This window comes from Streptomyces deccanensis (assembly GCF_022385335.1).
GTDB classification, from domain to species: domain Bacteria; phylum Actinomycetota; class Actinomycetes; order Streptomycetales; family Streptomycetaceae; genus Streptomyces; species Streptomyces deccanensis.
This window is the reverse complement of sequence record NZ_CP092431.1, coordinates 8,247,250-8,361,835: the sequence shown is the minus strand read 5'-3', so window position 1 is coordinate 8,361,835 and position 114,586 is coordinate 8,247,250. Positions and strand designations below refer to the sequence as shown.

Genomic DNA, 114,586 nt, shown 5'->3' with positions numbered 1-114,586 from the left:
AGCTCTCTGACGCGGTGCTCAGCCGAGAGCTTTCGACAACGCCCCTCTTGGCTCACCACGTCGGCCAACAGGCCTGATCGCACTGTCCTGTTCAGGAGACGACATGTTGGACATCGCCCAAGAGCTCAGCGACTGGGCCGCTCGCGGGCGCGATTTCGCCGTCGCCACGGTGGTGGCCGTCACCGGCAGCGCACCGCGCCCGGCCGGCGCCACCCTCGCCGTCGCCAGCGACGGCACGGTCATCGGTTCCGTCTCCGGCGGATGTGTCGAGGGCGCCGTGTACGAGTTGTGTCTGCAGGCACTCCGGGACGGCGCGCCGGTCCTCGAACGCTTCGGATACAGCGATGCGGACGCCTTCGCCGTCGGCCTGACCTGTGGCGGCATCATCGACATCCTGGTCACCCGGGTACGTGCCGGGACGGCGGACGCCGACGTTGTCGCGGCGGCGCTGGCCGAGGCCTCGGCCGGCGCGCCGGTGGCGCTGGCCCGCATCGTCGACGGGTCCGGCGAGCTGACAGCGCGGCCCCTTCTCGTACGGCCTGATGGTTCCCACGAGGGCTCCCTCGGCGGCCGCCCTGCGCTGGACGCCGCCGCGGCCGCCGCGGCCCGCGCCATGCTTGACGCAGGCCGGACCGGCACCATGACCATCGCCGAGGGTGGCTCGCACTGCGAGGGCCCAGTCACGTTGCTCGTCGAATCGAGCGTTCCACCTCCCCGCATGATCGTCTTCGGGGCGATCGACTTCGCCGGCGCGCTGGTGCGGATCGGCAAGTTCCTCGGCTACCGCGTCACGGTCTGCGACGCCCGCCCCGTGTTTGCCACAGCCACCCGGTTCCCGGAGGCGGACGAGGTCGTCGTCGACTGGCCCCACCGCTTCCTGGAGACCGCCGACGTCGACGGCCGAACCGTGCTGTGCGTGCTGACCCACGACGCCAAGTTCGACGTACCCCTGCTCCGGATCGCGCTGCGGCTACCGGTCGCCTACGTCGGCGCGATGGGTTCACGCCGCACCCACGAGGACCGCACACGACACCTGCGTGCGGCCGGAGTCACCGAGCTCCAACTGGCCCGCCTACGCTCGCCGATCGGCCTGGACCTGGGCGCCCGGACACCGGAAGAGACCGCCCTGGCCATCGCGGCGGAAATCGTCGCCGACCGGCGCGGCGGCAGCGGCATGCCGCTGACCGGTACGGACGGCCCGATTCACCACGACGCGAGCGTGTTCACCCCTGCCTGACGCGCGACCAGCGGTCCTCGAAGCGGCCCATGAGCGCCACGCCCACGAACCAGGTCGCGCAGAACGGCGACTTGGCCAACTGGGCCATCCCCGGCAAGCTGGTCAAGGGCATGGGCGGCGCCATGGACCTCGTCCACGGAGCCCGGCGGGTCATCGTGCTCTTGGAGCACGTCGCCGAGGCCTGGCGTTGTTGACACGCTCTTGCTCGCTGGTCCGGCTCACGTGATGCGTCGCAGGATGCGGTCCTTGCCGCGGGTGTAGGGCGGAGTGGCCACGCCCAGTGTGTCGGGCTTGAGTGGCTTGTCGAGGACGGCCTTGATGTGGCTGAAGGTGTCCAGGGAGTACGAGCCGTGGTAGCGGCCCATGCCGCTCTCGCCGACGCCGCCGAAGGGCAGGTCGAGCGCGCCGAGTTGGAGGAGCGAGAGGCCGAAGACCAGGCCGCCGGAGGAGGTCTCCGCGGTCAGGCGCCGCTTGGAGCGCTTGGAGGCGGTGAAGGCGTACAGGGCCAGCGGCTTGTCCCGTTCGGTGATGAAGGCGATCGCCGCGTCCAGGTCGGGGACCCGGACGATGGGCAGGATGGGGCCGAAGATCTCGTCGCGCATCACCGGGGAGTCGGGGTCGACGTCGGCGAGCACGGTCGGGGCGATGTAACGGGTGTCGCGGTCGTGGTCGCCGCCGACGACGGTCCGGCCGTCGTTCAGCAGCGCGGCCAGTCGGTCGAAGTGGCGCTCGTTGACGATACGGCCGTAGTCGTTGCTGCGGGCCGGATCGGTGCCGTACATCTCGTGGACCGCCTGCGTCAGGTGCGCCTCTATCTCGGCGCCCGCCTCACCTATCGCCAGCACGTAGTCGGGTGCGACGCAGGTCTGGCCCGCGTTCATGAACTTGCCCAGGGCGATGCGGCGGGCGGCCGTGGCGAGGTCGGTGCCGGGTTCGACGACGGCGGGGCTCTTGCCGCCCAACTCCAGGGTGACCGGGGTGAGATGGCGGGCCGCGGCGGTCATGACGATGCGCCCGACCGCGCCGTTGCCGGTGTAGAAGATGTGGTCGAAGCGCTGTTCCAGCAGGGCGGTCGTCTCCTCCACGCCTCCCTCGACGACAGCCACGGCCTGCGGGTCCAGGACCCGGGGCAGCCAGTGGGCGAGCACGGCCGAGGTCGCGGGGGCGACCTCGCTGGGCTTGAGGATGACGGCGTTGCCGGCGGCCAGGGCGCCGATGACCGGCGCGAGCGCCAGGTTGACCGGGTAGTTCCAGGGGGCGATGACCAGCACGACGCCCAGCGGCTCACGCACGGTCCAGGCCCGGGACGGCATCAGCGACAGGGGCACGGAGGCCCTCTTCGGACGCAGCCACCGGTCGAGATGACGCAGGGTGTGGTCGATCTCCCTGACGAGGAAGCCGATCTCCGCCATGTGGGACTCGGTCGCGCTCTTGCCGAGGTCGGTGTGCAGCGCCTGAGCGAACGTGTCCTCATGCTCCGTCAGCAGCCGCCTCAGCGCCTGCAGTTGCTGCTTGCGCCAGGCGACGGGCTTGGTGCGGCCGGTGTTGAACGTGGCACGCAGTCGCGCGACGGTGTCCGCCGCAGGGGCGATGTCCGGCTGACCGCCGGTGAGTGCGTTGGTCTTCATACCCAGAAGCATATACGAAACGAAAAGCTTTCGTTTCGTTTGCTTGTACACTGGTCGTGTGACCTACCGCACCCTTACTCGACGTTCCGTACGGCAGCCCGACCATCCGGTCCGCTCCGTCACCCACGCGGCCCGCCGGATCTCTTCGGGAGCCGCCCGATGACCGGGGCCCAGGCCCGTCGGGGACGCCCCCGCGATGCCTCTCTCGACCGTGCGCTGCTGGACGCGACTCTGGCCGTTCTGACCGAGAGCGGTTACAGCGGGCTCACCACCGCAGCCGTCGCGGCCCGGGCCGGAGTGTCCACCGCGACTCTCTACCGGCGGTGGCCGTCCAAGGAGGTCATGGTCGTCGACGCCGCCGCCGCGTACGCCAAGGAACTCACGGCGCAGCCGGACACCGGCACCCTCGAAGGTGACCTGCGTGCCCTGCTCCGGGACAAGGCAGCTTCGCTGACCGGCAGCGAGGGAGGGGTGCTGCGCACCCTGATCGGGGAGGCCGCGTACAGCCCCTCCCTGGCCGAGGCCCTCACGAACGCCTTCATGGAGCCCGTGCGCCAACGCATGGAGGAGATGACGCAACGCGCCGTGGACCGGGGTGAGATCCCACCGGTGGAGCACGCCGAGCTGCTCGGCGATCTGGTGATCGGTCCCATGATGAGCAGGTTCTTCCTCACTCCCCTGCCGCCGAGCCAGGTCGACGCCGCCACCGCGGAGCAGACCGCCGACCGCATGCTGCGCTTCCTTCTGCGCGCCTTCGGACACCAGGGGCACGGTGGCGAGCATGGGACGAGTGACGCGCACGCCCGCCAGGTCAGCGGCCCGTGAAGTCGACTGGCGCTGGCGGGCGCGGTCCATCAGCCGGGCATGTTCGGCCAGAGAAGCATGAGTGATGGCTCAGTTGTTCAGAAAGCTCAGGATGTGATCGGCGACCGTCCTGGGCTGCTCAAGGTGGAGGAAGTGCCCGGCGCGGGGTACGACGACGCGTTCGAGGCCGTTCTTGAACACGGCGTCCATGCCGTCGCTCACCTCCACGGAGAAGCAGTTGTCGTCGGCCCCGTGGAGGTAGAGCGACGGGACGGTGATGGCACCGCTCGCCCGGGCCTCCAGGGCTCGCGACGCCTCATCGGCGGGGGGTGAGAACAGCTGGCGGTAGTAGCCGAGGATCTCGGTCAGGACTCCCGGCGCACGGAGGGTTTCCTTGAGCGCGGCACGTTCCGCCTCCGGCAGCTCGTAGCCGGGTGACCACTCCCGCCAGAGCCGGTCGATGAAGGCGAAGTCATCGAGCGCGACGGCCGGCTCGGCCAGGGCCGTCTGGAAGAAGAACATGTACCAGCTGCGTCGCTGCTGGTCCCCGTCGGTGAGCCAGGCGGTTCGCAGTTGCGGCCCGTACGGAACCGCCATGCCGACCAGCTTGCGCACGCGTGTCGCGTCGAGGCCGGCCGCCGCGTACGCCGCCCGGGCGCCGAGGTCGTGACCGACGAGATCCGCCCGATCACGCCCCAGCGCCTCGACCAGATGCAGGACGTCCTGCCCGGTCGCCGACGCGCGATAGGAGCCGTCGGGCGCCGCGCCGTCCGGCCAGTATCCGCGCTGCGCGGGAGCGACCGCCCAGTAGCCGTCCTTCGCGAGGCGGTCGAGCATCCCCGCCCAGGAGCCGGCATGGTCGGGGAAACCGTGGAGGCACAGGACGAGCGGCCCGCTCCCTGCCTCCAGGATCGGTACGTCCAGTCCGCCTGCCTGAATCGTCCGACGGCGGATACCGTCACCTGCGGCGAATCCCTCTGTCGTCGACTCCTTGCCGGACGGATGCGTCGGCGGTCGCTGCGTCTCGGGTGCCATGCGTTCAACCTCCAGGCCGCTGTCGCGGCGTCGCGGGCCGGCCTTTCGCCGGAGCCCTCCCCAGGAGGCAACAACCGTATGACTTTCGCTTATTTCAACACAAGAGAAATCCGTGCTCACATCGAAAGGAGCAGAATCACCATGCCGATTTCGCTGGAGGCCCGGCCGGGCGACCGACCCGGGAGGACTTCTACAACCCGGTGGTACGGACCCGCTGCCGGGCCCGGTGGGCACGCAGGTTCTCGGGGTTGCCGCAGGTCTTGGTGGAGTGCCATACACCGCTGTTGTTGCGGGAGCGGTCGAAGAACGCCGTTGTGCAGCGCGTATTGCGGCAGATCTTGAGTCGGCGCCAGGTGTCCGCCTGCTGAGCCTGGAACACCTCGAGGAGCACCAGGGCGGCCACATACCGCCAGCCCTGGCCGCGAGGCTCCAGGACAGCCCGTCCGTTGCGGTCCATCCGCACGGCCGCCGCCGCGACATGAACGGTGGGCGCGACGGTCTGGTCGTCGGCGTCCGCGCCGCCGTCGTTTCGTGAGGCGAGAAGCCGCCGCAACTCTGCACGCAGGCCGCGCAGTTCCTCTAGATCGCTCTCGGTGAGATGCACCTGTGCGGCAGCCTGCCCCCTCTCCTGCGCCCAGCAGGCCAGCGCCTGATCGACCCAGGCCTGCGCGTCACCGAGGCCGTCCAGGAGATCCGCCGCCCGGGGCCGGCCGGCGGGGATGGTGTTGAGCAGGTCGTGCACGAGCGCCAGTCCGAGCGGCGCCGGATCGACCTCGTACCGCGTGGACGCGGACCACACCATGCCCCTGCCTCGCCTTCGCTGGCCGTTCGGCTCTACCGACGTGACCGTGACCGTTTGGCCACTGACTCAGGGTACGGCACCGCCGCCCCCTTGAAGTGAAAGTAGCTAAAGGCGTAAGGTCCTTTCATCTTGATGGGCAACGCAGCCACACGAAGGGTGTCGTTCATGAAACTCGTCCGGCCCCAGAGCTCCAGGAGGCTCTCCCTGCCGCCGAGGGACTGGGCGGCGCTGCCGTACGGTCGCGCTTCCCGACGTACGGGCTGTCGTCGCGGGCGGGGCAGACCGCCGGCAGCACCTGGAGCGCCCTGAAGCGGTCGCCGCGCACCTCACACCCGGTCGCCACCATGACCCACGGCTAGGGCGGAGCGGTCCGCGAGTCCCGGACGACCACCTCACCCCCACCGACCTCGCGCCGGCGGCCCACGAACGAGCCCTGGACCCCAAGCGGCCGACGCTCATCGCGGCGGGCACTCGGCCCGTACAGCACGCAGTTCCCATCCGCACAGTCCGCCCCGGACTGGTTCCGCGAGCACTCACCCGACCGACGGCGAGCCCGCCCGCACTGTCCCGAGCCAAGGAAGTCCCATGTCCGTTCTCACCCACTCCATCGACGGCGATGTCGCCACGATCGTCATCGACAACCCCCCACAGAACCGCTTCGCACCCGAGTTCACCCAGGAACTCAGCCAAGCCGTCGACGCCATCACGCGCAGCCGGGCCCGCGCCGTCGTGCTGCGGGCCGAGGGACCTGACTTCAGTTACGGCGGCGACTTCCGGCCCTGGCTCGACGCCGACCGCACCAGCCTGCGAGCCGACTTCGACCACATCCTGAGCGTGATCAACCGGTTCGAACAGCTCCCCATCCCGGTCGTGGCCGCGGTCCAGGGACTGTGCTTCGGCGGCGGGTTCGAGCTCGCGCTGCGCGCCGACATCATCTTCGCCGGAGAGAGCGCCCGCTTCGGCCATCCCGAGCAGTCGCTCGGCATCGTCACCCTCCTCGGCGGGATCCACCGTGTCGCCGAACGGGCCGGCCGGGCCCGCGCCTACGAATGGGCACTGACCTCCGAGCAGGTACCCGCCACGGTCATGGCCCAGGTCGGCGTCATCAACCGCGTCGTCCCGGACGACGAACTCCGCGCCGAGGCCGAGGCCTTCGCCCAAAAGATCGCCGAAGGCCCCACCCGGGCACACGTCGTGCACAAGGCGCTGCTGCGCTCCTGGGCCACGGGCGGCATCCCCGCCGCCGACCAGCACCTGTTCGACCTCGCCGTGCCGCTCTACGAGACCGAGGACGTCAAGGACGGCCTGGCCTCCGCCGCCAAGGCCCTCGCGGAGGGCCGCCCCCGCCCCGTCCTCCCCTTCAAGGGCCGCTGAGCCGCAATTCTCCCCCCACACCGACCATAGGGACACCACATGATCATCGACTCCGCCGACCTGGACGCGAAGTCCGCCTACAAGCTGCTCATCGGCAGCGTCATCCCCCGCCCCATCGCCTGGGTGAGCACCCTGTCCACCGAAGGCGTGGGCAACCTGGCACCCATCTCCTTCTTCACGGTCGTCGGGCGCAAGCCGCCCCGGATCTCGCTGTCGATTCAGCCGCGCTCGGACGGGGCCACGCTCAAGGACAGCTTCGTCAACATCCGGGACACCGGCGAGTTCGTCACCAACATGGCCACCCTGCCGCAGATCAACGGGCTCAACCGCAGCGCCTTCGAGTTCGAGCCCGATGTCGACGAGTTCGACGCGGTCGGGCTGGAGAAGGTGCCGTCCGAGGCCGTTCGTCCGCCGCGTATCAAGGGGGCGCCCATCGCGTTCGAGTGCACCGTGGAGCACATCTTCTCCTCGCCCGACGGACTCAACAACGTCGTCTGGGGCAACGTGGTGCGCTTCTACGTCCGGGACGACCTCTATGTGGACGGCCGGGTCGACTTCGGTGCCATCGCTCCGGTGGGACGACTCGCCGCCGAATACACCGTCGTGGACAACGCGTTCGAGACTCCGCTCGACGCCGAAGTGGTCCAGGAGCGCGCCGGTCGTCGTATGGTGCGTCTCGATCGCAAGGACACGCACTACTCGCCGATCGACACGCCGGCCTGGTCGCCGTCGGGCTCCACCACCACGCTCGACTGACCTTCGGCACGTGACGTGGTGACACCCCTCAGGGGTCGGCTGACCGTCTGTCCGACACTGCGAGGCCGGGCCGCGCCGACCCGGCGGTGTGTCGCCCAGCACCCGTCCGCTCACTTGCTCGTGACGTCATAAGCGTTTGGTCCAGAGGGCCCGTCACTGCCCCGTTCACCCGCCCGACCGCGCAGCCGCCATCAGAACGGCTCCGAGTCACCCGTTCTCAATGAGGAGAGCACGTGTCACGGAAGAACTCTTCCACGAAGCCGAACAAGCAGAGAGACGACTCCGCGTACGACTACGACGTAGTCGTCGTCGGTTCCGGTTTCGGCGGCTCCGTCACCGCCCTTCGGCTCACCGAGAAGGGCTACCGCGTGGGCGTGCTGGAAGCGGGCCGCAGGTTCACGCCCGACTCGCTGCCCAAGAACTCCTGGGACGTCAGGAACTATCTCTGGGCACCCAGGCTCGGCATGTACGGCATCCAGCGCATCCATCCGCTGGGCAACGTGGTGGTGCTGGCCGGGGCCGGGGTCGGGGGTGGCTCCCTCAACTACGCCAACACCCTGTACGAACCGCCGAAGCAGTTCTTCGACGACCCGCAGTGGAAGGACATCACGGACTGGGAAACGGAGTTGAAGCCGTATTACGACCAGGCCCGGCGGATGCTCGGGGTGCGGCTCAACCCCACGACGACCCAGGCCGACGTACATCTCCAGGCGGTCGCCGAACGGATGGGCGTGGGCGACACCTTCCACATGGCCCCCGTAGGAGTCTTCTTCGGCGACGGCCAGGACGCCGACGGGTCGGCGAAGTCAAAGCCGGGAGAGGAGGTGGCCGACCCCTACTTCGGTGGCGTCGGCCCGGCCCGCAAGGCCTGTGTCGAGTGCGGTGAGTGCATGACGGGCTGTCGCCGCGGCGGGAAGAACAACCTCAACGAGAACTACCTCTATCTCGCCGAGCAGGCGGGCGCCGTCGTCCACCCCATGACGACCGTCGTCTCGATCACGGACGACTCGCCGGACGGGTACACGGTCAGGACCCGGCCGACGGACCGGAAACGCAGGAGCGTCGGCCGCACGTTCAGGGCGCGGAACGTCGTCCTGGCGGCCGGCACCTACGGTACGCAGACGTTGCTGCACCGGATGAGAACCGGCGGCCAACTCCCGCACCTCTCCGAGCGACTGGGCGATCTGACCCGCACCAACTCCGAAGCCCTGGTGAGTGTGCACGCAAACGTCCGGCGGCACCGCAGAGTCGCTGGAGGACAGAGCATCGACTTCACGCGGGGTGTGGCGATCACCTCCTCGATCCACCCCGACGAGAACACCCACATCGAGCCCGTCCGCTACGGCAAGGGATCGAACGCGATGGGCGCCGGGTTCGTCCTGCAAGTCCCGTACGCCGAGGGCTCGTCGAGGTTCCTGGGCTGGCTGGTCAACGTGGCGAAGCACCCGGTGCTCATGGCCCGCTCCCTCTCCAACCGCCGTTGGTCGGAGCGGACGATCATCGGTCTGGTCATGCAGTCGCTGGACAACTCCCTCACGACCTATCTGAAGCCGAAGGGCGTGGGCAAGGGACTGTTGCTGGCCCGTCAGGGCCATGGGGCGCCCAACCCCAAACAGATCAAGGCGGCTTCGGAAGCCGCCTCCGTCATCGCCGCCGAGGTCGACGGCTTCGCGGGCAGCAATGTGGGCGAGCTGATGGGTACGCCGCTCACCGCTCACTTCCTGGGCGGCTGCCCCATCGGCGACACTCCCGAGACCGGCGTCATCGACCCGTACCACCGGCTGTACGGACACCCTGGCATCTCCGTCGTCGACGGAGCGGCCATCTCCGCCAACCTCGGAGTCAACCCGTCCCTCACGATCACGGCCCAGGCCGAGCGCGCGATGTCGGCCTGGCCCAACAAAGGCGAGGAAGACTTTCGTCCAGCACAGGGAACGACCTACAAACGCCTGACGCCTGTGGAACCCCGTCACCCGGCAGTCCCCTCCGACGCCTTCGGCGCCCTGAGGTTGCCCTTCCTGGGGATGCCGACGGTGCCGCCGAAGAGGTAGCCACACCGCGCCGCGCCTTCCGAGATGGGGCTCGGACGGACACGGGATGCCGTGGGCGTCGACCAGGCCAACAGCGGGCTCGCGGGCGCTTGTTGCAGGCCGTCCGCTGCGGCACCTACGAGGAAATCCCGTGCGAGCAAGCATGCGGGAAGCGCAGCCGGCGGGCCTCGCGGGCAAGCCCGGCATCGCCTGGGCCGGCGCCCAGGTCACCGGCTCGCATGCACGTGAAGTGCCGTCACGAGTGGGCCGGATCAGACACGAGGTGCGTCAACGCACGCCTGCACTGTCGAGCAGGACTCCCACGGTGGGCCCGATGAGCCCAGCCAGGTTCTCGGCTCTGACGCTCGCGCGGGCTACGGCGCCGTCGAAGGTGAGGCTGAGCTGCCTGGCCAGCAGGTCGGGATCGCTCGCCCCGCCCCGTTCGGCCTCGGTACGGAAGAAGGCCGTCAGATTCCCCTTGACCCGGCGGACCACCTGGCTTGCGGGATGGCCCTCGTCCTTGAGCTCGATCTGTACGGCGAGGTAGCGGCAGCCTCGGAATTCCGGCGCGCCCGCCTGGGACCCCACTTGCTCGAACACGTGCAGGATCCGCTCGCGCGGCGGACGACCATCGTCCGCCGCGGGCAGGAGTTGCGCCGCGAAGGCAGTGATGCGTTCCTCCAGGCTCGCCGTCAGGAGTTCGTCCTTGCTTTCGAAGAGCTGGTACATGGACCGCTTCGACACCCCTGCGGCCTTGCACAGCGCGTCGACACCGACGCCCACGCCTTCTTGGTAGGTGAGCGTGGCGGCTGCCTCCAACAGTCGCTCGCGGGGAGTCACCTTCGCCTGGGTTGTCATAGTGAGAGGTCAACTCCATTCCATCGAAGAGAACCGATCGGTTTTCAGGGGAGTACGGTCCGCTACGCCTTGACGGCAGGCCCCTTGGGCTGCGCCTCAGCGGCGGTGGTGCGGTGCAGCCCCTTGCGGTCGTACCAGCTCGTCGTACCGAAGCCGAACAGTGCGGCTGCCGCGAGGCCGGCTGCCATCATGACCCAGCCCCGGGTCAGGCCCGCGTCGCCCTGGGCGTCGTAGTAGAGGATCGAGCGGACGCCGCCGGTGATCTGCCGCAGCGGCTCGAACTCCGCGAGGAAGCGGTAGAAACCGGGCAGCGACTCGATCGGGGTGGTGGCGCCGGCCGTCGGCACGGCCATCGCGATGAAGACCAGCGTGACCACCAGCATGCCGGGCGTACCGAAGACGGCGAGCAGAGCAAGGGCGCCGATCCCGGAGACGGCGATGGCGGCCACCGAGTACAGCCACAGCAGCGGCAGATGGGAGGCGTCCATCCCCATGATGCCGATCGTCCCCACCATGACCAGGGTGCCCATCAGCAGGGACAGGGCCACCATCAGGGTGCTGCTCATGGCGAGGCTCTGCACGCGGGTGGCCTTGATCAGCGGGCGGTGGATGCGCAGCGGGCCCATGTCGTTGTGGGTGTAACCGAGGGCGTGGTCGACCTGGCCGCTGATGACGTTGGCGGAGAGCATGCCGCAGACCACGAGGACGAGCGCGTAGTAGAACGCCGACAGGCCCAGGCCGCTGTGCGAGTCGAGTGGATGCCCGTCCTTGACGGTCACCGCGGCCGGATCGGCCAGCAGGACGCGGGCCGCCGTCGGCACCTTGGCCTGTTGAGCTTGGGCCTGCGCGGTCAGCTGCTTGCCCACCTGGAGCGAGGCGCCCTCGGCCGCCGTCGTCGCCGCCTGCCGGGCGATGTTGGAGCCTATGCTGCCGGCGGACTGGTTGGTCAGCACCGTCAGTTGCGGGCGAACCGGATCACCGGTTGCCGAGGATCCGGTCAGTGCGCTGACGGAGGAGGTGAAGTCGGCGGGGACGACCAGCGCGCCGAAGAGCTTGCCCTTGCCGAGCTCCTCCTTCACCTGCTTCTCGTCCATCACCTTCCAGTCGATCTTGTCGCCACTCGCGGTGGACGACTTGATCGACCCGGTGATCTGCGCCCCGAGATTGATCTGCTTGCCGCCGACACTGGCCCCCTTGTCGGAGTTGACCAGGCCGACCGGCAGATTCTTCGTATGGCCGGCCGGATCGATATTGGGGCCGACATAGAAGATGCCGAACAGGAGCGCGAGGACGCCTGTGATGACACCGCCTGCTATCCAGAGGGGCCTGGCGCGCAGCACGCGGAAGGGGTGAATTCCATTCATGACTTACTCCGGTCTGGACAGCACAGTTACATCAGCGAGGAGACCGGACGGCGCCATTGCAGGCCGGGAGTTCTCTGGGGGTTCAACCCTCGGCTTGCACAACCGCAGGGGAACACGGTGACCGCTCGGCAACCTCACTGGGCACGGTCGTGACCGCCCCTGTGGGAAGCCAGCCGGTTTCACCGCCATCGTAAACCGATCGGTTTCGAGCCACCAAATCGAGAGGCACTCCCGAGGGGGCGGCGGTGGGCAGTTCACCGCCGCAGGCGATCGGTCGGCGTCGCCTGTGGTCAGGTCGTGGTCTCGCCGGCGCGGCAGAAGCCGGGGCCCTCCGATTGGCGGTGGTCTGGAGCAGGTCAGTGGCCGGGCCCGCTCGAGCGCATCTGCCACTGGGTCATCGCGCCGAAGGCGAGAACGTTGGCGCGGCGGGTGGTGAAGCGTGAGGTCAGGGTCATCAGCCAGTTGAAGGTGCCGGAGACGACGCTGGGTGGGGGGTTGCGCTTGTCCAGGGTGCGCAGTGCGGTGGTGACGACCTGGCGTGGGGTCTGCAGCCGGACGCCGCGGGCCATGTTGTCGGAGCCGGCCGTGTCGAAGAACTCGGTGCGGGTCGGGCCCGGGGAGAGGGCGAGCACGCGCAGGCCGGTTCCTCGCGATTCCTGCCACAGTGCTTCGGTGAAGCTCAGTACGAAGGCCTTGGTCGCCCCGTAGACGGCGGCGTTGGGCCAGGGCTGGTAGCCGAGGGAGCTGGCGATGTTGATCAGGACGCCGGTCAGCTGGTCGATGAAGGCCCGGGTGACGTCGACCAGGCTGGCGACGTTCAGGTTGATCTCCTGCTGGACGCGTGCCGGGTCCTCCTGGCGGAAGGGGCTGTGGGTGCCGAAGCCGGCGTTGTTGACGAGGCTGGTGACGGTGATCCCGCGCCGGGTCATCTCCGCGGCGAGCGCTTCGCCGGCGGCCGGCGCGGTGAGGTCGAACGGCACCACGGTTGCGGTGATGTGGTACTTCGCGGACAGTTCGTCGGCCAGGGCCTGAAGCCGGTCCGCGCGGCGGGCGACCAGTACGAGGTTGGAGCCGCGCTCGGCGAACTGGCGGGCGAACTCCGCGCCGAGGCCGGCACTCGCGCCGGTGATCAATGTGGTCTGGGTACGGTAGTCGATCTTGTTCATGGCAGTCGGGGACACGGCGCCCTCGCGGGTACCTCTGCCCCTTCTCCTTTCGATTCTTGCGACGGTCTGTGACCGTCATCGGGTGTTCGTCTGTTGCCGGGGCGGGCTCTCAGCCCGCCTGGGCGATGGCCGGGGCCGGCGGGCGCCGGGGAGGGCTCCGTTACCGGAGCAGGAAGTTGAGGAGGGTCTCGGTGCGCTTGGTGAAGGGGGCGCGCAGCAGGCGGGTGGCGTTCCAGCGTCCTTGGACGTAGATGCCCTTGGGGTGGCTGAGGGTGCGGAAGCCTTCGATGCCGTGGTACTTGCCCATGCCGCTGGCGCCGACGCCGCCGAAGGGGAGGTCGTCCTGTGCGACGTGCATGATGGTGCCGTTGACGGTGACGTTGCCGGAGGTCGTGCGGTCAAGGACCTTGCGCCGGTCGGGGCCGTTGTCACCGAAGTAGTACAGGGCCAGCGGCCGGGGCCGTGCGTTGACGTAGTCGATGGCGTCGTCGATGTCGCGGTAGCCGAAGATCGGCAGGATGGGGCCGAAGATCTCCTCGTGGGCGATGCGCATGTCGTCGGTGACGCCGAGCACGACGGTCGGCGCGAGGGTGTGCGGGCGGAGCGCCGCCTCTTCCGGCCGATGTCCGACCTCGATGATCCGCGCCCCGTGGGCACGGGCGTCCTCTATCAGGCCGGTCAGGAGCCGGTACTGCTTGTCGTCGATGATCGAGGTGTAGTCCTCGCCGGTGGGGCCGTCGGGGTAGGCGGCCTGCACCAGTCGGTCGTAGGCGGCGACGAAGGCGTCGATCTCGGATTCGTGGACCAGGGCGTAGTCGGGGGCGATGCAGGTCTGCCCGCCGCTGAGCAGCTTGCCGAAGACGATGTCGGACACGGCCCGGTCGGTCACATGTCCCTTGGCCACGATGGTCGGGGACTTGCCGCCCAGTTCCAGCGTGACGGGGACGAGGTGGCCACTGGCCGCCTTCATCACCGCCCGTCCGACCTCGGTGCTGCCGGTGAAGACGAGGTGGTCGAACGGCAGGGAAGAGAACGCCGAGCCGTCGCCGGTCACCATCGTGACCTGCTCCGGCGGGAACAGCTCGCCGAGCATCTGCGCGAGCACCGCGTTCGTCGCCGGGGTCAGCTTCGACGGCTTGAGCATGACGCGGTTGCCGGCCGCGATCGCGGTGACCACGGGCATCAGCGACAGGTTGACCGGATAGTTCCACGGCGAGATGACGCCGACCACGCCCAGCGGCTGGTACTCGATGCGGTTGCTGCCGTTACGCAGCAGCAGCTCGATGTGGCGGTGGGTCGGACGCATGAACCGGCGAAGGTTGCGGTGCAGGTAGTCGATGCCCTGCACGACCCCCACAACTTCCATCAACGCGCTCTCGTGCCGCGAGCGATGCCCGAAGTCGGCGTCGATCGCCTCCTCGATGGCGCCGCGCCGAGCTATCAGCGCCTTCTTGAACCTGGCCAGATCGCTGCGCCGCGCCTCCAGTGAAGGCGCTCCGTCGCGGAGGTAGGCGGCGCGCTGGGTCTGCAGGATGTGCTGGAAGCGCTCCGCGTCGGTGAGCCGTGCGGTGACGTCGGTGATGGTCATGATCGCGTTCCTTCGCTGTCGATGAGGGCGGCGGGACGGGGGCGGCCGTCGCTCATGGCATTCACTCTACGCACACCCTTGCACTGAGTGCAAGTAGATGCATGACGTGAGACGAAGTACCATCGGTGCATGACTCAGAAACCAGCCCCCATCCGGGAACAGACCCGCACCGTGGTCCGCTCCCTGCTCGCCCGGACCGCCATCGAGCTGTTCGGCGCCAAGGGCTTCGACAACACGACCCTCGATGAGGTCGCCGCCGCCGCGGGCGTCTCCCGGCGGACCCTGTTCAACTACTTCCGCAACAAGGAAGACCTCGCGCTCAGCGGCCTGGACGAACAGGGCGAACTGATCGCCGCGCGCCTCGCCGAGCGCCCGGCCGATGAGGACGCCTGGACGGCGCTGCGCGCGGCGTTCCAGGTGCTCGAGGAGATCGACATACCAGCCGAAGGCCGCCTGGAGTTCATCACGCTGCTGTTCGGCAACGACTCCCTGCGCGCCGGACACACCGAGAAACAAGCCCGCTGGCAAGACCTGTTCGCACCGCACATCGAGCCGCGACTGCCCGACTCCGACCGCCGCACCCTGCAAGCCCGCGCGATCGCGGCCGCAGCGATCGTCTGCATGCAGGCAGCCAACGAGGAATGGGTACGCGAGGGCGGACAGGCCGACATGTTCGACCTCTACGACAGCGCCGTACAGGCCATCCGCCGCCCCACCTGAAACCGGCTGTTTGTAAGCACTTCTTTGGGCTCCACCACTCGGAACAGAAGTGGCTCCAGGCGTAAGAAGTTGATCTGGCTCCACCCCGCGAAGCGATGCGCAGATCTTGGACGTTGGATAGGGTCCTGCGGGAGGTGCGGGGATGAGTTTCCGGCTGGCGGCGTACGCCGTGTGCATCGAGGACGGGCGGGTGCTGCTCGCCCGTCACGTATCACCGGAGGGCGAGAGCAGCTGGACCCTTCCGGGCGGCAGGGTCGAGCACGGGGAGGATCCATTCGATGCGGTGATCCGGGAGGTCGCCGAGGAGACCGGCTGCGCCGCGGTGGTCGATCGCCTGCTGGGCGTGGACTCGAGGGTGATCCCCGCCGCCGTCGCACGGGCGGGAGTCGAGCACCAGAATGTCGGCATCTTCTACCGGGTCCGCATCACCGGCGGCCGACTCCGGCCTGAGCCGAACGGCGAAATCGCGGAGTCGGTCTGGACTGCGATCCCCGATGTCGCTTGCCTGCGCCGTTCATCGCTGGTCGACATCGGCCTCGCGCTGGCACAGACCCTTCCGGCAACCGGTCACGTCGCTCCTGTCCTGGTCGGCGGCCTGATCCAGCACTGAGGCAGCATCACCATCTGCCTGGCTTGCTTCATTGGGCGATGTTGGTGAGGGGGCCGGCCAGGAAAGTCTGCAACGTGCCCTCTTTGGAGTGAATGCGCTGGTCCGTCCGCCCGACGACGGCAGGGTTTGTGTGTCGATCACGGTCATGTCGGAGGCCGTGTTGGTTGATCACGGTCCTGTCGGGAGGCCGGGATGGGTTTGTCGCGGGCAGAACTGTTCGCCGCGATCCGGAGGGACAAGCGTCTCGATCCGGGAATGTCACAGCGGGCGCTGGCGGCGAAGTACGGGGTCCACAAGCGGACGGTGCGGCAGGCGCTGACGTCCGCGGTCCCGCCGCCGAGGAAGAAACCGGCGCCGCGGGCCACGGTCCTGGACCCGGCCAAGGCGTGGATCGACGTGATGCTGCGGGAGGACACGACCGCGCCGCGCAAGCAGAAACACACCGCCCGAAGGATCTACCAGCGTCTCGCGCAGGAGTACGGCTTCGACCAGGCGTCGTACTCCACGGTGTGCGACTACGTCGCGATCCGCAGGCCGCAGATCGAGGCGGAGGCCCTGGAAGGGCGCCGGCATCTGACGGGCATGGTCCCGCAGGTCCATCTGCCCGGCGAAGAAGCCGAGGTGGACTTCGCCGATGTGTGGGTTCGCCTGGCGGGCGAGGTCGTCAAGTGCCACCTGTTCACGCTGCGGCTGTCGTTTTCCGGAAAGGCCGTCCACCGCGTCTATGCATCTGAGGCCCAGGAATCCTTCATGGAAGGTCATGTCGAAGCGTTCAACGTCCTGGGCGGTTATGTGGGTGACAACTCTTCCGCGATCTCACGTTCCCGGTCAGGATGGTCGCTCCCGCCGAGGAGCTCGGATGGCCTGGCAACCGCAGTTGGTACGACGCGTCGATGCGGCGGGAAACCCGACGGCATCGCTCGGACACGCCTTGGTAGACGACTACCTGGAGTTCGTGGCGGCACGCTGCCGGCCCAACACCTTGCTGGCCACCGCCTACGACCTGAAGGTCTTCTTCTCGGTCGTGCCCAAGGAACCGGCCGACGTCGTCACCGCGGACGTCTTCGCGTTCATCACCGCGCAGAAGAAGCCGCGGCGAGGGCCGAAGGTCGTCCGGCTCGAAGACGGTGAAGCAGGGCTCTCGGCCCGCACTATCAAGCGCCGACTGGCCAGTATTTCCGGGCTGTTCGGCTACCTGATGACCCGCGACGACACGACTATCGACCGCAACCCGGTGCCGACGGGGCTGGCCAACCGCCGTCGCAGCGGCAACCGCGGGGCACCGCTGCTGCGCACGCCACGCACCCTTCCGCGGGTCCTCGGGCCGAGTGAGGTCGAGGCGGTGCTCGGTGCGGTGAACACTGCTCGGGACCGGGCCATGATCCTCGCGATGCTGCTGGGCGGACTGCGTCGCTGCGAGGTCCTCGGCCTGAAACTGGGCGACCTGTCACCGGGCGAGCGGCGGGTCTTCATCAGCGAGGGCAAGGGCGGGCACCAGCGCCTGATACCCATCTCCGCGCAGTTCTTCACCGCGGTCGGCGACTACCTGGACCGTGAGCGTCCACCGGTCGACCACGACCACCTGTTCGTCGTCCTGCGCGGACCGACCCGCGGTCGGCCGCTCTCCGCCGACGGCCTCGACGAGATCCTCGACGGCGTCCGGAAGCGCACCGGACTGCCGAAGCTGACCTGCCACCAGCTCCGCCACACCTGCCTGACCCGGCTGCGCGAGGCCGGCATGGCCCTGGAAGCGGTACAGGCCCAGGCCGGACACCGCTCCATCGAATCCACCCGCGTCTACATCCACCTGGCGAACAGCTGGCTCGTCGAGCAGTACCTGCAGGCGAGCGCGGCCATCGACGCCGACCGGGCGGACAGCTGATGCGCCGGGCCCGCGCCGCGGCCCTGCCGATCGTGCGCCCGGACCTCGTCGCGGACTACCTCGCCCACCGGGCCGCGCAGGGCATGAACACCGACCACAAGGTCCGCTGGGGAGCCCGTGCCCTGCTCGCCGCAGTGCCCGACCTGACTGACTTCTGCCGGCTGCCGCTGGACCGGCAGCTCGCTTTCAACCACGAGACCCACCGGTTCATCAGCTGGCTGGCGGTGACCGGACGGATGCGGCCCGGCGCCGATTATCTTGTCGCCCGCCGTCCGCGACTGGGCATCGTGCTTGCGCGAACGGAGCCGGAACTGCATCTGCGGTTCATGGAGACCGCCCACACGCTCGGCTTCCGCGACGCGGTGGCGATGACCCAGTTCAACCTGCTGGGCCACTTCATCGCGCTGTTCGCGAAACGGCCTGACCAGCTGCAGCGGATTGACTGGGACGAGGGGCGCCGCCTGCTGCTGGAGGCGGCCCGCCGCATCCCCAACCGCGGCGTCAAGGCCCTGTCCACCGCCCTGTTCAACCTTGAAGCGACACTGTTCCACTGCGAGTTGACCGACCAGCTTCCCCGCCGCCGTTCCCCGGACCGGGCCGACATCCGAGCCCAGGAGTGGGCCCGGGACCCGGCCGGAATGGCGGAAACGATGCAGCACTACCTGCGGCAGATCGCCGGGACACTGCGGCCGGGCACCGTGAAGAACGCAGAGCTGACGCTGCGGGAGTTCGCCCTGCTGGTTACCACCGAGGACCCTGCCGTGACCTGCGTCGCCCAGCTCAAGCGGCGGCACGTCGAACGCTACCGGCAGTGGCTGCTGGAGCGGCCGGCCGCCCGCGGCGGACCGCTGCACCGCCACACCGTCCGCGACCGCCTCAGCAAACTCTGCGGCTTCTTCCGCCGCCTGGACGAGTGGGATGCCGCCGACCGGCCGCCCCGCCAGTTGGTGTTCGACAGCGACTTCCCGATCGCGGACGAACCGCTGCCCCGCTTCCTCGACGACGCCGCGGCCGCCAAGCTACTGACCGCCGCCCGCCGGCGATCCGTTCGCCCGGCTGGCCATCGAGATCCTCGCCCGCACCGGGATGCGCCGCAGCGAGATGCTCGGCCTCACCATCGACGCGGTCGTGCAGATCGGCTCCGCCTACTGGCTCCGCGTCCCGGTCGGCAAGATGCACACCGACCGCTATGTTCCCCTGCATCCGCAGCTGAAGACGCTGCTGGACGACTGGCTGCTGCACCGGCCCGAGGGACTGCGCTCGAACCTGCTGTTCACCGACCACGGCCGCCCGGTCAATGCCTCCCGCATCGAGGCCGCGGTCCGCAAGGCCGCCGAGCGGGCCGGTCTGGGCCGGGTCACCCCGCACCAGCTCAGACATACTCTGGCCACCCAGGCGATCAACCGGGGCATGTCCCTGGAGGCCATTGCCGCACTCCTCGGCCACCGGTCGTTGTCCATGACACGTGTTTACGCGCGGATAGCCGACCGGACCGTCGCCGACGAGTACTTCGCCGTCTCGGAGAAGGTCGAGGCCCTCTACGACGCCCCGCGCCAGCTCCCGGCGGACGCCGAGGGCGCGGAGATGGCCAAGCTCCGCCGGGAGATGCACCGCCGGATGCTCGGCAACGGCTACTGCGCTCGCCCCGTCGAAATGGACTGCCACTTCGAGTCGATCTGCGAGTCCTGCACCTTCTTCATCACCACGATCGAGTTCCGGCCCACCCTCGAACGCCAGCGGGATGATGCGGCCGCCAAGGGACAGGTCGCCCGCGAGCACATCTTCGACGGACTCCTCAGCCGACTCGACGGCGAAGCCTCCTTACTCCCACAACTCGCCGCATCTGCACCGAGGTTGCCCGCCTCACTACGCATTCCCAGCAGCTGCTTGGATCCGCGCAATCTCGGCATCGTGTTGGGCTTCGGCAGCGGCGTCCACATGCTCCAGGCGGTTCCAGCGGCCGATGTCGTATCCGTCGCGATACTCCCACCAGCTGGCGGTAGTCCGCAGCCGGTTCCATTCGCGGAGCATGGCGGACCGCTCCTCCTGGCCGCGACCGCCCCGTTCGAGGAGCGCCAGCAGGAGCCCTGCCGAGTCACAGACCAGGATTTCCAGAGAACGCAAGGCACAGAACGTGTCCCCGGTCTCGCCAGCCGCGTCCTGGACTGGCCGAAGCTGGGAGTAGATGAACGCCTCCAGGGCGAGGACGTCATCGCGAGTGATGTCGTCCACATAGCGCAGGCTGCGATGCGACTCAGTGCTCACCAACGAACTCTCTCCGAATCGACGATGGCTTGACAACGAGACCCGCATATTAGAGGCATCCCGACCCGGCACATTCGCTACGACAACCTGAAACCAGCGGTCAACCGCGTCTGCACCGGCCGCAGCCGCATCGAGTCGGAGCGGTGGCTGTCCTTCCGGGCCCACTATGGCTTCGATGCCTTCTACTGGGTCCCCGGCGAGGACGGCGCCCATGAGAAGGGCGGGGTCGAGCACGAGGGCGGCCGGTTCAGACGCACGCATCTGGTCCCGGTCCCCGACGTCGCCACCTTGGAAGAGCTCAATCCCCGGCTTGCCGAGATCGATGCGGCCGAGGACGAACGGATCCTCGCGGGCAGGCTGACCACTGTCGGCTTCAACTTCGTCGCCGAGACTGACCAGCTGGCGCCGCTGCCGCTGGAAGAGTTCGAGTGCGGCATCACCATGACCCCGAAGGTCGACCGCAGCAGCAGGATCACGGTCAGGCAGTGCCATTACTCGGTGCCGGCCCGTTTCATCGGCCAGAACGTGCGGGTCCTGCTGCGGGGCAACGAACTCCTCGTCTTCGAGCGGCGGGAGATCGTCGCCCGCCACCCGCGGCTGACCCGCCGGGGCGACTTCCGCGACGAACTCGACCACTACCTGGAGATCCTGCTGGCCAAGCCCGGGGCGATGGCCGGCTCGACCGCGCTGGTCACGGCCCGGCAGAACGGTTCGTTCACCGAGGTCCACGAAGCGTTCTGGGCCGCAGCCCGCGCGGCCCACGGCGACGCGGCCGGAACCCGCGCGCTGATCGAGGTTCTGCTGCTGCACCGGCGGATGCCCGCAGCTGCCGTCGAACAAGGCATGGCCGCCGCGATCCGGGCGGGTTCCAGCAGCCCGGACGTGGTTGCCGTCGAGGCCCGCAGAGCAGCTGCCCTGGCCCCGGCCCCACCCGAGGACCCAGACGACGAAGGTGACCCGCCGCCCTGGGCCGAGCCCAGCGGCGTGGTGTCGCTGACGGCCCGTCGGGCCCAGCTGCCCGAGGACAAACGACCGCTGCCGACCGTCGCCCACTACGACCAGCTTCTGACACGTCAACCGAAAGGCACCGCATGAGCACGACCGGCACCACGGCCACCCAGGTTCCTCCGCCCCGCCAGGACACGGGACCGGAGGAGGCCGTGGACACGGCCATCGACGAAGCCTGCCGGGCTCTGCACCTGCCCACAATCCGCCGCAGGGTCCAGGAGATGGCCGCCGACGCCATGCGGCAGCGGTCCAGCTACAAGGACTTCCTCGCCGACCTGCTGGAAGCCGAGTGCGCTGATCGCGAGGAACGACGAAAGCAACGGCTGGTCAGGGACGCCAACTTCCCCCGCCCCAAGCGGCTGGAGGACTTCGACTTCACCGAGAATCCGAATGTCACCCCTGAGATCGTCGGCACTCTGTCCGACCCTGCCTGGGTCAAGGCGGGGCAACCGCTCTGCCTGATCGGCGACTCCGGCACGGGTAAGTCCCACCTGCTCATCGGGATCGGCACGGCGATGGCCGAGGCCGGGCTCAAAGTCCGCTACACGACCACGGTCAACCTGGTCAACGAACTAGCGGAAGCCGCGGACGAGAAGAAGCTGACCCGTCTCCTCGCCCGCTACGGCCGCGTCGACCTGCTCTGTCTGGACGAGTTCGGCTACCTCAACCTGGACAAGGCCGGAGCCAAACTGCTGTTCCAGATCTTCACGGAGCGAGAGGAACGACGGGCCATCGCGATCGCCTCGAACGCCCCGTTCTCGAAAGCGCACACGTTCCGGCGAACCCGTGCGAGGTGCTGCCTGAACAGCACGGGTTCAAAACGAATGGGCAGGCCGCCGGGTTGGACGTACTCTGCGGGCTGTGACAGTGAGATATGTGCTGGACGGCAGCCAGGTCAGGTCGCTGGAGGACTTCTGGCGGGTCGCCGGCGAGAGCATCGGCTGCGGCGGTTACTTCGGCCGGAACCTCGATGCATTCGCTGACTGCCTCCGCGGCGGCTTCGGGACACCGGACGATGGCGACTTCATGATCGAATGGCGTGACCACGAAGCCTCCCGCCAGCATCTCGGGCACCCCGAGACTGCCCGGCAGCTCGAGATGTGGCTCGCCCGCTGTCATCCGACGAACAAGGAACACATGGCCGCCCGGCTGGCGGAAGCCCGCGCCGGCCGTGGCCCGACCGCCTTCGACTGGCTGGTCGAGATCATTGAAGAGGAACTTCCGGGCGGCCTGCGCCTTTCTTAGCCAGGCCGACTGGTCACGGTGCCGGCAGACGGCCCTCGTCGACGTGGTCGGCGAGATAGATCAGGGTGGCCTGCGGGTCCATTCCGAACGCGGCGGCGACGAGCTTGGGGTCCATCGTGTTCACCATGTCGACAAGGCGGGTGCTGCGGATCATCCGGGGCGGGAAGCCGCAGTCGTCGAGGACGTGGGAGAGGTAGGCGGTGGAGGCCGGGCTTCGCCCGGCCTTTGTCCCTTTGGTGACTACGACGTGTGGGTTGTCGGTCCGCCATGCCTGGCGATGGTCCAGGCAGCGCTGAAGCACTGTCCATGAGGCGGGATCGAGCGGGACAGGATGGGGCCGCTTGCCGAGCCGGACCGTTTGGGCCTGCTGGTCCACGTCGTTGACCTGCAGCATCCGGGCCTCCGAGCTGGAGGCACCATGCAGCAGAGCGAGCATCCCCACGACTGCCTCGTGGGGATGGACCTCCTCGTTGGTCGTCCAGCGGCGGAAGAGACAGCGCTGCTGGTCGAGGGTGAGGGTCCTGCCGCGGAAACCCTTTGAGCTCTTGGAGGTCATGTTCCGGGTCGGATCGATCAGCACGATGTGCTGGGCACGGGCGAAGCGGAAGAACTGGCCCAGCACGACCAGTCGGCGCTTGCGTGCTTTGGGCAAGGTGGCCAGGAACGCTTCGACGTCGTGAACATCGACGAGGGCCCAGTCGTTCTTGTTCCGCTGGCTGATCAGGAAGAGCGCCAGGTCACGCAGGATGGTCAGAGCTGTTTCCAGAGTGTGGTTGCTGCGGGGGCGGGTGCCGGCCCGCCGGGCCCGCTGCTGGGCCCGCGTCCGGAAGGCGTCGAAGGCGATGACGGCCTGCTGCAGCGGTTCGGGGACCGCGTCGATGCGGCGTCTGCGTCGGCCGACCGCGAGTCGTTCGGCCTGGTCAGTGGGCAGGGCCAGGCCATGGAGGGTGAAAAAGTCCTCGAGTGCACGGGCGAACGAGCCCATCGACCGCCCTGGCCTGCGGGACCGCTCCAACAGCGCCTGGGGCGAGTTGGAGTGCTCGTCTCCCAGGAGTCGGCCCAAGTCGGTGACGAAGCCGCAGGCCCTGGAGACGCAGTGGGTGCCCGCAACATGGGCGATGAAGGTATCGAGCCACTCCGGCGGGTCGGCGAGTTGGTCTCGGAGGTGTTCACCGCGGATGAAGGGGCGGCCGGGATGCTTCTGCCAGCATGCTGAGCACAGCCCGAGTCCGGCATGCCGCCGCACCTGGCCGCACTCGCGACAGGTCCGCGGTGGCTGTTTGTCTTGGCGGGGCCGGGAACAGTGGCCGCACCAGCCGGTGTCTTCTCGCAGATAGCCGGGCCTGCCGCAGCGGGGACACACCTGCTGGGCCGCGATCTGCTCGGCTTTGCGGCGGCAGTCCCGGCACAGCCGGGTGTGGGACGCTCGGACTGGATGGCCGCATTCGTCGCAGACGCGGGAGCACGTGATGCACCGGCCGGTGTCCTGCTGGAGAACGCGAGCCTTGCCGCAGGCCGGGCATGTCGCCTTGGCCGCCTGTTCCTCGATCCGGCGCCGGCATCGGCAACAGTGCAGGCGGTCGAGATATCCGACGGGAGCTCCGCAGGTGACGCAGTCTCGTTGCCTCTTGCCCATCGTGCTCTCCGCTGGTCACAGGGGTGGCATGGACCGGCCCCTGGCTGAGGCGGCTGGCGGAAGGTCGGCGACCGGCCGGGGTGGTGCAATGGGTCGCTCGACGGGGGTGGTGTCGACCTCGATCAGGTCGTTAGGGGTGCACTCCAGCGCGGTGCACAACGCGGCCAGCGTGGTCATCTTCATCTGCGAGGGCTCCTTGGTAAACAGGGCGGACACCGACGCCGAGGACAGCTCCAGGCCGGCCTTCTCGGCCAGGAGCCGCCGCAGTTCCGTTCCGGTCCACACCTCGCGCTGGGCTGCGGCCATCCGCAGCCGCCATCGGATCTTCATGCCGTGGTGTCCTTCCCCGTCAGCTCGGCCAGCGTGCTGGCGACCGCCCGCTGATACGCGTCCTCGATGAAGGTCGCGGAGGGCCGGACATATCGCATGGTCGAGCTGACCGTCCAGTGACCGAGCATTTGCTGGATCGCCACCAGGTCGACGCCGCGTTCGTAGTTGTGCGTCGCGCAGGCCCGCCGCAGCGCATGCGGGCTGAACCGCTCGTCCGCCGGCCGTCCTTCCAACTGCATGAGATACCGCAGCCGGTTGCGGATCGTCCCGCGGTGCAGGGGGCCCGCCGGACTCGTCGGCGAACAGCACCGGCGAGTTGGGGAACTTGGGCCGTACGTCTTCCAGGAACCACCGCAGCACGAGGTCGAGACCGTCGAGCATGGGAACCCAGCGAGGGCGAGGCCCGGAGGTGTGGGCGCCTTTGAACGAAACGGACATGCAGCTTGCCGAACGGGCCACGGGTGAAGTGCGCGTCCGGCTTTTCCAGCAGCGAGGGTTCTTCCGAGCGGAGCCCGGCGTGATACAGCGTCCGGAACATCGCATAGTCACGGGCCGCGGGTCCGTACTTCCGGGCGGTGGCGATCCGCTGCTTCATGAAGTCGAAGAACTCGGCCACCCTTTCGGGTGTCGGCGGCGGAAGCAGAGCCGGGGACTCGTCGCCGACATGCCGCGAAGCGTTGAACTCGTCGACCGGGCAGACCAGCCGGACGCCGAACGCGGCCTCGATCTCGGCCGCCTTACGGGCCTGCAGGAACCGGTGGAAGCCCTTGAAGATCTGCACGTACTCCCGCCGGGTCGAGGTCTTGCGGCCCTGGACCGCGAGGTCACCGACGACGCGGTCGATGTCCTCGGGCGTCACGTCCCACGCGGGTCGGCCGAGCGCCGTGAGCGTCCGCTCCAGCAGCCCGATGTCGTTGTCGATGGTCACCGGGCTGAACCCGCGGGCCCTCCACGAAGCGACGAACGCGTCAACACACGCCGCCTGGAACTGCCACGGATCCGTCGTCAGCGGCGTCTGCGGGACGGCCCCGCCCGCGATGACCTGCAGTCTCGCCTCGGCCACCGGCACACCTTCCTCGCACCTGAACGGTCAAGGCAGCACCTTGAAAACCAGGCTGCTACCGCGAGAACCAACGAGGACCGCAGGAACGGGAAACGGCCAGGTGGCAGCGGCAACCCGTGTGAGGGAACAAATGCCAGCCCCAGATGAATGGAAGCAGACCTTCACCGATCCCCGCCTCTGCACGGCGATCGTCGACCGGGTCACGTTCAACGCGCACATCGTCGAGACCGGCACCCAGTCCTACCGTTTCGCCCAGAGCCAGCGGAAACGCCGTCGCTGACCCGCCTGGACAACTGCGGCCGGCCTCCCTTGCGGGAGGCCGGCCGCAGCCATTTCGGGCCCGGCCGTCAAGTCCCAGTGCCGACCGCACCATCGCCCGCTCTCGTCCAGCCGCCGCGGACACTGGGCGGTCCGCGGCCTGAGTCGAGTCGGGTCGGCAACCCTCCACGCACCTGTCGGGGGCGCGCTGACGGAGGTCCACCGAGGCTTCAAAACTACCGTGACCACCCCCCGTCCAGGCCAGTGGAACCACCCGATCGAAGTGGGGCCAAATCACCTTGCTACACGGGCGTGAATCACACCAATACACGCCCCCTCCAGCCCGCCACTGGGGCCAAAACAAGTGCTTACAGACAACCGGCCGCATCCAGCTCCACCACGCTCGCCGGAGTGGAGACATGGGCCCAAACCGCGCAACCACGCCCAGCAGGACCGGACGAGCCGGCCACCCCAGTGGCGCAAGGAGACGCAATGGCCCCTGGCGCGGGCCGTCGACACGGAGTCCACCTCCGCTCGGACGGACGCCTGACCCCTGAACCACCGTCCGCCGCCGAGCAGCCCGAGGAGTTCACCTACGACCCGAAGGACCCGGTGCCCGCAGTCGACGGCCCCCTGTTGCCGACCGACGGCTTCCGGCCCTACAGACCACCCCCTCACCCACCTCCCACAGGGCACATCCAGGGCACACACACCTGGAAAACGCTGCGAAGTGACGAGAACGGGTGAGGGGCGTTTCTGCAGGTCAGCACGGGTCAGGGCGCGTTCCCGCAGGTCAGAGCCGCGTCACAGCACTCCACTCTCAATCGCACGGGCACAACCTGACGCGCGGCGCCGTTTTCCACCGAGCCCTCTTGACAAGCTCCGACCACCGGCGGCAGGCTTCCGTTAAGCAGAAAATAGATTCCGTAATACGGAATTGATGACTATCCGGAGATCCGGAGAGTGCGCGGAAGGGAGCGTCCGAGGCCCCATGGGATTCACGGAGCAGCGCTACACCGTCAACCTGTCGATCCTCTTCACGGAACTCCCGCTCCTGGAGCGCCCCGCGGCCGCCGCCGCGGCCGGCTTCACCGCGGCCGAGCTGTGGTGGCCCTGGGTCGACTCCCCCACGCCCCCTCGGTCCGAACTCGACGCCCTGCGGGCCTCGTTGGAGGACGCGGGCGTCCGGCTGACCGGGCTGAACTTCTACTCGGGAGTGCTGCCGGGGCCGGACCGGGGCGCGTTGTCGATCCCGGGCGAGGAGGCGGAGCGCTTCCGCGCCAACGTCGACGTGGTCGCGGAGTTCGCCGAGTCCGTCGGCTGCACGGCACTCAACGCCCTGTACGGCAACCGTGTCGCCGGCGTGGACCCGGCCGAGCAGGACGCGCTCGCCCTGGACAACCTGGTCCTGGCCGCGCGGGCCGCCGACCGGATCGGCGCGGTCCTGCTGGTCGAGGCGCTGAACGAGGTGGAGTCACCGCTCTACCCGCTGGTGTCCGCACCGGCCGCCGTCGCCGTCGTCGACCGGGTCAACGAGGCCTCGGGCCTCGGCAACGCGCGCTTCCTGATGGACCTTTACCACCTGTCCATGAACGGCGAGGACCTGCCGCGGGTGATCGCCGACCACGTCGGCGGCACGGGGCACGTGCAGATCGCCGACAGCCCAGGCCGCGGCGCTCCCGGCACCGGCACCGTCCCGCTGGAGGACCTCCTCGACCAGTTGGGCAAGGCGGGTTACGAGGGTCTGGTCGGCCTGGAGTACAAGCCGGGCGACCGGCCGAGCGCCGAGGCCTTCGACTGGCTCCCCCGCGAGGCCCGCGCGACCAGCACCGCGCGCTGAGCGCCACCGCGCCGGCGGGCGCCGACCGCCGCCGCGCGCCGCCCCCGCCGGGCGCCCACCCCACCGCCGTAGCAGAGCAGTCAGAGAGGCACCCTCACCATGAGCAATCTCCCCAAGGTCGCGTGGATAGGCCTCGGCATCATGGGCTCCCCCATGTCCGAGAACCTGATCAAGGCGGGTTACGACGTCACGGGCTTCACGCTGGAGCAGGACAAGCTGGACCGGCTGACCGCCGCCGGCGGGACCGCTGCGGCGTCGGTCGCCGAGGCCGTGCGCGACGCCGACGTCGTCATCACGATGGTGCCCGCCTCCCCGCAGGTCGAGGCCGTCGCGTACGGCCCCAACGGCATCCTGGCCCACGCCCGGCCCGGCGCCCTGCTGATCGACATGTCGTCCATCACCCCGCAGACCTCCGTCGACCTGGCGAGGGCCGCGAAGGAGAAGGGCATCCGGGTGCTCGACGCCCCGGTCTCCGGAGGAGAGGCGGGCGCCGTCGAGGCCGTGCTGTCCATCATGGTCGGCGGCGAGCAAGCCGACTTCGACGAAGCCGAGCCGCTCTTCGAGGCGCTCGGGAGGACGATCGTGCTGTGCGGTCCGCACGGCGCGGGGCAGACCGTGAAGGCCGCGAACCAGCTGATCGTCGCCGTGAACATCCAGGCGTGCGCCGAGGCCGTGGTCTTCCTGCAGAAGTCCGGCGTCGACCTGAGGGCGGCGCTCGACGTGCTGAACGGCGGCCTCGCGGGGTCGACCGTGCTGACCCGGAAGAAGGACAACTTCCTGAACCGGGACTTCGAGCCGGGCTTCCGCATCGACCTGCACCACAAGGACATGGGCATCGTCACCGACGCCGCCCGCACCGTGGGAGCCGCCCTGCCGGTCGGCGCCGTGGTGGCCCAACTGGTCGGCTCGCTGCGCGCCCAGGGCGACGCCGGCCTCGACCACTCAGCCCTGCTGCGGGCCGTGGAACGCCTCTCCGGCGCCCAGGTCTGAGGCGACACCTCACCGAACTTCCGGTCCGCGGCGGCGCCGACATCTGTCCTGTCGCGCCCAGGTGCCGCCGCGGGCCGGAACCGCCGTCCCGGGTACGCCGACTTCCTCAGGGTCGTCGGCGGGCCCCTCGCGATGTTCGTACGACTCTCGACGGTGGGTGAAGCTCGGGCCGTCGCCGACGGGTGTGCCGACCTCTCCACCCCGGCGATCGACTTCTTCCATCCTCTTCCATCCTCTTCCATCCCCCGATCGGCGTCCGGTCCCTGGTGGACACCCATCAGCCACCGGACGCACCGCCCGCGACCGTTTCCGACCGACCCGGATGAGGGGTGAGCGTCGGTCACGCGCGGGCAGGGCACGGACCGCGGCGGCGTCGCGCGCCAGTGCGGTGGTGAAGGCCCCGGCCCGCGTCTCGACGTGAGGGACACGGAACCGGTGCCGCGCGGCCGCCGCGGTCCGACCCGTCGACGCCCAGTGATCACCCGGCCGCGTCCACTCCACGCCCCTGCCTACGCAAGGGTGCGTAGGCCGTCTACGGAACCCTCAAATCAACCTCTGAAACCCTGCATGGGGGCTTCAACTACCCCTGGGGCAGGGCACATTCTCGTCACACGAGGCCCGCCGGCACGGGGGCGGCGGGCCTCGACGGGGGAACAGCCCCACGGGGGAAACAGGGGCACGGGGGAACAACGGGGGAACCCATCGGGGGAAGCAAGGGAGCACAGGAACGGGGGAACGGGGAAAACGGGGGCCCGGGGATCGGGGGTGAACCGGGGAAGCAGGGAGGCCCTGCTCCAGCGCGACAAAGCGGCTCGCATCATGCGAGGTCGCGCTGGAGCAGGGCCTCCCCTTTCCCGTGCCCTCGGACGAGCCGCCCCTCCGACGACGGTGGAGCCGACGTCGACCACGCGCTGACGCCGGTGGAGCCGGCGATGGACCACGCGCCACCGCCGGCTCCTTCCGTCTCGCGACCGTCAGACCCGCAACGGCCTGATCGACGTCGGCGCGTGTCCCGGCTCCGTCGCGAGTTCCTCGAACTCGACCACGTTACCGATGTCGTTCGTCGTGGACATCGAGATGTTGGTGACGCGCTCCAGGATCGCCTCGACGACGACCGGCACCCGGTACTCCGCCGCGAGCTTCTTGGCCTGTTCGAAGGCGTCGGCCAGGTCGGCCGGGTCGGTCACCCGGATCGCCTTGCAGCCGAGGCCCTCGGCGACCTTGACGTGGTCGACGCCGTAGACGCCCAGCTCGGGCGAGTTGACGTTCTCGAACTCCAGGTTGACCTGGAAGTCGATCTCGAAGGCGCGCTGGGCCTGCCGGATGAGGCCCAGATAGGCGTTGTTGACCAGGACGTGGACGTACGGGATGCGGTGCTGCGCCCCGACGGCCAACTCCTCGATCATGAACTGGAAGTCGTAGTCGCCGGAGAGGGCGACGACGGACGCCTCGGGGTCGGCCTTGGCGACGCCGAGCGCGGCCGGCACGGTCCAGCCCAGGGGGCCCGCCTGACCGCAGTTGATCCAGTGGCGGGGGCGGTGGACGTGCAGCAGCTGGGCGCCGGCGATCTGCGAGAGGCCGATGGTGGAGACGTACCGGGTCTCGGGGCCGAAGGCCTTGTTCATCTCCTCGTAGACGCGCTGCGGTTTGATGGGGATGTCGTCGAAGTGCGTACGGCGCTGCAGCCGGGCCCTGCGGTCCTGCGCGTCGGCCGCCCAGACCGAGCGGTCCGGCAGCCGGCCCTCGGCCTTCAACTCCCTTGCCACGGCGACGAACAGCTCCAGCGCGGCCTTGGCGTCGGAGGCGATGCCGTAGTCGGGGGCGAAGATCCGGCCGATCTGGGTGGGCTCGACGTCGACGTGGACGAAGGTGCGTCCGGCCGTGTACACGTCCAGTTTCCCGGTGTGCCGGTTGGCCCAGCGGTTGCCGATGCCGAGGACGAAGTCGGACTCCAGGAAGGTGGCGTTGCCGTAGCGGTGCGAGGTCTGGAGGCCGACCATGCCGGCGTTCAGCTCGTGGTCGTCGGGCAGGACGCCCCAGCCCATGAGGGTGGGGACCACCGGCACACCGGTCAACTCGGCGAATTCGACGAGCAGTTCGCAGGCGTCGGCGTTGATGATCCCGCCGCCGGCGACGATCAGCGGCCGCTCCGACGCGTTCAGCATCCCGATCGCCTTCTCGATCTGGGCGCGGGTGGCGGCCGGCTTGTAGACCGGGAGCGGCTCGTACGTGTCCGGGTCGAACTCGATCTCGGTGAGCTGGACGTCGATGGGGAGGTCGATGAGGACGGGCCCGGGACGGCCGGAGCGCATCAGGTGGAAGGCCTGTTGGAAGACGCCGGGCACCTGCGCGGCCTCCAGGACGGTGACGGCCATCTTGGTGACGGGTCCCGCGATGGAGGCGATGTCGACCGCCTGGAAGTCCTCCTTGTGGATGACGGCCGTGGGTGCCTGGCCCGTGACGCAGAGGATCGGGATCGAGTCACCGATGGCCGAGTAGAGGCCGGTGATCATGTCGGTGCCGGCGGGCCCGGAGGTGCCGACGCAGACTCCGATGTTCCCGGCACGGGCGCGGGTGTACCCCTCGGCCATGTGCGACGCACCCTCGACATGCCGGGCGAGGGTGTGCTGGATCCCGCCGGCGGCCTTCAGGGCCGCGTAGAAGGGGTTGATCGCGGCGCCGGGGACCCCGAACGCGTCACCAACTCCTTCGCGCTTGAGGATCTCGACTGCCGCGCGGGCAGCGGTCATACGAGCCATTGCGTACTCCTGCTTCAGCTGCCGGACTCGCGCCACCGGCGCCCCGCGGTGAGCACTTCCGTGATCTCGTCAGTGTGCTTTCCGCAGCCACTTCTATTCCACATTGCGGAAAGTATTTTCTGCTATCTGGAAGCAATGTAGGGGGCGGGTCCAGGAGCGTCAAGGGCGTGGTCCGTGGAATCCAGCGGGCCCTGTCGGGGTGTTTCCCTGCCGGAGAGGCCCTGCCTGGAGGACGATGAGGAGGCGTTTTCGACGGGGCACGGCGGTGGGGTGGGGAGCATGAGCGAGAGCATGGCGGTGCGGTGCCCGGACTGCGGGCGGGAGCATCAGTTCGCGGCCCCGGCCTACCCCTGCGTGTGCGGCACCCCGGTCGCCCCGGCCCTGAACCACCGCGCCGCCCCCACCTCGGTCACCCACCGCACCTGGGACGAGGACTGGGTCACCGTCCGCTGCGGGAACTGCGGTCGCGCCGACCAGTGGCCCCACCCGGAGCTGGGCTGCTCCTGCGGGACCGTGCTACGCGTGCCGGTGGCCGGCTCCCTACGGCCGCTGGGCCCGGCCGGCGCCGTGGGCACGACCGGGGCGCCCACCGCCCCCCGGGCGACCTTCCGGCCCGTCACCATCCGCACGGCCCGCGACGCGGTCACCGCCGTCGCCCTCTATCTGCGCTGGCTGGGCTACCACGACATCCGCCGCGCCGACCAGCGCCAGCCCTCGGGGATCGGGCTCGCCGCGCGGGGCGTCCTGGCCCAGGTGGACCCCTCGGTGCGCCCGGCCTCGCTGCGCGACGTCGAGTGCCTGTGGCTGACCGCCATGACGGAGTCCACCGACTGCGTCTACTTCTCCCTCGCCGGGTACACGGACGACGCCCGCGACCGCGCCGACGGCCTGGGCGTCTCCCTGTTCGTCCTGGATCTCACGGGCACCCCGCAGCCGGTGAACCGCGCGGCGACGGACCTGGTCGCGACCGGGGCCGGCATCTGATGTGGTTCGCCGTCACCCGGCGGTGTACCGCTCCCGCAGCTCGATCTTCCGCACCTTCCCCGACACCGTCATCGGGAAGGCGTCCAGGATGCGCAGCGCGCTCGGGATCTTGTAGTGCGCCAACCGCCCGTCGCAGTAGGCCCGTAGCTCCTCCAGCGTGGGCGGTTCCGCGCTCTCGCGCGGGATGACGCAGGCGAGCACCTCCTCGCCGTACCGCTCGTGCGGCACGCCCACCACCTGGACGTCGGCGATCTTCGGGTGGCCGTACAGGAACTCCTCGATCTCGCGCGGGTAGATGTTCTCGCCACCTCGGATGATCATGTCCTTGATCCGGCCGACGATCTCGACGTAGCCGTCCTCGCGCATCGTCGCCAGGTCCCCGGTGTGCATCCACCGCCCCGCGTCGACGGCCTCGGCGGTCTTCTCCGGCTCCTCCCAGTAGCCGAGCATCACGCTGTAGCCGCGGGTGCACAACTCCCCTGCGCTGCCGCGCGGTTGTGTCACTCCCGTCGCCGGGTCGACGATCTTCACCTCGATGTGCGGCAGGACGCGTCCGACGGTGCCGGTGCGGTGGGCCAGGTCGTCGTCGCGCCGGGTCTGGGTGGACACGGGCGAGGTCTCGGTCATGCCGTAACAGATCGAGACCTCCGTCATGTGCATCTCGGCGACCACCCGCTTCATCACCTCCACCGGGCAGGGCGAGCCGGCCATGATCCCGGTGCGCAGGGAGGAGAGGTCGTACGCGGCGAAGTCGGGGAGGTTCAACTCCGCGATGAACATGGTCGGTACGCCGTACAGGGAGGTGCAGCGCTCCTGCTGGACGGCCTCCAGGGTGGCCTTCGGGTCGAAGGAGGGCGCCGGGATGACGACGCAGGCGCCGTGCGAGGTGGCCGCGAGGTTGCCCATCACCATGCCGAAACAGTGGTAGAAGGGCACGGGCACACAGATCCGGTCCTGCTCGTCGTAGCCGAGCAACTCCCCTACGAAATAACCGTTGTTGAGGATGTTGTGGTGGGAGAGGGTCGCCCCCTTGGGGAAGCCCGTGGTGCCCGAGGTGTACTGGATGTTGATCGGGTCGTCGCAGGACAGGTCCTCGTACGGCACCGGCGTCCCGCGCGCGAGCAGCGCGTCCCAGCCGGGGTCGTCGAAGTAGACGGTCTCCCGCAACTCCGGGCAACGGGACCGCACTTGCTCGATCATGGACCGGTAGTCGCTCGTCTTGTGGCGGAGGGAAGCGAACAGGAACGAGATCCCGGCCTGCTTGAGGACGTACTCGACCTCGTGGGTGCGGTAGGCCGGGTTGATGTTCACCATGATCGCGCCGATACGGGCGGTGGCGTACTGCACGAGCACCCACTCGGGGCAGTTGACCGCCCAGATGCCCACCCGGTCTCCCTTGGCGACGCCGCTCGCGAGCAGCGCGTACGCCAACCGGTCGACGTCGGCGGCGAACTGGGCATAGGTCCAGCGCCGCCCGGACGGCACGTCGACGAGCGCCTCACGGTCCGGCCAGGCGGCGACGGCCCGGTCGAGGTTGGCGCCGATGGTGTCGCCGAGCAGCGGGGTCGCGCTGGTCCCGTGGGCGTACGAAGCGGTCGTCACCGGAAGTCCTCCTCGCGGTACTCCGCGTCGGAACCCGCGGCCGTGGCCTCGCGCAGCTCGATGCGGCGGATCTTGCCGGAGACGGTCTTCGGGAGGTCTCCGAACTCCAGGCGGCGCAGGCGCTTGTAGGGGGCGAGGACGGTCCGGGAGTGCTCGAAGAGCACCTTCGCGGTGTCCGGGCCCGGCTCCCAGCCGGCCGCGAGCACGATGTACGCCTTCGGCACGGCGAGCCGTACCTCGTCCGGCGCGGGCACCACGGCCGCCTCGGCGACCGCGTCGTGCTCCAGCAGAGCGCTCTCCAGCTCGAACGGGCTGATCTTGTAGTCGCTGGCCTTGAACACGTCGTCCGCGCGGCCCACGTAGGTGAGGTAGCCGTCCGCGTCCCGGGAGCCGATGTCGCCGGTGCGGTAGTACCCGCCGGCCATGGCCTCCGCCGTACGGTCGGGGTCTCCGTGGTAGCCGGTCATGAGGCCGACGGGGCGGTTGGAGAGGTCGAGGGCGATCTCGCCCTCGTCGGCGTCGGGGGCGCCCGTGACGGGGTCGAGGAGGACGACCTTGTAGCCGGGGCCGGGCCGGCCCATGGACCCGGTCTTCAGCTCCTGGCCGGGGCTGTTGGCGACCTGGACGGCGGTCTCGGTCTGGCCGAAGCCGTCCCGGACGGTGACGCCCCAGGCGCGGCGGACCTGCTCGATGACCTCGGGGTTCAGGGGCTCCCCGGCGGCGACGACCTCGCGGGGCGGGGTCCGCAGCCGGGTCAGGTCGGCCTGGACGAGCATCCGCCACACAGTGGGCGGGGCGCAGAAGGTGGTGACGCGCGCGCGGTCCATCTCCGCGAGCAGCCGGCTCGCGTCGAAGCGGGTGTAGTTGTGGAGGAAGACGGTCGCCTCCGCGTTCCACGGGGCGAAGAGGTTGGACCAGGCGTGCTTGGCCCAGCCGGGCGAGGAGATGTTGAGGTGGACGTCGCCGGGGCGCAGACCGATCCAGTACATGGTGGCCAAGTGGCCGATCGGGTACGACACATGGGTGTGCTCGACCAGTTTGGGCCGGGCGGTGGTGCCGGAGGTGAAGTACAGCATCAGCGGGTCGGAGGCGTTGGTCGCGCCGTTCGGCTCGAAGCGGGCGGGCGACGCGTAGGCCTGCTCGTAGGGCCGCCAGCCGTCGACCGTGCCGCCGACCGTGGTGCGGGTGTAACGGCCGGGCACATCATCGAACTTGGACGTCTCCTCGGCCCGTACGATCACATGCCGGACCCGGCCGCGCTCCACCCGGTCGCGCAGGTCGACGGGGCCGAGCAGCGGGGTCGCGGGGATGACGACGGCGCGCAGCTTCATCGCGGCGAGCGCGGTCTCCCACAACTCCGCCTGGTTGCCGAGCATCACGAGGATGCGGTCGTCGGCGCGGACACCCCGGTCCCGCAGCCAGTTGGCGACACGCGAGGACCGTTCGGACATCTCGGCGAAGGACAGCCGGGTCTCGGTGCCGTCCTCCTCCACGATGTGCAGAGCCGTGCGGTCGTTCCCACGTGCGATCACGTCGAACCAGTCGAGCGCCCAGTTGAAGTACTCGGGACGGGGCCACTCGAAACCCTTGTAGGCCGTGGCGTAGTCCTCGCGGTGGGCCAGCAGGAAATCCCGGGCCGCCCGGAACTCCTCCGTGGCGCTCGTCCTCGCCGACATGTGTCCTCCTCATTGCCGGACCGTTGCCTGGCATCGTGTAATGCGTGATACACGTCTCGCCACCCCCGAACGGGGGTGCGCCGCGCGGAAGGGGCGAGTTCGTGGCACTGGATCCCTCGGATTCCGTCGGGACGGCCCTGTCGGGCCGGGCGGACCTGCGCGCCGCGCTGCACCGGCTGCGGCAGGCCACCGGGCTGCCGCTGGCCTTCGCGGGGCTGGTCGAGCCCGGGCCCGGGCAACTGCGCATCAGTGAACTCCAGGGCACCCGGACCAGCTCGCTCCAAGGTCTCGCCGTGCACTCCGGGAACGGCCTCGGCGGCAAGGCGGTGGCCCTGGCCCGCCCCTGCGGGGTGACCGACTACTCCGCGTCGCGCCGTATCAGCCACGAGTACGACGCCGCGGTCGCCGCCGAGGGCATCCGCTCCGTCCTCGCGGTCCCCGTCGTCGTACGGCGTCAGGTGCGCGGGGTCCTGTACGGCGCCCTGCGCACGGCCCAGCCGCTGGGCGACCGCACGGTCTCCGCCGCGCTGGACGCGGCACGGGACCTGAAGCAGTCCCTGGTGGTCCGGGACGAGGCGCGCGGCCTGCTGGCCGCGACCGCGCCGCCCGAGGGTGACTCGCCCGGGGCGTGGGAGGAGGTCCGGGAAGCGCACGGCGCGCTGCGCGCGCTCGCCCCCCGCGTCGACGATCCGGAGCTGCGGGCGGAGCTGCTGCGGGTGTGCGGGCGGCTCGTCGGCGTGGCGGGCGGGGAGAACACCGGGACGGAGGGGGCGCCCCGGATCACGCTCACTCCGCGTGAGACGGATGTACTGGCCTGTGTCGCGACGGGTGCGACCAACGCGGTCGCCGCGGAGCGGCTGGGGCTGCGGCCCGAGACGGTGAAGGCGTATCTGCGGTCGGCCATGCGGAAGCTCGGCGCGCATACGCGGTGGGAGGGGGTGGTGGCTGCTCGGCGGGCCGGACTGTTGCCGTAGCGCTCCGCTGGGTTCGGCCGGTCGCGTCGTTGGGGTGTCTGTCCGGTTCGGACCGCGGGTCCGTCGTGGTTGCTCACGCAGTTCCTCGCGCCCCTACGGGGCGCGCCCTCCGGGGCGCGGGGCCCTCGGGGGCATTCATGTAACCGGCATGTGAATTTCCCTATGCCGTACCCTTCCTGTTATTTCCCACACCGGGCCGCGTTCCGAAATTCAAAGACCGGACGCCTAATATTGGCCCGGACACGACACTCGAGGGGAGCGGTGGCCCGTGCGACGGGAGTTCAAGGAGCCTGGGAGACCCCGCCCCGACCTGGTGATCGGCAGGGAGGAGCTGTTCGCCGGCGCGCGCGAACAGCTTTCGCGCGGCGGCAGCGTGCTGGTGCACGGCTCCGCGGGCATCGGAAAATCGACCGTCCTGCGCGCCCTGGCCGCCGAATACGACGAATCGGCACGGACGGTGCTGCGCTGCTCGGCCACCGAGTCCGAGTCCCATCTGCCGTTCCTCGCCCTGACCGACCTGCTCGGGCTGGTCATGGACGAGGTGTCCGACCAGCTGCCGGCGCCGCAGCGCACCGCGCTGGAGTCCGCGCTCACCGGCCGTGGCGAGTCCACGCTCCAGCGTGACGGGCTGGCCCTGCGGCTGGCCGTGCTGTCGACGCTGCGCGCGCTGGCCGCCAAGGGCCCGGTGCTGATCGTCGCCGACGATCTGCAGTGGCTGGATCCGGCCAGTGTGGAGCTGCTCGGGTTCGCCGCGCGGCGGCTCGGCGAGATGCCGGTGCGCATGCTGTGCGCCGTACGCACCTCGACGGACCCCCACGGTCACGAGCAGGACAGGTATCTACGCGCGTCCCCGCCCGACACCCTCGCCCTCCGGGTCGCCCCGCTGTCCCGTACGCACGTCGCCGAGCTGCTGGAGAACCGCGGCTACACCGGTCTGCCGCGCTCGACCGTGCGGGACATCCACCGCACCAGCGGCGGCAACCCGCTGTTCGCGCTGGAGCTGGGCCGCGCCCTCGCCGACAGCTCGACCCCGCCGCGTCCGGGCGAGCCGCTGCCCGTGCCGACGTCGCTGCGGACCCTGGTCCTGAACCGGCTGGACATGCTCTCCGCCGAGGCCCGCCGCACCCTGCTGGTCGCCAGCGCCGGTGCCCGGCCCACGGTGGCACTGCTGCGCGCCGCAGGGCGGGACAACGCCGAGGCCGAGACCGCGCAAGCCGTCGAGCTGGGACTGCTCGCGCCGGAGCGGGAGGGGCCCGGTGTGCGGTTCGCACACCCCCTGGTCTCGGCCGCGCTGTACGCCGAGGCCACCGCGCAGGAGCGGCGGGCCGCCCACGCTGCGCTGTCCACCGCCGCCATCGACCCCATCGAGCGCGCCCGGCACCTCGCGCTGTCCACCCAGGGCACCGATCCGCAGGTCGCCGCGCGGCTCGGCGAGGCCGCGGCCGTCGCCCGGGACCGGGGCGCACCGTCGGTCGCCGCCGAGCTGGGGCTGCTCTCGGCCCGGCACACCCCGGCGGACGCGAAACCCGGCCCGGACGAGCGGCGGCTGCAGGCGGCGGAGGACGCGATCACCGCCGGGGAGAACGACCTCGGCCGCGACATCGCCCGTGAAGTGCTGAGCCGGGCAACCGAGCCCGCCGAACGGGTCCGGGCCTGGATGGTGGTGATCGACGCGGCCGGGCAGTCCCTCGCCGAGGTCGACGCCGTCTATCCGCAGGTCCTCGCCGACGCGGGCGACGACCCTCGGCTGCTCGGGCTGGTCCGCTACCAGCTGGCCTGGCGGGCGCTGGTCCTGGAGGGCGACTTCGCGCAGAGCCGGGAGGAGGCCGCGCGCGCCGCCGAGCTGGCCGGACGCGCCGAGGACCGGCGCACCGAGCTGCTCGCGCTCGCCTTCCAGGCGCAGACCGAGATGCTGATGGGCCACCCGGACGCGCCCATGACGATCAAACGGGCGCTGAAGGAGCCGCAGGACCCGCTGCTCGCGTGCCACCACAACGGGGCGGGCGCGACCCGCTTCCGCTGGCTGCTGATGAGCGACCAGCTCGGCGAGGCCCGCGCCACGATCACCTCGCTGCTGCGGGAGGTCCGCCGGCGCGGCATGGTCGAGAGCGAGGTGCACTACGTGCGCTTCCTCGCCGAGACCGAGCTGCGCTCCGGGCACTGCGGCCGGGCCCTCGACCTCGCCCGCGAGGGCTATGTCCTGGCCCGGGACTCCGGCATCGGCGAGGGCGCGTCCGCCATGCTCACCTCCCTCGCGGAGGCCGCGGGCGGCGACGTGGAGCGGGCCCGGGCTCTCGCCCGCGAGGCCGCCGACCGCGCGGAGCAGGACGGCGACCTCATGTACCTCTCCCGCGCCCTGGGCGCCCTCGGGCACGCCCAGTTGGTGGCCGGGGACGCGCCGGGGACGGTCCAGTCCCTGCGTCGCGTACGGGAGTTGGAGGACGGGCTCGGGATCAACGACCCGGCGCGCGGCCGCTGGCACGGCGACCTCGCCGAAGCCCTGGTGCGGGTGGGCGAGTTGGCGGAGGCGCAGGACGTCATCGACGTCACCCGGCAGCAGGCGTTGCGGCTCGGCCGGGAGAGCGTGCTCGCCGTCCTCGACCGCGCCGAGGCCCTGGTGCGTGCGGCACGGGGCGAACAGGACGCCGCGGTACGGCAGTTGACGTCGGCTCAGGACCGGCTCGCCAAGCTGGGCTACGGCCTGGAGGAGGCGCGGGCCGCGTACGCCCTGGCGGGGCTGCGCGCCGTCCCGCAGGGCCTCGCCGCGCGGCCCGGGACACCCGCGCCGGGCGCGTACGACGAGGCGTCCCGGCTGTTCCGCCGGTGTCGCGCCCTGCCGTGGCTGCGCCAGGTGGAGGAGGTCTCCGTCGCTCCGGCGCCCCCGCCGCAGCCCGCGATCGCCCCGTCGGCGCTGGACGCCCTCGCCGTGCTCGCGGCGACGGAACGCCAGGTCGCGGAGCTGGTCATGGAGGGCGCGACCAACCGGGAGATCGCCGGCCGGCTGTACATCAGCGTGAAGACGGTCGAGGCGACGCTCACGCGCGTCTACCGGAAGCTGGGTATCCGGTCGCGTGTGGACATCGTGCGTCTGGCGGCGGGACACCGTACGAACTGACCTCCCCGGGACCGGCTGACGAGCCCCCACCGGGGGCTGGGCCCTGTCGTCGCGTTCCCGTCGGCTCCTCGTCTGTCGCGCGTCGGAGGCATCCGTGGCGGTACGCGGACATCGCATCCATGGCATCCGTGCGTGCGGCGACCTTGCGGCTCCAGCCTAGGCTCAAACCCCGGCCCGGGTCATCGAGGGTTTTCCCTCCCCAACTCCCTTAGGGGGATCCCCCCTTGGGAGGGGATCACTCCGGCTCATAGTTTTTGTGACGTGCCCACGCCAGGGCACACAGTCCGGCCCGCCGTCCCGCTCGGCTCCCCCGAGCGGGACGGCACCGCGGGATCTGTGCACCGCTTCTCCCCACCCGCGCGTCCCCCACCCCGGCAACCCCCCATGAGGAGAACCATGTTCGGGTTCAACCGCGCCAAGAAGACGCTCGTCGCCGCCGCCGCGACCGCCGCCGCCTCCGCGGCCGCTCTTCTGGCCGCCCCCGGCGCCGTCGCCGCTCCCCAGCCCATCGTGGGTGGCACCACCACCACCGCGAGCGCGTACCCGTACGTCATGCAGATCACCAACGCCTCGCAGAGCCAGTTCTGTGGCGGCACCCTGGTCTCCCCCACGAAGGTGATCACCGCGGCCCACTGTGTCGAGGGCAGAACGACCTCCAGCACCCGCGTGGTCGGCGGCCGCACCTACCGCAACGGCACCAACGGTACGGTCAGCCAGGTCAGCCGCATCTGGATCCACCCGAACTACTCGTCCGCCGAGACCGGCTCCGACGTGGCCGTGCTGACGCTGTCGACGTCGATGCCGTACACCACGCTCCCCTACGTCACGTCGTCGCAGACCGGCGTCTACGCGGCCGGCACCACCGCCCGCATCCTCGGCTGGGGCACGACGTCCTCGGGCGGCTCCTCCTCCAACCAGCTGCGCACCGCGACCGTGCCGATCGTCGCCAACTCGGTCTGCGGCAGCTCCAGCTCCTACGGCTCCGAGTTCATCGCGAGCGACATGGTGTGCGCCGGCAACGCGTCCGGCGGCGTGGACACCTGCCAGGGCGACAGCGGCGGTCCCCTGGTCATCGGGGGCGTCCTGGCAGGCATCACCTCCTGGGGTTACGGCTGCGCGGACGCGCAGTACCCCGGTATCTACACCCGGCTGACGACCTTCTCCAGCGCGGTCGCCGCGCAGGTCAACTCCTGACCTGACGGGGAGAAGCCGGCCCACGGACTCCTGAGGCACAGCCTCAGGTGATACCAGGGGGCGCCGCGAACCTGCCACGAGCGGTTCGGGGCGCCCCCTCTCCACTGTGCGACGGCGTCGCGGCGCCGATGGTCGTGACGGTCACCGGCCGGTGGCCGCCACCGTGCCGAAGCGGATCTTGTACGAGCGGCCGTCGTGCAGGGTGCCGAGCAGGCGGCCCGCTTCCTCCACCAGCTCCGTCCGCTGCCGAGCGGTGAGGGACCCGAAGGGTTCGAGGGTCACGGAGTCGGCGTCGAGCTTCCAGATGCCGGCCAGGAACCCGTCGACGAGGAACGTGCGGTAGGCCTGGTTCCCCTGCCAGGAACGGCCCTTGAGGTCGGGCGGGACCACCCGGGAACGGTCGGCGTGCGAGAGCAGCAGATTGTCGAACTCGGGGAGCAGCCGGGGCGGCGCCGGGGTCTCCGGGTCCGGGCGGGGCGCGTCGGGGAGGTCGAAGAGTTCGGTGCCGCGCTCGTCCCGGAAGGTGACCAGCTCCGGGCGCAGCCGCTCGAACGCCTCGCGCAGCCGCGTCAGTCCGGCCCAGGCCTGCATGTCCTTCACGGAGGCGGGCCCGAAGGCGGCGAGATAGCGCCGGACGACGGCCTCGGCCGGCGGGGCCTCCTCGGCGGGCCGGCCGAGCCAGTGCTCGGCGGTGGTCAGGGCGACCTGGCCGCTCCTCCCCCACAGGCCACGCGGGGTGACCTGGACCAGCGGCAGCCGACAGCGCGCGGCGAGACCGAGGGCGAACGGGTCGGCGTCGGGCCACTCCACGGCCAGCGCCTCACGCAACTGCTTCAGCGTGCGGGGCTCGGTCTCCACGAGTTCGCGGGAGATGGCCTCCAGCCGGTCGAGATCGACGCCGACCAGCCCCTTGCGGAACAGGTTCAGCTCCCGCTCCCGGGCCGGCTGCACCAACGGCCGCAGGGTGAGGCAGTCCTCGGCGGTGTGCGTGTGGATCGTGGACCGCATGCTGACGATACGGACGACCCGCCGCTCGGCCATCAACGCCGACAGCCACTCGGGCACGAACCCGTCCAGCCGGGCCGCGAGCGCGTAGTAGGGCGGCTGGACGTTCTGCGCCTGGAGGCCGAGGAGATGCTCGACGGCGTCGTGGGCGGTCATCTCCACCCGGTCCAGGAGGAGTTGACGGGCCAGGGTCGCACGGTTGAGAGCGCGAGTGCCGAGCAGGGGGGCGGCGGTCCGGGAGGCCTTGTTCGTCATACGGTGCACGCTAGCGGGGGATGCGGACAGTTGCTGTCCTCGATGGTCGGGTTCCTGCTCCGGGGCGGGGGCGGGCGGCGTTCCGCTCTTGCGGTGCAAGGTGAGTCGGGCGGCCGGGCGGCGGAACCTACCTTTCCCGCACCCGAGGAGTCACCGTGTCCGGGGAACTGCACTTCTACGGAAGCGACAACGGCGCGATCGCCACCGGCCGACTGGACAGCGACGGCTTCTTCACCGGCCTCGCCGAGGGACAGCTGAGCCCGAACTGGAACATCATCATCACCGGCGTCGCAAGAGTGTCACCGGCGTGGACAGGAATAGCCGCAGGCCCGCCCCGCGTTGCCGCGATCATGACGACGAATGCGCCGCGGCCCGAGGTCCTGCGATACACCGCTTTCTCCAGCACCCCCGACGGCGGGAACCCCGCCGGTGTCGTCCTGGACGCCACCGCCCTGGACGACAGCGACATGCTGGCCATCGCCGCCGACCTCGGATACTCGGAGTCGGCGTTCCTGACCGCGCCGCCGGAGGGTCTCGGCGGTCAGGCGGGACGGGCGTACAGCATCCGTTACTTCAGCCCCAAGGCCGAGGTGCCGTTCTGCGGACACGCCACCGTCGCGACCGCCGTCGCGCTCGCCGAGCAAATGGGCCCCGGGGAACTGGTGTTCGCCACGCGCGCCGGCACCGTACCGGTGGAGGTGACCGAGGAGGGCGGGACGGTCAGGGCCACCCTCACCAGTGTCGAGCCGCACATCGAGGAGATCGCCGACGCCGACCTCGCGGAGGCGCTCGCCGCGCTCGACTGGCCGGCCGCGGACCTCGACCCCGCCTTCCCGGCCCGTATCGCGTTCGCCGGTGCCCGTCACCTCGTGCTCGGGGCGGCGACCCGCGCGCGGCTCGCGGATCTGGCGTACGACTTCTCCCGTCTCGAAGCCCTGATGCACCGCTTGGAACTGACCACCGTCCAGTTGGTATGGCGGGAGTCGGCCACCGTCTTCCATGTCCGTGACCCGTTCCCCGTAGGCGGCGTCGTCGAGGATCCCGCAACCGGCGCCGCTGCCGCCGCGTTCGGTGCGTACGCCCGTGAACTCGGCCTGGTCCCCGAGGACGCCGTCCTCACCCTGCGTCAGGGCGAGGACCTGGGCCGACCCGGCGTGCTCACGGTGACGCTGCGCGCGGGCGACCCGCGAGTCCGCGTCGGCGGCACGGGAACGCGCATCGGCTGAGGCGCGAGCCGTGACGGCAGAACACGGCAGGGAGGGCAGGGCAGGGGAGGGCCGACACAGGCCTTCCCCTGCCGTCATCACGCTCCTACCGGCTGTCAGCCGTTGATGGCGAAGAAGATCGTGTCCAGCACGGCCCGGTAGGCGCCCGCCGCGTACTCGGCGTCCGAACTCGCGTGACCGGCCACGAGGTGGTCCAGCGCGTCAGGGATGGACAGGCCCCAGTCGATGCCCTGATGGTCGAGGGAGATCTGGCTCTGCTGTGGCCTCTCGCGTATCGAGCCGAGGATCCGTCGCTGGTCGGGGGTGAGGTTCCCGCCCGCTCCGAGGAAGGCCAGGACGTCGGCGTACGTGGCGGTGTCGTACGAGATGATCCGGCTCATGGTGGTCATGCTGCCGGCAGCCACTGTCAATCGACGCGCGCGGCCCGCGCCCACCGGCTCCCGCGGCGTTTGCCCCGTATATCCTGCTCGTTGATCACATAGTCGCACGTGCAACTCGGGAGGCATCCACGATGGCCGATCGACGCGCCCGCCCGGCCCCGAAGGACGCCGGCCCCGACTCGAAGGGCAACCGAAAGCCCGTCTGGCGCCGCGCGCTGCCCCCTCCGTCGACACCGCCCGCCGGACCCACACCGCCGAAGCCGACGGCTCGGGACACCGCCGAGCGGGCGGCCAGCGTCGTCGAGGCGGCCCTGTACCAGGACGGCGTACGCGTCTCCTCCCCCGACACGCTGGCGGAGACCTACCGTGAGCTGCGGGAGGCGCCGTCCGGGATGGCGTGGATCGGGCTGGCCCGGCCGACGGAGGGTGAACTCCTGTCCCTGGCAGCCGAGTTCGACCTCCATCCCCTCGCCGTCGAGGACGCGATGGAGGCGCATCAGCGCCCCAAGCTGGAGCGCTACGGCGACACGCTCTTCGTCGTGCTGCGCGCCGCGCGCTACCTCGACGCGCAGGAGGAGGTCGACTTCGGCGAGCTGCACGTCTTCGTGGGGCCGGACTTCGTCATCACGGTCCGGCACGGGGCGGCGCCCGATCTCTCGGCCGTGCGCCGCCGGATGGAGGAGACCCCGGAACTGCTGAAGCTGGGGCCCGAGGCGGTCCTCTACGCCATTCTCGACGCGGTGGTCGACGGGTACGCGCCCGTCGTGGCCGGTGTGCAGAACGACGTCGACGAGATCGAGACGGAGGTCTTCCGCGGCGACCCGGAGGTCTCCCGCCGCATCTACGAACTCTCGCGCGAGATGGTCGAGTTCCAGCGGGCCACGCGGCCGCTCGTCGGCATGCTGCACGGCCTGATGGCCGGCTTCACCAAGTACGAGACGGACGAGGAACTCCAGCGCTACCTCCGCGACGTCGCCGACCACGTCACCCACACCAGCGAACGCGTCGACGGTTTCCGCCAGGCCCTCACCGAGATCCTCACGGTCAACGCCACCCTCGTCACCCAACAACAGAACGCGGAGATGCGCGCTCTGGCGGAAGCGGGCTTCGAACAGAACGAGGAGATCAAGAAGATCTCCTCCTGGGCGGCGATCCTGTTCGCGCCGACGCTGGTCGGGACGATCTACGGGATGAACTTCAGGCACATGCCGGAGTTGGGCTGGAGCTTCGGATACCCCTTTGCGATCTGCCTGATGGGGGTGGTTTGCGTCAGTCTGTACGTGATTTTCAAGCGGCGAGACTGGCTCTGAGTCCCTCTTGCCGAGCTCAGATCTTGTGCGGCCTTTACTCTCGCAGCGGTCACGAACCCATCCCACGCACACTGCCGACTCGAACCTCCGTGATCACCGGGCAGGCATTTGTCGTACCTCACGGCGCCGAACCGATCCCCATGGCCCGTGGCTACTGACGCACACGACGCCCGGCGCCCACGATGTCCGGTGCTTGCAGTTCGACGGCCTGCAACGCGGCAAACGGGCCATCTCCGGGGGAACGCCCTTCAGGTACGCCAAAACCGACGACGGCGTCGACACCCCTGCGGTCAACCATCCCGATGGGACAGAACAAACGTTGTCCCAATGGACCGCCGCGTGAAACCCAGACAGCTCGTAGGTGCCGGAGACGGTGTCGCCGGTGATCTCGCCGTGGTCGGCGACAGCGTCGAGGGTGGCCTCCGGCATGGTGTTGACGGTACCCGGTGCCACCAGCCCGGTGACGTACAGCGTGTCGGGGCGGGAGGGGTCCTTGACGCCCGTCGAGGCCCAGAGGGGACGCTGGGTGTTTGCCCCGGCCTGGTGGAGTGCGGCCCAGCGCCCGGAGGGCTGTCTCCATCCGTCGGCAGAGCCGAACACCTCCTCATATGCCTGGTAGCCGAGACGGGCATTGGCCAGGGCGGCCTTGCCGCGGGCCCGCAGTGCCTCGGGGGTGCCGATCGCGTCGAGGCGCCGGCCTGTCTCGGTGTCGACGCGGGACACGAAGAACGAGGCGACGGAGTGGATCGCGGAGACGTCCAGTCCTCGCTCCCGGGCTTTCCCCAGGCCGGTGAGGTAGGCGTCCATGACAATGCGGTCCGGACGTCCGAGCTGCCGACGGTGTCCGGAGCCGTCGTCGACGCGCCCTGGTACGCCCCGACGGCTACATCTGCTGGGCCCGAGCGGCCCGGAACGACGCCGCACCCACAGAATTCTTACCGGCCCAGGACGGACTGCCGACTCCCTGCACCGGTGGTTCGGGCACCCGGAACGCTGACTCCCTGCGGACGAGGCCCTGCACGCCCAGGCCTCCAGGTGCGGTTCCTCCTCTGCCGCGAGCGCCGTCGTGATATCAGGTGGCGCGCTTCACGTGGCGGACCAGCCACATCAGCAGGGCGTCCAGGTCGGCGGCGGCCGAGAGGACCCGGTCGACCACTTCGGGGGTGTGCAGCCACTCCTCGCAGCCGAGGGAACGGGCGGCGATCAGCGAACGGTGGCGCAGCAGGTTTGCACGGGAGTGGTCCCCCGGATAGCCGCGCGGGGGGCGTTTCATCACGTCCCCGGAGATGTCGTAGCCCTTCTTCCGCACGTCCTCGACGATGGCGGACAGTTCGCGGCCGCTCCCCTCGGAGGCCACGGCCATGCGGAACATCTCCACCTGGCCGGGATCGGGATACCACCAGGCGCCCTGGATCCGCAGGCCGTCCAGATCGAACCGGAGACCGATCTCGATCTTGCGGCCGAGCCGGATCACCGCTCCCTGGTGCTGCCACCACCAGGAGTCGGTGCGGTAGTGCCAGACGGAGAAGTCCTCGTACCGGGGGTCGGTGTCCGCGACCTCGTTGAGCAGGGCGATCATCGGCTGCCGGACCAGGCGTTCGCGGTCCACGCGGTAGCGCTCGCGGGTCGCGTGGGTCGGTTCGCCCTGGAGCTGCCACAAGACGTCCATGGCCTGCTCCGGCCAGCCGGTGAACTGTCCGCGCATGCGCGGAGGATAGCTCACGCGGTCTTGCACCGCGCCCGCCGGCGCCGGCCTGGCGGACGGGCGGACGGGCGGACGGGGGGGGGGGACGTCACGCAGGGACGGCGAGCAGCGGGTGCTCGAGCACGCGGGGCTTGTACTCGACCAACTGGATGCGGCCGTCAAAGGTGCGGTGCTCGATCATCTCGAGGGCAACGTCCGGATAGCCGTCGTAGATGCGTTCCTCGCCCGTGGCCCCCGTGATCACCGGGAACATCACGACCCGGAACCGGTCGACGAGTCCGGCTCGTAGCAGGGACCGGCTCAGGCTGAGGCTGCCGATCGTGCTGAGGAGCCCCGAGCCACTCGACTTCATGGCGCGGACCGCCTCGACGGCGTCGTCGCGGACGAGCGTGGAGTTTGCCCACGTCAGTGGCTCCTCGAGTGAAGAGGAGAACACCACCTTGGACGCTTGCGTGAGCTCGTCGACGGACGCCTCTTCCTCGGGCCGGAACTCGTCCTGGCCCTTCGGGACCTCGCCCGCGGCGAAACCCGACATCAGGCGGTAGGTGTTCGCTCCCATCAGATAGGTGACCTCGGGCTGCTCGCCGAGCCACGCGAGGTACTCCGGGCCCTCGAGGCCCCAGAAACCGGGCCATCCCTCGCCCGATGCGCAGCCGTCGAGGGAGGTGATGAAGTCGACGAGAAGCTCCGACATGGCGGTGTCCTTACGTTGTAGGTGGGTTGGTTTCGGTCACTCGTAGGATCGAAAGACCCGGGGATGCTGGGTGTGGCTCATGGGTTTCCGCCCACTGGTGGCTTGAAAGGATTGGCCGCTCGGCATCCCGCGACGACTCGACCACTCATTGGGATGCGCGGCACAAGATCGCTTGGTAAGGACACGCTGGCGAGGTCGTCTGCTGGGCTGTGAACGGATACGACTTCGGAGGTGGCCGTGCCCGAGCTGTGGGCCGGTACGGATGCGGGCAAGGCCGCGCATCACTGCGTGGTGCTCGACGCGGACGGCAAGCGCCGGCTGTCGCGGCGGGTGGACAACGACGAGACCGCGCTGCTGAAGCTGATCGCCGATGTGCTGGAGCTGAGCGACGGCGCCCCGGTGACCTGGGCGATCGACCTCAACGCCGGCGGGGCCGCGCTGATGATCGCGCTGCTGACCGACAACGGCCAGCAGGTCCTCTACATCCCCGGCCGCACCGTCCATCACGCCTCCGGCTCCTACCGGGGCGACGGCAAGAGCGACGCCAAGGACGCCTTCGTCATCGCCGACCAGGCCCGCATGCGCCGCGACCTGGAACCTGTGCACCGAGGCGACGACATCGCCGTGGACCTGCGCATCCTCACCTCGCGCCGCCTGGACCTGGCCGCCGACCGCACCAGGACCATCAACCGGCTGCGAGCCCAGATGCTGGAGTACTTCCCCGCCCTGGAACGCGCCTTCGACTACAAGACGTCCAAGGCGGCCCTGGTGCTGCTGACGCAGTACCAGACCCCGGCCGCCCTCCGGCGCGTCGGCAGGACCCGGCTCGCGACCTGGCTGAAGAACCGCAAGGTCCGCAACTATCAGCTCGTTGCGGCCACCGCGGTGGAGGCCGCCGAGGCCCAGCACACCGCCGTCGCCGGGGAGAAGCTGGCCGCCGCCATGGTGGCCAGGCTCGCGAGGAGGTGATGGCCCTCGACGAGGAGATCGCCGAGACCGACGCCCTGATCGAGGGCCGGTTTCGCGACCACCCGCACGCCGAGGTCATCCTGAGCATGCCCGGCCTCGGCCCCGTCCTGGGCGCCGAGTTCATCGCTCACACCGGCGGAGACCTGAGCGTCTTCGCCAGCGCTGACCGCCTCGCCGGCGTCGCCTAGCCTGGCCCCGGTCCCCAAGGACTCCGGACGCATCAGCGGCAACATGCGCCGCCCACGCCGCTACTGCCGACGCCTGCTGCGGGTCTTCTACATGTCCGCCATGGTCGCCGCCCGCTCCTGCCCCGTCTCCAAAGCCTTCTACGAGCGCAAACGAGCCGAGGGCAAGGGCCACAAGCAGGCAATCATCGCCCTCGCACGACGCCGCCTGAACGTCCTGTGGGCACTCATACGCGACGGCCGCGCCTTCGAACTCACGGCACCGCAGACCCCCGTCATGCTGGGCTGACACGCTCACAGCGAGTCACCAACGCGGGTTGACAACTCCATTGGGAATCCTTTCGTGGGGTGTCACGAGCTTGGACCGACCGGGAGCCACAAACTCATCGGCCGCGCCGCGGAGCAACGAGAAAGACCCATGACGCTGCAGCCGATCAGGTCGGCGCAGCGGCACTGCCCCGGAGAGCCGGTGGCCCTGGTGGACGAACCCGACGCCGACGCCGGTGCCGGTGCCGGTGCCGGTGCCCGAGGGCGTCGCGCCGTGGCCGCATGATCCGGCCCGCCATTCGAGACATGGCCGGGTCCGGCATCGGCGACGCCGGTCACGGACGCCGCGCCCTGCCCGGCGGACGCAGCAGCGCGCACGATCTGCCACCTCATGGCCACCAACCAGGACGCGTTGGCCGGGCGTTGGCCGGATACGGCCTCGTGCTGGTCCCCGCGCGGCGCGGCGCCGATGTCCCGGCACTTCTCGGCTGGGATGCGGAGGCTCCGCTGCCGCTGGTGCGCGCTGCAGCGCATCTGGGAGAGCGGTTCGGCGCTCGGTGGCGGCAGAGAGAGCGGCGCGGCGCCTGCCGGCCGTTACCCCAACGACAAGGCCCTGCGCGAGCTCATCGGTGCACTCTCCACCCTCAGCCCCGAGTTCCGCACCCGGTGGGCGGCTCACAACGTGCGTATCCCTCACGGCGGCGTCAAACGCTTCCGCCACCCCGAGGCCGGAGACCTGGAGGTCACCTTCCAGCCCCTGATCTGCCCATGTCCGCCCCCTGCCCGCGGCGCACTCCCTCACCATCTACACCGCCGAACCCGGCTCCGCTTCCGAAGACAGCCTGCGCCTGCTCGCATCCTGGGCAGCCACCCACTAGCCTCACCCACCCGGCAGTCCCCGGCACGCTGAAAGCCGTTCAGCACAGCCACTCCAGGTAGCAAGGGAGCCCCTCCGTGAAGCACACAGGACGAGCATGAGCCGGATCCTCATCACCGGTTCCACGGACGGCCTCGGATACGCCACCGCCGAGGCGCTGCAGTCCGCCGGGCACGACGTCGTGGTCCACGCCCGCACCCCTGAGCGGGCCAGAGCCCTCCACCTGCTCGTCGGCCGCGGAGCGGGTCTCGTCGTAGCCGACTTCACCGACCGTGACGCCGTACGGCACATTGCCGCCGAACTGAACGACACCCCGCCGCTCGACGCGGTCGTTCACAACGCCGGTGTCTGGAGCGGGCCTGCGGTCATGCCGGTCAACATCGTCGCCCCGTACCTGCTCACCGCGCTCGTGCGCGGGCCGCGCCGCCTGGTGTACCTGAGCAGCGGCTCGCACTTCGACGGCCGCCCCTCAGCGGACGGCGTGGACTGGCGCGGCACGAAGCCCGGGTCATACGCGGACAGCAAGCTGTTCGTCACCACGCTCACAGCCGCAGTGGCCCGCCTGTACCCCGACGTGCTGAGCAACGCCGTGGACCCGGGCTGGGTGCCCACGAAGATGGGGGGACCCGGCGCACCCGACGATCTTCAGCTCGGTCACCAGACACAGCAGTGGCTGGCCTCCAGCGAAGATCTCCAGGCGCTCACGACCGGGGGCTACTGGTACCACCGCGAGCGGCAGCAGCCTCACCCCGCCGTACACGATGAGGCGTTCCAGGACCGGCTTCTGCAGGCGCTGGCCGAGGAGACAGGCACTGCCCTCGACGTGTGGTAGCAACACCCTTCCACGGGTGGCTGCGGCACTCGCCTCCTCCGGCAGCACGCTCCTCGGGGTCAGGGCCACCCCAGCGTACCGGCCTTGATCAGGGGGGTGTCGTTGGTTTCCGTCCACTCCATGCGGGCCTTGAGGTCCTGGATGCAGATCTCGTGGCACGTGCGGATGGCGGGAGGAAGGTGCCCCGCAGGATGAAGACGCCCCCGCCCCTGACGAAGAGCGGCTTGGTCACCGGCGTGGGGCCGGTTCGGAATCCGCTGCCGTTGCCTTTGATCAGGCAGCTCGCGTCCACCGTCACTCGGATCTTGCGCACCTCGAAGACCTCGTGCTGGATCGCGGTCCACATGTCGGCGAAGCCGGCCGCTGCTTGTTCCTGGCCGGGCCGGACGACGAGCGACGTCATGCCGAGCGGCTGGACAGAGACCTGCTCCGCAGCCCGCGTCACGGCGGCCAAGGTCTGGGCCATGTTCGATGAGTAATGCGGAGCGCGGAGGAACCCTGTGCGCCCCGAGTCGGCGGCCCGCCCCCGAGCCGCGGTCGTCATCAACGCGGAGGCCGCAGCGGCCGAGATGCGGGCCTGCGGATTCGAGCCACTCGTGCCGTATCCCCGCCGCACCAACGCGACGTGCCCCTCACGCTGCATGACCTGCGGGCACGCGGGGCTTTTCGACGCTCAACGCCGTCCGTAACGCGGGCCCGCGCTGTCGAATCCGCCGAGCGAAGGCGACCCAGGCGAAACGCGCCGCCACGAACGCGCCCAAGGCCGGAGAAACCATGCACGCGGCCGGACTCGAACCGCTGGAACCCTACCCGGGCAGCCAACCCGGCTCCGCCGACCAACCAGTTTTGGGAGATCGCTGCCATCCCACGGCATCCTCACCCATCGACCCCCTGCGAAGATGCGTTCGGCGGATTGTGAACGCCTCGGCCTCCAGGGATGTGGCCGACGTTCTGTCGACGGTGATGGGCTCTCAGCTGACAAGGGCAGGCTGCACAGTCTTCAATGGCGTGTGGCCACGCCGATACCACTACCCCCGCCCCCGCCCCTGCCCGCCACCCTGGAGATGATCGCGGGTGGCGCTGCGTTGGACGAAGTCCTGGAGTGTCTGCGCGCACGGCGGCCGGTGTTCCACTCCGAGGCCGATCTCCAGCACAGTTTCGCCCTCGCCGTGGGCGAGGTCGCGCCGGAGGTCAGGTGCCGTCTCGAGGTCCCGGTGCGCGGGAGCGACGCCTCGGAGTACCTGGACCTACTGTGCCTGGGGCCTGCGGGCCGTACGGCAATCGAATTCAAGTACGTGACCCGGCAGTGGTCGGGTACCGCCGGGGTGCCTCCCGAGGAGTACGCCTTGCGCGGACACAACGCGCCGGACGTCGCGCGTAGGGACTTCCTGCGGGACGTAGGAAGGCTGGAACGCTTCTGCGACCGCGAGGACCAGAACGGGCTGGCCCTACTCATCACAAACGAGACCGCCCTGTGGCGCCCCAGGCAACGCAGGATGCCCACCAGGGACGAGGAGTTCCGGATCCACCACGGCCGGGAACTGAGCGGCACCTTGCTGTGGGCCGGCGGTTCCTTCCCGGACAACACCCGAGTGCTGCGGGGCGCCTACATGCTCACCTGGCGTCCATACACCCAACTGGATGGCCCGAATAGCGAGTTCCGCTGCCTCGCGGTGTTCATCACTCCGAACCCAGCGCTGCCCCAGGGCTCTTGGAGTGGGCGCCCAACTGGCGATTCGCCCAGCTAGGCGCCGACATCTCCGTCGCCCGCACAGCGCCCCGGTCGACGTTCATCCATTCATCCCGATATACCGAGTTCCTAGCTGGCGGAGAGTCCGGCCTTGGGCGCGGATCCGGTTCCGTTGGGCCAATACATCCGGTACGCCGGCGCGGGGTGGGGCCAGTGTCCTCCGAGACACTGGCCCCACCCGTTGCGACGGACTCGGACGAACTGCCCGACCTGGTCAGCCGACGAACTCGACCATGGCGGTCGCCGTGCCGGGCACATGCCGGGCGTCGCCCGCGTAGGTGACCGTGTAGTGGGGGTAGGTGTTCCAGTCGGGCGGGAGGTCACTGAAGCTGAAAGTGCCGTCCCGTCGGACCTTCACGTCCGGCAGTTCCACACCGTCGCGCGTCACCGTGACCGCTCTGTGCTTAGGGAAGGGGAGCAGCGAGGTCAATTTCCCCGTCACGGTGACCGGCGTGCCAACGGGATTCGTCGGCGGGGCGGACACAGTGATCGTGCTGGATGCCTTGGCGACGTCGGTGACGATGTCGAGAACGACATCGCCCGAGTAGGGGAAGCGGGTGGTGAACAGTCTGTTGCCGTCGGGCGCCCAGGCCACGCCTCGGTCGAGGAGATCCGCGTACCCCGGCGACAACGCGACCGTGCGGTACGCGGCGGTCTCTCCCAGGCGGTAGAGGTAGACGTCCCACTCCCCTCCCGCCACAATCCCCGCGGCAACCGTGCCGTGGGAGTCGACGGCGACGGAGTTGGGGTAGGGGCCGGTGTCGTACTGCGCCTCCTCCGTCAGGTCCGACAGGCGCCACCGCTGGTGGTAGTAATTGGAGCCGTTCGCGGTGATCACACTGCTGCCGTCCGGCGTCACCGCGACGTCCTCGACATCGGCGACGGCGTCGCTGTAGGCGGTCTCCTTGAGCGTGCCGGAGCCCACGTCGTACACGCGCATGCCCAGCGCGCCCTGGCTCTCAGCAGCGACGAGGCGGTCGGGCGCGCCCGGCGACGAGGCGAGTCGCGGCTTTCCGTACCAGACAGGGTTGTCGTCCAGGCTGACGGTCGGGGTCGCCTCGGCGATGGCGACCGACCCAATGCCGGCGTCGAAGACGGTGGCCTGGTAGCCGAAGAACAGCCGGCCGCCAGCGAGGGCGAGCGTCTCCGGTTCGGTGCCGGCCCCGGTAGAGATGCGCCGCTTCTCCGTCAAGGTTGCGGTGTCGATGACGGAGATCGCGTCAGCGTTCGGGAGTGCCACGTACAGGGTGGACCCGTCGGCCGACTCGGCCATGCCACGCGCCCCGTCGAGCCCCTCCACCTTCTTCACGACCTGCCCGTCGTGGTCGGTGGCCAGCACCGCGTCGTCGCCGGGCGCGCTGACGTATACGTGGCGGCTGTCGGCGAGGGTCTGCCAGTGCGACCGCACGGGCAAAACGATGCCGCCCTGGGACTGTGCCGCTGCCGTGCCGGGGGCACCGAGTAGATTTAATGACGCGGTCGCCAAGACCAGCGCGACACCCGCCGCACGTCTTCCTATACGCACTTCAGGGGCTCCTTCGGGTAGGGCTCCGGCCGCACGGCGCGGTCGGCGGACCAACTGTATGTATCCGCAGTGACATTGGGCCCACAGGATGACCGCGTGCAGAGCGCACGCGAGGCCACGCCGCAGCCCTCGCCATCTGGCTCCGCACATGCTCGACCGGACAAGTCCTCACCGTGACCGACACCTCGATGGGACCCAACGCCCCGGACTGGGTGGAGCAGTACCCGAAGTAGGCGGGACAAGGACAACAGCGCCCCGGCTGGCATCGTCGCGATGCCGAAGGCACGCTGACAACAACCACGGGAAGACCATCGGCGACACGGCGTACGGCATGACCCGCGCCGACGGCTGGAGCAAGGCACCCGACGGGCTGTTCGGGGCCCGTCCGAGCCTGGGCGCGAACAAGGCGGCGGCCTGGGGACCGGAGGCGAACCGCCACGACACCGCCGCCTTCGACCTGGCCCTGACCGAGTCCCATCAGGTGGCGCCCGCACTGCGCGACAACTCGGCGTGCTGCTACGACCTGGCCGATGCCGCCCGGCAGGTGCTGTCCAACCAGTACTGGCCTGGGACTCCGGTCAGGACCGGATGTTCGAGTCGATCAGGCTGGCCGGTTCCTTCGCCGCACCAGTGTTTTTGCGCCTGACCCGCGCCGGCTGCGCCTACACGGGCGAGGCCAGCGCCGACGACGCGACCTGGACCACCATCGGCACGGCCACGCTGGGCGGCGCCGACCACGCCCAGGACGTGGAGGTCTTCATGCGGCGAACTGCTGGACCAGCAGTGGGATCGCGGAGTTCAAGGACTTCACAGTCTCCTGACCCCCAGCTCCCCGCCCGGCTCGGGCTCGGGCTCACGTCCCGGATCGCGCTACGTATCAAGATCCGGACCATGCCCGGGCCAGCTGCCCGCTCGTGGTCTCGATAGGAGCTGTCTTCGATGGTCAGCATCCTGCCGGACACGTACCACCAGCAGACGAAGAACTTATGGGCAGCTTCTGCCCTGCCTGCGGCAACCACTCAGCGTGCCCACGGACCGCCCCAGTTCGACTGGCTTCCCTCCTCGCCAGTGGCCGCAGCGCGGGCCATCTCTGGGGAGAATCTGGGGAGTACGAGCAGCTCTGGGGAGCGCGGGGGGGGAATCGGCTACCTAAGCGGACACGAGTCTGAAAGAACGCGAAAGAAAGATCAATGCAGGTCAGAGACCTGATCACCCGCATATCTGCAGGTCAACGCCACCTGGGAGACAACTTCAAGCGGCGAGACTGGCTCTGAGTCCACCTGCCTCCGTTACGCCTCCGTGTGCTGGACCTGTGCGATAGCGGCTCTCTCCAACGTCCGTGGAAGCGACGGCAGTTCGGGCCGGTGGCCCGGCTCGCGGAGCGGGCATCCATGCCCGCTGTGGCCAACGGAAGGGTCCGGGACAGCAGGCGGGCGAAAGCGTCGCAGGCCGCGCGGGGCTTCGCCGCACCACGTCAGGGTCTCGTCCAGCGCGCCGAGGTGGACAGGAAGCGGGCGGAAGACGTCCCGACGCATGTCATCGCGGACCGTGACGTCGGCGGCCGGGGCCTGGTCGCGCCACCAGTCCCGCACGATGTCTGGGACAGAGGCGGCCTGCTGCCCGCTGCTCAGCGCTCTCCGTACGGCGTCCCTCACGTTTCGCCGGATCACGCTCCGGGCTGGCCGGGCGCCGGCAGATCAGCCCGCCGCGGCCCAGTGTCCCCGGCGGCGATGCACTTCCTGGACAGAGCCGACGGAACCGCGACGGAACCGCAGTGAAGCCGCCTTATAAGGCGCCCCTATAAGGAACATCGGCATTGCGTCTTGGACGCGCTGCCCGGCCCGTTGCTGGAATCGGCCCTATGACGTACCCAGAACCACCGCAGCGCCCTCATCCTCGGTGACGGCATCGGGCCCGCGGGGCATCGGCTTGGTCACCGTCCTCAACCCGTACATCGGCCACGAGGCGGCCACCGGCATCGCCAAGGAGGCCCTCGCCACTGGACGCGGAGTCGCCGAACTCGTACGGGACAAGGGCCTCCTCCCCGCCGGCACCCTCGCCCAGCTGCTCCGTCCCGAGACCGTCGCGGGACTCGTCAAGCCCTGGTGTGACGTGATCAGGCGCGACCTCGACTGACGTTCCCTCAACCACTCGTAACAGACCAGGAATTCGCCATGCCCCTACCCCTTCATGCCCAGACCGGTCCCGTCCCCGAGGCAGCGGTGCTGGGAGAGCTGCCTCCAGTCCACGCCGTGAGCGCCGCGGAAGTGGCCGCCCGCATATCCGGCGGCCCCCGTCTCGTCGTCCTCGACGACGATCCGACCGGCACCCAGACGGTCGCCGACGTGCCCGTCCTGACGTCCTGGACGGTGGACGACCTGCGCTGGGCGCTGCGCCAGGACAGCGCCGTCTTCTTCGTCCTCACCAACACCCGCAGCCTGTCCCCCGAGGACGCGGCCGCCCGCAACCGCGAGGTCGTCCGCGCCCTGCACGCGGCGTCGGCGGCCGAGGGCACCGGCTACGTCCTGGCCAGCCGCGGGGACTCCACGCTTCGCGGTCACTTCCCGCTGGAGACCGATGTCCTCGCAGAGGAGCTGACGGAGCTGGGCGCAGGTGCTCCGGACGGCGTCGTGGTGGTCCCCGCCTACATCGAGGCGGGCCGGCTGACCGCCCGCTCCCACCACTGGATGCGGACCGCCGACGGACTGCTCCCGGTCGGGATGAGCGAGTTCGCCCGCGACGCCACCTTCGGCTACCGCAGTTCCTCGCTGCCCGAGTGGGTCGAGGAGAAGACGGGCGGACGCGTCCCCGCGGACGAGGTTCTGCGCGTCACCCTCGACGACCTGCGCGGCGGCGGCCCGGCGCACACGGCGCGGCTGCTGTCCTCGCTGCGCGGCGGACGTACGGCCGTCGTCGACGCGGTGTGCGACGACGATCTGCGGGTGCTGGCCCTGGCACTCGCGGAGGCGGAGGAGAACGGCACGCGGCTGGTGTACCGGGTCGGGCCGTCCTTCGTCAGGGCCCGCGCAGGACAGGCCGGGCGGGCACCGCTCACCCCGACCGAACTGCGCCCGCTGCGCGGGGACGCGCCGCACGGTCTCATCGTCGTGGGTTCTCATGTCGCGCTGACGACACGGCAGTTGGACCGGCTGCGAGAGCGAGGCGGGATCGCCGAGTACGAGCTGGACGTGGCCCTGCTACTCGACGAGGAGCGGCGTGAAGCCCACATCGCAGAGGTCGCGGCCGCGGCCGCCGGCGCGCTGGACTCGGCGGACGCCGTGATCCGTACCTCGCGCGTGCTGGTGACCGGTGCCGACGCGGAGGACAGTCTCGCGATCTCCCGCCGGGTCTCCGCCGCGCTCGTTCAGGTCGTGCGCCAGGTCAACGCCTCGCGGCGGCCCGCTTTCGTCCTCGCCAAGGGCGGGATCACCTCCAGCGACACCGCCACCCACGGCCTCGAGATCCGCCGTGCCTGGGCCCGGGGCACCCTGCTGCCGGGCATCGTCTCGCTCTGGGAGCCGGTGGACGGCCCCGCCGCCGGCATCCCCTACATCGTCTTCGCCGGGAACGTCGGGGGCCCCGACGCCCTCGCCGACGCCCTCGACCTGCTCAGGAGTGCCTGATGCTGCTGCACGGAACCGATGCCCTGAAGGAGGCGGCGGCCGCCGGTCACGCCCTGCCCGGGTTCGTCGCCTACAACCTGGAGACGGTGCAGGGCGTCACGGCAGCCGCCGAGGCCGCCGGAGGGCCGGTCGTCATCCAGGCGGGCTCCAGTCCCTTCAAGCACGCCGGCCGCGAGGCCCTGATACGGCTGGCGCTGGACGCCGCCGCACGCTCCACGGCCTCGTTGGGGGTGCACCTCGACCACAGCCGGGACCTGGACGAGATCTCCGCCTGCCTGGAGGCGGGCTACACCTCCGTCATGGTCGACGGCTCTCACCTGCCGTTCGCCGAGAACATCGCGCTGACGAAGGAGGCGGTCCGCCGGGCCCGCGACCACGGCGCCTGGGTGGAGGCCGAGCTCGGTGCCCTGCCGGGTGACGAGGACGTCTCCACCGACGCCGTCGCGCGGGCCGCGGCGATGACCGACCCGCAGCAGGCGGCCGAATTCGTGTCCGCGACGGGCGTGGACGCGCTCGCCGTCGCCGTCGGCAACGTCCACGGCTTCACCGAGCACCCGGTCCGCCTCGACCTGGCACGGCTCGCCGCGATCCACGAGGCCGTACCGGTCCCGCTCGTCCTGCACGGCGCCAGCGGTCTGCCCGTCGGCGAGCTGCACTGCGCCCTCGCCCGAGGCGTCGCCAAGGTCAACGTCAACGCCGAACTGCGCCGCGCCTATCTGGAGGCCACCCGCGCGACCCTCCCGTCCGCGTTGCCCGGCTCCGACGTCGTCGCCCTGTGGGCGGCCGGCCGCGACGCGGTCCGGGACGCCGCCCTGGATGTCATCAGCCGCCTGAGCCCCCACGCCGAAGGGGGAAACCCGCGGGCTCGATTGTGTCCCCGGTGAACCCATGACCTGAACGCAGCCCCGCTGACCTGGCCCGCACCGCTTCGTCTCGTGCTCTCGTGCCTTCACCGGCACGCGGCCCGATACCTCACCCTGTTGGAGACACCATGTCCACCACTGCCTCGATCGCCGTGCTGCACACCAGCCTGCTGTTCATCAACCCCGATTCGGTCATCAACGAACACCTCGCGGAACTCACGCCGGACGCCCACGTCCTGCACTTCGTCGACAGCGACGTGCTCGCCGCCGTGGTGCGCGACGGCGGGGTCTCGCCTTCCAGCACGCAGCGCATGGTGCACCTGGCCCAGGCCGCGGAGGCCGCGGGGGCCGATGTCATCTTCTCCGCCTGCTCCTCGGTCGGTCCGGCCATCGACGTGGCCCGACGCCTGGTCTCCGTCCCGATCGTCAAGATCGACGACGCGATGACCGCGTCAGCGGTCGAGACCGCTGACGCCATCGGCGTCCTGGCCACGGTCCCCACGACGCTGCCGCCGACCCGTGCCCTCGTCGAGGAGAAGGCCCGGGCGGCCGGTCGCGACATCACCGTCCGAGAACGGCTCTGCGAGGGCGCCTTCTCGGTGCTGACGTCCGGTGACCGCGACCGCCACGACGCGATGGTGCTGGACGGGGCACGGGCGCTGGCCACCGAGGTCGACGTGATCGTGCTGGCCCAGGCGTCCATGGCGCGGCTGGCTCCCGCGATCGCCGAAGCCGTCGGCAAGCCCGTGCTCTCCAGCCCACGCAGCGGAGCGGAAGACGCGGTGCGTGTGCTGAACGGGCAGGCCGGCTGAACCTGTCCGTGCCACAGCCAGAGCCTTCGAGACCATGGAAGGGCAGGGACGCCGAGGAGCCGCACAATGCCGTCGCGGCGGACCGGGCGACCTCCACCAGACCACTGCCCTTGGCCGTCCCCGGCCAGAACACAGGAGCCAGCATGCCGAGGTTCGCAGCGAACCTGTCCATGATGTACACGGAGCACGATTTCCTCGACCGCTTCGCCGCGGCCTCGGCTGACGGCTTCGAGGCCGTGGAGTACCTCTTCCCTTACGCGTACGACGCCGCCGAGCTGCGCCGCCGGCTCGACGACCACGGCCTGAAGCAGGTGCTCTTCAACGCCCCTCCCGGGGCGTGGGAGTCCGGAGAGCGCGGGATGGCGGCGCTGCCCGGACGTGAGGCGGAGCTGCGTTCCGGGGTGGACCAGGCGCTGGAGTACGCGGCGGCGCTGGGCTGCCCTCGGGTGCACCTGATGGCCGGGCTGGTCCGGCCGGACGCGTCACCGGTCGAGCGGGCCGAGCATCGTGACACCTACCTGACCAACCTGGCCTGGGCCACGGAGCGGGCCGCCACGGCCGGCGTCGACATCCTGATCGAGCCGATCAACGGCCGCGACATGCCCGGGTACTTCCTGAACACCCAGGCCGAGGCGCACGCCGTGGTGCGGGGGGTGGGAGCCTCGCATCTCAAGGTGCAGCTCGACCTCTACCACTGCCAGATCGTCGAGGGTGACCTCACCGCGACTCTGCGCCGCGACCTGCCGAGCGGCCGGGTCGGTCATCTGCAGATCGCGGGCGTGCCCGACCGGGGTGAGCCCGACCAGGGTGAGCTCAACGTCCGCCACCTGTTCGACGTGGTCGACGAGCTGGGCTTCGACGGGTGGATCGGCTGCGAGTACCGACCCCGCGCCGGCACGAGCGAAGGTCTCCGTTGGCTCCACGACCACCGGAGCCGACGAGGGCAGAACGCGTGAAGACACGGTCCGCTCCTGGCCATGCCCCTCTGGCCTCTCGCCTGACACAACGTCCGAACATCGTGCCCACGACGGACAGATCACACGTGGGCTCCGTGCGCGGCGTCAGAAATACTCGATGGGCCGGGGCAGTCGTACGCTCCACACCGCTGGTGCGGGCCGCCGTCCAGCAGGTCGCCTTCGATGCCGATCGTCCGGCATTTCATGTCGGAGTCAAAACCCGTGGCGGCAGCCGTCAGGCCCTGCTCCGAGACGTGCGATGAGTCTGATCGGACTCGGCCCGTGACGCCTCATGCGTCCGCTCCCGATTTCGTCGTTGTCACATCCAGTAGAGGAAAAGAAATGTCACTCCTGAAGACCATCGATCCCAACCCCTCCTTCGCGCCCCAGGAGTCCGGCCCGCTGCCGGAGCGCCTGATTTCCGGCGACCCGACCTACAAGACCTGGGCCCAGGACGCCGCCCGCGGGGAAACGATCAAAACGGGCGTCTGGGAAGCCACGCCCGGCGAGACGCACTCGATCAAGGGCGAGCTCTTCGAGTTCTGCCACATCCTTTCCGGCGTCATCGAACTCACACCGGAAGGCGGCGAGCCGGTGGTCTACAAGGCAGGCGACAGCTTTGTCATGAAGCCGGGCTACGTCGGTGTCTGGAAGACCATCGAAACCGTGCGCAAGATCTACCTGACCGTTTCGTAGGCCCGGCTCGGCGCAGCGGTACGGGGTAGTCGGAGAGAGAAAAGGCGAGTAGCACGCGCCCCGACCGGTTTTGCGTCACCGGTCGGGGCGCGTGCTACTCGCCTTCAGGCTGGGGGCGTGTCGTCGACCACGTATCCGCGCCGCTTGTCCACCACGTTGCGCAGCGGCCGGCCCTCGATGTGCCGGGCGAAGTTGTCGAGGAACACCTCGATGAGCGCCTCCCGCTCGCTGGTGGTCTCGCCCGCCGTGTGCGGGGAGACGATCACGCCGGGCATGTCCCACAGTGGTGATCCGGCAGGCAGCGGTTCTTGAGCGAACACGTCCAGGGCCGCTCCGGCGAGCCGTCCGGCGGCGAGGTGGTCGACCAGCGCCTCCTCGTCGACGAGTCCGCCCCGGCCCACGTTGATCAGCCGCGCCCCCGGCTTCATGGCGGCGAGCACGGGGGCGTCGACCATGCCCCGGGTGCCCTGGGTGAGGGGCGCGGCCAGGACGACGTAGTCCGCTTCTGTCAGGGCGGAGCGCAGGGTCGTCGCACCGTGCACAGTGCCGAAGTCGGGATCGTCCGAGCGGGACTCGCGGCCCGCACCGCTCACCCGCATCCCGACGGCGCGCAGCAGGCGGGCGATGGCCCGGCCGATCGGCCCCGTCCCCCAGACCAGCGCGGTGCGTCCGGTGATGCCGTCACTGGGGCGCGGACGCCACTCGCGGCGCCGCTGGTGCTCCCACGTGCCGGGGAAGTCCTTGGCGAGGGCGAGGATCAGGCCCAGGACGTACTCGGCCGTCGGCTGCTCGTAGACCCCGCGGGCGTTGGTCAGGACAACCTGCGGATCGTCCACCAGGGCGGGGAACAGCAAGGAGTCCACGCCTGCGGACGACGCGTGGACCCAGCGGGGCGCCTTCTGCGGATCATCGGGCCATGCCTCCCGGATGGCCGGGGTGATGGTCACCCAGGCCAGGAGGACGTCCGCGCCGGGGAGGAGGTAGGGCAGTTCCTCCTCCGTGGCGTAGACGGTGTCGGCGAGGCCTTCGATGCGGGCGGTGGCGGGGGGCCGGTTGCCGCGGTAGAGGACGACGAGTCGCTCGCGCATGTCAGGCTCCGACGGGGACGGCCATGTACTTGTACTCCAGGAACTCGTCGATGCCGACGAGTCCGCCTTCGCGGCCGAGGCCGGACTGCTTGACGCCGCCGAAAGGCGCGGCGGGGTTGGAGACCAGTCCGGTGTTGATGCCGATCATGCCGCTTTCGAGACGTTCGGCGACCCGCAGGGCACGGTCGAGGTTCTGGGTGAACAGGTAGGCGGCCAGACCGAATTCGGTGTCGTTGGCGACGGCGACGACCTCGTCCTCGGTCTCGAAGGTGCGGATCGCGGCGACGGGGCCGAAGATCTCGGAGTCGATGATCGCGGCGTCGGGGGCGATGCCGGTGAGGACGGTGGGCGGGTAGAAGCAGCCCGGCCCTTCGGGGAGTTCACCACCGGTCAGGACGGTGGCACCGCGCTTGACCGCGTCCTGCACCAGGTCGTGCGCTTTGCTGCGGCCGGCGAGGTCGATGAGGGGGCCGACGTCGATGCCGGGTTCGGTGCCGGGCCCGACGGTGAGGGCGGCCATACGCGCGGTGAGGCGCTGGGCGAACTCGTCGGCGACGGAGGTGTGGACGAAGATGCGGTTGGCCGCACAGCAGGACTCGCCCATGTTGCGCATCTTGGCGACCATGGTGCCCTCGACGGCGGTGTCGAGGTCGGCGTCCTCGAAGACGATGAGCGGTGCGTTGCCGCCCAGTTCCATGGAGGTGCGGATGACAGTGTCGGCGCACTGGGCCAGCAGGATCCGCCCGACCTGGGTGGAGCCGGTGAAGGAGAGCTTGCGGATCTTCCCGCCGCGAAGGAGGGGTTCGACGACGCCGGCGGCGTCGGTGGTGGTGACGATGTTCAGCACCCCGGCCGGCAGGCCCGCTTCGGTGAGGATCTCCGCCAGGGCGAGGCTGGTCAGGGGGGTCTGGGGGGCGGGTTTGAGGACGATGGTGCAGCCGGCGGCGATGGCGGGGCCGATCTTGCGGGTGCCCATCGCCAGGGGGAAGTTCCAGGGGGTGATGAGCAGGCAGGGGCCGACGGGCTGACGGGCGACCAGCAGCCGGTTCCTGCCGTCCGGGGCGGTCATCATGCCGCCGTCGATACGGACGGCTTCCTCGGAGAACCAGCGGAAGAACTCCGCGCCGTAGGCGACCTCGGCACGCGCCTCGGCCAGGGGCTTGCCCATCTCCAGGGTCATCAGCAGCGCGAGGTCCTCGGTGCGCGCGATGATGATGTCGTAGGCGCGGCGCAGGATCTCGCTGCGCACGCGCGGCGGGGTGGCGGCCCAGGCGGCCTGCGCGGCGACCGCCGCCTCGAGGGCACGCCGACCGTCGGCGGGTGACGCGTCGGCGACCTGGCACAGTTCCTCCCCGGTGGCCGGGTTGTCGACGGACAGGGTCCGGCCGGACTCCGCGTCCTGCCAATCGCCGCCGATGAACAGCTGCTTGGGAACATCACGGACGACAGTCATCGTGGGTACCTCCTTGTAGGTGTAGAGCTGCCGACCGGTCAGCGGATGCGGTCGAGCGTCTTGTAGTAGGCGCCCGCGAAGGGCAGGAACCAGGCAGTGCCGTTGTAGAGGGGGATGCGGGGCGGGGCGATGTCGCGGACGGGGCTGACCTCGGGGTGGCCGTCCATCACCTCGGCCATGACCTGCCCCATGTGGGTGGCCATCTGCACGCCGTGACCGGCGTATCCCAGGGAGTAGTAGACGCCGTCCTCGGTCTGCCCGGCGTGCACGATGCGGTCCATGGCGAAGCCGACGGAGCCGCCCCACACGTACTCGATCCTGGTGCGGGAGAGCTGCGGGAAGATCTCGCACATCTCACGGAACAGAACGGCCCCGCTCTTCTTGTCCGAGGTGGGGTCGGACGGGGCGAAACGGGCACGGCCGCCGAACAGCAGCCGGTTGTCCGGGGTGAGCCGGAAGTAGTGGCAGACCTTGTTGGAGTCGACGATGAGGCGGGCCTTGGGGATGATGTCCCGGGCCAGCTGCTCGCCGAGCGGCTCGGTGACGATGATGAAGCTGCCCACGCAGACCTGCTGCCGGCGCAGCCAGGGGAAGTTCTTGTCGGTGTAGGCGTCGGTGGCCATCATGACCTGCCCGGCACGGATGACACCGCGCTCGGTGCTGACCTCGAACCGGCCGGCGGCGGTACGCCGCACGCCGATGGCCGCGTTGCGCTCGTGGATCTCGACACCGGTGCGCTCGCACGCCTCGGCCATACCGCGCACGAAGCGGCCGACGTGCAGGGCCGCGCTGAACGGGTCGAGCAGGCCGCCGTGGTAGGCGTCGGATCCGATCTCGGAACGCAGCTCGGCCTTGCCGATCAGAGTGGTCTCGTGTCCGAAGTGCTTGGCCAGGAGGCGCTGTTGGGCCTTCTTGCTCTCGAAGTGGGCGGGGCGGGACGCGACACCCAGGCGTCCTACGCGGCGGAACTGGCAGTCGATGGACTCCTCGTTCACGAGCCGCTCGACGGTGTCCACGGCCTCGCCGTAGGAGTTGTAGATCTCGCGGGCCCGTTCGAGTCCGTACCGGCGGATGGCCTGGCTCACGCCGATGGTGAAGCCCAGGTTCGCCATGCCGCCGTTGCGGGCGGAGGCACCGGAGCCGATCTGGCCCTTCTCGACGAGGGTGACGCGGGCGCCCTTGCGGGCGGAGTGCAGGGCGGTGGACAGACCCGTCAGGCCGGCGCCGACGACCACCACGTCGGTGTCCTCGGTCACCGGCTTGCCGGATCGGTCGGGAAACGCCCCGGCGGTTTCTATCCAGTAGGGAATCGTCTTCATGTCGGGTCCTTAGCGGGGAGTTTCGAAGGAGGCGCGGCCGGGCAGCACCAGGTGCCCGGCCGACGGCGATGTCGGGTGCGAGGGCGGGGACGCCAGGGCGATGAGGACCGCGGCGACGGCTGTGACAGTCGGGGCCACGTCGAGACGGCGGGCGTCGGAGACCAGGGACCGGCAGGGCGCGGGTGTCACGTTCACCGCGGTCGGTCAGCTGCTCCTGCAGCCTCGCTGCCGGAGCCGCTGCCACCTGTCCGTGTCACTGCCTACAGCACTCTTTCGAGGAAGGCCTGGGTTCGTTTCTCACGGGGGTTGCCCAGGACTTCGCGGGCATCGCCGCGTTCGACGGCGATGCCTTCGTCCATGAAGAGCACTTCGTCGGCGACCTCGCGGGCGAAGCCCATCTCGTGGGTGACGAGCAGCATGGTCATTCCGTTGCCGGCGAGGTCGCGCATGACGGCGAGTACCTCACCCACGCGCTCGGGGTCCAACGCGCTGGTGGGTTCGTCGAACAGCATGATGGTGGGTTCCATCGCCAGCGCGCGGGCGATGGCCACGCGCTGCTGCTGGCCGCCGGAAAGCTGGGCGGGGTACTTGTGGCCGCAGCCCTTGAGGCCGACCTTGGCCAGCAGCTCTTGTGCCTGCTCCCGGCAGGTGGCGCGGTCCTTCTTCTGCACCAGCACCGGTCCGGACATGACATTGCTTTCGGCGGTCATGTTGGGGAACAGGTTGAACTGCTGGAACACCATGCCGATGCGGGCGCGTTGCTCGGCCAGCCGTTTCGGGCGGACGGCGTGGTAGGCGTCGTCCTTCTCGACGTAGCCGAAGTCCTCTCCGTTGACCTTGAGGACTCCGCGGTCGACGGGCTCCAGACCGTTGATACACCGCAGCAGGGTGGATTTGCCGGATCCGCTGGGCCCGATGATGCAGGAGATCTCCCCGGCCGCGACGGTCAGGTCGATGTCACGCAGAACCTGGTGACGTCCGAAGCTCTTGCACAGCTTGCGTGCGACGATCGTTCCGTCGGCGTTCACAGCAGGGACTCCCTCGTGGTGGGAACGGGCTGGCCCGCCCCCGGCCCGGCCGGCGTGGCGGCCGGGGTCAGCCGCGTCCTGGTCGAGCGGGAGAAACGGCGCTCGATCATGGACTGCGGCACGCTCAGCGCCAGCGTCATGATCAGGTACCAGAGGCTGGCCACGATCAGCAGCGGGATCGTCTGGTAGTTGCGGGCGTAGATCGACTGTGCGCTGTTCAGCAGGTCGGCGACGCCGAGCACGCTCACCAGCGAGGTCTCCTTGAGCATGCCGATCACCTGGTTACCGGTGGCCGGGATGACCGCCGGCATGGTCTGCGGGATGATCACACGCCGGAGCTTGGTGAACCCCGACATGCCCAAGGACTCCGCCGCCTCGTGCTGTCCCCGGGGAACCGAGGCGAACCCGCCGCGGATGATCTCCGACATGTACGCGGCCTGGTTCAGCGTCAGCCCCACCACGGCCGCGGTCATCGGCGTCATGATCGCGTTCACGTTCACCGGCGTGGAGATGTCGGTGAACGGGACACCGATGGAGATGTTCGGGTACAGCGCCGCGATGTTGAACCAGAAGATCAGCTGCACCAGCACCGGGGTGCCGCGGAAGAAGGCGATGTAGAGCTGGGCCAGCCCGGAGACGGGCCGCAGGTGCGACATCCGCATCACCGCCAGCACCAGCCCCAGCAGCGTTCCCAGAGCCATGCTCGCCACGGTCAGGAGGAGCGTGATCAGCAGGCCGTTGAGGATGGTCTCGGTGGTGAAGTAGCTGAACACCACCGGCCAGCGATAGTTCTCGTTCGTCACCACGGTCCACACCAGACCGGCGACGATCGCGATCGCGACGGCCCAGGCCACGTAGTCGCGCGGACGTTTCGGCGTGATCCGCTTCTTTTCTTCGGCCAGTAGTGGTGACACCGGTCGGCTCCTGGTCTTCGTACCGATCAGATCCGTGGACATGTCAGTCCTGCGGGACGGCCATGGCCGCGGTCTTGATCCCGAGGTCCTTCAGACCCCAGCGGCCCAGCGCCTCGGTGTACTTGGGGTCGTCGATGATCGACTGGATGGCAGCCTGCACCGCGGGGGTCAGCGGCGAGTCCTTCTTCAGCGCGACGGTCGCGCGCTTGGTGGCCACCAGGGGCTTGAGGACGTCGAACGTCTTGGGCTGCTGTTCGGCCGCCCACCCGAGCGAGACGAAGTCGTACATCACCGCGTCGACCCGCTTGGAGACCAGCTGGGTCAGCGCGTCGTTCACGCTGGGCAGGGTCACCGACTTGATGGCCGGCTTGCCCTTGCTCGTACAGTCCTGCTCGGACAGCTGGGGCAGCCACTGGAGCTCCGCGGTGCTGCCGGAGGGTACGGCGACGCGGTGCCCGCACAGCGTGTGGGTGCTCAGCTTCTGCGGGTTGCCGTAAGGGACGGACACGCCGGTCCCGGAGTTGATGTAGTCCACCATGTCGAGCACCTTCAGCCGGTCGCTGGTGGCACCCATGGTGGAGGCGGTGAAGTCGTACCGGTTGGCTTGCAGTCCGGTGATGATGGTGTCGAACTTGACGTTGTTGATCTGGAGTTTCAGGCCGAGCTTGGCGGCGATCAGCCGCGACATGTCCGGGTTGAACCCGATCGGCGTCTTGTTGTCCGATGCCATGAACGTGGTGGGCGGGTAGGCCAGGTCCATGGCCACCGAGAGCGTGCCCTTGGCCTTCACCGCCGCGGGCAGCAGCTTCACCGCCTTCGCGTCCGGCGTCACGCCCACCGAGATGTCGTCGGTGTGCTCGGCCGACGCGCCGGATCCCCCGCCCTGCGTCGTGCTCTTCGCCTCCGCGTTCTGTGCCGTGCCGGTCGCCCCGCACGCGGCGAGCGCGAGGGCCAGGGCGGTGGTGACGATCGGGATGCTCAGGTGCCTGTTGACCTGCATAGCGGCGGCCACGGCGCCTGCGGTGCGGAATACGTTTCTGGGGCCTGTCCGGTTGGTTTCCATGGCGGTGCCTCCTGGGGTATGGGGATACGGGAATCCGTGATGCGGGGACGACGTGCGGATCGGCGGGGGGCGGGTGAGCGGGTGCGCGTCGCGCGTCAGATGCCCAGCATCTGGTTGAGTTCGTCCAGGGACTTGACGGTCACGTAGTCGTAGCCGTGGGTGACCGGGTCGCAGCCGCGGTCCAGCAGGACGAGGTTGCGGAAGCCCATGTCGTGCATCGGCATCAGGTCGTAGCGGGTGTGCGAGGACACGTGGACGAAGTCCTCGGGGGCCGCGTCGAGCTGGTCGAGCATGTACTCGAACGCGGCGTAGCGGGGCTTGTAGTAGCCGGCCTGCTCCGCGGTGAAGACCGCGTGGAAGTCCGCACCGAGCCGGGGCACGCTCTCCGCGAGGAAGGAGTCGTCGGCGTTGGAGAGGATCACCAGCTTGTAGTTCTCGCCCATCTTCTTCAGGGGTTCCGGCACGTCGGCGTGCGGGCCCCAGCTGCGCACGCCGTCGGCGAGCCGCTTGCCCGCGTCCGGGGCCGCCTCGATGCACCACTTGCGGCAGACCCGCTCGAAGGCGGCCTGCAGCGTCTGCTCGTAGGGGTAGTACTTGTCGAGGATCGAGTCGTAGCGGTAGCCGCGGAACTCCTTGACGAACTGGTCCCAGTGCTCGGCCTGGATCTGGTCACCGACGAGCTCACGTGTGATGGGGGTCATCGGCCACTCGATCAACGTGCCGTAGCAGTCGAACGAGACGTACTTCGGGCGGAACTGGAACGAGGGAATGGGCATGGAAGTGCTCCACTTCTTGCGTCGGGGAACGAGGCCGGGGAACGAGTCAGGGCCGGCGCGGCCCTTTTTGGGCATGCTCACGACAGAGACGTCAGGAGTGGGGGGGTGATGACGTCGACAACCGCCGAAGATCAGGCGGCGCCGACTTCTGCCGGAGCCAGGAAGTCGACAGGGTGCCGCGTGGTGCCGTCGAGCGCCAGGTCGGCGGCGATCTCTCCCATCGCGGGCGAGAACTTGAACCCGCTGCCGGAGAACCCGGCCATGACGATGATGTCGTCCTCGCCGGGGAGATGGCCGACGAGCGGGTTTCCGGACTCCGTGTAGCCCTCCATGTAGGCCGACATCCTGATGGGGTCGGGGTTCAGGTCGGGCATGAGTTCACCGATGAGCTCGCGGAAGACACCGAGTTCTTCGGGGCGGACGGTGCGGTCGAGCCGATCGGGCTCGGGCACCGGCGCATGGTATTTGAAGGAGAGACCGAGCTTGACGGAGATGCCGTCGGGCGACGGGATTCCGAAGCAGTCGTGGGGTGCGGCGCGCACGAAGGAAGGGGCACCACCCGCGAACCAGTCGTAGCGGGTGGGCAGGTGCCAGGAGCAGACCACCCGGCGGACGTCGACGGTCCGGGGGAGGTCCGGGATCAGGGTGTTGATCCAGGGACCCACGGTCACCACGGCGGCGTCCACGTGGTCCGTGCCCAGGTCGGTCACGACCCGCACCCCGCCGCCCGCCGCGGGGACGACCTCGCGCACTGTGGTGTAGCGGTGCAGCCGGGCGCCCAGTTGCTCGGCACGGGCGGCGGCGGCTTGGATCGATGCCTCCGGCCTGATGACGGCGCCCAACCGGTCGAGGAGAGCGGTGTGTCCGTCCGGGAGCCGGTGCTGGGGGTGGCGGCGGGCCAGTTCCTCCCGGTCCAGGACCTCGTGATCCAGCCTGTGGGCGGCGCTGGTGGACAGGAGGAGGCGCATGGACGGTGAGGCGGTCTCTCCCATCACGAGGCTGCCGCTGCGGCGTCGCAGTGGCAGGCCCGTCTCCGCCTGGAGCTGCTCCCACATCCGGTCCGCCAGCCGCAGCAGCGGGATGTAGCCCGGCTCGCCGAGGTGGGCGGCTCGGTAGATACGGCTCTCGCCCCCGGCCGCGCCGCGGTCGTGACCCGGTGCGTAGCGGTCGTAGCCGATGACCTCGGCTCCGCGGGCGGCCAGTCGCCACATGGCCTGGCTGCCCATGCTGCCGGCACCGATCACGGCGACGCGCTTCGGGACGCGCATGAGGTCGCTCCTCTCGATGGTGTGGTGGGTGGCAGTCGGGCCCCAGCACTGTCCGGAAACCGTGCGGACCTTCGCGGTTCGCGTCCTGCTGGGGATGGCGTTCACTCTCCGCCCGGGGGAAGCTGCGGGGCAACCCACACTGTGTTCCGCCTCGCGGCCTTCTTGAGACGGTCTGTCACTGCGGACGACCGGGCGGCGCCAAAGCCGGTCCCCCTCTTGTCACGATGAGTGGCCGATGCGAAGGTGAGCCCCATTCCCCTCGGATGAAAGCACCACCTATGCCACCCAGACGTCACGCAACCGGCCACTTCCCCACACTTCGGGAGGTACTGCGCCTGCCCGTGCTCGCCGAAGGGATGCCTCGCGTGCTGGCAGGCGAGGCCCGGCTGGACAGCCCGGTGCGCTGGGTGCATGTCACCGAGCTGCTCAACCCCGCCGATTTCCTGGAGGGCGGCGAGCTGGTACTGACGACCGGCAAGCCGCATCCCGAGAACTCCTCCGAGCTGCGCGGTTACGTCGACCAGCTCGCGGACGTCGGCGCGGCCGGCCTGATCGTGGAGCTCGGTTACCGCTACCAGAAGGTGCCCCAGGAGCTGGTGGCGGCGTGCCGTGCCCGTGATGTGCCGCTGGTCGAGCTGGCCCGTGGCGTCCGGTTCATCGACGTCACGCACACGGTGCACGCGCTCATCCTCGACGCCCAGGGAGCCCTGCTGCGCCGCGGGCGGGACATCCAGGACATCTTCACGGCCCTGACGCTGCGGGGCGCGGACCCCGAGGAACTGGTGCACACCACTGCGGAGCTCACCGGAGCCCCCGTGGTGCTGGAAGATCTCACCCACCGGATCCTGATGTGCGAGCTGCTCGGCAGGCCGTACGAGCCGGTGGTGTCGGCCTGGTCGCGGCGATCACGGGCCGCCCCGACGCCGGAGAGGATCACGCCGAGCGGCCCGGAGGGGTGGCTGATCGCGCCGGTGCAGGACCACCACGGCCCGTGGGGGCGGCTGGTCCTGCTGGGGGACCGGCTGAGCGCCGAGCCCGACCCGGAACACGTTTTGGTGCTGGAGCGTGCGGCGATCGCGCTGACCATGGCACGTCTGGCGGGGCAGGCCTGGTGGGAGCGCCGGGCCCACCGCTCCGTGCTGCGGGACCTGTACGAACGGCGTTTCCGCTCCCCCGCGGACGCCCGCGCCCGCGCCGAGGCACTGGGACTGCCCACCCTCGGACACCGCCTGTTCGCCGTGGTCATCCGCCACCCGTACGCCGGCACCGAGGGGGAGCACCTCGACGAACGGATCGCGAAGGCGCTGACGCACACCGGTGTCCGCGCTCTGGTCGGCGAGACGGCCCCCGGCCGCATCGGTGTCCTCATGGCTCTGGCACAGGCGAGCGCCTGGCAGCCGGTCGCCGAGCGGATCGGCCGCCTGGTCCGGGAGGAGCTCGGGCCGCGGGCAGTCGTCGCCGTCGGCCCCGGGGTGACCGACCTCGGCGGGATCGCCCGGTCGTGGCAGGAGGCGGAGCAGACGGCGGAGGCCATCACACCGGCCTCCCCCGAGCGATGGTTCTACGTCCCCGCCGACGTCCGGCTGCCGGAGTTGCTGGGCGTCCTCCGCGAGGACACCCGCCTTCAGCGGTACGCCGAACGGCAGCTGACCCGCCTCATCGAGCACGACGACCGCAACAGCGGCGATCTGCTCCCGGCACTGCGCGCCTATCTGGCGGCGGCCGGGAACAAGTCGGTCGCGGCGAAACGCGCCGGCATGTCCCGGCAGGCGTACTACCAGCGCCTGCACACCATCGAGCGGCTCCTCGGCTGCGACCTGGAGTCAGGTCTGGAGCGCACGTCCCTGCACGTCGCGGTGCTGGTTCTGGACGCGGGAGAAGCAGCGGCAGAGGGCGCGCGGTAGTCGACCGGTGGGCGGCGTCGTCCCTGCCGCCCACCGCGGAAGAACACGGCTCAGAGGAGCTCGATCAGCCTGTCGGTGAACTCGGCGGTGGTCGCGGTTCCGCCCAGGTCACGCGTGCGGGTATCGGTCTTGGCCAGGGCCGACGCGATCGCGTCCGTGATGTCTCTGGCCGCGGCTGGATGGCCGAGGTGGTCGAGCATCATGGCCGCGGACCAGATCGCGCCCACCGGGTTGGCGATGCCCTGGCCCGCGATGTCGGGCGCTGAGCCGTGTACCGGCTCGAACATCGAGGGGAAGTCGCCCTCGGGGTTGAGGTTGGCCGCCGGGGCGATCCCGATGGATCCGGCGACCGCGGCCGCGAGGTCGCTGAGGATGTCGCCGAAGAGGTTGGAGGCGACGACGACGTCGAAGCGGGCGGGGTCGAGGACGAACTTGGCCGCCAGCGCGTCGATGTGCTCCTGGTCCCAGGTGACGCCGGGGTGGTCGGCGGCCCGCTCGGCGATCAGCTCGTCCCAGAACGGCATGGTGTGAATGATGCCGTTGGACTTGGTCGCGGACGTGAGCTTCCCTCGGCGGCGGGCGGCGAGCGAGAACGCGTAGTCGGCGATACGGGTGACCCCGGCCCGGGTGAACACCGCTTCCTGGACTGCCAGCTCCTCCGGCGTGCCCTGGTTCAGCCGTCCGCCGATCTCGCTGTACTCACCCTCGGCGTTCTCCCGCACGATGACGAGATCGACCTCGCCCGGCTGTGCGCCGCGCACCGGACTGTCGATGCCTGCGAAGACGCGGACGGGCCGGAGGTTGACGTACTGGCGGAAGCTGCGCCGTATCGGGATCAGCAACCCCCACAGCGAGACATGGTCCGGCACTCCCGGGTAGCCGACGGCGCCCAGCAGGATCGCGTCCTTGTCGCGCAGCTGGTCGATCCCGTCGGCGGGCATCATCGCGCCCTCCCGCAGGTACCGCTCGCACGACCAGTCGTACGACGTGTAGGACAGGCTGAAGCCGTGGCGGCGGCCGAGAACATCGAGCACCTGCTGTGCTGGGGGCAGTACCTCGGCGCCGATGCCGTCGCCGGGGATCAAAGCAATGCGGTGATTGGTCGTCATGCCGTCGATTGCAGCAAGGCGGTCCGCGGGGCGTCCAAGACGCAAAGCGGATATCCCTTATAGGGGGCGCCTATCAGCTGCCGGAAGCCGAGATGGCGGCCGTGACGAACGCGGCAGCCGCCGGCGACAGGCGGCCACGGCGGCTGACGAGAGCGATGTCCAAGGTGCTCTCCGGCTCGATGTCCAGGACGCGGGCGCCCAGCTGCCGGGCGAGGTCCCGCCAGGAATCCATGACCACCGCGAGCCCGACCCCGGCCAACACCAGGGGCATGAGCGACACCCGGTGCTCGGTCTCGGCGGCGACGGTGAACTCGATGCCCTGTTCCCGCAGCGCGTCGACGTAGGCGCGCATCCCGGTACCCGGCTGCCCGACGATCAGTCGCTGACCGGCAAGCTCCTGGCACCCCACCGCCGTCCGATCAGCGAACGGGCCGTCGGCCGGCACCATCAGCACAAAGCGCTGCCGCCCCAGCGCATGGCAGACGACCTCCTTGTCGGAGAACGGCCCGGCGGACGCCAGGAGCCCCAGTTCCACGGCACCCGTGCGCACCATGTCGATCACATCACGCGAGGTGAACGCCGCTTTGATGGCCACGGAGACGCCGGGATACCGGTGGCTGAAGGCGCTCACCAGACTCGTCAGCGGCTCCACCGCCTGCGACGGCACGGACGCCACGTCCAGGCGCCCCTCCCGCAGCTCATGCACCGCCGCGACACTGGCCCGCGCCGTCTCCAGACTCCGCACGGCCTCCCGGGCAGGCTCGATCAGAGCCCTTCCGGCCTCCGTCAGCACTGCCCTACGCCCGATGCGGTGGAACAACTCGGAACCGAGATCACGCTCCAGTGCGCGCACGGCCTGCGACAGCGACGGCTGCGACACGTACAGAGCCGAGGCCGCACGGTTGAACCCCCCACGGTCAACGATCGCGAGGAAGTACTCCAGCTGCCGAATGTCCATTGCGCACCCTCTGCCCCTCAGCAAAGCAGCCGAGACTCGATGGTCCCGACCATGGTCGCGTGAAGGACCGCCTCGACGAAGCACGGACCCCCGCTGCGGTCACCGTTTCTGTCACCGCAGCGGGGCCACGGCCGATCGAGGCGGTCGTCGCCACCAGGCGGACCGTCGCCGCGGTGACGACCGCGCAGGAGCCCTCGGTGCGCGCAGGCCGGGTGCGGCCGGTAAGGACGGCACCCCGGCCCGGTCACGTCATCGCGGCGCCGCTCCCGATGTACCGGCCTCCACCGCGGCCGCCCATGCCTGGAGTCCCTGGTCCACCGCCGTCTCGTCGATCACCAGGGCCGGGATCATCCGCACGACCTGGTTCCAGGCGCCGCACAGAAGCAGGAGAAGGCCCTGGTCGACAGCGGCACGCTGCACGCGGGCGGCCGTCTCGGGGTCCGGACCGCCGTCCTCGGTGACGAACTCGGTGGCGAGCATGAGCCCGAGGCCGCGTACGTCGCCGATGCCTGCGGTCCGGTCGGCCACCGCCTCCAGGCCCTGGCGCAGGCGCTTGCCCATGGCCTCGGCGTTCTCGACGAGCCGCTCGTCGCGGACGACGTCGAGGGTGGCGCAGGCCGCGGCGCAGGCGACGGCGTTGGCGCCGTACGTACCGCCCTGCGAGCCGGGCCACGCCTTGGTCATCAGCTCCTCGGAGGCGGCGATACCTGACAGCGGGAAGCCGCTGGCCAGGCCCTTCGCGGTGACGAGGACGTCGGGCGTGACGCCGAAGTGGTCGTGACCCCAGAAGCGGCCGGTGCGGCCGACGCCCGTCTGTACCTCGTCGAGGATCAGCAGGAAGCCGTGGCGGTCCGCCCGCTCCCGCAGACCCTCCATGAAAGCGCGGTTGGCGGGGACGTATCCACCCTCGCCGAGCACCGGCTCGACGATGATCGCGGCCGTGTCGGCGGGCGAGGAGATCGTCTGGAGCGTGTAGTCCAGCTCCTTCAGGGCGAAGCGGGTCGCGGTCTCCTCGTCCCAGCCGTACCGGTACGCAGACGGGAACGGAGTGACGACGACACCGCTCATCAGCGGGGAGAAGCCGGACCGGAAGCGGGTGCCGGAGGTCGTCATGGAGGCGGCGGCGACCGTACGGCCGTGGAAGCCACCGTGGCAGACCAGGATGTTCGGCCGACCGGTGGCCTGCCGGGCCAGCCGCAGTGCCGCCTCCACGGCCTCACTTCCGGAGTTGGTGAAGAACAGGCTGTCGAGCCCCTCGGGCAGGACCTCGCCCAGCTTGTCGACCAGCCGCCGCAGCGGCTGGTGCATGACGGTCGTGTACTGCCCGTGGACGAGGGTGCCCACCTGTTCCTGGGCGGCCGCCACGACCTTGGGGTGGCAGTGGCCGGTGCTGGTCACGCCGATGCCGGCGGTGAAGTCGAGGTAGCGGCGGCCGTCATCACCGTAGAGGTGGACGCCCTCTCCCCGGACCGCCACCACGGGCGTGGCCTGGCGAAGGTGCGGCGACAGTGCAGTCATGTTCGTCTCCCGGCGGGTCGTCGGTCTGGCTCCGGTCCGGTCGAGCATCTCCGCGTACCTCGACGACGCCAATGCTCGATCTGTCCGCCCGCGCCGCGGCATCTGGACGTTGTGTCAGCCACACCCGGCAGCACGCCCCGCTCGTCCTGCTCACAGCGGCCCTTTCCGAGCTCTTGCGCAGGTCAGCGAGGATTGTCAGGGTGAGGCAGCGCCCAGGGAGGTCCCATGCACGAGAAGCACCACACTGCTGCGAGGCCCGTCACCGACGGTCCTGACTCCTCCTTGGCAGGCCCGGACATGGCCACCGCCGGCCATCCGCTCACCGTGGCCGACGTTCTGACCCTTCCCGTCCTCGCCGCCGGGCAGCCACAGGTCGTCACCGGAGCAGACCTGCTCGACCGCCCCGTCCGCTGGGTTCACATGACCGAGCTGACCGATCCTGCTTCTTTCCTCAAGGGCGGCGAGCTCGTCCTGACCACCGGTATGCCCCTGCCCGAGGAGCCGGCCGGTGTACGCCGCTACGTGAACGAACTCGCCGACATCGGCGCGGCGGCCTTGGTCATCGAACTGGTCCGCCGTTATCACCGCCCGCCGGACACCCTGGTCCATGCCTGCGAGGTCCGCGGGCTCCCCCTCGTGACCCTGGTCAAGGACGTCAACTTCCTCGAGGTGACACAGGTCGTCCACGCTCTCATCCTCGGCAACCAGGCCGAGGAGATGCGCCGGACCCAGCGCATTCACGAGGCGTTCACCGCCCTCACCCTGCGCGGCGCTCTGCCCGAGGAGGTCGTACGTGCCGCCGCTGAGATGAGCGGCCACACCGTCGTACTGGAGAACCTGACCCACCAGGCACTGATCTGCGCGCCCTCCGCGGACACGGTCGAGGCGGCGCTCAGCGACTGGGAACGGCGCTCACGAGCGACACCTTCCGCCGGCCGCACCTCCGTGTCCGGACCCGGCGGCTGGCTCGTGTCATCCGTCACGTACCAGGGTGAAAGCTGGGGCCGGGTGGCCATGCTGCCCGCTCCGTCGGGCCGGCCCACCCCCTCGACATTCGGCCCGACGGCTGTGACGGTTCTGGAGAGAGCTGCGATGGCCCTCACCATCGCCCGCGTCATCCACCCCGTGCCCTGGGAACGCACCGCACACCGCGATCTCCTGCGCGACCTCGTCGGACAACGTCACCACTCTTCTGCGGACGCCGATGCCCGGGTCGCCGCACTGGGTCTGTCCACCAAGGACCGCAGCTTCATGGCCGTGCTCGCGGACTTCCCTCAGGAGACGGACGCGACGACGAGCGAGGCCCTCCTCTGCGAAGAGCTGAAGAAGCAGGGGACACAGGCCCTCGTGGGCGTTCTCAGCCCCACGCGCCTCGGCATCCTCCTGTCCCTGCGCCCTGGCCGGCCCTACCCACCCGTGGTCGAACACCTGAGCCGCACCGTACTCGAGGCGGTGCCGGGGGCCACCGTCAGCGCGGGCAGCGAGGCGACGGACCTCTCCGATGTCGCCCGATCCTTCCGCGAGGCGACCCGCGTCACCGAAGCCACCGAACCCGGCCGGCCGCTCCCGCCGGGACGCTCCTACCACCAGCCCTCCGACATCGGCCTGCGCCGCCTTCTCTTCGCGCTCCGGGAGGACACCCGGATCCAGGACTTCACCGAGCGCCGACTGAGCCGGCTCCTCGACCATGACGTCCGCCACGGGACGGACTTGCTGACGACCCTGCGCCACTACCTCGACGCGGCGGGCAACAAGACCCTGGCTGCCCGCTCCGGCTGTCTGTCCCGCGAGACCGTCTACCAACGTCTGCGCAGCATCGAGCGGATACTCGACTGCGATCTCGAGTCCGGCGAACACCGCACCGAACTGCACGTGGCACTCACAGCGCTCGACGTCCTACGGGCCAGGTGAGCCGGACGCCGGCGGAGACCATCGGCCTGGGCTGGTCGGTGACCGCCACCGTGGACGCCGGCAGCACCGCAATCGCGACGGCGAACTTCGGAACCTCCGGGATCGACTTTTGCTGGTCAAGAGTAGGGGCGGTGGTTTTGCGGGAGTCGTGACCTGTCATGTCGTCGCTCCCCGGGAAGTTGCGGACGCCGTCGGTTGCCGGACTGCTGGAACAGCACGAGCTCGCAGCTCGCTGTCGGGTCGACGGGCTGCGTGAGGAGGCCGACCGTATCCAGGCCGAGCTGGCAGTGGCCGAGCTGGCAGTGGCAGGAGTGGGTGATCGCCCGCAGGCGGGTCGATGCGGTGCTGGCTCCGGACTGCGGCAGCACCGCCGACACCGAGGACGTCGCGGATCCGCGGGCTGTAGGCGGGCCGCCGACGTCCCGGGATGCGGCGAAGCCGAAATCGCCGGTGCCGGTGTGGCGTGAGGGGCTGGCCTGGGCGGTGCTGTCGGTGGACTACCAGCGCATCCTCACCGTGCTCGCGGACTGGGCCCGGCTCCATCAAGGGCCGCTGACCTGCCAGGAGTTGGCCGTGTGGTCGGTCTGGACGCGGTGCCGGCCAAGGTGGAGGCACTGCGGTCGTTTTCCAAGGCCCGGCTTGTCACGACGAGTCAAGACCGGGACATGGCTGTGCACTTCCGGCCACGACTGACGACGCAAGCGAGCGCCTTGCGGTCACCCGATCCCGAGCTCGCGACGTTCGGCGTGCAGCACGTCCTGGTCGTCGCGCCTGTCACTCGCCCATCCCATCGGCGCCTCAAAGGGACGGGCGGCCGGCAGAACGACCGTAGGACCAGCGACCAGCGTGCGGCGGATGATCTTCCACTCGCCGTCTCGGCGGAGCATGCGATCGACGAAGCGACCCCAAGTCATAAAGTGGAGCGCCCCATCCGGCCTGACGGCACCCTCGCCGAGGAACTGTTGGAGGGAGGCCCTGGCGTCAGCGGGGTAGTGCTGCACGATCGAGTTGTAGCTCTCGACCAGGGCCAGGTCGTCACCTGCAAACTCGATGAGGATGTTCCCACTGATGTGCAACGAGTACGGGATGGTCTCGTGTCGGTGAGCGATCCAAGCGATGAGTCCGTCGATGTCGCCCTGGTAGGCGCCGTGATGGTCATAGGCGTCGTGGTGGTAGCAGCGCCGGAGCTCGTCCAGGTCGAGCCTGTCGACTGATCGGCAGTACCGGTTGAGCACATCTCGGATGGCCTCCCGGTCGATGAGGCGCCTGAGGGCCGGGTCGAGAGAGTCACTCGTCATCGGTGAGCACCTGTCTTCGCGGTCGACGTCGTGCCAGGCCCACCCGGCGAGCTCTGAGGAGGCAGGGCCGACCTGAGCCACATGCCCCTTGGGTATCCGGCGGCGGTGCTACCCCGCGGCTCGAGATCCGATGTCCAGACGCCTGTCATGGCAATCTCCTCTTCTGTGGTTTTCGAAGTAGTGATGTCCAGAGGTACAGGACGGGTCGTCGCTGGATCAGCTACAACAGGAAGACCTCCAAGTCCGCTGGGCGCGCGAAAGCCCGAGGCTAGGCACGGGCGGCCGCGGGGCTGAGAAAGAGTTCTGCGGCGATCTCGTCGTTCGTGCGTCCGCGGACGACGAGCGCGAACATCTAGCCGCGCGGTTCGCCGAGCTTCGCCCTGTCGACCCGGGCACGACGGCAGCTCCCTCATGCGCGATGTAACGCACGGTGTACGCGGTCCGGCCCGGCAAGATTCGCGGTCTCTCCGAGTTCGTCGACGACTCGTTCAGGTGGGGCAGTTGAGCGGCACTCAGTCTGCCCAGGACGAGGATCGCATCTACCCCGTCGGGGCCGCCCCAGCCAGGAATCGTGCCCTGCTCCACCGACGGGAAGCAGGGCACGAGCGGTGTCATCCCTGGTTCAGAAACTCCTTGGTCGTGACCGCATTCGCGTAGAAGGGGATGATGTCGGTCACGAACGAGGCCTGCTGCTCCTTGGTGAACGCCGCAGACGCATCCCATATGACATTGGTGTGGTAGCCGAGGTCGTGAGCGTTGCGCATGGTCGACTCGACGCACTGCCGCAACGCGAAGCCCATGACATAGATGTCGTGAATCTGGTTGTGGCGCAAGTAGCTGTCCAGCGTGGTGGCGGCGAATGCGCTGCTGCCTCCGGTGCGCTCGCTGATCACGTACTCATCCGCGAGAGGCTCGAATCCGGGGAAGAACTCCGTCTGCTCGCCCAGGAAGGAGCCGTAGTCGCGCATCATTTTGCGCAGACCGTACTTCGCTGCGCCTAGCGTTCGGTACGTCGGCTCCAGCACCATCTGCACATGGATGACTTCCATGTTCCGGCGACGAGCCTCGGCCAGGACCTCCTTGGAGTTGGCAACAGCCGCGTCGAGCTGCTCGCGGTCCTGGAACTGCCCATTGATGGTGCCGGTGGGGGCGAGCCAGTCGTTCAGGTACTCGATCAGGATCAGCGCGCTCTTCGTTGTGTTCTGCTCGCTCACTGAATTGCTCCTCGTGTTGAATGGGTATTTCCGCCGCCCGAGCCGATCTTGGTGCGCCACGTTCAGCGGGCCAGCATCGCGATTAGGTGGGCGGGTTGTTTGCTGCGACGGTCCGTATATTGCGCTTCTATCCCGTCACATCAGGACGCAGTCGTTCCGTCAGCGCGATGAGAGACCGATCACCACTCACGCCTGCGTCAACAGTGCTCTTTGGTGGAAGGCCGTAATTTGGCAGGGTTGCGGGTGTAAGTTCCTAGCCCGTAACTGCGACTTCGTTGAGCGGTACCGGTTCCGTGTTTCGGTGCGCTAGTGCGCGACCAATCATATTCGGATCAATTGCGCCAGCCATCAAAATCCTGCCTCACAGAACCAGCTCGCACCAATCAACGTACGTATTCACGTTGAACCCCTGCGGTCCGGTGCTTTGATCGCGCTGTGGTCCATTGTCAGGCCAGTGGGCGGGAGACAGCCGTCCATCAGATGGGGCCCGGTACTGGATCGTCTTCAGCTTCCGCTTGACCACGCAGCAGCTCGACCCGCTTCAGCGTCCAGCCCAGGCACCGGACATCACGGGTTCAACCTGAGTAACGCTTGCGCGACAGGTGCCGACGCGCGGGCTGGCTCACTCGCCGCGTCCGAAGGCTGCTTTGGAGTCAGTGCTGATCCAGGCGAAGGGCGCGTCGCCGTTGAGCGCGTCCTTCGCACACTTCGCGACGTACTGGCCGAAAGGTGTAGCCGCCTTCGCACCGCATTGAGGAGATCATCATCGTGACCTGGCCACCGTTGCCATGGATCGCCATCGAGCCTTCAGCGAGCTCGACCGCGTCCAGGACCGAGCCGCTGAGAGTGCCACCACCGAGTCCGTTCACATCGCCGATCACTGCGAGGCCTCCTTGCGCGTTCGATCTGCGCCTACTCGAGCCCTGGTGCGCGGTCGCGCGTTCTTAGCGCCAGCGATCATCTGTCAAGCCCTTGGACGGCGTGGCCCCCGGAGGGCGCGATCCGGTCGATGCGGGCGAGGTCCTCGGCGGTGAGCTCGAATCGTGCGGCGCCGTCGTTCTCCGCGACCCGCAGGGCGTTGCCGGATCCGGGGATGGGGACGATGTAGGGCTTGCGGGCGACCAACCACGCCAGCGACAACTGCGAGAGCGTCGCACCCTTGCTTCGGGCGAGGTCGGTCAGGTTTTGCACGATTTCGAGGTTCGCTGCGAAGTTCTGCGGCGCCCACCACGGCGAGCGCCGTCGGAAGTCCGTGGCTGGGAAGGCATCGAGGGGCTGCACGGTGCCGCCGAGGAACCCCCGTGCGAGCGGTGCGTAGGCGACTAGGCCGATCCCGAGCTCCTCGAGCAGCGGGAGGATCGTCTCGGTGCCGCGGTTGAAGATCGAGTACTCCGCCTGCAGGACGCTGATGGGATGCACCGCGTGCGCCTTGCGGATGTTTTCCGGTGTCGTGTTCGACAAGCCGAGGAACCGGACCTTGCCGGCGTCAACGTACTGCTTCATTACCCCCACGACGTCCTCGACGGGCACGCTCGGGTCGTCGATGTGCTGGTAGAGCACGTCGATGTGGTCGACCCCGAGATGACGCAGGCTGTTGTTGACGACGTCGCGCACGTGGCTTGGCCGGGAGTCAGGGCTGAAGGAGGGCGTGAAGCCGAACTTCGTGGCAATCGTGACCTCGTGGCGGTCCGACCCAAGGGCGTCCCTGAGCAGCCGCTCGCCCCGACCCCAGCCGTATAGCTCCGCGGTGTCGAAGTGGGTGACCCCGTCGTCATAGGCGCGGCGGATCGCGGCGATCGACGCAGCGTCCGTGCTCTGCTCGCCGAGGGCGATGCGCATGGCGCCGTAGCCGATGACCGAGGTGGTCAATCCCTGTTGGCCCAACTTGCGTTCCTGCATAACGGTTCCTTTGGTTGCCGTGGTGTCACTCTACGCCATACGTGTCAGGCTCTGACAAGTACTACAGTGTGCGTCATGGAACACACTGGTCGTCGTGGTGGTGCGCTGCGTGAAGTCGCCCGGGACGCGGCTCGCCAACGCCTCTCCGACATCGCGATCCAACTCTTCGCCGAACGTGGCTTCGAGGCCGTCACCATCGAGCAGATCGCCGATCGCGCCGGGGTATCGGCGCGCAGCGTGCACCGCTATTTCGCGGCGAAGGAGGACATGGTCATCGGCATGTTCGAGGCCAATGGAGAGTTCGTCCGCGATGCGCTCCTCGCCCGTCCTGTCGAGGAGCCCGTCCTGGTTTCGATACACGCCGCATATACAGCGCTTGTCGAACGCGGACCCGATCGCCCGGGCGACAGAGTCGCGATGCGTCTCCTCGCCAGCACCCCGTCGTTGCGCGCCCGCAACGTCGAAAAACACCTGGTCTGGGCCGACCTCCTCACACCGGTCGTCGCTGGACGAATCGGCGGCGAGGACGCCCCGCTTCGGGCCCACGTTCTCGTGGAGGCCAGCCTCGCGGCATTCCAGCTGGCACTCATCGCCTGGGCCGACGACCCCGCTGGCCGCACCATGGCGCAGATGCTGGACATCGCATTCAGCGACCTCGAGCAGTAGGCCGACCAGCTCGCTCCGGCTCGAGCGGCGACGGCACCCGACGACGATCCCCGATCCACAAGCTGCCCTGCGGCCGATCTGATCCTCCGCGACTTCCAGCCCGATCCTGCCGGCCTGGATGCCCGCTGGTGCGGCGACATCACCTACATCGCCACGGACGAGGGCTGGCTCTATCTGGCCACCGTCATCGACATCGCCTCCCGTCGCGTGGTCGGCTGGGCGACGGCCGACCACCTGCGGACCGATCTGGTCGCCGATGCCCTCACGTCCGCCTGTCGAAAGCGCCGCCCCACCGGTCCGGTGATCTTTCACTCGGACCGCGGCTGCCAGTACACCAGCCACCAACTCGTCACGCTGGCGGACCAGTTGGGTGCGTCTGCCGGTCGGCCGCACCGGACGGTGCTGGGACAACGCACTCGCCGAGTCGTTCTTCGCCACCATCAAACGGGAGCTGCTCGGCACCAGCTCCTGGCCCAGCCGGGCCGCCGCCCGCACCGCGATCTTCGATTTCATCGAGGGCTGGTACAACGTGCACCGTCCGCACAGCAGCCTCGGCTACCGCAGTCCCGCCGAATACGAGACCGCACTCGCAGCCTGACCACCTCACCGATGGTGTCCGTCAAAGCGGAACAAGCTCACCCGGGCCGTTCCTCGCCCGGCCGTCCTCACGCACCGGGAGCGCGGCCAGCGCCGACGCCCAGCGCCGGCGCAAAGGCACTGGGCCTGCCTCAGGGCCCGGGAATCGGGTTCCGAAGCATCCTGATCGGTTGACTCTATTACCTGACTCAGTCGCTATGATCAATGCATGGCACATGTCTCGGCGGCCGAGCGCCGTCCTCAGTTGATCAAGGCCGCGATCGCTCTCATGACCCGGGAGGGAGTGGCCGCCGGGAGCACACGCGCCATCGCCGCGGAGCTGGGCGTGGCCCAAGCCACCGTCCACTACACCTTCGGCACCAAGGAAGGCCTCTACCACGCCGTGATGGAGCAGCTCACGGACGAGCTGGTCGCCCTGGTGAAGCGAGCCGCACCGAACGACGCGGGCTTCGAGGAGACGTTGAGCACTCTGGCCGCGGCTCTGTGGAAGACCGTGCGTGAGCAGCCCAGCAGCCATCAACTACTGGGGGAACTGACCCTGTTCGCCCTGCGCACGCCGGCCCTCAGCGGCGCCGTCGAGAGCCACTACCGCGATGTCACAGAGGTGGCGGCCGGACTCATCGCCGATGCCGCCGCCCGCACCGGTCACTCCCTGGCGCATCCCGCGACGACCATCGCCCGGTTCTTTCTCGCCGGTGTCGACGGCCTGACGACCCAACGCCTCTCGATGCCCGACCAGGAGGCCGAGTACGCCTGCCTCCAGGCCCTGGTTTCCTCCACGGTAGCCCTGGCGGGAGGGCAGTTGCACCTGGTCGCCGTAGACCGTGATCTGGCTGTCGGTACGCGTTCGGTCGCCTGAGCCGGGCCAGCCGTCGCCGCACGCGACGCACAGCGGCCTGCCGACGGCCCGCCCGTCGATGTCGGTGAGGTCAACGACTTTCGCGCCACGCATCGCGGACCGCACGTGATTCCCATCTGGAACGTGGCGGCGCCGGCTCGCCGTTGGTCCGCTGGGGCCAACGGCGTTCTGTAGGTGCGGGTCCGCTGGAGGACCGCACCACGCACCCCGACAGCCGCCGGTTCACGGGTGACAGCCGCGCCGGCGCCGGGTCCCGCGCGAGCACGACGAGGTAGGCGCCCACCGTCCTATCCACCTGCTCACTCCAGGACGCCTCAGGATCGAGGACCACCCTGCCCGCCCGGCCCGCCTCGCCCGCCCGGACGACAGCCAGGACCCGGCGGCACCCCTTCCCCGATCCGGTCATCGGCGCCGGCTTGTCCGGCCCGGGAGCGACGCGCGCCCACCCCCGGGGAGGGGAGCCACAAGGCGCACTGGGCCGGCTCGCCGGTTCGGTCGGTCCCGCGCGAGACCAAATCGACGCCCGGCACTCCCCGCGGCGCGCTTCCCTCCTGACCCTGCTCAGCAAGGTCGGTATCGGTCGAAGATCACCAAGCGGTCGCTCTCGGTCACGGGCTTGCCCGACCCACAGGACTCAGTCACCCAACCTCGTCGCTCAACTGAATCGATAGACATTGTCACTCGACAAAGTTAGCGCTACATTGAGTGCACGCCGCAGGCAGCGAGACGGAGTTCGTCCGAGCGGCCGAGAAACCAGAGAGACGAGCGGGAGTGAACCCATTCATGACGGCGCACGACACCACGAGCACTCATGTGCTTTCCGCGCCCGACCAGCGCGAACGTCAGCAGTGGCGGGCCACGGGCCCCACATCAGGAGGCCGGACATGTCGTTGATCGCATCCATACCCGTCGACCGGATGGAAGGGCCTTACCGCCGCCGTTGGTGGGGGTTGCTGGTGCTGTGCCTGAGTCTGCTGATCGTGGTGATGGCCAACACCTCACTGATCGTCGCCGCCCCGGACATGACCCTCGACCTGGGCCTGGACAGCGGCGAGCTGCAGTGGGTGATCGACGGCTACACCGTCCCGTACGCGGCGCTGATGCTCGTTCTCGGCGCGGTGGGCGACAAGTACAGCCGCCGAGGGGCACTGATCGCCGGGCTGGCGATCTTCGGTAGTGGATCGGTGATGGGCAGCCTGGTGGACAGCGCCGACGCGGTCATCGCGGCCCGCGCGATCATGGGCCTCGGCGCCGCACTCATCATGCCCGCCACCCTGTCCCTGTTGGTGGCCATGTTCCCGCGCAAGGAACGGGTGCAGGCGATCACCGCCTGGGCAGCCACCTCGGGGCTGGCGATCGCGGTCGGCCCACTGCTCGCCGGCTGGCTCCTGGAGGACAACTCCTGGGGCTCCACCTTCCTGATCAATGTGCCCGTCGTCGTGATCGCGATCGTGGCCGCGCTGATGCTCGTGCCCCCCTCCAAGGCGCACGGCATGGGAAAGCTGGACCTGGTCGGCGGCGTACTGTCCATCGTCAGTGTCGCCGCCCTCGTCTACGCGATCATCGAGGCACCGCACTTCGGCGAGGACGTCACCGCCGTCATCGCGGCGGTCGTCGCGGCGATCGGGCTGGCGGTCTTCGTCTGGTGGGAGCTGCGCCACCCCAGCCCGATGCTGGACCTCAGCAAGCTGCGAGAGCGGGCTGTCGCCGGCGCCACCCTGGCCGTGCTGCTCTTCTTCCTGGCCGTCTTCGGCTCCATCTACTACTCGACCCAGTACCTGCAGTTCGTCCTCGGTGACAGTCCGCTGGAGACCGGCGTACGCCTACTCCCCCTGGCCGTCGCGGTCTTCGCCGGATCGGCCGTCACCGGTTGGCTGACCCCTCGGATCGGCATGAAGGTCACCATCATCCTCGGCATGGTCCTGGGCACGATCGCGATCCTTCTGCTGCTCGGCATCGACAGCCGGTCCGGTTACGGAGACTTCCTGGCCACCCTGATCCTGCTGGGGCTGGCGATCGGACTGAGCGTCTCACCGGCCACCGACACCATCATGGGCGCCTTCCCCGAGAGCGAGCTTGGCGTCGCCGGCGGTACGAACGACACCGCCATGGAACTCGGAGGCTCCCTCGGTATCGCCATCCTCGGTTCCGTCCTGGCCGCCACCTACAAGGACGAACTCGCCGACACCGTCGGCGGACAGATCCCGGCCGCCGCGCTGGAAGCGGCCAAGGACTCCATCGGCGGGGCGCAGGCCGCGGCCCAGCACATCATGACGGACCCGGCCGGCGGCGTAGCGCAGGGACAGGCGCTCCTCGAAGCGGCGAACAAGGCCTTCGCCGACGCCATTTCGCACACCAGCCTCATCGGCGGCATCATCCTGGCCGTCGGCACGGTCGCGGTCGGCCTGCTGCTGCCGGGCCGCCGCTCCAGCACGGGCGATTCGCCGGCAACCACGGTCGACGCGGAGGCTGCCGACGTCCCCGTACCGGTGCCCCTCGGAAAGTGATCCACGGGGCACGATCCGGGCACCGTCCGGCAGTCCCATCCGCACGGGCACCCGCGGGTTCCGCATCCGCTCCTTGCATCGGGGCGTGCGGTTCGGTTGCCGCAAGGTTCTCGGTCACTGGGGCAGGTTGGCCTCGTCCGCCTTGCGGAAGATGTCTCCGCACGTGGGAGAGCGCACTGGCTCGCGGGCTGCAAGGACGTTCAGCGTATGGCGCACTTCCGTGCTCAGCCGAACCAATTGGAGACTGGTCTCGCCGCCCTTGTAGGCGTATAGGCGGACGACTTTGACCGCAACTTCGTCGCGGGCATCGGCGAAGGTGTCTGGGAGCCCGGCGAGTAGTTCGAAATCCTGCTTGCCGGTCGCCGCGTCAGCCACGGTGCTGAGAGGCAGGGTCTCCAACTCTGCTGCGGACAAGGCAGCGTCCACCGCGACAGCGTGGGCGGCCAAGGCCGCGATCACCTCACCGAGGCGTTCCCCCACCGCCGTGTCGATGTCCCAGGACCGCAGCCTCTCTCGGCGGCTGTCCCGACGCCACAGCTCCTGGTCCAGCAGCGGTAGCAGGACGCGACCCAGGTACGCGCAGCGACGCCACAGCACGTCGTGGTCCGAGGTCATGATCGATCCTCTCGGCAGCAGTTGGAGGACCCGCACTCGATCAACTGCGGGCTACCACGCGTCATGCCTGGTCCGCCGGCTCGTCTGTCAGCCGCCTCCGAGGTGTCCGAGGTGTTCGACCCATAACGGCGCGGACGATGCACCGCGACGCACCCACCCACAAGGCATCGATGATCGACATGACCATCGACAACGGACGCCGGTTACTTCACAGGCTCTAACAGTCGTCTCAGCTTCGCTCGTTAGGAAGTAGGCCATCGGACAAGCGATGTAACTCGTATGTAGGAGGCTATTGATGGCAGTCGACGCAGCACCGTCCGGGGAAGCGCCGGCCGGTCGGTTGGCAGGCCGGTGGGTGCCGTGGCTGGTGATCGGCTTATGGCTGGTGCTGGCGGCGGGCATGGTGCCGCTGAGCGGGAAGTTGAGCTCGGTCACCACCGACAGCGCCGCGGACACCCTGCCGGCCAGTGCCGAGTCCACCAAGGTGGCGGTGCTGGACGACAGTCTCCCCGAGGGTGACGCGAGCGAGTTCGTCTTCGTGTACCACCGCGACAGCGACATGACCGACGCCGACCGCGCGACGGTCGAGCGCCACTACGACACCCTTGCCAAGCGGTACCCGCCGAAGGCGACGGCGGAGGCCGACGAGGACGACGAGGGCCCACCGATGAGCCGCTCCGCCGACGGCAAGGCGATGACGTTCACCCTCGAGGTGAGCACGACCTACGGCGCACCGGAGGACATCGTCGGCCCGTTGCGTGACGCCGCGAAGGACCGCCCCGCCGGCCTGGAACTCGACGTGACCGGCCCGGGCGCGATCGACGGCGACATGGATGCCGTCTTCGACGGCATCGACGTGCAGGTCCTCCTCACCACCATCGTCGTCGTCACGCTCCTGCTCATCCTCACCTACCGCAGCCCGGTGTTGTGGATCATCCCGCTGGTGGCCGTCGGCGCGGCCGCACTGACCTCGATGGGGACCGTCTACCTGCTCGTCAAGGGCTTCGGCATCGTGGTCAACGACCAGAACTCGGCGCTGCTGACGATCCTGGTGTTCGGCGTCGGCACGGACTACGCGCTGTTGCTCATCGCTCGATATCGGGAGGCACTGCACCACCACGAGAACGTCCGGGTCGCGATGGTCCACGCGCTGCGCGGCGCGGCGCCGGCCATCGTCGCGTCCGCGGCCACCGTGGTCGCCGGCCTGCTCTGCCTGCTCGTCGCCGACCTGAACAGCACCAGCGGGTTGGGCCCGATCGGCGCGGCCGGCATCGTGTGCGCGCTGGTGGCCATGCTGACGCTGTTCCCGGCGGTGCTCGTGGTGCTCGGCAGGCGGATCTTCTGGCCGGCCGTCCCGCGGGTCAGCACGGCCGTGGAGGAGAAGCCGGGGCTGTGGGGACGGCTCGGCACCGCCATCAGCCGCCGCCGGTGGGTGGCGACGCTTGGCTCGCTCGGAGTCCTCGGCGTGCTCGCCCTCGGGCTGGCGGGCAACACCGGCAACCTGCGGGAGCAGGACCAGTTCCTGTCCGCGCCGGAGTCGGTCACCGGCTTCACCGTTCTCCGCCAGCACTTCCCTGAGCTCGGCGGCCAGCCGATGACGATCTTCACGCGGCCGGCGCACCAGGAGCGGGTGCTCGACATCGTCAAGGACACTCGCGGTGTGGCCCAGGCCGTCCCGGAGCAGACCAGCGGTGGCTGGGCCAACATCTCCGTGTTCCCGAAGGACGCGCCGGACACCGTCGCGGAGTACGACACGATTCTGCGGGTGCGCACCGCCGTGCACGCGGTGAGCGGGGCGGAGGCGATCGTCGGCGGGCCGAGTGCGGAGAACCTCGACACCGAGGTGACCACCAGGAGCGACGAGAAGCTGGTGATCCCGCTGGTGCTCGTCGTCGTCCTGATCGTCCTCGGGCTGCTGTTGCGCGCGGTCCTGGCCCCGCTGGTCCTGATGGCCACCGTGATCGTCTCGTTCGCCGCTGCCTTCGGCGGGAGCGTGTTCGTCTTCGACACGATTCTCGGGTTCAAGGGCATCGACAATTCGGTGCCGCTGCTGGCGTTCCTGTTCCTGGTGGCCCTCGGCGTCGACTACAACATCTTCCTGGCCAGCCGGGCCAGGGAGGAGACCGTGCGCCTCGGCACCAGAGAGGGCATGCTCAAGGCACTCTCCGCCACCGGTGGCGTCATCACCTCGGCAGGCCTGGTCCTGGCGGCCACGTTCGCGGTCCTCGTCACGCTTCCGCTGGTGATGCTGGTCGAGGTCGGGTTCCTGGTCGCCTTCGGCGTGCTGCTCGACGCCCTGCTGGTGCGGTCGGTGCTGGTGCCCGCCCTCACCCTGCTGCTCGGCCGACGGATGTGGTGGCCGAGCCGGCTGTCCCGGCCGGCGGCGGAGCTGCCGGCCGGTCGACAGCCGCTCGCCAGCGAGGAGGAGGAGCCCGCGCTGCAACGGTGAGCGCGGCGGCACGGACGAGATCCGGGACGGGCACCCAGGCCCGTCCCGGATCTTTTCGTGGGCCCGACGGTCGCCGCCCCTGCGCCACGCGCCGGGGCCGGGGTCGGCGTATCGCGGTGTCATGCCCGGTGGTGGACGGCTTGTCCTGCGCCGCGGTGGTGGACGGCTTGTCCTGCGCCGCGCGGCCGCGGCTGGGGTCGGCGCACCGCGGTGTGCTGCCCCGGCGGTGAACCGCGCGGGGCCATGCACGCGGGCCGCCCGCCGCCCCTTGTCCCGCGCCGCGCCCCCGGAGCGGGTCAGCACACCTCGGTATCCTCCCCGGCGGTGAAGCACCTCGGTATCCTCCCGGGCGGTGAGCCGCGCGGGGCCATGCACGCGGGCCGCCAGCCGTCCCCTGTCCCGCGCCGCGCCCCCGGAGCGGGTCAGCGCACCTCGGTGTCCTCCCCGGCGGTGAGGCGTGCGATCGGGGCGGGCGGGGCCGCGGCCGGAAGGTCGAGCCGCAGCAGCGCGCCACCGCGTGTGGAGCGGGCGACGGTGGCCCGGCCGCCGTGGGCGTCGACGACCCGCTGCACGATCGACAGCCCCAGACCGGATCCCGGCAACGACCGGGCGCTGTCGGCACGGTAGAACCGGTCGAACACCCGCGGTACGTCGGCGGCGTCGATACCCGGCCCGGCGTCGTCGACCTCGAGCACCGCCGACGTGCCCTCGGCACGGAGCCGGATCTGGACCGGCTGGTCCGCGGGGGACCACTTGCCGGCGTTGTCGATGAGGTTGAGCACCGCCCGCTGAAGCGCGGCGGGACGCCCGCTCACCCACACGGAGGTCACGTCGAGCGCGACCTCGATGTCGGGCACGCGGGAACGCGCCCGGGTCGCGGCGGCCACCACCACGTCGGCGAGGTCGAGCAGCTCGGTGTTCTCGTCGCTGACGTCACCGCGTGCCAGGTCGGTCAGCTCGGCGGCAAGCGTGCTCAACTCGGCCACCTGGGCGCCGAGATCGTTGAGCAGCCGGGTCCGGCTCTCCGCCGGCAGCGCGCTGTCCAGGGTGCCGCGCCGATCGAGCCGGATCAGCAGCTCGACGTTGAGGCGCAGGCTGGTGAGCGGGGTCTTGAGCTCGTGGGCGGCGTCCTCGGCGAGCAGCCGCTGGGCCCGCCTGGAGTCCCGGAGCGCGGCGAGCATGTCGTTGATCGACTGGATCAGCCGCCGGATCTCCCCACCGCCCTCATCCGGGATGTCGGCGTCGAGATCCCGGGTGCGCGCGACACGTACCGCGGCGGCGGTCAGCCGGTCGATCGGTGCCAGCCCGGCCCGCGCCACGGTCCGCCCCACAAGCGCGCCGCCGGCCACGCAGAACAGCCCGATGAGCAGCATGCCGAACCCGAACTGGTTGATCGGGCTGTCGTCGGCGACGCGGGCCACCTGGACCGCGCCGTCGCCCGCCCGCAGCGTGTAGATGAGGTAGCCCTCCTCCTCGCTGCCGTTCGACTCCATCAGGTCGGCCGACGCGCCCCGCGCCACGCGCCCGGCGTCCTCGCTGACGGGGGGCAGCGCGGGTTGGCCGGCCGGAGTCCGGGTCGAGCCGTCGGGCAGGACGACCCGCACCAGCCGACCGGACCCGGGATACGGCGGTAGCCGGACCTGCGCCGGGCCGGCGCGCTGCGCGTCCGCCGCCAGGACGCGGGAGTCGGCGCGCAGCTGATTCTCGGCGGTGTCCCGCAGCTCCCAGTCCATCAGCTCGCTGGCCACCTGGAAGGCCACGAACACGCTGACCGCGATGGCCGTCGCCGCGATCGCCGTCAGCCTGGTCCGCAGGGACCGCCGGCGCCACCATCGGGTCAGCCGACGCGGTTCCCGGCCGGCGGGCCCGCTCACGGAGGAGTCTCCCGCAACGTGTATCCCAGGCCGCGCAGCGTGTAGATCAATCGCGGCTCACCCTCGGCCTCCATCTTGCGGCGCAGGTAACTCACGTATACCTGGAGGTTGTTGGCGGTGGCGCTCATGTCGAAGCCCCAGATCGCCTCGAACAGCGCGTCGCGGGTCAAGACCCGCGTCGCGTTGCGCATGAGGACCTGCAGGAGGGAGAACTCGGTCCGGGTCAGGCGCAGCGGCCGCCCGCCCCGCCACGCCTCGAACCTGTCGGGATCGAGCCGGACGTCGGCGAACGACAGGATCTGCGACTCCTCGTCGGTCGGCGTGCGCCGGCGCAGCAGGGCCCGCACCCGGGCCAGCAACTCCTCGGTGGCGAACGGCTTGGGCAGGTAGTCGTCGGCGCCCGCGTCCAGCCCCGTGACCCGGTCGGAGACCTGGTCACGGGCGGTCAGCATCAGCACCGGCAGATCCCGACCCGCGGCCCGCAACCGCCGGCAGGTCTCCAACCCGCCGAGGCGGGGCATCATCACGTCGAGGATCAGCAGATCCAGCGTGTCACCGTCGGCCCCACCGACCCCGTCGAGCACGGCGAGACCGTTGGCGACGGTGCTGGTGTCGTAACCCTCGACCTGGAGCACCCGCTCCAGCGACTCACGGATGGCCGCCTCATCATCCGCGATCATGATCCGCACGCCGGCCCGCCCCCTTCCAGTCGATGCTTTTTCCGCTCATTGTCCCCGATCAACCTGAAGCCAGGATTAGAGCGTTGCTGGGGAACCGATCAGCAGCCGAGGGTTCGCCAGGAGCTGAGCCGAGGGATCTTATGCCGGTCGAGACAGCTCTGGAAGGCCGTCGGCTGTCGAGGCATGAGCTCACCTCCGGTCGGTGGCAGTCCGCCAACAGGCCCTGGCTGATCAACGTGTTCGCCGCTTCCCGCCGCTGGACGACCGCCGAGCTCGAGGAGTTCGGCCGGTGCCACGCCCGACGGCCTCTTCGAGTGTGAGGACCTCCGGCGCCATGTGGACCGACGACGAAACCCTTCACCGCCGACGGCCTCGCGACGCGACTCCTCGCAGAGTCCGGTGACCCAGTTCGGGCGCACCCTCACTCGACGATGCCATGAGATGTGGCCTACTCGTACGTCTCCTTCCAGCGAGCACGGTGCCTACGATCGCCCTGCCCCGCCCCGTTCAGCTCGATGAGCGACAGGAGTGGGGCGCCGTTGTTCCATGAACCGAGGTGGTCGCGGTGGACCGCGACAACGCCGTTCTGTACTGCGGTCCGTTCAGAAGGCCCGGTGAAGTACGTGGTCGTGACGAAAATCGCGACATCGACCTTGAAGTGGACTCCCGCACCGAGAAGGTCGCGGACCTGGTGGCTTGGGATCCTGCTCTTCGGTGAGTAACGCTTGCACTGAATCACCATGCTCCGGCCGTCCGGCAGACACCCCAACACATCCGCGCCATCGTCGTGCGAGCCGCCCACCCGGCGAACTTCGGTGCACCCGTCACGTCGGCACAGATCCACGACGAAGTCCTCGAACTCGCCGCCCGACATCGTGTCCACCTCTGTGAGGGAGCGGCGGCCGGCCTTGAGGGCGTCCTCCCGCCTCCATTGGTGATCACGTCCCTTGACCAGTCGGTGTGTACGCCACAACCACCATCCACCGCCGGCACCCCCGACGAGGACGAGACCACCGACGAGGTACGGCCAGATCACCTGCCAGAACACGACGAGCAGGGCGAGGCAGCCCACACCGCCGATCACGCCCACCTTGACTCGCTCCTGGCGGCGCTTCCGCGCGACCGAACGGCGTCGATTCCGTGCCGCCACCCAAGCCCTCCCCACCCCGTCCTGAGTGGCAGTCTGAGCAGACGCGTGGATGTCGTTAAGGGCGCGAACCAGCCAGTGGCTGAGCACGGCGTCGATCCGGCGGGGACCGTTTCGCGACGTGCCGCGAACGACCCTGACGAAACTCGCGGGAGTTCCTGTGGCCGGCCAACCTGCCCGCCTCCATACGACGCCCGTCGGACCAGGTGGACGGTCCATGCGGACTGCGGTGATCCGCCTCTCGCCGTCGAGGAACCGGGGCGGGAGATGGTTCGCGCCGAGGACGGTCGTCATCGGTGGGAGGAAGCGGAGGATCCCTTCGGTCCGGGCTCGATCGCTGGAGCCCGGTCGCAGGTCACCCGTAGCGCTCGGATCAGCGTCCAACCTCTTGACTTCGGTTTCGGCGCGTAGCTACCGTCTCGCAGCATTTCGAACAATGTTCGTCATTTCGAACATTCGAACCATCGCATGAGTGCCCAATGGAGGACACCTCTATGCGTCATCCCCTCAGACCCAGGCGCCGCACACTGGCCGTCCTGTGCGCCTCGGTGTTGTCCGTCGGTCTGCTGTCGGCCGGTCCGGGAGCGAGCCCGGCGCTGGCCGCCGACGACCCCGACGCGGTGGCACTGGACAAGGACGCGATCCTCGCCGCCAACCAGCTCGACGAGCGCCAGTGGTACAAGGACAACATCCCGTTCCTGGACACCCCCGACAACGACATCGACGAGGTCTACTACTACCGGTGGAGCACCTTCAAGCGGGCGCTGCGCTACACCGTCCCGGGCACGGGGTACGTGTCGACCGAGTACGACGTGCCGATCGGCTACGCCGGGAACCCGTACACCGCGCTGCCGGACGCGACCGGCTACCACCTGCTGGACGGGCGCTGGCTGCACAACCGCGACTACGCGGGCGACTACCTGGACTTCTGGCTCCGCGGGGCGGGCAACTCGGGTGCGCGCAACTTCAGTGAGTGGATCACGAGCGCCGCCTACCAGCGCTATCTCGTGACCGGTGACGCGGCGCAGATCAAGTCCGCGCTCCCCCACCTGATCGCCCTCTACAAGCGGTGGGACTCCAACTTCGACACCGACGTCACGGTCAACGGCACGCAGTCCTCCAGCGACCTGTTCCACCAGACCCCGCTGTCCGACGCCACGGAGTACACCGAGACGTCGATGCACAGCAGCAACTGGTTCAGCGGCGGCCGCGGTTACCGGCCCACGATCAACGCGTACATGTTCGCCGCCGCCCAGACCATCAGCAAGATCGCCACGATGAACGGCGACACCGCGACCGCGAACGAGTACGACGGCAGGGCCGCGCAGTTGAAGGCCGCCGTCCAGAACTCCCTGTGGGACCCGCAGCGCAGTTTCTTCATGCAGGTCTACAACACTGACGGCACCAACGGCACGCTGAAGCAGACCCGTACGACCTGGCGCGAGGCGATGGGCTACGCCCCCTGGGCGTTCAACCTCCCCGACGCGCAGTACTCGTCGGCGTGGAAGTACCTGACCGACGCCAAGCGGTTCAAGGCGCCGTTCGGGCCGACGACCCTGGAGCGGGTGCACGACTTCGAGGCCGAGCAGGCCGCCGTCGTCCACGCGAACACACGTGACTCCTCGACGGCGTCGAACGGCAAGTACGTCGGCCAGATCGACTTCGACGACAGCGCGGTCACCTTCACCGTGGACGCGCCCGGGGCCGGCACTTACCCGGTGACGGTCCACTACGCCAACGCCACCTCCGGTACGTCGACGCACAAGGTCGTCGTGAACGGGGACACGGCCAACCCGGTCACGGTCAGCTATGCGCCCGGCGGCAGTTGGGGCCAGTTCTCGGAGTCGAAGTCCGTCACCGTGCAGGTCCCCATGAAGGCCGGCGCCAACACGCTGAAGTTCACCAGGGGAACGGGCTTCGCCGAGCTGGACCGGATCACCGCCAACCCGTACTTCAACCACCAGGCGATACCGGCCGAGCAGAAGCGCGACGACGCCAACTGCTGCCACTGGAACGGCCCGAGCTGGCCCTACCAGACGAGCCAGATCCTCACCGGCCTGGCGAACCTGCTGCAGGACTACCCCGCGCAGAGCTTCGTCACCAAGGCCGACTACCAGACGATGCTGGCCCAGTTCGCCGACCTCCAGCACAAGGACGGCAAGCCCTACGTGGCCGAGGCCGCCAATGGCGACACCGGCGAGTGGATCTACGACGGCTTCAACTTCAGCGAGCACTACAACCACTCCAGCTTCAACGACCTGGTGCTGAGCGGTCTGCTGGGCATCAAGCCGCAGGCGAACAACACGCTGGTGCTGAAGCCGCTGGTGCCGTCCGGGTGGGACTGGTTCGCGGTGGAGAGCCTGCCGTACCACGGGCACACCTACTCGATCCGCTGGGACCGGGACGGCTCGCACTACGGCAAGGGCAGCGGTCTGCAGATCTTCCAGGACGGCGTTCGTATCCACCAGTCCTCGACGCTCGGTACCAGCACGACCGTGAACGTGGCCGCGCCCGTCACCCCGGCGCAGCCGGCCCGCCTGATGAACGTGGCCGCCAACCCACTGACCGCCGAGCAGGACTGGCTGGGCCGCACGGTCACCCAGCCGTACCCGAAGGCCTTCGCCTCCTACACCAACACCGTCTCCAACGGCCCGCACTGCCACAGCGGCCAGACCTGCAAGCCCACCACCTTCGACGCCCCGCTGCGGGCCACCGACGGCTGGATCCGCTACGACAAGATCCCCGACAACCGCTGGACCAACTCCGGTTCACCCAACGCCACCGACCACCTCGGCGTCGACTTCGGAGCGCCACGCAAGATCAACGAGGTGAAGTTCTACACCTACGACGACGGCGCGAACATCCGCGTCCCGGCGAGCTACACCGTGCAGTACCTGAACAACGGTTCGTGGGTGAACGTCCCCGGCCAGACGAAGAGTCCGGCCGCGCCGGTCGCGAACAACCCCAACGAGGTGACCTTCCCGACGATCACCACGTCCCAGTTCCGCGTGGTCTTCACCCCGCAGACGGGCAAGTTCGTCGGCGTCACCGAGTTGGAGTCCTGGTACCCCGAGACACCCCGGGTGAAGATCACCAACAAGAACAGCAGCCTGGAGCTGGGCGTCGACGGCTCCTCCATCGCCCCCGGAGGCGCCGTACAGCAGCAGACCGTCAACAGCACGGCCAACCACTGGTGGAAGGTCGTCCCCGCCGAGAACGGCTACTACAAGATCTTCAACACCCACAGCGGACAGGTCCTCGGTATCAAGGACGCCTCCAAGGCCGCCGGCGCCACGGCGCTCCAGTGGGGTGACACCCTGACCGCCGACCATCTGTGGTCGATCGTCGACGCCGGCGGCGGCTACGCCAAGATCGTCAACAAGAACAGCGGCATGGTCCTCGGCATCCAGAACATGTCCACGTCGTCCGGGGCCCAGGCCCTGCAGTGGGACGACACCGGCACCGCCGACCACCTGTGGCGCATCACCGCAGAGGACGGCTCCACGCCCTTCACTTCCTGACCGGATGTCCCCTGCCGCCCCGCGAGGAGCCGCAGGGGACCCCCTTTTTAACGTCTCCCACCCGCCCGACGCCTGGTCAGACAGGGGTGACCAGCTGGTCCAGAAGCTGTGCCACGCTTGCCGTCAGGTCGGCGGCGGCACTCTCGCCGCCGCTCAGATGCCTCAGCAGTGCCTGCTGGAACAGTCCGTCGAAAAGCGCGTACGCGACCGGAGATGACACGGCCACGGGTGAACCGGCCAGGTCCGCGTACTGGCTGACGATGCGCCAGATCATGCGTTCCAGGCTCTGGTCGATGTCGAGGACGTCGTCACGGAACGACTCCTCGAACAGGCTCTGGTTGCGCAGGTCGTACCAGAGCCGGTGCATCGCCGCGTCGTCACGCAGGGTCCCGGCCATCGCCTCGGCGAAGCCCTCCTTGAGCGCCGGGGCCGAGTCGGCGGTGGCGACGATGCCGTCGTAGCGGGTGACGCACTCCGCCTTGTACTGCCGCACGCAGTAGGTGATCAGCTCGACCTTGTCGCGGAAGTAGTAGTGCAGCACGCCGTGGGAGAACTCGGAGTTCTGCGCGATCTCACGCAGGCTCGTACGGGCGTAGCCCAGCTCGGACAGGGTCCGCAGCGCGGACGCGGCCAGCTGGGCCCGGCGCTCGGCGAACTTGTCGACCTGCCGCCGGGAGATCCGGTCCGCGTTCTTCCCGTCCCTGCCGTCCTTGACGTCCCTGTCCTTGACGTCCTTGCGCGCGGTCTGCGTCACAGCTGCATTCCCGTCACACCTCTCCACCTGGCCCCGCCCCGCGCGGGCTCCGCCCCCACGGTAGCGCGGCCCGGACGGTCACGCACCGATTCCCTGGACACTCGTCCAGCAAAACCTTGACGACTGTCCAAGAAAGTCTTGACGACTGTCCAGAAATGGCCGACGCTGACGCCACTCAGCCATCTCGACGAGGAGAGGTTCCATGAGCGTGTACGACCTGACCGGGCGCAAGGCGCTGGTGACGGGCGGGGCCCGAGGACTGGGCGCGGGGATGGCCGAGGCGCTGGCCCGCGCCGGTGCCGCCGTCGTCATCGGGGACATCCAGGAGGAGGCGGGCAAGGCGACCGCCGACGCGCTGAGGGAGTCCGGCGCCCGTGCCGGGTTCGTTTCCCTCGACGTCACCGAGGACGCGAGCTGGGAGTCAGCGGTCGCGCAGACGGTCGCCGAACTCGGTGGCCTGGACATCGTCGTCAACAACGCCGGGGTCGAGATCTCCGGTCTGGTCGTCGACCTCGACCCGTCCGACGTCCGCCGGATGCTCGACGTGAACGTCCTGGGCACGGCACTCGGCATCAAGCACGCGTTCCGCGCGATGCGCCCGGGCGGTCCGGCAGGCGCCGGCGGCGCGGTCGTCAACATCGCGTCGGTCGCGGCGACCATCGCCTTCCCCGGCATCGCGGGCTACTCCGCCACGAAGTCGGCGGTGGACCGGCTGACCCGGGTGGCCGCGCTGGAGTCGGGCAAGCTCGGCTACGGCGTGCGCGTGAACTGCGTGTACCCCGGGCTGGTCCCGACCGAGATGGGCGCCCGGCTGGCGGCGGACATGGAGACGCTGGGGCTCTTCCCCAGCGCGGAGGCGGCGGTCGGCAGCGTCATCGGGCTGACCCCGCTCGGCCGGCTCGGCGAGGTCACCGACATGGCCGACGCCGTGGTCTTCCTCGCCTCCGACGGCGCCCGTTTCATCACCGGGGCCGGTCTGCCGGTCGACGGCGGCATGGGCATGTGACGGGACCCCACCCACCCCTCGGCCCACCCCTCCGCCCACCCCCGCACCCACGAAAGGTCGACCGATCATGAGCACCAGCAAGCCCGTCGTCGTCTACGGGGCCTCCGGCTACACCGGTCGCCTGGTCTGCGAGTACCTCCGCGAGTACAACATCCCCTTCATCGCCGCCGGACGCGACAAGGCCCGTATCCGCGAAGTCCTCGACAAGGTCCCCGGGATCGACACCGTGGACCACGAGGTCGTCGAGGTCGAGCACGCGGTCGGACCGCTGACCGAGCTCTTCCGTGGCGCCAAGGTGGTGAGCAACATGGTCGGGCCGTTCATCAAGTACGGGCCGGAGGTCGTGGAGGCCGCCCTCGCGGCCGGCTGCCACTACCTCGACACCACGGGCGAGCAGGACTGGGCCCTCGACGCCGAGGCGCGGTGGGGCGACGCGTACGCCGCGAAGGGCCTGCTGCTGTCCCCCGGCATCGCGCAGATGTACACCACCGGCGAGATCGCGGCCAACATCTGCCTGGAGACCCCCGGCCTGGACACCCTCGACGTCCTGGTCCTGTGGAAGGGCTTCCCCACCTACGCGTCGACGCAGACGATCTTCACCATCCTCAAGGCCGACTGGCACTACCTGGAGGAGAACCAGTACCGCAGGTGGGACCCGCTGACCGCCGCCGACGTCGCCGTTCCCGGACAGCACGAGACGGCACTCGCCCTGCCGTGGGGCGGCACGCTCCACCCCGTGTGGTTCAAGAACGATCCCAGGGTGGCCACCTGCAAGGCCCTCGGCGGCGTCATGGACCGGGGCGTCATGCAGGGCGTGGTGGAGACGGTCAAGATGGTCGAGTCGCAGATCAAGACCCTCCCCGCCGAGCAGCAGGACGCCGCACTGGCGGAGGTGGCCGCCTCGGTGCAGGCCGGCATGCCGCCCCGGGAGAACCCGCGCGTCAACACCTCCGTCGACTCCGTCCACGCCTCGGGCCCGCTGGGACGCGCCCACTGCGTGATCCACGGCCACAGCAACTACAAGCAGACCGGACTGCTCCAGGCGTACGCCGCCCGCAGCCTGCTCCAGCAGCCGCCCCGGCGCGTCGGTCTGGCCTCGGCGTGCCAGGCGTTCGGCCACCGCGAACTGCTCGGCCAGCTCAAGGCCTTCGGACTCGTCCTCGACCCGGTCCTCACCGTCCACGGCTGAGTCCCGGGCCGAGCCCGGCAACCCCGAGAACCTTGCGACACCCGGAACCCGGAAGAACGAGGATGACGCCGTGCGTCTGACCGACTATCTCGACAAGGGCGCGTCCCTGGGGCCCGACGCCCCCTGTCTCACCACGCGGGGACACACCCTCACCTACGGCGAGGTCCAGGAACTCTCCTGGCGGGTGGCCCGCGCCCTGGACCGGTCGGGCGTACGGCCCCGGGACAAGGTGGCGGTGCTCTCCGCCAACGATCCGACCGCCTTCTCCTGCGTGTTCGGCATCTCCCGGGCCGGCGCGGTCTGGTGCCCCGTCAACCCGCGCAACGAGGCCGCCGAGAACCGCGAGTCGCTGGACCTCTTCGACTGCGTCTGCCTGATCTTCCAGAAGGCGTACGCCCCCCTGGTCGCCAAGATCCTTCCCGACCTGCCGAAGCTGACCACACTGGTCTGCCTCGACGGATCCCCGCCCTTCGCGACCTCCCTGGACGCATGGCTGGACGACCTGCCGACCGACCCGTGGGAAGCGGCACCGGCCGACGACACCGTCATGCTCGTCGGCACGGGCGGCACCACGGGCCGGCCCAAGGGCGTGATGCTGACCGACCGGAACATCGAGACCATGTCGGCGCTGACGCTGATGAGTTACCCGTTCGGCACCCGCCCGGTCTACCTGGCGCTCGCCCCGCTGACGCACGCCGCCGGGGTGCTGTGCTTCCCCGTCATGACGCTGGGCGGCGAGATCGTCATCATGCCGACGCCGGACCTCACCGAGTTCCTCGCGCTGGTCGAACGGCATCGGGTCACGCACACCTTCCTGCCACCGACGCTCATCTACATGCTCCTCGGCCACGCGGACCTGCCCGCCACGGACCTCACCTCGCTGCGCTGCCTCTGGTACGGCGCCGCCCCCATGTCGGCGGCCCGGCTGGAGGAGGCCATCGAACGGATCGGCCCGGTCATGGCCCAGCTCTTCGGCCAGTCCGAGGCCCCCATGATGATCTCGACGATGGCCCCGGAGGACCACTTCCACCCCGACGGCTCGCTCGCCGTGGAGCGCTTCACCTCCGCCGGACGGCCCTCACCGCTGGTCACCGTCGCCATCATGGACGGCGAGGGGCGGCTGCTGCCGCCCGGCGAACGCGGCGAGATAGTGGTCCGCGGCTCGCTGGTGATGGCGGGCTACTACAAGAACCCCTCGGCCACCGAGCAGGCGTCCCGGCACGGATGGCACCACACCGGGGACATCGGCCATCTCGACGCCGACGGCTACCTGTTCATCGTCGACCGCGCCAAGGACATGATCATCAGCGGCGGATTCAACGTGTACTCCGCCGAAGTCGAACAGGCGGTCATGGAGCACCCCGCCGTCCAGGACTGCGCGGTCGTCGGGCTCCCCGACGACACGTGGGGCGAACGCGTGACCGCCGTCGTCCAGCTCCACGCCGGAGCGAGCGCGGCGAGCGTCACGGGCACCGGCCTGCGCGACTTCGTCAAGGCCCGGATCGGGAGCGTCAAGGCCCCCAAACAGGTCGAGGTATGGCCCGACCTCCCCCGCTCCAAGGTGGGCAAGGTCCTCAAGAACGAGGTCCGGTCCCAACTGCTCGGGAACGCGCATGACTGACACGGTCCGCACGGTGTACGTGGCCGGGGTCGGCATGGTCCCGTTCGGCAAACCCGGAGCCGGTGAAAGCTACCCGGTCATGGCCGAACGCGCCACCCGCGCGGCTCTGCACGATGCCGGCCTGCCGTACGAGGCCGTCCAGCAGGCCTACGCCGGATACGTCTACGGGGACTCGGCCGCCGGTCAGGCCGCCCTCTACTCCCTAGGCCTGTCCGGCATCCCCGTCGTGAACGTCAACAACAACTGCGCCACCGGCTCGTCCGCCCTCTGGCTCGCCCGTCAGGCAGTGGCCTCCGGTGCCGCCGACTGCGTACTGGCCCTCGGCGACCGCATGACCCACTTGCAGGGCCATGACGAACGGACACCGGTCGCGGCCCCGTTGTTCGGAGGCGCAGGAGTCGCCCACATGGACAGGCACGGCACCGATCCCGCCACAAGCGGATACGGCCCGCGGGACGTCGACGTGGTCGAACTGCACGACTGCTTATCCGTCGAAGGGACACCCCCTCGGAGCGGCCGGCCTGGCCCAGTGCGCCGAGCTGGTCTGGCAACTGCGCGGCCGGTCCGGCTCCCGCCAGGTCGAGGGCGCGCGGGTCGCACTCCAGCACAGCATCGGCCTGGGCGGGGCCTGCGTGGTCATGCTGTACGAGAACGCTCCCCGCTGACTCGCTGCTCAGGGCGTCGTGTTCGGGGTTGGGCCGGGTCGGGAGGCTCCCGGTTCAGGGGTGGGTCACCAGGCCAGGTCGCCGTGGCGGTCCCGGAGGGTGCCGGTCGGGCCGTTCGTTCCGATGGTGGCGAGTTCGACGATCGCGTCGGTGCCCTCGGTCACCGTCTGCGGGCCGCTGTGCCCGTTGAAGTCGGTCGCGGTGTAGCCCGGGTCGGCCGCGTTGACCTTCACGTCCGGCCAGGCCTTCGCGTACTGCGTGGTCAGCATGGTCACGGCGGCCTTCGACGCCGTGTAGAGCGGAGCGACGGCCCGGCCCTCGACGCGCCCGGTGTCGTGGGTGGCCGCGAACGAGCCCATGCCGCTCGACACATTGACGATCACCGGGCTCGCGGACTTGCGCAGCAGTGGCAGGAACGCGTGTGTCACCCGGACGATCCCCACGACATTGACGTCGAAGACCGCGCTCGCGTCGTCGGCCGTCACCTGGTCGGCGGGGGCGTGCGGCCCGAAGACGCCCGCGTTGTTGATCAGGACGTCGACGGCGCCCTCGTGGGCGGCGATGTCGGCGGCGGCCGCGGCCACCGACGCGTCGTCGGTCACGTCGATCCGGACGAAGCGGGCGCCGAGTGCGTCGGCGGCCGCCCGACCGCGCTCCGGATCACGGGCACCGACGAGGACGGTGTGGCCGACCTCGATCAGGCGGCGAGCGGTCTCGTACCCGAGGGACTTGTTGGCTCCGGTGATGAAGGTTGTCGTCATGCGTCCACTCTCGGCCGGGGACGAGACGGCAACCAGTGCCCCCCGCGACGGTAGGACGGCCAGTACCAGGCACGACGGCCGTACGGCGGACACAATGGTTCGGTGGACGAGACCCTTGGCACGGCGTTGCGCCGCTGGCGCGACCGGCTTTCCCCGACCGACGTCGGGCGGACCTCGCGGCCCGGACGGCGTGCGGTGGGGTTGCGACGCGAGGAACTGGCCGAGCTCGCGGGGCTGTCGGTCGACTATGTGGTGCGGCTGGAGCAGGGGCGTGCCACGAGCCCTTCGGCGCAGGTCGTCGCGAGCCTGGCCAGAGCGCTGCAACTGCAGCCCGTGGAGCGCGATCACGCGTATCGGCTGGCCGGCCTTCTCCCGCCGCAGGAGGGGACGATCTCCACGCATGTCCCGGCGGGGGTCCAACGGATGCTGGCTCGCCTCGGGGAGTTCCCGGTGGGGGTGTTCAGCGCCGACTGGACCCTGTTGTCCTGGACCCCGGCATGGGCCGTGCTCCTCGGCGACCCCAGCGCACGCTCCCACGACCAGCGGAACCTGGTGCGGGCGGTCTTCGCCGCCGGGCCCTCGGGGCTCGCGGCCTGGCCCGTGCTCCAGGACGGCGACGCTCTCGACGCCGCCCTCGTCGCCGATCTGCGCACGGCCCTCGTCGCCTACCCCCGGGACCGTGGTCTGCTCGGCCTCGTCGAGGAACTGCGCTCCACCAGCGCGGAGTTCACCCGGCTGTGGGACGAGGGCACGGTCGGACCGCATGTCTCGTCCCGCAAGACGGTCGTGCACCCCCAGGTGGGTGAGGTGGTCTGCGACTGCGACGTCCTCACCGTCCCGGGCTGCGATGTCCGCCTCGTCGTCTACACGGTGGCGGCGGGTTCCCCCGACGCGGAGAAGCTGGAGTTCCTACGCGTCACGAACGGCCTCCGCACCGACGGCCCCCTGCCACCGGGGTCCGGCCTGTTCTCCACACCGTGACCGCCAGGGGCGGGCGGCCGAGGGCGCGCCGGTCCGTTGCGGGGGCCCCGTCAGCGCGTGTCGATCGCCGCTGCGGTGGCGCGTAGGGCAAGTGCGGTGCGAGGGAGATCGGCGTGGAGCAAACGGCCCGCGAAGGTCGCCGAGGCCTTGGCGCGGGTGCTGCGGCTGACGGAGGACAAGCGGGCGTACCTCTTCGGCCTGGCCGGGCTGGTGCTGCCCGGCCGACGGCCTCGTCGCCGCGCGCCTCCCTCCCCCCTGTAAGAACGCACATGCCATGCCGAGAAGAGGAGAACCCCGGCTTGTGCGATGCCCCTGATGACTTCTGCCTGGCACTTGCGGCAGAATCATCAGCGCAGCGCAGACCAGAGGGAGTGGACCGTGATGACCCGTTCCGTACGCCGGAGCCGTCGCACTCGTCGGAGCACGCGGGCCCTGCGGGCAGCCGGGGCCGGTGCCGCCGCCCTGCTGGTCCTGAGCGCCTGCGGTTCCTCCGACTCCGGCTCCTCCGCGCAGTCGGGGCCCGCCGGCGCGGGAGAGCTCTCCGGAGAGGTCATCGTCTTCGCGGCGGCCTCACTCAAGGAGAGCTTCACGACGCTGGGCGAGCGGTTCGAGAAGGAGCACCCCGGGACGAAGGTGACGTTCAGCTTCGGCGGCAGCGACGCGCTCGCCGCCGGCATCACCGGTGGCGCCCCGGCGGACGTCTTCGCCTCCGCCAGCCCCAGGACCATGGCCGTCGTCACCGAGGCCGGTGACGCCTCCGGCACCCCTCAGACCTTCGTACGCAACCAGCTGGAGATCGCCACCCTCCCCGGCAACCCGGACGGGATCTCCTCCCTCGAGGACCTGACCGACCCCGGCCTGAAGGTCGTGCTCTGCGACGAGGCCGTGCCGTGCGGCGCGGCCGCAAAGAAGGCGCTCGACGCGAGCGAGCTGAAGCTGACGCCGGTGTCGTACGAGGAGGACGTGAAGTCCGCGCTCAACAAGGTGGTGCTGAAGGAGGCCGACGCGGCGGTCGTCTACCGGACCGATGTGAAGGCGGCCGGTGAGAAGGTGGAGGGCGTGGAGTTCCCCGAGTCCGCCGACGCCATCAACGACTACCCGATCACCCTGCTCAAGGAGTCGAAGAACTCCGGCACCGCCAAGGCGTTCATCGCACTGGTGCGGTCCGCCGAGGGCCAGAAGGTGCTGACCGAGGCCGGGTTCCTCAAGCCGTGACCTCCCCCTCCGATTCCGCCTCCTCCCCCGCGAGGGAAGCCGACGCCCCGGACACCCTCGGCGGGGGCCCGCGGCGCCGGCGCGTCCACGGCGGTGGGGCCCTGCGCGGGCGTCGCGGGGGTGTCCCGCTCCCTCTGCTGCTGCCCGCGCTGATCGGCCTCGTCCTGCTCGTCCTCCCCCTCGTCGCCCTGCTGATCAGGGCGCCCTGGCGCAGCATGCCCGACCTGCTCACCAGCCCCGAGGTGTGGCAGGCGCTGCGGCTGTCCCTCGTGTGCGCCACGGCGGCCACGGCGGTGAGTCTGGTCGTCGGGGTGCCGTTGGCCTGGCTGCTGGCCCGGGTCGACTTCCCCGGACGCGGTCTCGTACGGGCCCTCGTCACCCTCCCCCTCGTCCTGCCCCCGGTGGTAGGCGGTGTGGCGCTGCTGATGGCGCTCGGCCGCAACGGGGTCGTCGGGCAGTGGCTGGACGACTGGTTCGGGATCACCCTGCCGTTCACCACGGCCGGGGTCGTGCTCGCCGAGGCGTTCGTGGCGATGCCGTTCCTGGTCATCAGCGTGGAGGGCACGCTACGGGCCGCCGACCCCCGCTACGAGGAGGCCGCGGCCACGCTGGGGGCCTCCCGGTTCACCGCGTTCCGCCGGGTCACGCTGCCGCTGATCGCGCCCGGGGTCGCGGCGGGCGCGGTGCTGGCGTGGGCCCGTGCGCTCGGCGAGTTCGGCGCGACCATCACGTTCGCCGGCAACTTCCCCGGCCGTACCCAGACCATGCCCCTCGCCGTCTACCTCGCCCTCCAGAACGATCCGGAGGCGGCGATCGCCCTCAGCCTGGTCCTGCTGGCCGTGTCGATCGCGGTGCTGGCGGGACTGCGCGACCGATGGATGACCGCCTCATGACCGGCACCGAGAAGACCCCCGACAACGCCGCCGCCCCCGCCTCGGCACCTCCCCCGGCCTCCGCGCCTCCCCCCACTCCCGCCTCGGCCCCGGCGTTCGGCGAGGGCCTCGACGCCCGGCTCGTCGTCGAGCGTGGCCCGTCGTTCCGCCTCGATGTGACGCTGACCGCCGCGCCCGGCGACGTGGTGGCGCTGCTCGGCCCCAACGGCGCTGGCAAGACGACGGCGCTGAGGGCGCTCGCCGGACTCGTCCCCCTGTCGGACGATGGCCGTCTGCGGCTGGACGGCGCCGAGCTGGACCGTCGGCCGCCGGAGTCGCGCCCGGTCGGAGTGGTCTTCCAGGACTATCTCCTCTTCCCCCACCTCACCGCCCTCGACAACGTGGCCTTCGGCCCCCGCTGCCACGGCGCGAGCAAGGCGGAGGCCCGGGCGCAGGCCGCGGAGTGGCTGGAGCGGATGGGTCTCGCCGCGCACGCCGGAAGCAAGCCCCGGCGGCTCTCCGGCGGCCAGGCGCAGCGTGTCGCCCTCGCCCGCGCCCTGGCCACCCGTCCCCGTCTGCTCCTCCTCGACGAACCCCTCGCCGCCCTCGACGCCCGCACCCGCCTCGACATCCGTGCCCAACTCCGGCGCCATCTGGCCGACTTCGAGGCCGTCGCCGTACTCGTCACGCACGATCCGCTGGACGCCATGGTCCTGGCCGACCGGCTGGTCGTCATCGAGGACGGCCGGATCGTCCAGGAGGGCACGCCCGCCGACATCGCCCGCCGCCCGCGCACCGACTACATCGCCCACCTGGTCGGCCTCAACCTCTACCGGGGCGAGGCGGAGGGCCACTCGGTCCGTCTCCCGGCCGGCCCCACCCTCACCACCGCCGACGACCTCACCGGACCGGTCTTCGTCGCCTTCCCGCCCAGCGCCGTCACGCTCCACCGGGAGCGGCCCACCGGCTCCAGCGCCCGCAACCTCTGGCACTGCGAGGTCACCGGCATGGAGGCCCACGGCGACCAGATCCGCGCCGCCCTGGCCGGCGAGCTCCCCCTGGCCGTCGACCTGACGACCGTCGCGGCGGCGGAACTCGGCCTCCACCCCGGCAGCGAGATCTGGGCGACGGTCAAGGCGAGCCAGACCCACGCCTACCCCGCCTGACGCCCCACCCGGACCACGGTGGTCACACGGCCGTCCCGTAGCCGGTCGGACTCCCCGCTCCCCCACCCGCTGCGAGGCGTACAGGGCCCTTCGGCGTGTGGGTCGTCTGCGGGCCGGTGGGGGCTGGTCGCGCAGTTCCCCGCGCCCCTGAAAAGCCGGGGCTGCGCCCCGTGCTTTTCAGGCCCGACCAGCCCCCACCGGACCCGCGCCGTCACCGCCCTCTTCAAGTCGACCGAGGTCTCGCTCGCGACGGCGTAGACGGCGAACGCGTGAGCGCGACCGCCTGAGCGCGTCAGCGCAGGGCCGCCAGGACGTGGCTGGGGCCCACCTGCCAGACCGGGCCGACGTGGTCGAACCCCGCGTCGCGCAGCAGGGCGACATGGCCGGAGAGGGTCAGATCGTTGCCCTCGCAGCGGGGGCGTCCGGTGTCCGCGCGGTGCGAGAGGAGCCGGGCGAGTTCCGGGTCGGCGGCGGCGCCGGCCCACCAGGAGTCCCAGTCCTCGACGAGCGGCACGGCGGTGCGTTCGCTGCGGCGGCGGCCGATGTCGATCGCCAGCTCGGACACCTTCGTGGAGTCCGGGCTGATGTGGTCGCCGTTGATCAGGATGCCGCCGGGCCGCAGCAGCCCGGCGAGGTCCCGGTAGACGCCCCGCAGGGTCTCCGTGCCGAGGTAGTGCAGCGCGGTGGTCGACACCACCGCGTCGACGGGGCGCTCCAGGGCGAGCGCGTCGAGCCAGCCGGGTTCACCGATCACGGTGCGGACATAGCGCAGGGCGGGGCCGTAGTGGGCGCTGCCCAGTTCCAGGAGAAGCGGGTCCGCGTCGACGGCGAGCACGTCGGCCGTCGGCAGGCGGGCGGCGAGGCGCGCCGCCAGGCAGCCCGGGCCGCTGCCCAGATCGAGGACGAGCGGCGCGGCACGGTCGCGTGTCACTAGCTCGACCAGATCCGCGATGACCTCGAACCTCTCCTCGCGGTCGACCGCGTACAACTGCTGCTGGCGTTCCCAGCGCTCCACCCATCGCGCCGCTGTCGTCGTACTCAGACCCATGCCTGTCGCACTGCCCCCGTCTTCGGAACCTGCTTCTGTTAATGGAAATCATTGCAGAGTGGCGAGGGTGGTGAGCAGTTCTTGGATCTCTTCAGGGGTGTTGTGCACGTGCAGGCTCACCCGTACCGAGCCGTCCTCCGCGTCGCGGCCCGCCTGGCAGTGGCCGTCGGTGCGCACCATGAACCCCCGGCTGAAGAGGATGAAGCCGAGGTCCTGCGAGCCGATCTCGCGGTGCCGGAAGGTGACGAGACTGCGGCGCCGCTGCACCTCGGTGTCGGCCCGGAGGCTCGTCCGGCAGCCGAGCACCTCGTAGGCGTCCATCCGGGACAGCCCGTCGGTCAGCAGGGAGGTCAGCGCCACGGTCCAGCGTTCGATCCGGTCCGGCCCGGCGGCGGCCAGCCAGTCGAGCGCCGCCGCCAGCCCGGCGACACCGACCGTGTTGGGTGTACCGCTCCAGCCGCCGGGCCGGAGGGCCGGTCCGCGCCGGCCCCGTGCCCAGACCGCGCCGGAACCGGGCAGGGCCATCGTCTTGTGGCCGGAGAACACCACGAAGTCGACGTCGAGTTCGGCCATCGAGACCGGCACGTGCCCGACGCTCTGCGCGGCGTCCAGACAGATCGGCACCTCCGGCCCGACGACCTGCCGGAGCCGGTGCACGTTCATGTCGACGCCGTAGACGTGGTGGACGTGGGTGGCGGCCACGAAGCGGGTACGGGGGCCGACGAGCGCGGCGAGCGCTCGCGGATCGTAGTCGCCGGATCCGGCCTGGTACGGCAGCGGCCGGACGCGGACGCGTACGCCCTGTCCGGCCAGCAGCTCCGCGGCCTCCAGCCACGGCGACAGGTTGGCCTGGTGGTCGGCGTGCGGGACGACGATCTCGTCCCCGTCGGTGAGGAGGGCGGGCAGCCAGTCCAGGGCGATCGTGCGCAGCCCCGCCGTGGTCCCGCTGGTGAAGTGCACCGACGACCGGTCCGGGTCGGGGTCCCCGAGGAACTCCTTGATCCGCTCCCGGGTGCCCTCCACCAGCGCGGTGGTGGTGTTGGCCCAGGGATAGGACCCCCGGCCCGCGTTGGCGTTGGTCGTGGTCAGATACGTCTGTACGGCGTCCAGGACGCGCCGCGGTTTCTGGCTGGTGGCCGCGCTGTCCAGGTAGGCCAGGTCGGGGTGCGCGGCGATGATCGGGAACTGGGCGCGCAACGGCCGCTGCCACGCCGCCAGTTCCGCCAGCTCCGTGGCGGGATCGGTCATCTCAGTCACGCACCAGGGGTGCGCCCGCGTCCCGCCAGGCGATGACGCCGCCGGCCAGACTGCGCACGTCGGGGTGGCCCATCCGGGTGAGCAGGGCCGCGTACCGGGCCGACTTCTCGCCGACCGGGCAGGCGAGCAGTACGGGCTGCCGCTTGCTGAACGGCAGCCCGCCCCGCACGAGTTCCTCGAAGAGTTCGTCGACGATGTTCACCGAGCCGTCGATGTGGAGCGCCGCGTACGCGAACGGGCCGCGCAGGTCGATCACGAGGGGGCGCTGCTCGGCGATCCACTTCTGGGCCTCGTCGACGTCGACGACCTTCACCGAACGGATCTCGCTGTCGGTCGGGGCCGTGGCCGCGTTCCTCGCCGGAGGACGGCCCAGCAGGTCCGGGCGGCGCTGCCGGACGTAGCCGAGGTAACTCTCCGCCCGGTCGCAGACGATGAAGACGGCTGTCTTGCGCTGCGTCAACTCGGCGTCCACGGCGGCCAGATGACGGACGGCACCGTGGTAGGCCGCCCCGCCGGTCGGGCCGGCGAGCAGGGCGCAGCGGCGGAGCAGGGTGAGCATCCCGTCGATGGCCTCGTCGGCGCTCACCGATTCCAGCGTGTCGTAGGTGGCCGGGTCGAAGATGCCGACCTCCTGCACCTCGTCGACGGTACGGATGCCGGGGATGAAGTCCCCTTTCCGGCCGACCAGTCCGACGACGCGCACCGCCGGGTCGTGCGCGCGCAGCGCCCTGGCGACGCCGGTGGACGATCCGGCGGTGCCCACGCAGGCGATGAAATAGTCGGGGGCGCGGCCGTCCAGGTCGGCGATGATCTCCGGGCCCGTTCCCGTGGCGTGGGCCTCGGTGTTGAGGGCGTTGAAGTACTGGTCGGTGTGCAGGTGGGCGCCGCCCGGGCGGTTCAGCCGCTGGTGGAAGAGGGTCAGGGGGTCCTCGGTGTCGGTCGGGTCGAGGCATTCGGTCTGGCCGGGGAGTTCCTCGATCTCGGCGCCGAGCAGCAGGAGCAGGTCCTTGATCTCGGGGACACGCATCCGGTTGGTGACGCTCTTGAACGGCAGTCCGTGCAGCCCGGCGATGAGGGCCAGGGCCTTGGCGGTGTTGCCGCTGGACAGCTCCACGATCGTCTCGCCGCGCTCCTTGGCTCCGGTGATGTCGTGCCGGGTCATGCTCCACGCGGCCCGGTCCTTGAGCGACCCGAAGGGATTGAGCATCTCCAGCTTGGCGTAGAGGTCGATGTTGCGCAGGCCGTGGACGGCCGGGTCGATACGGACCAGCGGTGTGTCGCCGATGGCGTCGGTGATGGTGTCGTACCTCATGGCTGCGAACCCCCCGTGCGGCCGAGCGGCCAGTACTCCTCGTCCAGACACCACCGCCACTGTCCGTCCTGCCGGTGGACGGCCACCTTCCGTGCGACGGGCTGCTGTTGGGCGTGGGTGGCGCCGAAGTCCATGCAGTAGCCCGCCGTGTTGACGAAGGCGAGGAGGTCGCCGGGGCGCGGGAGCCGGGGCAGGTGGACGGTGCGACGGGTGATCAGATCCGCCTCCAGACAGAGGTTTCCCATGAGGTGGACGGCGACGGCGCCCGTGGGGGAGGTCGTGTCGCGGGGCAGGACCAGGGGGTCAAGCAGCACTCCGTGGGCCTCCAGGCCGACGTCCCCCGCGTTCATCGCGAGGCGCACCAGATGCGGCCCGGTGTCCGCGGGCCGGACCTCCAGGACCCTGCCGAGGGTGAGGCCGCACTGGTCGACCAGGGCGCGGCCGGGTTCGGCGTAGAGGTCGTACAGGCTCTCCAGCAGCAGGACGCCCAGCGGGCGCCCCAGGGTCGGTGACGGGTGCGAGAGAAGTGCGTCGAGGTACGCGGCCCCGGCGACGGGGCGATGGGCGGGGTAGAGGCTCAGCGCGCCCCTGAGGGTGCCGTTCTCGGCCCGTAGGCCGTAGCCGTGGCCGCCCCAGGTCAGGGGTGGGCGGCTGCCCATGACGGCGCCGGTGAGTTCGCTGGTGTAGCGCTCCCACTGGGCCGCGTGCGCCAGGTAGTCGATGCCGAAGCCGCCGCCGACGTCGATGACACGCGGGTGGAAACCACGGATCCGCAGCTCCTCCATGGCTCGCAGGCATCCGTCGAGCGCGGCGGCCTTCTCGTCGAGGCCGGTGGTGTCGAGGTGGTAGCCGACGCCGATCGGCTCCAGGACCCGCCGGTGGCGGTCGAGGACGTCGAGCAACTGGTGCAGGGATTTCACCGGGGTGCCGAAGCGGCTTCGGCGCGAGAGCCGTGCGGCGCCTGTCGCCTCGAACCCGGAGAGGCGTAACAGCACGCGCAGCGGCGGCAGTTCGTGGGTGCGGACGAGGTCGGCGGCCTGTCGCAGTTCCTCGGGGCCGTCGACGTTGAGGACGGCCCCGCAGCGTGCGGTGAGCCAGAGGAATTCCGGGTCCTTGGGGCCCGTCGCCATGATCCGGTCGCCGGTGAAGCCGGACCCGAGCGCGTGCTGGAGTTCACGGAGCGAGGCGACGTCCAGGGCGGCGTCCGTCGTGGTGAGCCGGCGGACGAGGGAGCTGGACCGGTTGGCCTTGTGGGCGAAGAAGATCCGCCCGCCGAGATGGTGGCGGTCGAAGACGGAACGGAACCGCCGCACGTTCTCGGCGATCCCGTCCGGCAGGACGATGTTGAGGGGTGAGCCGAGCGCGTCCACGAGGGTGTGGAGGAGCGGAGCCGACTCCAGGAGCGCCGCTGTGGGCGGTGCCAGCCGTGGCTCCAGGTACAACGGGTCGTCGCTCATACCAGCGGTTCCTCCCGCCGAGGAGTACGTACCGGTGTCGGCAGACAGTCATAACGACCGTAACCAGCACCGGCCCCTCTCAATCCGGCATGGGGGACGGGCGGCCGTTTCCGACTGTTTCCGGATGCCGGACGGCTGGAACGGGACGGTCGGGGCGGGACTTGAACTCAGAGGGGCAGGCCCGGACGGGCAGGCTCAGAGGGTGAGGCTCATCAGGATGGCGTCCCGGTCGTCGCCCGGCGCGATGCGCAGCGCGCCGGGCCAGCGACCGACCTCCACCCAGCCGATCCTGCGGTAGAAGTCCTCCAGCCCGACGCCGCCCCGGGTGGAGAGCGTCAGCCGCTCCAGACCCATCTCGTCCCGCGCGATGTCATGGGCGCGCCGCATCAGCGCGACGCCGACGCCCCGGCCGCGGTGGCGGGGGCGGGTCTGGACGTGGTTGACCGTGCCGCAGTGCAGGCTCAGTGGGTGCTGCTCCCGGCGCAGGATCAGCCAGCCCGCGAGCGAACCGCCGACGGTCGCGACGAGCAGCCTGCCGTGCTCCGGGTGCAGTCGGCGGACGAGCCCGTCGACCACGGGGGCGACGTCCCGTGCGCTCACCGGCAGCGGCGGGAACTCGGTGGCGAGCACCGCGCCGCCCGCGTTGGCGACTTCTCCCCAACAGTCGACGATCTCCTGTCGGAGATCACCGGTGACCTCGTCGGGACAGGTCAGCTGCGACAACTCGGGATCTTCGCGCACCGTCATGCCCCTCAGCCTCCCAGAGGAGAGGGCACCGGCACACGTCCATGAGCGGCCCGGCGGCCGTGGTTCAGAGAGTCGTCGTGCCGGTGGGGGCTCCCGCGCCCACCAGGTGAGCCGTGGGCGTCTGGGTGAGTTCGGCTCGGCCGAACAGCAGGGCGTAGCCGGGCGGGAGTTGGGCGAGGACGCGGTCGAGGAGGTCGTCGCCCGCGAGTTGCGCGACGATCCGCAGGACGGTCCCGGTGTCCCAGCGGGTCGTGGCCGCCGTACCGCCGGTGCGGGACGCCAGGTCCTTGACGAAGCCCCAGCCGGTGACCGGTTCGGGGTCGGGGATCTCCGCCGTGAAGCAGCGAGCGGCCTCGTGGGGAAGTCTGGCCGCGAGTTCGACGCGCTCGTCACCGGTGAGCCGGCGACCGAAGGCGGTCAGTACGGAACGCACGGCCTCCTCGGCCCGTGCGCGGGTGGGGTAGGCGCCCTCGTAGCGCACTCTTTCCAGCATCTGCTCGAACGTCATGCCCACGGTGTGCCGGCACGGCTCTTGCAGGGAGAACATCGTGAAGCGATCGCCTTTCTCGTCCGAGGGGGGGCGCGAGGGGGCGGCGGCCAGGGGCTGAGTCCCGGCCGCCGGTGGGACGGGCGGAGGACGGCGGAGGGGAGCCGTCCTCCGTATCGGCGCGACCGACCGGGGTTCAGCCGCGGATCTCCCGGTGGGCGGTGCCGCCGCCGATGGCGACCTTGCGGGGCTTGGCGCGCTCGGCGATCGGGATCCGCAGGGTCAGCACACCCGCGTCGTAGTCCGCCTTGATGTGCTCGGTGTCCAGGGTGTCGGCCAGCACGACCTGGCGGGAGAAGACACCCAGGGGCCGCTCGGAGAGCTCCATCTGCACGTCGTCCGCCTTGGCGACGGGGCGCCGCTCGGCCTTGACGGTGAGCATGTTCCGCTCGACGTCGACATCGATCGCGTCCGGGGACACACCGGGCAGGTCGAGGGCGATCACGTACTCCTCGCCCTCGCGGTAGGCGTCCATCGGCATCGCCGACGGGCGTGACCAGGTGCCGGTCGTGTTCAGGAGCTGCTGGGTGAGGCGGTCCAGCTCACGGAACGGATCGGTGCGCATCAACATCGTCAAACACCTCCAGTGTTCGGGTCAGGCACGTTCTGCCAATGCGTTTCACCTGCCTTCGTTGTAACATGTCATCCAAGTGATGACAAGTGGAAAGTCGTCGATACGACGACATCGTGTTGGAGGGCCCATGACCACCACTCCTCAGCCCGCCTCCGACTCCGGCGGTCTCACCCCCACGTCCTTCCTCGCGGCCGCCGCCGCGCTGGACACGATCCACGAGGCCCTGCACACCGCCCGGACGCCCCGGGACGGGGAGCGGCCCGAGCCCGAAGCGACCAGCTCGGAGCAGGCGCTCGCCGCGCTCCTGTCGCTCCGCGAGGCGCGCGATCAGCTCGCCGAGTGGGAGGCGGGTCTCATCGAGGCCGCCCGGGAGGCGGGCGCGAGCTGGGCCGACCTCGCGCAGCCCCTGGGGGTCTCCAGTCGCCAGGCCGCCGAGCGCCGCTATCTGCGGGTACGCCCCGGGCGGCCCGGATCCACCGGCGAGCAGCGCGTACAGGCCACCCGCGACCGCCGCGCCGCCGACCGGACCGTGACCAGCTGGGCCCGCGCCAACGCCGCGGACCTGCGCGGGCTCGCCGGTCGGATCGCCGCGCTCACCGACCTCCCCGCCGCCGCCCGCACCCCCGTCGTCGAACTCACCGCCGCCCTCGCGAACGACGACGCCGCCGCCCTCATCGCCCCCCTGGCGGACACGCACTCGTACCTGACCCCCGGCCACCCCGAGATCGCGGCCCAGGTCGACGACATCACCCGCCACACCACCAACCTCCGCCGCACCAGCACCGACCACCGCCAGAACAGGGCGTGACCGCCTCCGGCGAGCGGGGCGGGGGTCAGGACGGCGGGGGTGCTTGAGGGCCGAGGGTGCGGGGGCGCGGGGGCTCCGGGGGCCGCGGGGGCACAGGGGGTCCGAGGGGCGCGAGGGCCGACAGGCGTTGCACAAGGCTGCCGCCGACGCCGGAGCGATCACCGGCACCGGCACCGGCACCGGACGGGGACACCGGGCGGGCCCGGGGCCACGGCGTGCTGGGCGCCGAGAGCGGGTGCCAGGGTGAT

General features: G+C 69.9%; 96 protein-coding genes and 9 pseudogenes. 56 read left to right on the top strand and 49 right to left on the bottom strand.

From position 1 onward, the window contains the following. Positions 1–103 precede the first annotated feature (103 nt). Both L3078_RS36935 and L3078_RS36930 read left to right on the top strand, forming a co-directional pair. Complete coding sequence (locus L3078_RS36935; RefSeq protein ID WP_239758314.1) at positions 104–1,237, top strand: XdhC family protein; 1,134 nt, start codon at positions 104–106, stop codon at positions 1,235–1,237. Positions 1,238–1,287: 50 nt separating this feature from the next. Continuing rightward, positions 1,288–1,413 (top strand): annotated as a pseudogene (locus L3078_RS36930) (CoA-transferase); the annotation flags it as partial. A 42-nt stretch (positions 1,414–1,455) separates the two neighbouring features. Here L3078_RS36930 and L3078_RS36925 read toward each other — a convergent pair. Beyond that, positions 1,456–2,865 carry an aldehyde dehydrogenase family protein gene (locus L3078_RS36925; protein WP_239758312.1) on the bottom strand — a complete coding sequence of 470 codons (1,410 nt, stop codon included), beginning with the start codon at positions 2,863–2,865 and terminating at the stop codon, positions 1,456–1,458. Positions 2,866–3,024: 159 nt separating this feature from the next. Between L3078_RS36925 and L3078_RS36920 the strand changes: the two genes are divergently transcribed. Further along, a complete protein-coding gene (locus L3078_RS36920) occupies positions 3,025–3,690 on the top strand; it encodes a TetR/AcrR family transcriptional regulator (RefSeq protein ID WP_239758311.1) in 666 nt (221 codons plus the stop codon). A gap of 69 nt (positions 3,691–3,759) precedes the next feature. On the opposite strand, the gene L3078_RS36915 is transcribed toward L3078_RS36920, so the two are convergent. Next, entirely contained in the window at positions 3,760–4,704 is a 945-nt protein-coding gene (locus L3078_RS36915) for an alpha/beta fold hydrolase (RefSeq protein WP_239758309.1), read from the bottom strand. 190 nt (positions 4,705–4,894) lie between these two features. Beyond that, positions 4,895–5,506 (bottom strand): CGNR zinc finger domain-containing protein, encoded by a 612-nt coding sequence (locus tag L3078_RS36910; protein ID WP_239758307.1) that lies wholly within the window; start codon positions 5,504–5,506, stop codon positions 4,895–4,897. 585 nt (positions 5,507–6,091) lie between these two features. Here L3078_RS36910 and L3078_RS36905 point away from each other — a divergent pair. The 3 genes from L3078_RS36905 to L3078_RS36895 all read left to right on the top strand — a co-directional run bounded on the left by L3078_RS36905 (position 6,092) and on the right by L3078_RS36895 (position 9,687). Further along, a complete protein-coding gene (locus L3078_RS36905; protein WP_239758305.1) occupies positions 6,092–6,880 on the top strand; it encodes an enoyl-CoA hydratase/isomerase family protein in 789 nt (262 codons plus the stop codon). Positions 6,881–6,919: 39 nt separating this feature from the next. Next, positions 6,920–7,636 carry a flavin reductase family protein gene (locus L3078_RS36900; RefSeq protein WP_239758303.1) on the top strand — a complete coding sequence of 239 codons (717 nt, stop codon included), beginning with the start codon at positions 6,920–6,922 and terminating at the stop codon, positions 7,634–7,636. A 233-nt stretch (positions 7,637–7,869) separates the two neighbouring features. Continuing rightward, positions 7,870–9,687 (top strand): GMC family oxidoreductase, encoded by a 1,818-nt coding sequence (locus L3078_RS36895; protein WP_239758302.1) that lies wholly within the window; start codon positions 7,870–7,872, stop codon positions 9,685–9,687. A gap of 267 nt (positions 9,688–9,954) precedes the next feature. On the opposite strand, the gene L3078_RS36890 is transcribed toward L3078_RS36895, so the two are convergent. From L3078_RS36890 to L3078_RS36875, 4 genes are all read right to left on the bottom strand, one after another. After that, on the bottom strand, positions 9,955–10,524 hold the full coding sequence (locus tag L3078_RS36890) for a TetR/AcrR family transcriptional regulator (RefSeq protein ID WP_239758300.1): 570 nt from the start codon (positions 10,522–10,524) through the stop codon (positions 9,955–9,957). A gap of 62 nt (positions 10,525–10,586) precedes the next feature. Then, complete coding sequence (locus L3078_RS36885) at positions 10,587–11,888, bottom strand: DUF3533 domain-containing protein (protein WP_239758298.1); 1,302 nt, start codon at positions 11,886–11,888, stop codon at positions 10,587–10,589. Positions 11,889–12,244: 356 nt separating this feature from the next. Next, positions 12,245–13,054: an SDR family NAD(P)-dependent oxidoreductase gene (locus L3078_RS36880; RefSeq protein WP_239758297.1), complete on the bottom strand. Its 810-nt coding sequence runs from the start codon at positions 13,052–13,054 to the stop codon at positions 12,245–12,247. A gap of 160 nt (positions 13,055–13,214) precedes the next feature. Next, a complete protein-coding gene (locus tag L3078_RS36875; protein WP_239758296.1) occupies positions 13,215–14,642 on the bottom strand; it encodes a coniferyl aldehyde dehydrogenase in 1,428 nt (475 codons plus the stop codon). Positions 14,643–14,771: 129 nt separating this feature from the next. Here L3078_RS36875 and L3078_RS36870 point away from each other — a divergent pair, with 129 nt between their 5' ends. The 3 genes from L3078_RS36870 to L3078_RS36860 all read left to right on the top strand — a co-directional run bounded on the left by L3078_RS36870 (position 14,772) and on the right by L3078_RS36860 (position 17,854). After that, entirely contained in the window at positions 14,772–15,362 is a 591-nt protein-coding gene (locus L3078_RS36870; protein ID WP_239758294.1) for a TetR family transcriptional regulator, read from the top strand. A gap of 142 nt (positions 15,363–15,504) precedes the next feature. After that, on the top strand, positions 15,505–15,972 hold the full coding sequence (locus L3078_RS36865) for an NUDIX hydrolase (protein WP_239758292.1): 468 nt from the start codon (positions 15,505–15,507) through the stop codon (positions 15,970–15,972). Positions 15,973–16,903: 931 nt separating this feature from the next. Further along, positions 16,904–17,854, top strand: a complete 951-nt coding sequence (locus L3078_RS36860; RefSeq protein ID WP_239758290.1) for a tyrosine-type recombinase/integrase — start codon at positions 16,904–16,906, stop codon at positions 17,852–17,854. Here L3078_RS36860 and L3078_RS36855 read toward each other — a convergent pair. After that, on the bottom strand, positions 17,770–18,708 hold the full coding sequence (locus L3078_RS36855; protein ID WP_239758289.1) for a hypothetical protein: 939 nt from the start codon (positions 18,706–18,708) through the stop codon (positions 17,770–17,772). The two genes, L3078_RS36860 and L3078_RS36855, sit on opposite strands and share 85 nt — an antisense overlap. 232 nt (positions 18,709–18,940) lie before the next feature. Between L3078_RS36855 and L3078_RS36850 the strand changes: the two genes are divergently transcribed. The 4 genes from L3078_RS36850 to L3078_RS36835 all read left to right on the top strand — a co-directional run bounded on the left by L3078_RS36850 (position 18,941) and on the right by L3078_RS36835 (position 22,372). Further along, complete coding sequence (locus tag L3078_RS36850) at positions 18,941–20,152, top strand: site-specific integrase (RefSeq protein WP_239758287.1); 1,212 nt, start codon at positions 18,941–18,943, stop codon at positions 20,150–20,152. Between the two features lie 255 nt (positions 20,153–20,407). Beyond that, the gene (locus L3078_RS36845) at positions 20,408–21,214 is read left to right on the top strand and encodes a Mu transposase domain-containing protein (protein WP_239758285.1); all 807 of its coding nucleotides are present in this window, start codon (positions 20,408–20,410) and stop codon (positions 21,212–21,214) included. Continuing rightward, complete coding sequence (gene istB, locus L3078_RS36840) at positions 21,211–22,110, top strand: IS21-like element helper ATPase IstB (protein ID WP_239758283.1); 900 nt, start codon at positions 21,211–21,213, stop codon at positions 22,108–22,110. Before L3078_RS36845 ends, istB begins: the two co-directional genes overlap by 4 nt. Beyond that, positions 22,004–22,372 carry a barstar family protein gene (locus L3078_RS36835; protein WP_239758281.1) on the top strand — a complete coding sequence of 123 codons (369 nt, stop codon included), beginning with the start codon at positions 22,004–22,006 and terminating at the stop codon, positions 22,370–22,372. The genes istB and L3078_RS36835 overlap by 107 nt, the downstream gene beginning before the upstream one ends. 13 nt (positions 22,373–22,385) lie before the next feature. Here the strand turns inward: L3078_RS36835 and L3078_RS36830 are convergent, their stop codons facing one another. From L3078_RS36830 to L3078_RS36820, 3 genes are all read right to left on the bottom strand, one after another. Continuing rightward, positions 22,386–23,435, bottom strand: coding sequence for a tyrosine-type recombinase/integrase (locus L3078_RS36830; RefSeq protein ID WP_239758279.1), 1,050 nt, complete (start codon positions 23,433–23,435; stop codon positions 22,386–22,388). A gap of 588 nt (positions 23,436–24,023) precedes the next feature. Next, positions 24,024–24,338 (bottom strand): helix-turn-helix domain-containing protein, encoded by a 315-nt coding sequence (locus L3078_RS36825; protein ID WP_239758277.1) that lies wholly within the window; start codon positions 24,336–24,338, stop codon positions 24,024–24,026. Further along, positions 24,335–24,577, bottom strand: a complete 243-nt coding sequence (locus L3078_RS36820; RefSeq protein ID WP_239758275.1) for a tyrosine-type recombinase/integrase — start codon at positions 24,575–24,577, stop codon at positions 24,335–24,337. The genes L3078_RS36825 and L3078_RS36820 overlap by 4 nt, the downstream gene beginning before the upstream one ends. 182 nt (positions 24,578–24,759) lie before the next feature. Between L3078_RS36820 and L3078_RS36815 the strand changes: the two genes are divergently transcribed. The 4 genes and pseudogenes from L3078_RS36815 to L3078_RS36800 all read left to right on the top strand — a co-directional run bounded on the left by L3078_RS36815 (position 24,760) and on the right by L3078_RS36800 (position 28,489). Then, on the top strand, positions 24,760–25,548 hold the full coding sequence (locus tag L3078_RS36815; RefSeq protein WP_239758273.1) for a hypothetical protein: 789 nt from the start codon (positions 24,760–24,762) through the stop codon (positions 25,546–25,548). A gap of 1 nt (position 25,549) precedes the next feature. Beyond that, a pseudogene (locus tag L3078_RS36810) lies at positions 25,550–25,681 on the top strand (ATP-binding protein); the annotation flags it as partial. Between the two features lie 969 nt (positions 25,682–26,650). Further along, on the top strand, positions 26,651–27,499 hold the full coding sequence (locus L3078_RS36805) for a TIM barrel protein (RefSeq protein ID WP_239758272.1): 849 nt from the start codon (positions 26,651–26,653) through the stop codon (positions 27,497–27,499). Between the two features lie 99 nt (positions 27,500–27,598). After that, entirely contained in the window at positions 27,599–28,489 is an 891-nt protein-coding gene (locus tag L3078_RS36800) for a 2-hydroxy-3-oxopropionate reductase (RefSeq protein WP_239758270.1), read from the top strand. 974 nt (positions 28,490–29,463) lie between these two features. Here L3078_RS36800 and gcl read toward each other — a convergent pair. After that, the gene (gcl, locus tag L3078_RS36795) at positions 29,464–31,248 is read right to left on the bottom strand and encodes a glyoxylate carboligase (RefSeq protein WP_239758268.1); all 1,785 of its coding nucleotides are present in this window, start codon (positions 31,246–31,248) and stop codon (positions 29,464–29,466) included. Between the two features lie 279 nt (positions 31,249–31,527). Between gcl and L3078_RS36790 the strand changes: the two genes are divergently transcribed. Next, complete coding sequence (locus tag L3078_RS36790; RefSeq protein WP_239758267.1) at positions 31,528–32,232, top strand: hypothetical protein; 705 nt, start codon at positions 31,528–31,530, stop codon at positions 32,230–32,232. A 12-nt stretch (positions 32,233–32,244) separates the two neighbouring features. Here the strand turns inward: L3078_RS36790 and L3078_RS36785 are convergent, their stop codons facing one another. Beyond that, the gene (locus L3078_RS36785) at positions 32,245–33,834 is read right to left on the bottom strand and encodes an AMP-binding protein (protein ID WP_239758265.1); all 1,590 of its coding nucleotides are present in this window, start codon (positions 33,832–33,834) and stop codon (positions 32,245–32,247) included. Then, positions 33,831–35,510: an AMP-binding protein gene (locus tag L3078_RS36780; protein WP_239758263.1), complete on the bottom strand. Its 1,680-nt coding sequence runs from the start codon at positions 35,508–35,510 to the stop codon at positions 33,831–33,833. The genes L3078_RS36785 and L3078_RS36780 overlap by 4 nt, the downstream gene beginning before the upstream one ends. A gap of 101 nt (positions 35,511–35,611) precedes the next feature. Here L3078_RS36780 and L3078_RS36775 point away from each other — a divergent pair, with 101 nt between their 5' ends. The 3 genes from L3078_RS36775 to L3078_RS36765 all read left to right on the top strand — a co-directional run bounded on the left by L3078_RS36775 (position 35,612) and on the right by L3078_RS36765 (position 40,793). After that, entirely contained in the window at positions 35,612–36,484 is an 873-nt protein-coding gene (locus L3078_RS36775; protein WP_239758262.1) for a helix-turn-helix transcriptional regulator, read from the top strand. A 268-nt stretch (positions 36,485–36,752) separates the two neighbouring features. Further along, the gene (locus tag L3078_RS36770; protein ID WP_239758260.1) at positions 36,753–39,599 is read left to right on the top strand and encodes a helix-turn-helix transcriptional regulator; all 2,847 of its coding nucleotides are present in this window, start codon (positions 36,753–36,755) and stop codon (positions 39,597–39,599) included. Between the two features lie 396 nt (positions 39,600–39,995). After that, positions 39,996–40,793 carry a S1 family peptidase gene (locus L3078_RS36765; protein WP_239758258.1) on the top strand — a complete coding sequence of 266 codons (798 nt, stop codon included), beginning with the start codon at positions 39,996–39,998 and terminating at the stop codon, positions 40,791–40,793. Between the two features lie 141 nt (positions 40,794–40,934). Here the strand turns inward: L3078_RS36765 and L3078_RS36760 are convergent, their stop codons facing one another. Beyond that, complete coding sequence (locus tag L3078_RS36760; RefSeq protein WP_239758256.1) at positions 40,935–42,053, bottom strand: winged helix DNA-binding domain-containing protein; 1,119 nt, start codon at positions 42,051–42,053, stop codon at positions 40,935–40,937. Between the two features lie 350 nt (positions 42,054–42,403). Between L3078_RS36760 and L3078_RS36755 the strand changes: the two genes are divergently transcribed. Then, positions 42,404–43,279: a PhzF family phenazine biosynthesis protein gene (locus L3078_RS36755; protein WP_239760611.1), complete on the top strand. Its 876-nt coding sequence runs from the start codon at positions 42,404–42,406 to the stop codon at positions 43,277–43,279. Between the two features lie 95 nt (positions 43,280–43,374). Here the strand turns inward: L3078_RS36755 and L3078_RS36750 are convergent, their stop codons facing one another. Continuing rightward, complete coding sequence (locus tag L3078_RS36750) at positions 43,375–43,659, bottom strand: DUF7691 family protein (RefSeq protein WP_239758254.1); 285 nt, start codon at positions 43,657–43,659, stop codon at positions 43,375–43,377. Positions 43,660–43,790: 131 nt separating this feature from the next. Between L3078_RS36750 and L3078_RS36745 the strand changes: the two genes are divergently transcribed. Beyond that, positions 43,791–44,969 (top strand): magnesium and cobalt transport protein CorA, encoded by a 1,179-nt coding sequence (locus L3078_RS36745; protein ID WP_239758252.1) that lies wholly within the window; start codon positions 43,791–43,793, stop codon positions 44,967–44,969. A gap of 354 nt (positions 44,970–45,323) precedes the next feature. Here L3078_RS36745 and L3078_RS36740 read toward each other — a convergent pair. The 3 genes and pseudogenes from L3078_RS36740 to L3078_RS36730 all read right to left on the bottom strand — a co-directional run. Further along, positions 45,324–45,785 (bottom strand): annotated as a pseudogene (locus L3078_RS36740) (transaldolase family protein); the annotation flags it as partial. A gap of 256 nt (positions 45,786–46,041) precedes the next feature. After that, positions 46,042–46,674, bottom strand: coding sequence for a DUF2461 family protein (locus L3078_RS36735; protein ID WP_239758251.1), 633 nt, complete (start codon positions 46,672–46,674; stop codon positions 46,042–46,044). Between the two features lie 88 nt (positions 46,675–46,762). After that, on the bottom strand, positions 46,763–47,368 hold the full coding sequence (locus L3078_RS36730; RefSeq protein ID WP_239758249.1) for a dihydrofolate reductase family protein: 606 nt from the start codon (positions 47,366–47,368) through the stop codon (positions 46,763–46,765). 231 nt (positions 47,369–47,599) lie between these two features. Here L3078_RS36730 and L3078_RS36725 point away from each other — a divergent pair. The 4 genes and pseudogenes from L3078_RS36725 (at position 47,600) to L3078_RS36715 (ending at position 50,498) form a co-directional block, all read left to right on the top strand. Beyond that, a pseudogene (locus L3078_RS36725) lies at positions 47,600–48,811 on the top strand (IS110 family RNA-guided transposase). Positions 48,812–48,940: 129 nt separating this feature from the next. Then, positions 48,941–49,075: a hypothetical protein gene (locus tag L3078_RS44685; RefSeq protein ID WP_275593197.1), complete on the top strand. Its 135-nt coding sequence runs from the start codon at positions 48,941–48,943 to the stop codon at positions 49,073–49,075. 105 nt (positions 49,076–49,180) lie between these two features. Continuing rightward, a complete protein-coding gene (locus tag L3078_RS36720) occupies positions 49,181–49,699 on the top strand; it encodes an MmyB family transcriptional regulator (protein WP_338059544.1) in 519 nt (172 codons plus the stop codon). 64 nt (positions 49,700–49,763) lie between these two features. Then, positions 49,764–50,498 carry an SDR family NAD(P)-dependent oxidoreductase gene (locus L3078_RS36715; protein ID WP_239758248.1) on the top strand — a complete coding sequence of 245 codons (735 nt, stop codon included), beginning with the start codon at positions 49,764–49,766 and terminating at the stop codon, positions 50,496–50,498. 88 nt (positions 50,499–50,586) lie between these two features. On the opposite strand, the gene L3078_RS36710 is transcribed toward L3078_RS36715, so the two are convergent. Further along, on the bottom strand, positions 50,587–50,964 hold the full coding sequence (locus L3078_RS36710) for a hypothetical protein (RefSeq protein WP_239758246.1): 378 nt from the start codon (positions 50,962–50,964) through the stop codon (positions 50,587–50,589). A gap of 544 nt (positions 50,965–51,508) precedes the next feature. Here L3078_RS36710 and L3078_RS36705 point away from each other — a divergent pair. Next, on the top strand, positions 51,509–52,246 hold the full coding sequence (locus L3078_RS36705) for a hypothetical protein (protein WP_239758244.1): 738 nt from the start codon (positions 51,509–51,511) through the stop codon (positions 52,244–52,246). Between the two features lie 216 nt (positions 52,247–52,462). On the opposite strand, the gene L3078_RS36700 is transcribed toward L3078_RS36705, so the two are convergent. Further along, the gene (locus L3078_RS36700) at positions 52,463–53,656 is read right to left on the bottom strand and encodes a hypothetical protein (protein WP_239758242.1); all 1,194 of its coding nucleotides are present in this window, start codon (positions 53,654–53,656) and stop codon (positions 52,463–52,465) included. Between the two features lie 448 nt (positions 53,657–54,104). On the opposite strand from L3078_RS36700, the gene L3078_RS36695 reads away from it, so the two are divergent. The 7 genes and pseudogenes from L3078_RS36695 (at position 54,105) to L3078_RS36665 (ending at position 60,723) form a co-directional block, all read left to right on the top strand. Beyond that, positions 54,105–54,419, top strand: coding sequence for an alpha-N-acetylglucosaminidase C-terminal domain-containing protein (locus L3078_RS36695; RefSeq protein ID WP_239758240.1), 315 nt, complete (start codon positions 54,105–54,107; stop codon positions 54,417–54,419). A gap of 1,271 nt (positions 54,420–55,690) precedes the next feature. Then, a pseudogene (locus tag L3078_RS36690) lies at positions 55,691–55,909 on the top strand (hypothetical protein); the annotation flags it as partial. A 116-nt stretch (positions 55,910–56,025) separates the two neighbouring features. Further along, the gene (locus tag L3078_RS36685; protein ID WP_239758238.1) at positions 56,026–57,396 is read left to right on the top strand and encodes a four-carbon acid sugar kinase family protein; all 1,371 of its coding nucleotides are present in this window, start codon (positions 56,026–56,028) and stop codon (positions 57,394–57,396) included. Then, positions 57,396–58,280, top strand: coding sequence for a class II fructose-bisphosphate aldolase (locus tag L3078_RS36680; protein ID WP_239758236.1), 885 nt, complete (start codon positions 57,396–57,398; stop codon positions 58,278–58,280). Before L3078_RS36685 ends, L3078_RS36680 begins: the two co-directional genes overlap by 1 nt. Before the next feature lie 107 nt (positions 58,281–58,387). After that, positions 58,388–59,071 carry an aspartate/glutamate racemase family protein gene (locus L3078_RS36675; protein ID WP_239758235.1) on the top strand — a complete coding sequence of 228 codons (684 nt, stop codon included), beginning with the start codon at positions 58,388–58,390 and terminating at the stop codon, positions 59,069–59,071. A gap of 143 nt (positions 59,072–59,214) precedes the next feature. After that, positions 59,215–60,027: a 2-oxo-tetronate isomerase gene (gene otnI, locus L3078_RS36670; protein ID WP_239758233.1), complete on the top strand. Its 813-nt coding sequence runs from the start codon at positions 59,215–59,217 to the stop codon at positions 60,025–60,027. Between the two features lie 342 nt (positions 60,028–60,369). After that, positions 60,370–60,723 carry a cupin domain-containing protein gene (locus L3078_RS36665; protein ID WP_215449549.1) on the top strand — a complete coding sequence of 118 codons (354 nt, stop codon included), beginning with the start codon at positions 60,370–60,372 and terminating at the stop codon, positions 60,721–60,723. 104 nt (positions 60,724–60,827) lie between these two features. Here L3078_RS36665 and L3078_RS36660 read toward each other — a convergent pair whose 3' ends face one another. From L3078_RS36660 to solA, 8 genes are all read right to left on the bottom strand, one after another. Next, a complete protein-coding gene (locus tag L3078_RS36660) occupies positions 60,828–61,811 on the bottom strand; it encodes a D-2-hydroxyacid dehydrogenase (protein WP_239758231.1) in 984 nt (327 codons plus the stop codon). 1 nt (position 61,812) lies between these two features. Then, complete coding sequence (locus L3078_RS36655) at positions 61,813–63,264, bottom strand: NAD-dependent succinate-semialdehyde dehydrogenase (RefSeq protein WP_239758229.1); 1,452 nt, start codon at positions 63,262–63,264, stop codon at positions 61,813–61,815. Between the two features lie 38 nt (positions 63,265–63,302). Next, complete coding sequence (locus L3078_RS36650; protein ID WP_239758227.1) at positions 63,303–64,583, bottom strand: NAD(P)/FAD-dependent oxidoreductase; 1,281 nt, start codon at positions 64,581–64,583, stop codon at positions 63,303–63,305. A 260-nt stretch (positions 64,584–64,843) separates the two neighbouring features. After that, positions 64,844–65,611 (bottom strand): amino acid ABC transporter ATP-binding protein, encoded by a 768-nt coding sequence (locus L3078_RS36645; RefSeq protein ID WP_275593196.1) that lies wholly within the window; start codon positions 65,609–65,611, stop codon positions 64,844–64,846. Further along, the gene (locus L3078_RS36640; protein WP_239758225.1) at positions 65,608–66,567 is read right to left on the bottom strand and encodes an amino acid ABC transporter permease; all 960 of its coding nucleotides are present in this window, start codon (positions 66,565–66,567) and stop codon (positions 65,608–65,610) included. The genes L3078_RS36645 and L3078_RS36640 overlap by 4 nt, the downstream gene beginning before the upstream one ends. Position 66,568: 1 nt before the next feature. Continuing rightward, positions 66,569–67,537: an ABC transporter substrate-binding protein gene (locus L3078_RS36635; protein ID WP_239758223.1), complete on the bottom strand. Its 969-nt coding sequence runs from the start codon at positions 67,535–67,537 to the stop codon at positions 66,569–66,571. 146 nt (positions 67,538–67,683) lie between these two features. Continuing rightward, positions 67,684–68,364, bottom strand: a complete 681-nt coding sequence (locus L3078_RS36630; protein WP_239758222.1) for a haloacid dehalogenase type II — start codon at positions 68,362–68,364, stop codon at positions 67,684–67,686. A gap of 131 nt (positions 68,365–68,495) precedes the next feature. Continuing rightward, on the bottom strand, positions 68,496–69,632 hold the full coding sequence (solA, locus tag L3078_RS36625) for an N-methyl-L-tryptophan oxidase (protein WP_239758221.1): 1,137 nt from the start codon (positions 69,630–69,632) through the stop codon (positions 68,496–68,498). Positions 69,633–69,856: 224 nt separating this feature from the next. On the opposite strand from solA, the gene L3078_RS36620 reads away from it, so the two are divergent. Beyond that, a complete protein-coding gene (locus tag L3078_RS36620) occupies positions 69,857–71,536 on the top strand; it encodes a PucR family transcriptional regulator (RefSeq protein WP_476756139.1) in 1,680 nt (559 codons plus the stop codon). A 50-nt stretch (positions 71,537–71,586) separates the two neighbouring features. On the opposite strand, the gene L3078_RS36615 is transcribed toward L3078_RS36620, so the two are convergent. The 3 genes from L3078_RS36615 to L3078_RS36605 all read right to left on the bottom strand — a co-directional run bounded on the left by L3078_RS36615 (position 71,587) and on the right by L3078_RS36605 (position 75,121). After that, positions 71,587–72,645 (bottom strand): tartrate dehydrogenase, encoded by a 1,059-nt coding sequence (locus tag L3078_RS36615; RefSeq protein ID WP_239758220.1) that lies wholly within the window; start codon positions 72,643–72,645, stop codon positions 71,587–71,589. Positions 72,646–72,718: 73 nt separating this feature from the next. Further along, positions 72,719–73,603, bottom strand: coding sequence for a LysR family transcriptional regulator (locus tag L3078_RS36610; RefSeq protein WP_239758219.1), 885 nt, complete (start codon positions 73,601–73,603; stop codon positions 72,719–72,721). A gap of 249 nt (positions 73,604–73,852) precedes the next feature. Next, entirely contained in the window at positions 73,853–75,121 is a 1,269-nt protein-coding gene (locus L3078_RS36605) for an aspartate aminotransferase family protein (RefSeq protein ID WP_239758218.1), read from the bottom strand. A gap of 225 nt (positions 75,122–75,346) precedes the next feature. Here L3078_RS36605 and L3078_RS36600 point away from each other — a divergent pair, with 225 nt between their 5' ends. Further along, on the top strand, positions 75,347–77,032 hold the full coding sequence (locus L3078_RS36600) for a PucR family transcriptional regulator (RefSeq protein ID WP_239758217.1): 1,686 nt from the start codon (positions 75,347–75,349) through the stop codon (positions 77,030–77,032). Between the two features lie 158 nt (positions 77,033–77,190). Further along, positions 77,191–77,676, top strand: a pseudogene (locus tag L3078_RS36595) (hypothetical protein); the annotation flags it as partial. Positions 77,677–77,748: 72 nt separating this feature from the next. Here the strand turns inward: L3078_RS36595 and L3078_RS36590 are convergent. From L3078_RS36590 to L3078_RS36575, 4 genes are all read right to left on the bottom strand, one after another. Further along, positions 77,749–78,330 carry a nuclear transport factor 2 family protein gene (locus tag L3078_RS36590; RefSeq protein ID WP_239760604.1) on the bottom strand — a complete coding sequence of 194 codons (582 nt, stop codon included), beginning with the start codon at positions 78,328–78,330 and terminating at the stop codon, positions 77,749–77,751. A gap of 611 nt (positions 78,331–78,941) precedes the next feature. Continuing rightward, positions 78,942–79,544 carry a cysteine hydrolase family protein gene (locus tag L3078_RS36585; protein ID WP_239758216.1) on the bottom strand — a complete coding sequence of 201 codons (603 nt, stop codon included), beginning with the start codon at positions 79,542–79,544 and terminating at the stop codon, positions 78,942–78,944. A gap of 653 nt (positions 79,545–80,197) precedes the next feature. After that, on the bottom strand, positions 80,198–80,425 hold the full coding sequence (locus L3078_RS36580) for a hypothetical protein (protein ID WP_239758215.1): 228 nt from the start codon (positions 80,423–80,425) through the stop codon (positions 80,198–80,200). A 76-nt stretch (positions 80,426–80,501) separates the two neighbouring features. Next, on the bottom strand, positions 80,502–81,443 hold the full coding sequence (locus L3078_RS36575) for an aldo/keto reductase (protein ID WP_239758214.1): 942 nt from the start codon (positions 81,441–81,443) through the stop codon (positions 80,502–80,504). Between the two features lie 75 nt (positions 81,444–81,518). Here L3078_RS36575 and L3078_RS36570 point away from each other — a divergent pair, with 75 nt between their 5' ends. The 5 genes and pseudogenes from L3078_RS36570 to L3078_RS36555 all read left to right on the top strand — a co-directional run bounded on the left by L3078_RS36570 (position 81,519) and on the right by L3078_RS36555 (position 86,072). Further along, complete coding sequence (locus L3078_RS36570) at positions 81,519–82,109, top strand: TetR family transcriptional regulator (protein ID WP_239758213.1); 591 nt, start codon at positions 81,519–81,521, stop codon at positions 82,107–82,109. Between the two features lie 78 nt (positions 82,110–82,187). Beyond that, a pseudogene (locus tag L3078_RS45010) lies at positions 82,188–82,424 on the top strand (DDE-type integrase/transposase/recombinase); the annotation flags it as partial. Between the two features lie 55 nt (positions 82,425–82,479). Continuing rightward, positions 82,480–82,707 (top strand): integrase core domain-containing protein, encoded by a 228-nt coding sequence (locus tag L3078_RS36565; protein WP_239758212.1) that lies wholly within the window; start codon positions 82,480–82,482, stop codon positions 82,705–82,707. 207 nt (positions 82,708–82,914) lie between these two features. Next, on the top strand, positions 82,915–83,565 hold the full coding sequence (locus tag L3078_RS36560) for a TetR/AcrR family transcriptional regulator (protein ID WP_239758211.1): 651 nt from the start codon (positions 82,915–82,917) through the stop codon (positions 83,563–83,565). An 884-nt stretch (positions 83,566–84,449) separates the two neighbouring features. Beyond that, positions 84,450–86,072, top strand: coding sequence for an MFS transporter (locus L3078_RS36555; RefSeq protein WP_239758210.1), 1,623 nt, complete (start codon positions 84,450–84,452; stop codon positions 86,070–86,072). A gap of 114 nt (positions 86,073–86,186) precedes the next feature. Here the strand turns inward: L3078_RS36555 and L3078_RS36550 are convergent, their stop codons facing one another. Further along, complete coding sequence (locus L3078_RS36550; RefSeq protein WP_239758209.1) at positions 86,187–86,687, bottom strand: hypothetical protein; 501 nt, start codon at positions 86,685–86,687, stop codon at positions 86,187–86,189. 295 nt (positions 86,688–86,982) lie between these two features. Between L3078_RS36550 and L3078_RS36545 the strand changes: the two genes are divergently transcribed. Continuing rightward, the gene (locus L3078_RS36545; RefSeq protein ID WP_239758208.1) at positions 86,983–89,136 is read left to right on the top strand and encodes an MMPL family transporter; all 2,154 of its coding nucleotides are present in this window, start codon (positions 86,983–86,985) and stop codon (positions 89,134–89,136) included. Positions 89,137–89,558: 422 nt separating this feature from the next. Here L3078_RS36545 and L3078_RS36540 read toward each other — a convergent pair whose 3' ends face one another. Both L3078_RS36540 and L3078_RS36535 read right to left on the bottom strand, forming a co-directional pair. Then, positions 89,559–91,010 carry a HAMP domain-containing sensor histidine kinase gene (locus L3078_RS36540; protein WP_239758207.1) on the bottom strand — a complete coding sequence of 484 codons (1,452 nt, stop codon included), beginning with the start codon at positions 91,008–91,010 and terminating at the stop codon, positions 89,559–89,561. Further along, entirely contained in the window at positions 91,007–91,699 is a 693-nt protein-coding gene (locus tag L3078_RS36535) for a response regulator transcription factor (RefSeq protein WP_275593194.1), read from the bottom strand. The genes L3078_RS36540 and L3078_RS36535 overlap by 4 nt, the downstream gene beginning before the upstream one ends. A gap of 218 nt (positions 91,700–91,917) precedes the next feature. Here L3078_RS36535 and L3078_RS45005 point away from each other — a divergent pair. Beyond that, positions 91,918–92,130 (top strand): annotated as a pseudogene (locus L3078_RS45005) (hypothetical protein); the annotation flags it as partial. A gap of 8 nt (positions 92,131–92,138) precedes the next feature. Here L3078_RS45005 and L3078_RS36530 read toward each other — a convergent pair. Then, a complete protein-coding gene (locus L3078_RS36530; RefSeq protein ID WP_239758205.1) occupies positions 92,139–92,780 on the bottom strand; it encodes a restriction endonuclease in 642 nt (213 codons plus the stop codon). Between the two features lie 551 nt (positions 92,781–93,331). Between L3078_RS36530 and L3078_RS36525 the strand changes: the two genes are divergently transcribed. After that, positions 93,332–96,358, top strand: a complete 3,027-nt coding sequence (locus L3078_RS36525; protein ID WP_239758204.1) for an MGH1-like glycoside hydrolase domain-containing protein — start codon at positions 93,332–93,334, stop codon at positions 96,356–96,358. Between the two features lie 76 nt (positions 96,359–96,434). On the opposite strand, the gene L3078_RS36520 is transcribed toward L3078_RS36525, so the two are convergent. Beyond that, entirely contained in the window at positions 96,435–97,112 is a 678-nt protein-coding gene (locus tag L3078_RS36520) for a TetR/AcrR family transcriptional regulator (protein WP_239758203.1), read from the bottom strand. Between the two features lie 202 nt (positions 97,113–97,314). Here L3078_RS36520 and L3078_RS36515 point away from each other — a divergent pair, with 202 nt between their 5' ends. The 4 genes and pseudogenes from L3078_RS36515 (at position 97,315) to L3078_RS36500 (ending at position 101,593) form a co-directional block, all read left to right on the top strand. Next, positions 97,315–98,118 carry an SDR family NAD(P)-dependent oxidoreductase gene (locus L3078_RS36515; RefSeq protein WP_239758202.1) on the top strand — a complete coding sequence of 268 codons (804 nt, stop codon included), beginning with the start codon at positions 97,315–97,317 and terminating at the stop codon, positions 98,116–98,118. A gap of 67 nt (positions 98,119–98,185) precedes the next feature. Next, positions 98,186–99,307, top strand: a complete 1,122-nt coding sequence (locus L3078_RS36510; RefSeq protein WP_239758201.1) for a DUF5938 domain-containing protein — start codon at positions 98,186–98,188, stop codon at positions 99,305–99,307. A 70-nt stretch (positions 99,308–99,377) separates the two neighbouring features. Next, on the top strand, positions 99,378–100,928 hold the full coding sequence (locus L3078_RS36505; RefSeq protein ID WP_239758200.1) for an acyl-CoA synthetase: 1,551 nt from the start codon (positions 99,378–99,380) through the stop codon (positions 100,926–100,928). Continuing rightward, positions 100,921–101,593, top strand: a pseudogene (locus tag L3078_RS36500) (thiolase C-terminal domain-containing protein). The gene L3078_RS36505 and the pseudogene L3078_RS36500 overlap by 8 nt, the downstream one beginning before the upstream one ends. 65 nt (positions 101,594–101,658) lie before the next feature. Here L3078_RS36500 and L3078_RS36495 read toward each other — a convergent pair. After that, a complete protein-coding gene (locus L3078_RS36495; protein WP_239758199.1) occupies positions 101,659–102,354 on the bottom strand; it encodes an SDR family NAD(P)-dependent oxidoreductase in 696 nt (231 codons plus the stop codon). Between the two features lie 102 nt (positions 102,355–102,456). On the opposite strand from L3078_RS36495, the gene L3078_RS36490 reads away from it, so the two are divergent. From L3078_RS36490 to L3078_RS36470, 5 genes are all read left to right on the top strand, one after another. Continuing rightward, entirely contained in the window at positions 102,457–103,335 is an 879-nt protein-coding gene (locus L3078_RS36490; protein ID WP_239758198.1) for a helix-turn-helix transcriptional regulator, read from the top strand. A 96-nt stretch (positions 103,336–103,431) separates the two neighbouring features. Beyond that, positions 103,432–103,596, top strand: a complete 165-nt coding sequence (locus L3078_RS36485) for a hypothetical protein (RefSeq protein ID WP_239758197.1) — start codon at positions 103,432–103,434, stop codon at positions 103,594–103,596. Between the two features lie 120 nt (positions 103,597–103,716). Then, on the top strand, positions 103,717–104,550 hold the full coding sequence (gene modA, locus L3078_RS36480) for a molybdate ABC transporter substrate-binding protein (RefSeq protein ID WP_239758196.1): 834 nt from the start codon (positions 103,717–103,719) through the stop codon (positions 104,548–104,550). Continuing rightward, entirely contained in the window at positions 104,547–105,443 is an 897-nt protein-coding gene (gene modB, locus L3078_RS36475) for a molybdate ABC transporter permease subunit (RefSeq protein WP_239758195.1), read from the top strand. Before modA ends, modB begins: the two co-directional genes overlap by 4 nt. Further along, positions 105,440–106,588: an ABC transporter ATP-binding protein gene (locus L3078_RS36470; protein ID WP_239758194.1), complete on the top strand. Its 1,149-nt coding sequence runs from the start codon at positions 105,440–105,442 to the stop codon at positions 106,586–106,588. The genes modB and L3078_RS36470 overlap by 4 nt, the downstream gene beginning before the upstream one ends. A 292-nt stretch (positions 106,589–106,880) precedes the next feature. On the opposite strand, the gene L3078_RS36465 is transcribed toward L3078_RS36470, so the two are convergent. The 7 genes from L3078_RS36465 to L3078_RS36435 form a co-directional block, all read right to left on the bottom strand. Next, positions 106,881–107,636 carry a class I SAM-dependent methyltransferase gene (locus L3078_RS36465; RefSeq protein ID WP_239758193.1) on the bottom strand — a complete coding sequence of 252 codons (756 nt, stop codon included), beginning with the start codon at positions 107,634–107,636 and terminating at the stop codon, positions 106,881–106,883. Positions 107,637–107,684: 48 nt separating this feature from the next. Next, positions 107,685–108,884: an aminotransferase class V-fold PLP-dependent enzyme gene (locus L3078_RS36460; RefSeq protein WP_239760603.1), complete on the bottom strand. Its 1,200-nt coding sequence runs from the start codon at positions 108,882–108,884 to the stop codon at positions 107,685–107,687. A 1-nt stretch (position 108,885) separates the two neighbouring features. Further along, entirely contained in the window at positions 108,886–110,205 is a 1,320-nt protein-coding gene (locus L3078_RS36455; RefSeq protein WP_239758192.1) for a pyridoxal-phosphate dependent enzyme, read from the bottom strand. Then, entirely contained in the window at positions 110,202–111,662 is a 1,461-nt protein-coding gene (locus L3078_RS36450; RefSeq protein ID WP_239758191.1) for a type III PLP-dependent enzyme domain-containing protein, read from the bottom strand. The genes L3078_RS36455 and L3078_RS36450 overlap by 4 nt, the downstream gene beginning before the upstream one ends. A gap of 195 nt (positions 111,663–111,857) precedes the next feature. Further along, the gene (locus tag L3078_RS36445) at positions 111,858–112,409 is read right to left on the bottom strand and encodes a GNAT family N-acetyltransferase (protein WP_239758190.1); all 552 of its coding nucleotides are present in this window, start codon (positions 112,407–112,409) and stop codon (positions 111,858–111,860) included. Positions 112,410–112,473: 64 nt separating this feature from the next. Further along, entirely contained in the window at positions 112,474–112,956 is a 483-nt protein-coding gene (locus L3078_RS36440) for a DUF2267 domain-containing protein (protein WP_391803346.1), read from the bottom strand. Between the two features lie 136 nt (positions 112,957–113,092). Further along, on the bottom strand, positions 113,093–113,527 hold the full coding sequence (locus tag L3078_RS36435; protein WP_239758188.1) for an Hsp20/alpha crystallin family protein: 435 nt from the start codon (positions 113,525–113,527) through the stop codon (positions 113,093–113,095). 130 nt (positions 113,528–113,657) lie between these two features. Here L3078_RS36435 and L3078_RS36430 point away from each other — a divergent pair, with 130 nt between their 5' ends. Next, positions 113,658–114,338, top strand: coding sequence for a type III effector protein (locus L3078_RS36430; protein WP_239758187.1), 681 nt, complete (start codon positions 113,658–113,660; stop codon positions 114,336–114,338). Positions 114,339–114,586: the final 248 nt, after the last annotated feature.

What these genes read in the sequence shown, in the direction of transcription:
- L3078_RS36935 (WP_239758314.1), top strand. Translation starts at nt 104, where the DNA reads ATGTTGGACATCGCCCAAGAGCTCAGCGACTGGGCCGCTCGCGGGCGC.
- L3078_RS36925 (WP_239758312.1), bottom strand. Translation starts at nt 2,865, where the DNA reads ATGAAGACCAACGCACTCACCGGCGGTCAGCCGGACATCGCCCCTGCG.
- L3078_RS36920 (WP_239758311.1), top strand. Translation starts at nt 3,025, where the DNA reads ATGACCGGGGCCCAGGCCCGTCGGGGACGCCCCCGCGATGCCTCTCTC.
- L3078_RS36915 (WP_239758309.1), bottom strand. Translation starts at nt 4,704, where the DNA reads ATGGCACCCGAGACGCAGCGACCGCCGACGCATCCGTCCGGCAAGGAG.
- L3078_RS36910 (WP_239758307.1), bottom strand. Translation starts at nt 5,506, where the DNA reads ATGGTGTGGTCCGCGTCCACGCGGTACGAGGTCGATCCGGCGCCGCTC.
- L3078_RS36905 (WP_239758305.1), top strand. Translation starts at nt 6,092, where the DNA reads ATGTCCGTTCTCACCCACTCCATCGACGGCGATGTCGCCACGATCGTC.
- L3078_RS36900 (WP_239758303.1), top strand. Translation starts at nt 6,920, where the DNA reads ATGATCATCGACTCCGCCGACCTGGACGCGAAGTCCGCCTACAAGCTG.
- L3078_RS36890 (WP_239758300.1), bottom strand. Translation starts at nt 10,524, where the DNA reads ATGACAACCCAGGCGAAGGTGACTCCCCGCGAGCGACTGTTGGAGGCA.
- L3078_RS36885 (WP_239758298.1), bottom strand. Translation starts at nt 11,888, where the DNA reads ATGAATGGAATTCACCCCTTCCGCGTGCTGCGCGCCAGGCCCCTCTGG.
- L3078_RS36880 (WP_239758297.1), bottom strand. Translation starts at nt 13,054, where the DNA reads ATGAACAAGATCGACTACCGTACCCAGACCACATTGATCACCGGCGCG.
- L3078_RS36875 (WP_239758296.1), bottom strand. Translation starts at nt 14,642, where the DNA reads ATGACCATCACCGACGTCACCGCACGGCTCACCGACGCGGAGCGCTTC.
- L3078_RS36870 (WP_239758294.1), top strand. Translation starts at nt 14,772, where the DNA reads ATGACTCAGAAACCAGCCCCCATCCGGGAACAGACCCGCACCGTGGTC.
- L3078_RS36865 (WP_239758292.1), top strand. Translation starts at nt 15,505, where the DNA reads ATGAGTTTCCGGCTGGCGGCGTACGCCGTGTGCATCGAGGACGGGCGG.
- L3078_RS36850 (WP_239758287.1), top strand. Translation starts at nt 18,941, where the DNA reads ATGCGCCGCAGCGAGATGCTCGGCCTCACCATCGACGCGGTCGTGCAG.
- istB (WP_239758283.1), top strand. Translation starts at nt 21,211, where the DNA reads ATGAGCACGACCGGCACCACGGCCACCCAGGTTCCTCCGCCCCGCCAG.
- L3078_RS36825 (WP_239758277.1), bottom strand. Translation starts at nt 24,338, where the DNA reads ATGAAGATCCGATGGCGGCTGCGGATGGCCGCAGCCCAGCGCGAGGTG.
- L3078_RS36820 (WP_239758275.1), bottom strand. Translation starts at nt 24,577, where the DNA reads ATGCAGTTGGAAGGACGGCCGGCGGACGAGCGGTTCAGCCCGCATGCG.
- L3078_RS36805 (WP_239758272.1), top strand. Translation starts at nt 26,651, where the DNA reads ATGGGATTCACGGAGCAGCGCTACACCGTCAACCTGTCGATCCTCTTC.
- L3078_RS36800 (WP_239758270.1), top strand. Translation starts at nt 27,599, where the DNA reads ATGAGCAATCTCCCCAAGGTCGCGTGGATAGGCCTCGGCATCATGGGC.
- gcl (WP_239758268.1), bottom strand. Translation starts at nt 31,248, where the DNA reads ATGGCTCGTATGACCGCTGCCCGCGCGGCAGTCGAGATCCTCAAGCGC.
- L3078_RS36790 (WP_239758267.1), top strand. Translation starts at nt 31,528, where the DNA reads ATGAGCGAGAGCATGGCGGTGCGGTGCCCGGACTGCGGGCGGGAGCAT.
- L3078_RS36780 (WP_239758263.1), bottom strand. Translation starts at nt 35,510, where the DNA reads ATGTCGGCGAGGACGAGCGCCACGGAGGAGTTCCGGGCGGCCCGGGAT.
- L3078_RS36765 (WP_239758258.1), top strand. Translation starts at nt 39,996, where the DNA reads ATGTTCGGGTTCAACCGCGCCAAGAAGACGCTCGTCGCCGCCGCCGCG.
- L3078_RS36760 (WP_239758256.1), bottom strand. Translation starts at nt 42,053, where the DNA reads ATGACGAACAAGGCCTCCCGGACCGCCGCCCCCCTGCTCGGCACTCGC.
- L3078_RS36755 (WP_239760611.1), top strand. Translation starts at nt 42,404, where the DNA reads ATGACGACGAATGCGCCGCGGCCCGAGGTCCTGCGATACACCGCTTTC.
- L3078_RS36750 (WP_239758254.1), bottom strand. Translation starts at nt 43,659, where the DNA reads ATGAGCCGGATCATCTCGTACGACACCGCCACGTACGCCGACGTCCTG.
- L3078_RS36745 (WP_239758252.1), top strand. Translation starts at nt 43,791, where the DNA reads ATGGCCGATCGACGCGCCCGCCCGGCCCCGAAGGACGCCGGCCCCGAC.
- L3078_RS36735 (WP_239758251.1), bottom strand. Translation starts at nt 46,674, where the DNA reads ATGCGCGGACAGTTCACCGGCTGGCCGGAGCAGGCCATGGACGTCTTG.
- L3078_RS36730 (WP_239758249.1), bottom strand. Translation starts at nt 47,368, where the DNA reads ATGTCGGAGCTTCTCGTCGACTTCATCACCTCCCTCGACGGCTGCGCA.
- L3078_RS44685 (WP_275593197.1), top strand. Translation starts at nt 48,941, where the DNA reads ATGACGCTGCAGCCGATCAGGTCGGCGCAGCGGCACTGCCCCGGAGAG.
- L3078_RS36720 (WP_338059544.1), top strand. Translation starts at nt 49,181, where the DNA reads ATGGCCACCAACCAGGACGCGTTGGCCGGGCGTTGGCCGGATACGGCC.
- L3078_RS36715 (WP_239758248.1), top strand. Translation starts at nt 49,764, where the DNA reads ATGAGCCGGATCCTCATCACCGGTTCCACGGACGGCCTCGGATACGCC.
- L3078_RS36710 (WP_239758246.1), bottom strand. Translation starts at nt 50,964, where the DNA reads ATGGCCCAGACCTTGGCCGCCGTGACGCGGGCTGCGGAGCAGGTCTCT.
- L3078_RS36695 (WP_239758240.1), top strand. Translation starts at nt 54,105, where the DNA reads ATGACCCGCGCCGACGGCTGGAGCAAGGCACCCGACGGGCTGTTCGGG.
- L3078_RS36680 (WP_239758236.1), top strand. Translation starts at nt 57,396, where the DNA reads ATGCTGCTGCACGGAACCGATGCCCTGAAGGAGGCGGCGGCCGCCGGT.
- L3078_RS36675 (WP_239758235.1), top strand. Translation starts at nt 58,388, where the DNA reads ATGTCCACCACTGCCTCGATCGCCGTGCTGCACACCAGCCTGCTGTTC.
- otnI (WP_239758233.1), top strand. Translation starts at nt 59,215, where the DNA reads ATGCCGAGGTTCGCAGCGAACCTGTCCATGATGTACACGGAGCACGAT.
- L3078_RS36665 (WP_215449549.1), top strand. Translation starts at nt 60,370, where the DNA reads ATGTCACTCCTGAAGACCATCGATCCCAACCCCTCCTTCGCGCCCCAG.
- L3078_RS36660 (WP_239758231.1), bottom strand. Translation starts at nt 61,811, where the DNA reads ATGCGCGAGCGACTCGTCGTCCTCTACCGCGGCAACCGGCCCCCCGCC.
- L3078_RS36655 (WP_239758229.1), bottom strand. Translation starts at nt 63,264, where the DNA reads ATGACTGTCGTCCGTGATGTTCCCAAGCAGCTGTTCATCGGCGGCGAT.
- L3078_RS36650 (WP_239758227.1), bottom strand. Translation starts at nt 64,583, where the DNA reads ATGAAGACGATTCCCTACTGGATAGAAACCGCCGGGGCGTTTCCCGAC.
- L3078_RS36640 (WP_239758225.1), bottom strand. Translation starts at nt 66,567, where the DNA reads ATGTCCACGGATCTGATCGGTACGAAGACCAGGAGCCGACCGGTGTCA.
- L3078_RS36630 (WP_239758222.1), bottom strand. Translation starts at nt 68,364, where the DNA reads ATGCCCATTCCCTCGTTCCAGTTCCGCCCGAAGTACGTCTCGTTCGAC.
- solA (WP_239758221.1), bottom strand. Translation starts at nt 69,632, where the DNA reads ATGCGCGTCCCGAAGCGCGTCGCCGTGATCGGTGCCGGCAGCATGGGC.
- L3078_RS36620 (WP_476756139.1), top strand. Translation starts at nt 69,857, where the DNA reads ATGAGTGGCCGATGCGAAGGTGAGCCCCATTCCCCTCGGATGAAAGCA.
- L3078_RS36615 (WP_239758220.1), bottom strand. Translation starts at nt 72,645, where the DNA reads ATGACGACCAATCACCGCATTGCTTTGATCCCCGGCGACGGCATCGGC.
- L3078_RS36610 (WP_239758219.1), bottom strand. Translation starts at nt 73,603, where the DNA reads ATGGACATTCGGCAGCTGGAGTACTTCCTCGCGATCGTTGACCGTGGG.
- L3078_RS36605 (WP_239758218.1), bottom strand. Translation starts at nt 75,121, where the DNA reads ATGACTGCACTGTCGCCGCACCTTCGCCAGGCCACGCCCGTGGTGGCG.
- L3078_RS36600 (WP_239758217.1), top strand. Translation starts at nt 75,347, where the DNA reads ATGCACGAGAAGCACCACACTGCTGCGAGGCCCGTCACCGACGGTCCT.
- L3078_RS36590 (WP_239760604.1), bottom strand. Translation starts at nt 78,330, where the DNA reads ATGACGAGTGACTCTCTCGACCCGGCCCTCAGGCGCCTCATCGACCGG.
- L3078_RS36575 (WP_239758214.1), bottom strand. Translation starts at nt 81,443, where the DNA reads ATGCAGGAACGCAAGTTGGGCCAACAGGGATTGACCACCTCGGTCATC.
- L3078_RS36570 (WP_239758213.1), top strand. Translation starts at nt 81,519, where the DNA reads ATGGAACACACTGGTCGTCGTGGTGGTGCGCTGCGTGAAGTCGCCCGG.
- L3078_RS36560 (WP_239758211.1), top strand. Translation starts at nt 82,915, where the DNA reads ATGGCACATGTCTCGGCGGCCGAGCGCCGTCCTCAGTTGATCAAGGCC.
- L3078_RS36555 (WP_239758210.1), top strand. Translation starts at nt 84,450, where the DNA reads ATGTCGTTGATCGCATCCATACCCGTCGACCGGATGGAAGGGCCTTAC.
- L3078_RS36550 (WP_239758209.1), bottom strand. Translation starts at nt 86,687, where the DNA reads ATGACCTCGGACCACGACGTGCTGTGGCGTCGCTGCGCGTACCTGGGT.
- L3078_RS36545 (WP_239758208.1), top strand. Translation starts at nt 86,983, where the DNA reads ATGGCAGTCGACGCAGCACCGTCCGGGGAAGCGCCGGCCGGTCGGTTG.
- L3078_RS36525 (WP_239758204.1), top strand. Translation starts at nt 93,332, where the DNA reads ATGCGTCATCCCCTCAGACCCAGGCGCCGCACACTGGCCGTCCTGTGC.
- L3078_RS36515 (WP_239758202.1), top strand. Translation starts at nt 97,315, where the DNA reads ATGAGCGTGTACGACCTGACCGGGCGCAAGGCGCTGGTGACGGGCGGG.
- L3078_RS36510 (WP_239758201.1), top strand. Translation starts at nt 98,186, where the DNA reads ATGAGCACCAGCAAGCCCGTCGTCGTCTACGGGGCCTCCGGCTACACC.
- L3078_RS36495 (WP_239758199.1), bottom strand. Translation starts at nt 102,354, where the DNA reads ATGACGACAACCTTCATCACCGGAGCCAACAAGTCCCTCGGGTACGAG.
- modA (WP_239758196.1), top strand. Translation starts at nt 103,717, where the DNA reads ATGACCCGTTCCGTACGCCGGAGCCGTCGCACTCGTCGGAGCACGCGG.
- L3078_RS36470 (WP_239758194.1), top strand. Translation starts at nt 105,440, where the DNA reads ATGACCGGCACCGAGAAGACCCCCGACAACGCCGCCGCCCCCGCCTCG.
- L3078_RS36465 (WP_239758193.1), bottom strand. Translation starts at nt 107,636, where the DNA reads ATGGGTCTGAGTACGACGACAGCGGCGCGATGGGTGGAGCGCTGGGAA.
- L3078_RS36460 (WP_239760603.1), bottom strand. Translation starts at nt 108,884, where the DNA reads ATGACCGATCCCGCCACGGAGCTGGCGGAACTGGCGGCGTGGCAGCGG.
- L3078_RS36455 (WP_239758192.1), bottom strand. Translation starts at nt 110,205, where the DNA reads ATGAGGTACGACACCATCACCGACGCCATCGGCGACACACCGCTGGTC.
- L3078_RS36450 (WP_239758191.1), bottom strand. Translation starts at nt 111,662, where the DNA reads ATGAGCGACGACCCGTTGTACCTGGAGCCACGGCTGGCACCGCCCACA.
- L3078_RS36445 (WP_239758190.1), bottom strand. Translation starts at nt 112,409, where the DNA reads ATGACGGTGCGCGAAGATCCCGAGTTGTCGCAGCTGACCTGTCCCGAC.
- L3078_RS36440 (WP_391803346.1), bottom strand. Translation starts at nt 112,956, where the DNA reads ATGTTCTCCCTGCAAGAGCCGTGCCGGCACACCGTGGGCATGACGTTC.
- L3078_RS36435 (WP_239758188.1), bottom strand. Translation starts at nt 113,527, where the DNA reads ATGTTGATGCGCACCGATCCGTTCCGTGAGCTGGACCGCCTCACCCAG.
- L3078_RS36430 (WP_239758187.1), top strand. Translation starts at nt 113,658, where the DNA reads ATGACCACCACTCCTCAGCCCGCCTCCGACTCCGGCGGTCTCACCCCC.